The organism is Streptomyces sp. NPDC006332, from assembly GCF_040612855.1.
In the GTDB taxonomy this organism is placed as follows: domain Bacteria; phylum Actinomycetota; class Actinomycetes; order Streptomycetales; family Streptomycetaceae; genus Streptomyces.
Map to the genome: position 1 here is coordinate 56,602 of NZ_JBEXRA010000008.1, position 114,243 is coordinate 170,844.

Sequence of the window (114,243 nt, forward strand, 5' to 3'; positions counted from 1 at the left end):
GCCCTCGTCGTCCTCAGCTACAACGACCCGAACCCGGCGGCGTACGCCAAGAAACTGCTCAAGGAGTTCCCCCAGTGGCCGGCCGCCAAGAACACCACGTACGTGACGCTGTCGGACTCGATGTACCTCGGCCCGAGCAACGACCTGGCCGTGGAGAAGATCGCCAGGCTGCTGCACCCCGACGCGTTCTGAGCGCCCTGCGACTCCCGCTGTCCGTCGCCGCCCTGACGGTCGTGCTCGTCGCGGTCATGGTGGTGGCGGTGAGCATCGGCGCGGTCACCGTCCCGGTCGGCGAGGTGTGGGGGATCCTCCTGCACCATGTCACCGGCCGGGGTGGCACGGGAGATGTGGCGCTGGACCAGATCGTATGGACGTTCCGGGCGCCCCGCGTCGCCCTCGCCGCCGTGGTCGGCGCGGGCCTGGCGGTGGCCGGGGCGGTCCTGCAGACCCTCGTCTCCAACCCACTGGCCGATCCGACCGTCCTCGGCTTCTCCTACGGCGCCTCGCTCGGCGCCGTCCTGGTCATCACCCTCGGCGGCGTCGCCGTCGGCGGTGTGGGCGGACTCGGCGTCTCGGGCGCCGCGTTCGTCGGTGCCCTGGCAGCGGGGGCGCTGGTCTTCGCCTTGGGACAACGACAGGGCCGACTCGCGCCGACCCGGCTCGTGCTGGCCGGAGTCGCGATCGGCTTCGTCCTGCTCTCGATGACGAATTTCGTCCAGCTGCTGGCGACGCCGACCGAACTGCGGACCGTCATGTTCTGGATGCTCGGCAGTGTCGCGGGCGCCCAGTGGAGCCAGCTGCCCGGCGTCACCGTGGTGGTCCTCACGAGCACCGTCCTGCTGACCCTGTTCGGACGGCGCCTCAACGCCCTGCTGGCCGGCGACGAGTCCGCCACCGCCCTCGGCGTGGACGTCAACCGCCTCCGGGCGGGCCTGCTGGTCATCAGCGCGCTCCTCACCGGCACCGTCATCGCGGTCGCGGGCGGAGTGGGCTTCGTCGGCCTGATGATCCCCCACCTGGTCCGCCTCACCGTAGGCGCCGACCACCGGCGACTGTTGCCCCTGACCGCCCTGCTGGGCGCCGTCTACCTGGTCCTCGTGGACCTGCTCTCCCGCACTCTCATCCGCCCCAACGAACTGCCGCTGGGCATCCTCACCGGGCTGCTCGGCGCTCCCTTCTTCCTGTGGCTGCTGCGCCGCGACAAGGGCTTGGACTCCGTATGAAACTGACCGTGGACCAGCTCCACATCACCCTGGACCGCACACCGATCCTGCGTCAGGTGACCCTGGAGGCCGCCAAGGGAGACATCGTCGGACTCGTGGGCCCCAACGGCAGCGGGAAGTCCACCCTGCTTCGCACGGTCTACCGCTCCCTGCGGCCGGCCGCGGGGGTGGTCCGGGTGGGCGGCGACGACGTGTGGGAGCTGTCCGCACGCACCGCGGCCCGCCGCACGGCAGCCGTCCTCCAGGACGCCGGTACCACCACCGGCCTGACGGTCACCGAGATCGTCGCCCTCGGCCGCACGCCGCACCACGGCCTGATGGGCCGGGACGGCACCGAGGACCGCGAGGCCGTGGCGGAGGCGGTCGCTCGCTGCGGAGTCGTCCCCTTCGCGGACCGCGAGTACGCCACTCTCTCCGGCGGCGAACGCCAACGCGTCCTCCTCGCCCGTGCCCTGGCCCAGCGCCCCCAGCTCCTCGTCCTCGACGAACTCACCAACCACCTGGACATCCGCGCCCGCTTCGAACTCCTGGAACTGATCCGCAGCACCGGCATCACCACCCTGGCCGTCCTGCACGACCTGGACCTGGCGGCCCGCCTCTGCGACCACCTGGCCGTCCTGCACGAGGGGGCGGTGGTGGGGGCGGGGCCCGTCCTGGAGGTCCTCACGCCCGACATCCTCCGGGACGTCTTCGGCGTACGGGGCGCGGCGGAACGGCACGCGGACGGCGTCGTCCGCATCACCTACGCCGCTCAGCCCCTCGCCCACGAGAGGGAACCCGAGCCCTGGCCTCGGTGACCGTCACGGCGGGGTGGGGTGGTTCGTCACCCTGTCTTGAGGTCCGGGTGGACCTCCTCGACGCGGTCGCGCTTGGTGTACATGTCCCAGTAGAGCGCCGCCAGGTCGGCCGGATCGACGACGGGCAGCGCGGCCGCCAGGGGATCGCCTGCCGCCGCAGCCGCCTCCGCGGCTTCGCTGCCGGTGATGAAGGCGGCGATCGACAGCGTGCCGGCGTAGACGCCGGATGCGGCGAGTTCACCGTTGAGGGAGTACAGCCAGTTGCGGGCGGCGGCCATCAGCGGGCCGACACCGCTCATGTGGGGCATGGGGTGGACGGCGCTGGCGCCGGTGGTCATCAGGAAGGCGCCGTCGCCGCGCTCCTTCCACTCCGCGAGCACGGCCTGGACGACGGCGAGCGGGGTGAGCACCAGCAGCGGGATGCCCTGGGCCAGGGCGGAGGGCTCCAGCTCGGCGGCGGGGGTGAATCCGCCGTTGGGGACCGGCCCGTACTCGATGACGTCGATACGGCCGTAATGCCCGCGGATGGCGTCGATGACCGCGGGGACCTCATCGGGTGCGGAGAGGTCGGCGGTGAAGCCTGCCGCGTCGACGCCTTCGGCGGTGAGCTCTTCGACGAGGGCGTCGAGGCGGTCCTTGCGGCGCGCGACCAGGGCTACCCGGAAGCCTTCACGGGCGAAGCGTCGGGCGACCGCGGAGCCGAGGCCGGGTCCGGCCCCGAAGACGGCGATGACTTTGGACATGGTTCTCCTCCAACTGATGCGGGGGTGAGGGTGGTTGAGGTGAGACGGTGGGTCAGCCGCTGGCGTTCGACACCAGCGGGCGCGGGTCAGGGGCGGGCCGGGACGGCGCAGCCGTCGGGGCCGCAGGCCGGGGCGCCGCCCGCGGGGGTGAGGGTGACCGGGTGGGTTTCGTCCCACGCGGAGCGCAGCAGACCGAGCAGGGTGTCGCTGTCCTGCGCGCCGGGTACGCCGTAGCGGCCGTCGACGACGATGAACGGGGCGCCGGTGGCACCCAGGCGCTGAGCGCGGCGGGCGTCGTCCCGCACCTGGGAGCGGTAGCGGCGTTCGGTGAGCGCCTGTCGGGTCCGCTCGCGGTCCAGCCCCAGCTCCTCGGCGAGCTTGAGCAGGTCCGCCAGGGCGAAGACGGGCTCGGCCGCACCGAAGTAGGTACGGAAGACCGCGTCCCAGGCTTCGCGGTTCTTGCCCTCGGCGGAAGCGTGGGCCAGGAACTCGTGCGCCGGCTCGGTGTTGCCGACCTGGTTGTCCAGCACCCGGTAGGGGCTCAGGCCCTCGGCGGCGGCCAGCGTCTCGATGTGCCGTGTCGCCGCCTCCGCCTGGGCGCCGCTGATCCCGTGCTTGCTCAGCAGGGCCTCACGGACGCTGATCGTGCGGCCGGTCGGGAAGTCGCCGCCCAGGGGGAACGAGCGGTGGACCACCTCCACCTGCTCACCGTGCTCGAACCGCTCCACGGCCCGGTCCACACGGTGGCTGCCCAGCCCGCACCAGGGGCAGGTGACCTCGGCCCAGATCTCTACCTTCACGGCCTGACCTCCAATTCCTACGCTTTGTGCGTAGCGCCATGATGCGCCAGTATGGAAGGCGCCACAAAAGGCACACCGGTGTGCGCGACGGAGAGGAGTGGGCGCCATGCAGGAGAGCGCTGCCACGGAGATGGCGGCCGCGATCGGGCCGTGCGCGGGCATCCCCGCCGACCAGATGGCTTTCATCCGGCAGGTGCTGGACCGGGTCGGCGACAAGTGGAGCATGCTGATCGTCGCCGTCCTCCAGGACGGCCCGCTGCGCTACACCGACCTGCAGCGCCAGATCCCCGGCATCTCCCAGCGCATGCTCACCCACACGCTGCGGCAGCTCCGCCAGGACGGCCTGATCACGCGGACCGCCTACGCCGAGGTGCCGCCGCGGGTGGAGTACGCCCTTGCCCCGCTCGGTCGCGGCCTGCACGAGATCGTCATGCAGCTGATCGGCTGGGCCGCCGACCACCACGACGAGATCCGCGCCAACCGCTCCCGCGCCGGCACCGCCGCCTCCTCGTCCCGGTCCTGAGCCGCGCCGCCCACCGGCACTCGAGGCGCCGCCGGCAGGCCAGGGCGCGGGCCGGTCCCGGGGATGAGGCCCGGCTGATCTGCGTCGCCGAGGGGCCGCACTCGACGACCGGGTTCGTCCGCGGCGACGGCCCCACCTGTCCCGGCTCGCCTCCCTATCGCCTCCCTCTGGCCTCTGACGGAACCGCAGCTGGCTGCCGATCACGCGATCCGCCGTGCCCCGCCTGCCCGGGGAAGTGAAGCCGCCCCCTGCCCTGCGGTCTACGCCGCCCCCTGCCTGCGGTCTACGCCGCCCCCGCGTTGTCCCGTTCCAGGGCCGCGCGCAGCCGGGCGTCCGTGGAGCCCGGGGTCGGTTCCGGTCGGGCGCCCGGCGGTGTGAGCACCACGGCCATCAGGTCCCAGTACTGGTCCAGACGGGGCCCGGCCGCGAGCCGCGTGGCCAGCAGGCGGCGGAACTCCCGGGTGTCCCTGCTGCGGTACGCGCTCGCGTACGCCGCCACATAGGCGTCCAGCGCCTCACCCAGGTGCGGAGTCCCGCGCGGCCGACGTCCGGCGAGCTCGTACGCCTCGGCGAGGCCCGTGTACAGCGTGCCCGCCCCGTGGGCCCCGGCCACCCGGTGCACCTCCGGCTGGGGCTGACGGCCGCCCGGACAGGGGGCCGTCGTCATCGCGTGCAGCCGGGCGAAGGCAAGCACCTGAGCCGGGGCCGGCTCGTCGGGCAGCTGCGGAACGGCCACCTCCAAAAACGCGGCCGTCGCCCGGGCCGGCATCCGCGGCGGCAGCCAGGCACGCCAGAACCGGGCCAGCGGTGCCGTGCTCGGCGGGACGCTCACCGCGCCGATCAGCCGCAGCCGGTCCGCCAACTCCGCGGGCGGGCACTCCCGCACCAGCCGCAGCGATGCCTCCCGCCAGCGCAACACCCTCAGCTCGCTGCCCAGTTCACGCAGGCGGCCCGCGACGGCGTCCTCCAGGACCCGGCCCGCCGCTCCCTCGTCCTCCAGGACCCGGCGTACCTCGGGCAGCGGCAGGTCGAGGGCGCGCAGGGAGCGGATCAGCCGCAGCCGCTCCAGCGCCTCGGGGCCGTACCGGCGGTGGCCGCCGCCGCTGCGGGAGGCCTCCGGCAGCAGACCCCGGTCGGAGTAGAAACGGACGGTCTTCACGGTGACGCCCGCGCGCTCGGCGAGTTCGCCGATGCTCCAGAGAACCTCGTTCGACGTGGACAGTTGAACCTCCCTCTGGGGGAGTTCCTACGGTACCGGCGCACGGGCCGGGAGGACCCCCGGTCCGCGGACCACGGCGTACGCGACCGGCGCGACGCCATGCGACGGACCCGAGGAGAGTGCCATGACCGTGTTCATCATGGTGGCAGGCGTGTTCACCGGTACCCATGTCTGGCAGGAGACGGCCGCGCGGCTGACCGCGACCGGCAGCCAGGTGCACGCGGTCCCGCTCACCGGAGTCGACGCGCGACGCCCCGCCGCCTCCGACCGCGTCGATCTGGAGACGCACATCGCGGACGTGACCGCGGCGATCGACGCGGTGGACGAGGTGCCCGGCCGGGACATCGTGCTCGTCGGTCACGACTACGGCATCCATCCGGTGGTCGGCGCCGCCGACCGGCGACCACAGCGCGTCGCCCGCATCGTGTACCTGGACTGCGGGATGCCGCAGAACGGCGTCCCGGCCCTGGCCGCCGTACCGGACCAGGCCCTGCGCGCACAGCTCGCCGAGCTGGCCCGACGCGGTGTCGTAGAAGGTGAGTTGGCGCCACCCGGCCGCGAGGAGTGGCAGCGCTGGGGCAGTACCGCCGGCGTCTCGGACGCGGCACTGGACCGGCTGACCGCCCTTGCCGCGCCGCAGCCGATGGGCACCCTGCTCCAGCCGCTGCGGCTGACCGGGGCGGTGGCCGCGGTTCCCACCACCGGGGTGCTGTGCACCGGTAACGGCGCCGGCATCGACCTGGTGCAACAGCTCGTCGATCTCGGCGACCCCGCCCTGGCCCCCCTGACCGACCCTCAGGTCACCTTCTTCGAACTGCCCACGGGACACTGGCCGATGCTGTCCTGCCCCGCCGAACTGGCCGACGTCCTGCTGCGGGCCGCGGCCGGCGAGGGGCGCCGTCTGCGGCCCGTCGGCGCCGGCGCACCGCCCATCCATCTGCGCCCCTTCCCGTTGGACGTGCCCGAGCTGCCCCGGGACCGCAGCGGCCAGGTCGACCTGTACGTCCCCGACGCCGAGGGCCCCCGACCGGCATTGGTCGTCGTGCACGGCGGCCCGGTGCCCGCCGGAGCCCGGCCGACCCCGCGCGACTGGCCGACCCTGATGGGGTACGCCCGCCTGGCGGCCGCCGAGGGCATGGTCGGCGTGACCCTCGACCACCGCCTGCACGACCTTGCCGACTATGACCGCGCCGCAGCGGACGTCGCCGCCGCGGTGGAGCAGGTCCGCGCCGATCCCCGGGTGGAGGCCGACCGGATCGCCCTGTGGTTCTTCTCCGGCGGCGGCCTGCTCACCGCGGACTGGCTGACCAAGCCCCCGACCTGGCTGCGCTGCCTGGCCGCCTCCTACCCGATCTTGGCGCCGCTGCCCAACTGGGGTCTGACCGGCGACCGCTTCCACCCGACCCAAGCGGTCGCGCACGCGGGCTCGCTGCCCGTCGTCCTCCTCCGCGCGGGACGGGAGACCCCCGAGATCGCTGCCACCGTGCAGGCGTTCGTAACCGCGGCCGAAGCCTGCGGGGCAAACCTGGAACTGGTCGACGTCCCGAACGGCCACCACGGATTCGAGACCATAGATGACCCCGAGGAGGTCCGCCCGGCCCTGCGCCAGGCGATGCGCTCGGTGGTGACCCACCTGACCGGCTGACCGCCTGACCGGCTGACCGGCTGACGTCGGACCGGTCACGCGCTGACCTTCGACAGCCTGCGACCTGATCACCCCTGAGCGGTCCCCGACCTGACCCGGAAAATCCCCTGACTGGGGCACCACATGGGCGACAGCGCACCTAACGTGACGACGGTGCCCCGGCCGGGCCCGCACGCCTGACACAACCGCTCCCTTCACGAGGAGGATCCATGCCGTTACGGGGCAGATCCGCCATGCGGCGCATCGCGGCGCGGGGCACGGCCATGGTGGTGGGAGTCGCCATGGCTGTCATCACCGGCCTCGCCGCCGCTCCCGCGGTCCACGCGTCGCCGTCTGCCACCGGGGCGCTGCGGTGGGCACCGTGTGACGACCCGGCGAAGCCGGGAGCCGAGTGCGCCATCCTTTCGGTGCCGGTCGACTGGGCTGAGCCGGACGGGCCGAGACTCGACCTGGCCGTGGCCCGCCGCAAGGCCACCGACCCCGGAGCACGCGTCGGCTCGATGGTGTTCGGCCCCGGCGGGCCGGGTGACTCGGGTGTGGAGACCGTGGTGGGCCGTATCAGCCGGTTCAGCTCCGAGGTCCGCCGCAGGTTCGACATCGTCAGCTTCGACCCACGCGGCGTGGGCGACAGCAACCCGGTGACCTGCTCAGGCGACCTGCTTGCCAAGCGGCCGTCACCGGAGCTGAAGAGCCAGGCGGACTTCGACGCCACCATGGCGTACAACAGGCGGCTTCGTGCCGACTGCCGGGCCCGTACCGGCCCCGTGTTCGACCACCTCGACACCGCCCAGACGGTCCGGGACCTGGACGCTCTTCGGGCCGCTCTCGGTGAGCGGAAACTGACCTTCCACGGCAGCTCGTACGGCACACTGCTCGGCGCGCAGTACGCCGAGACCTACCCGCGCCGCGTGCGCGCGATGGTGCTGGAGAGCGTCATGGACCACAGAGTCCCGACCACCCGTGACTTCCTGCGGTCCGAGGCTGCCACGGCACAGGATTCATTCCAGGAGTTCGTGAAGTGGTGCGACGGTGCCGCGGACTGCGCGCTGCACGGCCGCGACGTTCGCGCCGTCTGGCAGCACCTGTTGGCCCGGGCCGGGCGCGGTGAGCTGGAGGACCCGGCGAAGCCGGGCACCTCGCTGTCGTCTTCGGACCTGGTCAACAAGATCACGTTCAAGAAGTTCTACGTGGCCGACTTCGCGGGCCTCGCCACGGCGATCGCGGGGATGGACGCGAGCAAGCCGCTGCCCGCGTCGTCCACCTCGACAGCGCCGCTGCCTTCGGCCACACCGGTCTTCTGCTCGGACTGGCACCTGCCGGTGCGCGACTACCAGGAGTACGCCTCGCTCGTCTCCATGATGAACACGACCGCACCTGACCTGCCTTACCTGCTCCCGCTACACATGGCAGCGGCGTGTCTGGGCGCGCCGACCGCCAACCCGCAGCACCGCCTGGACGCACACGGTGCCCCGCCGATCCTGGTGTCCAACGCGCTGCACGACCCCGCCACCGGGTACCCGTGGGCGGTCTCGGTGGCCCGGCAGCTCGGCCGCAGCGGCGTGCTCCTCACCTACGAGGGCCACGGCCACGGCAGTGTCACCAGCGGCCCGTGTATGGAGGACGCCGTGGACAGCTACCTCGCCGACCTGGCAGTCCCGCCCCGGGGCACCAGCTGCCCCGCCGTGCCGTCCTGACACCCGTCCCTCCTCGACACTCCATCAGTTTCTCCTTTCTGAGGACAAAGCATGGACGGTTTCCTATGTCCTTCGTACGCTGGGCGTCGCTTTCGTGCGGAGGCCCGTGTGCATCGCCGCGGAACGCCGCCGTACCACTCGTACGTGCACGAACTCCACTCCGCGGACGCCGGCCACCCCGGTGTGTCGCCTCGCAGCGCCAGCAGGAGGAAGAGTGACGCCACGCAAGTGTCCGAGCCCCCGCCGCCCCCGCCGTAGAGCACGAAGAACCGCCGGATTACTTCTCACGGTCCTGTGGGCCGGCGGGCTCGCGGCCCCCTCCGCCGGTGCGGACGAGAGGCCGTTCGCGGATCTGCCGCCCCAGGAACCCGGCGTCACCCTCCGCGTGTTCGACATCCAGTCCCCGCTGAGTGAGATCTGCGACCTCAAGCCCGCCCAGACGCCCAACGTCGACAAGCTGATCCCCACCGTCGACTGGTCCTCCACCGAGGGCTTCGGCTTCACCGACAACTTCGTGTCGCAGGTCATCGGCAATCTCAGTGTTCCCGCTGACGGCGCCTACGCCTTCCGCCTGATCAGCGACGACGGCTCCCGCCTCTTCATCGGCGACCAGAAGGTCATCGACCACGACGGACTGCACGGCGCCGAACCCAAGGACGGCGAGGTCACCCTCACCCCCGGCTACCACCCGCTGCGCATCGACCACTTCGACCGCGGTGGCGAACAGCGGGTGACCCTCCAGTGGAAGCCGCCGGGCGCCGACGACTTCACCCTCGTCCCGAACTCCGTTCTCAGCACCGACGCCGGCGTGGTCCGGGTCACCGCCCCCGGTCGCAAGGAGTGCGAGGGCCGGTTCGACACCCCCGGCGACGGGCTCCCGTTGACCTCGGTCAACCCCGGCTACACCCTCACCGACCTGCGCCCCGAGGGCTTCGAGCCGCAGGTCTCCGCGATGGACTGGATGCCGGGCGGCCGGCTCGCGGTGACCACCTGGGGCGGCAGTGACCAGACCGCGGGAGCGGTGTACGTCCTCGACCACGTCACGGGGGACACCGGCCCGGACAAGGTCACGTACAAGAAGATCGCCGACGGGCTGAAGGAGCCGATGGGGATCAAGTACGTCGACGGGAAGCTGTACGTCTCGGAGAAGCACCAGCTGACCGAGTTGTCCGACACGAAGGGCGCCAACACCGCGGGCGAGATCCGCAAGGTCGCCGAGTGGCCGTACGGGGGGAACTTCCACGAGTTCGCCTTCGGCCTGCTCTACGAGGACGGGAACTTCTACCTGAACCTGTCCGTCGCCATCGACTACGGCGGCGCGACGACGAATCCGCAGCCCGCCGCCAACCGCGGAACCACGATCAAAGTGAACAAGAAGACAGGGAAGGTCAGTTACCTGGCCGGCGGCCTGCGCACCCCGAACGGGATCGGACGCGGTCCGAAGGGTGAGCTCTTCGTCACCGACAACCAGGGCGGCTGGCTGCCCGCCTCCAAGCTGGTGCACATCAAGCCCGGCCGGTTCTTCAACCACCGGACCAACCCGGACGGCCCGTTCGACGACCGTACGGTCACCAAGCCGGTGCTGTGGCTGCCGCAGAACGAGATCGCCAACTCACCCAGCACACCCATGCTGGTGAAGAAGGGGCCCTTCGCCGGGCAGATGCTCTTCGGCGACGTCACCTACGGCGGAATCCAGCGCGCCGACCTGGAGAAGGTGGACGGCGAATACCAGGGCGCGGTGTTCCGGCACACCCAGGGCCTGGAGGCCGGCATCACCCGGATCAGCACCGGACCGGACGGCGCGATCTACGCGGGAGGACTGGGCGCCGACGGGAACTGGGGCCAGGAAGGCAAACTCCGCTTCGGCCTGCAGAAACTCACGCCGAACGGCAGGAGCGTCTTCGACATGAAGACCATGCGGGCCACCCGTGACGGCTTCGAACTCACCTACACCGAGCCGCTGTCCAAGGAGACCGCCGCCGCGGTGACCAGCGGCGCCTACTCGGTGGAGCAGTGGCGCTACGTCCCCACCCCGGCGTACGGCGGCCCCAAGGTCGACGAGGAGGTCCTGCCCGTCGCCGCGGCCCGGGTGTCCGGCGACCGTCGCAAGGTCCGGCTCACCATCCCCGGTCTGAAGACCGACCGGGTGGTGCATGTGCGCTCGCCGCGCCCGTTCGCCTCGGCCGACGGTGAGCAACTCTGGTCCACCGAGGCCTGGTACACCCTGAACGCACGCCCCGGTCCCGAGCAGCCCGTCACCTCCTACGACGCCGAATCGGCACGCCTGTCGGGCGGCGCGGACATCGACACCGAGCACGCCGGCTACACCGGCGGCGGCTTCGTCGACGGCTTCAACGTCGAGGGCGCCACCGTCACCTTCGAGGTCGACGCGCCCGCGAAGGGCAGCTACGACGTGGGCCTGCGCTACGCCAACGGCCCGCACCCCTTCACCGGCACCAAGACGATCGGCGTCAGCGTCAACGGCGGACAGGCGCGGCAGACCAGCCTCCCCTCCACCGGCGCCTGGAACCGCTGGTCCACCCGGACCGAGCGGCTCGACCTGCGCAAGGGCCGTAACACAATCACGTACACCTACCGGCCGGGGGACACCGGAAACGTCAACCTCGACATGATCGACGTACGCAGACCCGGCAGCCGTATCGACCTGTTCTCCGGCGGCAGCCTCGCCACCGCCTGGCAGCACACCGACGGCCGAAGCGCCGCATGGCCGCACACCGCGGAGAACTCCGTCGAGGTGTGCTGCGGGGACATCCGCACCAAACAGTCCTTCGGCGACTTCCGACTGCACGCCGAGTTCCGGGTGCCGAAGCTGCCGGACGACGTCACCGGGCAGGACCGCGGCAACAGCGGCATCTATCTCCAGGACCGCTACGAGATCCAGGTCCTGGACTCCTTCGGCGTGCGGAAACTCGCCTCGAACGAGGCCGCGTCCATCTACGAGAAGAAGGCCGCCGACCTGAACGCCGCCACCGCACCCGAGACCTGGCAGACCTACGACATCGTCTTCCGCGCGGCCCGTTTCGACGCCGACGGCCAGAAGACCGACGACGCCAGGGTCACCGTGGTGTGGAACGGCAGGAAGGTCCACGACAACGTCGCGGTGGACGGCCCGACCGGCGGTGGCGACGCCGAATCGGCCGCGGCGGGCGCGATCCGGCTCCAGGACCACGGGAACAAGGTCCGCTTCCGGAACCTCTGGGTCGAACCGCTCGACGGGGCGGCACGGTCCGCGCGTTGACCGACGGCACGCCGAGCGGCGGCATGCGTCAGGTCACCCGACGCATGCCGCCCTCGTGAGCCGCAGGGCTACTTGAGGTAGACGAGGCCGTCGGTCGTGATGGTCGGACGGCCGCTGGTGCCGACCACGACGATCCTGACGGTGTGTTTGGCGCTGCCGGACCAGGTCCTGGTCCAGATCGCCTGCCGGTAGGAGGTGGTGGCGGACTTCAGGTCGACGGTCGCGACCTTCGTGCTGTCGACGTACACGTACGCCTGGCCCGAGCTGGAGGCGCGGGAGACCACCCAGGCGGCGGAGCGGCCGGTGAAGGTCCAGGTGAGGGAGGCGCCCTTGGAACCGCTGGAGTACGACTTGCCGCCGAGGTAGCTGGTGGAGGAACGGGTCGTCCAGGTACCGGACTTGACGGCGGAGGTCTCCTGCAGGATCACCGGGGTGAAGGAGGGGGACGAGGTGCGGGTGTTGCCCGCGTAGTCGGACGCCGTCATCGCCCAGGTGGCGGCGGAGCCGGAATTGGCGGTGCGGCTGGATGTGGTCGTGGTCGGGCCGAAGGTGGCCGTCGTCGGCGACAGCAGCTGCACGGACTTCAGCGCCTTGTCGTCGGTCGCCTTCCATCCGAGGGTGATCGGGACGGCGGTGGTGTTGACGGTGCCGGTCCGCAGGGAGAGCTTCGGCGGGGTGGTGAAGGTCGGCGCGGTCGTCTCCGCCACGACGCTCAGCGCGGCGGTGGTCGCGGTCCTGCCGGACTGGTGCACGGCCCGTACGGCGACACTGTGGCCGCCCAGGGGCAGGGTGGCGCCGACCGAGGTGGCCGTACCGGAGGCGGTGGCGGCGACCTTGCCGTCCACCAGCAGCTCGAACCTGGAGATCAGCGAACCCGGCGTGGTGGTCGTCCAGTGCGCGGTGATGGCGCCCTTGGTGTAGTACGTCGAGCCCGACAGGCCGGCGCCGCCGACCGAGGTGACTTTCAGGCCCTGCACCGGCCCGGACGCCCAGGCGCGGATGGTCGGCAGCTGGGCGTAGAGGGAACCGCCGGGGCACTCGGTGTTGTAGCCGTCACGGTGGCCGGAGATCCGGTGGAAGGTGTACTGGCTGCCCGCGGTGAAGGCGGTGCCGAAGTAGTTGGTCTGGTCGGCGCCCGCGGTGAGCTGGACGGTCCCGTCGGGGTCGGCGCCGTACTGGCCGAGCTTCCACGCCGCCACCCGGGCGACCGAGGCCAGCGCGGCGTTAGACGCGCCGGTGGAGGTGTAGTCACCGAGTACCGCGATGCCCGTCGACTCGCGGTTCCAGCCGTAGGTGTGGGCGCCGAGCACCGGCAGGTCGACGCCGCCCTTGCGGCCTTCGAAGACGGTGCCGCACTTGTCGACCAGGAAGTTGTAGCCGATGTCGTTCCAGCCGTTGACCTGCGTGTGGTACGCGTAGATGCCGCGCACGATCGACGCCGAGTCGGCGCAGGAGTAGTCGTTGCTCCCGTCCGTGTGGTGCACGAACACGGCCTTCACGTCGGGGTTGTACTCCGACGGGTCGGGGCTGAGTGACTCGTCGGCACCCCAGGCCGCGCGCGAGGTGATCGGCGGTTCGGGCACCGTGGACGGCGGCGCGGAGGGCACGGAGGGCACGGTGGCTGACGGGCTCGCGGAGGCGCTCGTCGAGGGGGATGCGGATCCGGAGTCGGTGGGGGATGCGGATCCGGAGTCGGTGGGGGACGCGGATGCCGAGTCGGTCGGGGTGGCGGATCCCGAGTCGGTCGGGGTGGCGGATCCCGAGTCGGTCGGGAACGCGGAGTCGGTGGGCGGCGTGGCGCTCGGGCTGTAGTCGACGGCGAACGCAGCCGGCTCCGCATCGCCGCTGGCGGACCTGGCCTCGGCGGCGGTCACCACTCCGGGGTCGACCAGGTTGACCTCAAGTCCCTTGGGCAGCGCGCCGGTTGTGCCGTTCTTGCGGACGACCTGCACCTGGACCCCGTCGGATGAGCCCACCCACAGCGGCTCGGACGCGCCGCGCACGCCGGGGCCGGGATTGTCCAGCGGATCCGGCGGATCGACGTTGACCTCCAGGTCCTGCCAGGCGCTCCACTCGCCGGTGTCCAGGCTGCGGGTGCGCACCTGCGTCGTACCGTCGAGCCGCTTGCCGGCGCCCGTCCAGGAGACGCCGACCATCGAGAACCGCTGGGTGTCCGTGCGCGGCAGCTCCCGCCGGTCGCCCGCAGTGCCCTTCAGGGTGAGGTCGTAGACCTTCACCGGCCGCATGGCCCGGCCCGCGCCGGGAGAGGCGGAGGGGCTGGCGACGGCGTAGGTCACCGCGCCCCCGCCTCCCAGCAGCACCACGCCGAGCGTGAGCCACGCCCGTCTTTTCAGGCTCAACGGTCTATACGCGCGCGACGTACGACGACTCAAGACGATCCACCCCAAGAGAAAGCCAAGAATGCCAAGAAAGCGGCAGAAGAAAGTCACGTGAGGCACATCCGTCACAGGATGGCCCGAACCTTCCAGCGCGCTCCGGCCGACGAACATCACGGCAAACGGGGCGGAGTGACGCAGATCACTGTGTCGTGGCGGGCGGTGGGCGGCACGCCTCGGCGTCGACAGCCGCCGACGGGGGAGGGCGGGCAGGGTCCACCAGTCGGTGGACCCGAGGTTCAACCTGACGAGGCTGTCGGCGCGAACTCCCCGGCGACCAGCATGGATGACATGAGGAATCTCCCTGTACGCATGGCTCGTTGGAGCGCCGGACACCCCTGGCGCGCGATCGTCTGCTGGCTCCTGTTCGTGGTTCTCTGCTTAGGGGTGGGCATCACGGTCGGCGGCAACCCGGCCACCACGGAGGACTTCAGGATCGGAGAGGCGGGCCGGGCGGAGGCGATGGCCGCCGAGGGCGGACTGCAGCAGCGACCCGTCGAACGCGTCCTGATCACCGCGCGGCCCGGCACCGGCCGCCTCGACCTGAACGCCGCCGAAGCCGCAGCCCTGGACATCGCCGACCGGATGCGCGGGCTGGTCGAGGTGCGCTCGGTGGCCACCCCGGTGCGGGCGGCGGACAACACCGCCGTACGGGTCGACGTCACCATGAAGGGCCCGGAGTTGGAGGGCAAGAAGCACGTCGACGCGCTGCTCGCGCAGACCGAGGCGGTGCGGAAGGCCAACCCGGGACTGCGGGTGGAGGAGACGGGGTCTCCCTCCATCAGCAAGGGCGTCGACAAGCTGCGCGGTGACGACCTGTCCCGTACCGAGATGATCGCGCTGCCGGTCACCCTGGTCACCCTGCTGCTGGTCTTCAGCTCCGTCGTGATGGCGCTGGTGCCGCTGCTGCTCGCTCTCACCTCGATCGCCGCGGCCGTCGGCCTGTCGATGCTGGCCTCGCACGTCTTCCCGGACGCGGGCATCGGCACCAACGTGATCCTGCTGATCGGTCTGGCCGTCGGCGTCGACTACACCCTCTTCTACCTCAAGCGGGAACGGGAGGAGCGAGCCGCATCGGGCGGCCGGCTCAGCCCGCAGGCGGTCGTGGAGCTGGCCGCCGCCACCTCGGGACGCGCGGTCGTGCTCTCCGGCCTCGCCGTCGCCGTCTCCAGCGCCACCCTGTTCCTCGCGGACGACGTGATCTTCTCGTCCATCGCCACCGGCGCGATCGTCGTCACCCTGGTCGCCGTGCTCAGCTCGCTGACCGTCCTGCCCGCGCTGCTGGCCACGCTCGGACGGCGGGCGGAGCGCCGCGCGGTGCGGCGGGAGGAGCGTGCGGCCCGCCGCGGCCAGGCCGCACGGCCGACGAGGCAGCCCAAGACCGGTCCCGGCCGCCTCACCACCGCGGTACTGCGCCCGGTCAGCAAGCACCCCGCCGCCGCCCTCACCGGCACCGTCCTCGTCCTGCTCGCCCTGGCCGCCCCGGTGCTCGGCCTGAAGCTGACCGACATGGGCCGGGAGACGCACTCGCGCTCCATCGTCGCCATGCAGACCTACGACCGTCTCAACGCGGCGTTCCCCGAGCTGAAGTCCATGCACCAGATCGTCGTACGCGCGGACGCCGACCGCTCGGCCGAGGTGACCGCCGCCCTGCGCCAACTCGCGGCGGACGTCGGCGACGACCCGCGGCTGAGCGGAACCTCCCAGCTGTCCACCTCACCGGACCAGCGGATCAGCATGCTCCAGCTCCAGGTGCCGTACTACGTGAGCACCGACCAGGCCCAGTCGTCCCTCCATGACATCCGCGACACGTTCGTACCCCGGACCGTCGGCAAGGTGACCGGCGCCGAGACCGCGGTGACCGGGGACGTCGCCCGCTACACCGACTACCCCACGCACCAGCGGCAGAAGCTGCCGCTGATCATCGGGGCCCTGCTGCTGGTCACCTTCGCCATGACGGTGTGGGCGTTCCGCTCGCTGGTCCTCGGCCTGGTCGGCATCCTGCTCAACCTGCTCTCGGCCGCCGCCTCGCTCGGTGTGCTGGTCCTCTGCTTCCAGCACACGTGGGCCGAGGGGCTGCTCGACTTCGACTCCACCGGCTCGATCGGCTCCCGCGTCCCGCTGTTCCTGTTCGTCATCCTCTTCGGACTGTCCATGGACTACCAGGTGTTCGTGATCAGCCGGGTGAGGGAGGCCGCCATGAACGGCGTACCCACCCGCAAGGCCGTGATCGACGGCATCGGCAGCTCGGCCGGCGTGGTCACCAGCGCCGCGGTCGTGATGGTGACCGTGTTCGCCAGCTTCGCCGCCCTGCACCTGATCGAGATGAAGCAGATCGGCTTCAGCCTGGCGGTCGCCGTACTGCTCGACGCGTTCGTCATCCGGATGCTGATCCTGCCAGCGCTGATGCTGCTGCTCGGTGAGGCCAACTGGTGGCCGTCACGCGGGATCCGCCGGGCCCGGAGCCGGATTCCGGCCCCCCGCCCCCAGCAAAAAGTAAGCTGAGCCAATGACTGAGCGGCCGCAGCTCAACGACCGTTACTTCTCAGGCCCGTTGGGCACCTCGGGTACGTTCCGTCTCTGGAACACCGTCTCCTGGGTCCTTCTCGGCCTGCTGCCCACGGCGGTCGCCGTACTCGACACGGGGGAGGCGAAGAGGTACTGGTCGTGGGGCCTGCTGACCCTGATCGCCCTCTGCTACGCCGTCGTCCTCGCCCTGCCGCGCAACCCGGTACTGCGCCCCACGGTGTTCCTCGTCCTGCTGTCGCTCGTCATGGGAGGCGTCTCCTACCTGCTGGGAGGTGCCGCCGCGTTCTACGTCGTCTCCCTCCCGCACTTCTGGACCTTCGTACGCGGCCCGCGTCCCTCGATCGCCCTCAGCGGCCTCGGGGCGGCGACCACCGTGGTCGGCGGCACCCTGCGACAGGGCTGGAGCCCTCAGTTCCTCACCGGGAACAACGTGGCCACGGTCGTCGCCTACGCGGCGGGCGTCGCCCTCGGCCTGTGGCTGCACCGCTTCATCGGGCAGAGCAACGCACGCACCGAGCAACTGGCCGCCGAACTGGAGGAAACCCAGCGGGAGTTGACGCAGGCCCACCAACGGCAGGGGGCGGTGGCCGAACGTGAACGCATCGCCCGTGAGATCCACGACACCCTCGCCCAGGGATTCGCCTCCATCATCGTCCTCGCGGAGGCGGCCCGCTCCGCCATCGCCACCGACCCCGAGAAGTGCGACCGGCAGCTGCTGTCCATCACGCAGACCGCCCGGGAGAACTTCGCCGAGGCACGGGTGCTCGTCGGATCGGCGCCGCAGGGCGGCGTCGCGGCGGGCTCGGTGTCGGCGACCCTGCGCCGGACCCTGGACCGGTTCGCCGAGGACACCGGGCTGACCGTCACCACCGAACTGGCGGACGTCGACTGCGACCAGACGACCCGTATCGCGCTGCTGCGCTGCACCCAGGAATCCCTCGCCAATGTGCGCAAGCACGCGGCCGCCACCACGGTGGGGGTCGTCCTGGCCCGGTATCCGCACGGCATCGAACTGGAAATCACCGACGACGGCCGGGGTTTCGTGGTCGACGAAGCCCACGGCTTCGGCCTCGTCGGCATGCGCAAACGGCTGGCCGAACTCGACGGTGAGCTGACCGTCACCAGCTCCGTCGGGGACGGAACCCGCGTCCTCGCCGTGATCCCCACCAACAGTCAGGACTGACATGGCCGACGTGACCGGACAGGCCGCAGCCGAGGAGACGGCCGTGGCGGAGCAGGACAGAATCCGCGTGATCGTGGTGGACGACCACACGGTGATGCGCGCGGGAGTGGTCGCCCTCCTGGCGGACGAGCCCGGCGTCGCCATCGTCGGAGAGGCGGGCAACGGCAGGGAGGCCGTCGAACTCGTCGAGACCCTCGCCCCCGACCTGGCCCTCATCGACCTGCGGATGCCGGTCCTCGACGGCGTCGCCGCGACCGCTCAGATCGTCGCCGGCCCGGCGCGGACCCGGGTGCTGATTCTCACCACGTACGACACCGATGTGGAGATCGAGCGCGCCGTCGAGGCCGGCGCCGTCGGCTACCTCCTCAAGGACACCACCCGCGAGCAACTCGTCGACGCGATCAGGTCCGCGGCCCGGGGTGAGACGGTGCTCGCCCCCAAGGTGGCCGAACGCCTGGTCGCCCGCATACGGCGGCCCGCCCCGGTGTCCCTGACCGGCCGGGAACTGGACGTCCTGAACGCGGTCGCCGACGGCCTGTCCAACGCCGACATCGGCAAGCGCCTGGTCATCGGGGAGGCCACCGTGAAGACGCACCTCCTGCGCGTCTTCGCCAAGCTGGACGTCAGCGACCGTACGCACGCGGTGGTCGTGGCCCTGGAACGGGGCCTCCTGGTACGCCCGAACCGGGACGAACGGGCCTAGGGTCTTTCGTTCGGCTTTCGTTCGGATCAGGTCTTCCGGCGGCCCGCCGGTTCAGAACCGCGGTCTTCCGGTGTCTCCGCGCGCTGCGTCTGCGCTTCCCTTTGTGCTTCCCTTCCCTTTCCGCGCAGCAGCCAGGTCGCTCCGGCCACCGCGAGGGCGACCGGCCATTCAAGGGCCCCTGCCACGGTGAGCGCGCCCAGCCCGCCGTAGAAGGCGACGTTCCTCGTCATCGGCGCCGCCGGTGCCTCACGCAGCCGGGACGTCATGGTGCGGACGTCGGTGGCCATGTCCTTCGGGGTGAGGTACGGCACGGGCACGGGGGCGTTGTAGGTGTGCATGATCAGGCCGGTACGCCCTTCGTGGACCTGTGTTCCCCCGGTGGTCTTCGTGGGCGACGGTTCCTGCTGCGTGGCAGCCCGGTCGGTGTCCTGCGCTGTCTCTGGCGCTCCACGCATGACATGACCTCCTCCTGTTCGGGGTAAGGCGGATATGCGCCTTTCATTCAATATTGCCGTATTTGAGGCAGTATTAGGGGTCCCTGAGACACATCGATGGACAGCGTGACGCTGGGAAGCGGGTGACACACGGTGCGGATTCCGGGAAGCGGACTGCTGCGTGCTGTCGCCTCGTCCGCGGCCGGTGCGCTCGCGGGCACCGAGCCACGCGTCCGCTTCTTCGACGAGCGGGCGCACATCGCCGTCCGGGGGCTGGGGGAGCGCGGCGACGCCGACGTGGAGAGGGTGGCGCGGGAGGTCGAGCAGCGGCTCGCGGCCCTTGGGTGCGTGCGCTGGGTCGTGACGAACACCGTCCTGGAGCACGCCGTCGTCGGTACGGAGGGCCCGCCGGACGCCGAGGAGACCGTGCGCGCACTGACCGGCGCGGTGGAGGCGGTGGAGGCGGAACTCGGCCTCGACGGGCCGCTGCCCGAGCACCCGCTGTCCGGTGGGCCGGTCCGACGGGCGGCGTGGGCCGTCGCCCTGCATGTGTCCGTCGTCCCCGTGGCCACCGCGCTGGCGCTTGCTCGTCGCACCCCCATCCCGGCCGGCGTCGCGTCGCTGGCTCCCCTGATCGACACCCAGCCCCGGCTGCGCCGTCTGGTGGAGAACGCGGTGGGTGTCCGGAACGCCAGTGCGCTCATCGGCGGGCTGGCAGTCGTGGGCAACATCGGCTCGGGCGGATTCCTCGGAAGCGGTGTGGACGCCGTCCGCAACGGCCTGCGGGTGCTCGAAGCGAACGCGGAGCGTGCCGCCTGGGCCGCGGCCGAGCCCCGCCTCACCGGGACCGCACGAGCGGCGGGCTCCACCGGCGCCCCGGCTTCGGCACCGGCACGCGAGGTGCCCCTGAAGGACAGCCCGGTCGAACGCTACGCGGATCAGGCGGCCGGCGTGGCGGCGGCCACCTTCGCCGGACTGCTCCTCGTGTCGAGGCACCCCATGCGGGCCGCGAGCGGGGCGCTGGCGGCGATCCCCAAGGCGCCGTCACTGGCCCGCGAGGGTTTCGCCTGCGCCCTGGGCCGGGGCCTGGCCCGCCGCGGCACCGTCGTCGCACGGCCCGCCGCACTGCGCGGGCTCGACCGGATCGGCGCCGTGCTCCTCGACACTGATGTCCTGGCGACCGGGCGATACCTCCTCGCCGATCTCGTCTCCATCGATGACCACGACAACGCCGACAACGCCGACAACGCCGACGGCGACGACGGCGCGTCGGCGGGAGAACTCGCCGCGACCGCGCACCGGCTCTTCGACGCCTCCACCCCGGACCGCGTGCGCCGGGACGGCCCGTGGGCGCTGGGCCCGGTCGACGACCTGTCCCCGCACGACTCCGCCGTCGCATCCGCCGTCACATCGGCCGGCGACCGGCTCCGGCTGGGCGGCGCGCACCTCGTGCTCGGCCTGGCGAAGGACCACCGCGTGGTGGCCCTGGCCGGTGTGGTGCCGGAGTTCCACGACGCCGCGAGCGCCTTCGTCCCGGCGGCCCGCCGAGCCGGACTCGCCGTCCTCGTCGCGGGCCGGCACACGGCGGACGCGGCGGTACGGGAGGCCGACGGCGTGCTGGACGGAGGCGACCGGCTGCCCGGATCCGTACGCGCCCTGCAGCGGGACGGGACCGGCGTACTGCTGGTCTCACGGCACCGCGGCGCGCTACGGGCCGCCGACGTCGCGGTGGGTGTCACCAGCCCGGACGGCGCGCCGCCCTGGGGCGCGGACCTGTACGTCGCACCCGATGCGGCGGCGGCCGTCGTCATCGTCGAGGCGTGCCGTGCGGCGCGGGACGCGGCGCACCGCGGGGTCCGGCTCGCGCAGGCGTCGGCGGTGGTCGGCGCGACGGCGGCGCTGGCCGGACGGCCACGGCGCCCGGCGGCCCGCAGCATGATGGCGGTCAACGCGTCCGCCGCGCTCGGTACCGCGACCGGCGTCTGGTCGGCGCTGCGCGTGTTGCGCAGCCCCGTACCGCGGGCTGCGAGCCGGTACCCCTGGCACGCGATGGACCCGTCCTCCGTGCTCGACAGAACCGGTGGCGAGGAGGGCGGGCTGACCGCCGAGGAGGCCCGGACGCGCGTCACCGCGCCCGGCGAAGGGGTACGGACCTCGTCACTGGCCCGGGCCTACCTCACGGAGATGGCCAACCCGCTCACCCCGATCCTCGGCGCCGGGGCGGCCCTGTCGGCGGCGGTGGGTGCCGTCCTCGACTCCGCCCTCATCGTCGGGGTCACGGCCCTCTCCGGACTGATCGGAGGCGTCCAGCGGCATTCGACCGACCAGGCGGTGGCCAAGCTGCGGCGTGAGTCGTCCGTCATGGCCAGGGCGGTGCGGGACGGCGCGGAAACCACCGTCCCGGCCGAGGACCTGGTCGTGGGGGACGTGGTCGCCCTCACCACCGGCGACGTCGTGCCCGCCGACTGCCGCCTGCTGGAGGCGCACCACTTCGAGGCCGACGAGTCGGCACTGACCGGCGAGTCGATGCCGGTGGCCAAGGACGTCGCCCCCGTCCTGGCGTCGGACCTGACGGACCGCACGTCCATGGTCTACGAGGGCACCACAGTGGCCGCCGGCCGTGGCCGCGCGGTGGTCGTCGCGACCGGCACGGACACCGAGGCGGGCCGTGCCGCGGTGGCCGGACGGGGCGCCGCACCGGCGGTCGGCGTCGAGCGGCGGCTGGCCAGGATCACCCGGCCCACGCTGCCGGTGGCCCTCGGTTCGGCCGCGGCGGTGATGGCGGCCGGCCTGCTGCGCGGGCGCCCCGCGCGGGACACCATCGGCACCGGCGTCGGCCTGGCGGTGGCCAGCGTTCCCGAAGGGCTGCCGTTCCTCGTCTCCGCGGCCCAACTCGCCGCCGCCCGCAGGCTCTCCGCCCAGGGCGCCCTGGTACGGGACCCGCGGACCATCGAGGCGGCGGGCCGCACCGATGTGCTGTGCTTCGACAAGACCGGCACCCTCACCTACGGCAGGATCTCCCTCGTCGGCGTCTCCTCGGACGGCGACAGCCGCCCCCTCGAACAGCTGGCGGCGCCCCAGCGCGCCGTACTCGCCGCCGCCCTGCGGGCCACGCCCCGCGCGGACGGCGGCCACGGACTCGTACACGCCACGGACAGCGCGGTGGCCGCCGGAGCGGAGGAGGCCGGCGTGGACCGCGCGCACGCCGCGCCGGGCTGGCGGCGCACCTCCGAGCTCCCGTTCGAGCCCAGCCGCGGCTTCCACGCGGTCCGGGGCCGCGGCGACGGCAATTGGATGCTGTCGGTGAAGGGGGCACCGGAAGAGGTGGTGGGCCGGTGCGACACCCGCGGCGGCCAGGCGCTTGATGGGGCGGGCCGGGACGGCATCCTGGCGACCGGTGAGGAACTGGCGGCCCAGGGCCACCGGATCCTGGCGGTCGCGGAGCGAAAGTCCGATGACGGCTCCGACGGCGAGCTCACCGAGGAGGCCGTCACCGGACTGGACTTCCTCGGCTTCCTCGCGTTCGCCGACCGGGTGCGCCCCACCGCCGCCGACGCGGTGCGGCAGCTGGCCGACGCCGGGATGCACATCGTCATGATCACCGGCGACCATCCCGGGACGGCCGCGTCCATGGCCGCCGACCTCGGTGTCCTGGACCGGCGGCGGGTGGTGACGGGCGCCGAACTCGACGCCCTCGACGACCGTGCCCTCGACGAACTGCTGCCCGAGGTGGGCGTCGTCGCCCGCGGCACGCCCGTCCACAAGGTCCGGGTGGTGCAGGCCTTCCAGCGCCTCGGCAGGACCGTGGCCATGACCGGCGACGGCGCCAACGACGCCCCCGCGATCCGGCTCGCCGACATCGGCATCGCCTTCGGTACCCGCGCCACACCGGCCGCACGCGCGGCCGCCGACCTCGTCGTGACCGACGACCGGCTGGAAACGGTCCTCGCCACCCTCGTGGAGGGCCGCGCCATGTGGGCCTCGGTACGACAGGCCCTCGCGATCCTCGTCGGCGGCAACCTCGGCGAGATCGCCTTCACCGTCCTCGGGGCCGCCGCCACCGGCACCTCGCCGTTGACCGCCCGGCAGCTGCTGCTGGTCAACCTCTTCACCGACCTGGCCCCGGCCATCGCCGTCGCGCTGCGCCCACCCCGCCCCGAGACGGCCGAGCGGTTGCTCCACGAAGGCCCGGAGTCGTCCCTGGGCACGGCACTCACCGACGAGACCGTCGTACGGGCGGTGGCCACCACCCTCGGCGCGACCACCGGCTGGCTCGCCGCCCGGCTCACCGGGCGCGTGGCCCGCGCACGCACGGTCGCCCTGGTCGCGCTCGTGGGCGCGCAGCTAGGGCAGACGCTCCTGGCGGGCGGTCGCAGCCGGGCGATCCTCGTCTCCGCGCTCGGCTCCCTGGCCGCCCTGGCCGTCGTCGTCCAGACCCCCGGTCTCAGCCACTTCTTCGGCTGCACCCCCCTCGGCCCCGTCGCCTGGGCCATCGCCCTGTCCGCCGCGGCGGCGGCGACCGTGAGTTCCCTCTTCCTGCCCGCGCCGGTCAGCAGGGTGCGCGCCTGGTTCTGAAGGGCTCAGGCCTCTTCCAGGGCGTCACCGAACTCGCGCAGCGCGCGGCCGTGATGGCTGTGGGCGAGCTTGTGCCCGACGGCTATGGCGACGGCCACCGGCCATTCCATGATCTCCAGCGCGGTGAGCACGCCAAGACCCGCGAGAAACGCGAGGTGGTCCGGCGGCGGCAGTTCCAGCTTCTTGCCGCATACGTCGATCACCAGGGAGTTGCGGGCGACGGCCACGTCCGCCGCCGCGCGGGCACCCTGGTCCTTGGAGTCCGCGTCCGGAGCACCGGACTGAACGGGGCGGGGCTGCCGTATGGCGCCGGCTGATGCGGTCATGGCGCTGTCCGTTCCGTCGGAAGCGTGTGGGGTGTTTGTCATAGATTTTACTGGATGTCCGTGGCGGGCTCCCGGGCCCGCGGACGTCGGAGTGAGCAGCAGACGGGGCCCCTGGCCTGCGCGGACGCAGACCAGGGGCCCCTTGGCGATCAGCCTGCGTCAGCCGTCGGACTCCGACGACGGGAGGTAGGCGCCGGGCACGTCCTTCGGCGCGAAGATCTTGTCCTCGCCCGGGTACGGCTTCTTCCAGTTGTGCGTCTGGTACCAGGTGAGGTGGTTCATCTGCGCGGGATTGGCGTAATCGGGCACGGCGTTCGGGCCGGTCAGGTGCTGCTTCGACTTCCAGGTGTCCCACTGCGCGGCGAGCGCCTGCTCGTCGGCCGGCACCTTCGCCGACGGCACGGCCGCCGCGCTCGGGTCCTGCGGTGCCGGGGTGTCCACGCCGCAGGTGGGCGGGGTCTTCAGGCCGTCGGTCAGCGGGGTCCGGTTGGGCAGCGCCGTGAACGGCGTGTAGACCGGGTGCGAGGTGAACGCCCCACGCATCGGGCTGGCCGCGCTGTCCTTCTGGTTCATCGGGTGGATCCCGAGGATCTGCTCGATGGTCCGGATCATCGTGATCTGCGAGTAGTAGTGGTTGTCGACGGTGTCGTGCTGGGCCCAGGGGCTGATGATCTGGATCGGGGCACGGTGGCCGTCGACGTGGTCGAGGCCGGCCTGGGAGTCGTCCTCGACGACGAAGATCGCCGAGTCCTTCCAGTACTTGCTGTGCGAGATCTCGTCGACGATCCGGCCGGTGGCGAGGTCGTTGTCGGCGACCTGGGCCGGGGCGCTGGCCGGGCCGCCGGTGTGGTCGCTGGAGAGCCAGAACATGTTCAGGTTCGCCGGACCGTTCTTCTCGAAGTCCTGCTTCCAGATCTGCTCCCGGTAGACGTCCGGGACGCTGGTGTCGAACTTCGGGAAGCCGGGCACCGACACGTTGTTGAGCGACGGGATCGGCGAGGACGAGTTCAGCGGGTACGCGGTGTCCTGCCCGGTCGCCGCCATGTTCTTGGAGTCGCAGTACAGGTTCTGCCAGCTCGCGTCCGCCGGCTTGGTCAGGAACTGCTGGAACTCACCGAAGTCACGCACGGACTTCCCGGCCGCCTGCGCGCCGGTCCACAGGAAACCGGTCCGCTGGTGGCCGAGGGCGTCGTCCTCGGTGTCGTAACTGCGCTGGTACTCACCGGCCGAGGACTCGGTGTACTCCGGGTCGTCGGCCTGCATCAGCCAGTTGTGGCCCTCGGCGGAGTTCGTGCCGATGTCGTAGGTGTTGTCGTACAGCCCGAACTGCTCGGCCAGCGCGTGCTGGTTCGGCGTCACGTTCTCGCCGAACTCCGCCAGCGAGGGGTCGCCGTTGCCCTGCGGGATGTCACCGTAGACCTGGTCGTAGGTCCGGTTCTCCTTGACGATCAGGAAGACGTGCTTGATCGTCGACGGGTCGCCGAGCCGCTGCGGGACGGCCACCGGCTGCGCGTGGCTCGCGCCCGTGGCCTGAGTCACCGAGCCGGCCGTCCAGCCGTTCTGCTGGAAGACCTTGGCCGTCTGGGACTTGACGACGTTGTCACTCGGCAGCGTGAACCGCTCCAGGCTCGACGTCGTGTCGTGGGTGCCGTGCCCGGCGCTGGTGGTGGGGCGGCGGGCGTCGATGCCGCGGGTGTTGGAGACGACCACCTGGTTGCCGACGGTGGCGATCTCCGCGGGGAAGTAGTCCGTCGGGAGCAGCCCGACGTAACTCACCGGCTCCTGCGGGCTCGTGTACCGGTAGACGGCGACCGCGTTGGCGCGGCCCAGCGTCACCAGCAGGTGACCGTCGCCGGTGAGGGTCACCGCGTCGGGCTCGTAGCCCACCGACGCCTCCGGCCACGGCTGCGTCGCGATGGTCTGCACGACCTTGTCGTTCGCCGTGTTGATGACCGACACGTCGTTGGTGGCCGTGTTGGTGACGAACAGCGCGTTCTTCTTGGCGTACAGCGCGGTCGGGTGCAGACCGACGTTGATGCTCTTGACGGCGGCCGACGCGTTCGCCAGGTCGATGACGCTGACCGTGCCCGTGGTGGTGGCGGCGGTCACCGGGCTGGCCGGTACCTGGGTGCCGTACGAGTTGATGGTGGTGTCGCCGGGCTTCGCCGGACGTCCGCCCTCGTTGCTGACGTAGAGCTTGTCGCCGACCTCGACCAGGTCGCGCGGGGCGTTGCCCACGGCCCAGCTCTGCTTGATGGTGCCGCTCGCGGCGTCGATGGCGACCACGCGGTTCTGGCCGTTGACCGCGGAGTACACGGTGGAACCGTCGGCGGAGAACACCGCCTCGCCCACCAGAGCGTGCTTCGTCCCGTCCGCCGGGATCTTGACGGACGTCGGGTTGGCGACACTGCCGTCCGGGTTCACCGTGAACCTGGTGTACCCGTCGGTCTGGCCCAGCCACAACTGCGAACCGTCGGGGGAGTACGTGGGGCCTTCCTGGCCCACGTCGTTGCCGCTGATGCGCGGGGTGGACGACGCGGCGGTGCCGACGAGTTGCTGCACCTTCCAGGTCTTCAGGTCGACGATGGACAGCGCGCTCCCACCGTCGGTGACCGAGGCCGCGAGATGGGTCCCGTCCGGGCTCACCGAGGACGACATGATCTTGCCGCTGTTGATGACGAGGCGGTCACCGTACGGGGCGAGGTACTGGTCGCTGGAGATGACCTGGCCCTGATCGGTGTCCTGCCCGACCTGGTCGGTGCCGAACTGGTGGGTCTGCGCGAAGGCGGTGCCGGCGGCGAGGAGGGCGACGGCGGTGGTGCCGGCCGTCAGCAGGGGGGTACGGCGGCCGAGGCGTCCGAAGAGAAAGCCGAAACGTTTCTCTTCAGCACGCCTGCGGCGGCGTCTTACCTGCATGGGGTTATCCCTTCGGGGTGGTGGACAGCAGCTCGACGTTGCCGTCGAACTGCCACAGCGGGTTCGGTGCGTCCCCGACCGGGGTCCGCACCAGGAAGTAGCCGTTCACTTCCTTCGGCCCGTCGCCGTCGGCGACGAACCGCCCGTCGGAGGTGACGTCGAGCTGGTAGACGGCCGTGCCGACGGCCTCGACGCCGGGGAGGTGCCAGGAGACGACGCAGCGCCAGTCGTTGCCCGGGCCCTCGGCGGTGACGTGGCCGGCGCTCTTGTCGCACGCCGCGGTGGCCCGCAGTTGGGCCTCGGTCAAGGCCGGGCGGCGGAGCTGCTCGGTCTGCTGGCGGTAGAGGTGGGCGAACGCCGTGGCGACCGACCGCTGCACCTTGACCTGCCCGATCCCGGAACCCACGGACGGAGTCGACACGGCGACGACCGTGACCGTGAGGGCGACCAGCGCGACCAGCGGCAGCAGTCCGGTGGTGATCGCGCGGCGCCCGGAGCCGTCGTAGGTCAGGCTGGTGAAGTCGCGCCGCAGGAACAGGACATAGGCCAGCGCGGTCGCGAGCACGGCCCACACCAGGCTGACCACGATGCCGATCAGCAGCGGGCGGACCTGCGCCGGGCTGGTGAACAGGCCGTTCCAGGCGATGAAGGCGTAGCTGGGCAGGGCGAGGCGTACCGCGACCGGCAGCGGCAGCATCTGGGCGACCTGCATCGCCAGCGCGACGAGTGCCGGCAGCAGCAGTCCCATCGGGGAACGGCCCAGCGCGACCGACCCGAGCAGTCCGATCGCGGCGAGAGCCAGGGTGGGCGCGAGCACGCAGACCCAGGCGAGGAGGACCTTCCCGGCGGCGTCCGACGGAGCCAGCAGGTGACCGTCGAGGCCGACCAGCGGATGGCTGCCGACCGCCACGACCCCACCGAGCGCACTGGAACAGGCCAGCCCCGCCACCAGCAGCAGGATGACGCTGAGGCTGGCCAGTGCCTTCGCCACGAAGATCCGGCGGGGCGACCTGACCGCCACGAGCAGATGGCGCCAGGTGCCGAGCCGGTCCTCGGAGGCGAACACGTCGCCCGCGACCACCGACACCAGCAGCGGGAGCGCCCAGGTGCCCGCGAAACCGAGCATCACCAGCGGTCCGGCCCACCCCGTGGCGTGCATCCAGCGACCGAAGAGGGTGTCGGAGGGAAGCGCGCTCTGCCGGCTCACCGCGGCGACGAAGAGCGCCGGGGCGATCCAGCAGGCGAGGACGAGCAGCCGGATCCGCCACTGCGACACGAGCTTGAGCAACTCGAAGCGGTAGCCGCGGAGTACGGAAGCGCGGCCGGTACCGGCGTCGGTGGCATGGGTGTCGACGGTGGTCGCGGTCATCTGTCCGACTCCTGCTGCTCGGTGAGGGCGAGGAACGCGGCTTCCAGCGGCGACACCACGGGGGTGAGTTCGCGCACCGCGACGCCCGCCTGCACGAGCCGCCGCACCAGGTCGTCGAGAGCGGGCACCTGCGCGCGGACGACGAGCCCCTCGCCGGTGGCCGGCCGTGCTCCGGCGCCGTCGACGAGGTGGATCCCGGCGGTGTCGGCGGCCTCCTCGCGGGCGGCCCGCGCGTCGGAGGTGAGCAACCGGTAGTCGAGTTCTCGGTTCTCGGCGGCCAGCTTGCCCAGCGGCCCGGAGAAGACGACCCGTCCGGTGGCGAGGATGGTGACCTCCGAGCAGAGCGCCTCGAGGTCGTCCATGCGGTGGCTGGAGAGCACGACGCTGGTTCCGTCCGCCGCGAGCCGGTCGAGGACACCGTGCACATGCCGTTTGCCGACCGGGTCGAGGCCGTTGGACGGTTCGTCGAGCACCAGCAGCCGGGGCCTGGTGAGCAGGGCGGCGGCGAGCCCGAGCCGCTGACGCATGCCGAGGGAGAAACCGCGGGCCCGGTCGTCGGCGACCTCGGTGAGCCCGACCTGGTCGAGCACCTCGTCGATTCCCGCGGTACGCCCGTCACCCCCGCGAAGATGCGCCAGCGCGGCCAGGTTCTGCCTGGCGGTGAGCGAGGGGTAGAGACCGGGCCCGTCAACGAAGCCGGCGACACCGTCGGGAGCGGCGAGCGCCCGTCCGACCGGCGTACCCAGGATCTCCAGCCGCCCACTGTCGGCGACGGCCAGGCCCAGCAGGAGGCCGAGCAGTGTGGTCTTGCCCGCGCCGTTCGGTCCGACCAGACCGTGAATCTGGCCCTGCGTCACATCCAGGTCGATGCCGTCGAGGGCGACGACATCGCCGAAGCACTTGGTGATCCCGCGCGCCCGGATGGAAAGGGGTCTGTCCATGGGTCCCTACTTTCGAAGCCTTCAGGGACCTTAGGGATTTCTTGGGGGGCCAGCAGGAACGGACGATTGAACGTTGATGGAACGGCAGGAGATCCGGCCGCCGTCGAGCCGATGACCTGCTTGTATGCTCCGCACGTGTGGGCACGGAATCGCCGCTCAAACCCTTCCGGAGTAAGGCGTCGGCAAATCCACGTGCATGAATTGGCCAGCGGCGAACCAGAATTGAGTAAAGCGTGGATGTGGTGAGTCTGATCGAATTATCCAGGCCGTTTGTTCCACCAGTTCAGCCCTTCACCCGATCGCGGTCGTCGCTCGCCCCGCACCGCGCGTCCCCCCGACGGCACATCGACAGCACGCCGACGGCATGCCGAGCGGGCGGCGCCGTGAAGGCCGCCGCCCGCTCGGGGTCGTTCCGCTCCTCCTTATCCGGCGCAGGTGAGCCGGGCGTCGGCCCAGTCCGCGTGGTCGTGGGCGTTGCCGTCGCCGCTGTCCGAGACCACGAGGTCCAACTGCTGGGCACCTGACACGTCGACGTCCAGCGCCAGGGGCTGTGAGGTGCCGGTGAGGACGGGGCTCGTGGTCAGGGTGTGGCCGTCCGCGGTCACGGAGAAGGTGACCGAGCCGTACGGGGCGACCTCGTCGTCGATGCCGACGGTGGCGGTGAACTTGCTGCAGTTGCCGCCGAGGAAGAACGCCACGTCGCTGTTGGCATGCGCGCCGATGCCCTTGTCGTGGACGGTGCCGCGGATCGTGATCGGCAGTCCGTCACCTGCCGCCTGCTCACCGTTGGAGGTGTCCCGCTCCACCGGACCCCAGCCGTTGCTGCTGGAGACGAACGACAGGTCGCTCAGATAGGGACTCCCGGTGGGCGGCGGGATCGGCACCTCGGTCTTCGCGGTGCCGTACGTCCAGTGCTGCACCCCGTCGCGGACGTAGGTGGCGAGCGGCGAGAAGGTCTCGGACACCGGCGTGGCGGGGGCCGTGGGGGCGGTGACCGTCCAGCTCGCCGTGACCGAGTGCCCCGGGGTGACCTTCGAGAAGGTCGTCGGTGTGGTGGCGGCGACCGTCCAGCCGTCCGGGGCGCCGGGCCGCAGGATGAGGCCGGAGACCGTGTCGCCCGACGAGGGGACGGTGAACGTGGTCTTGAGGGTCGCCGACTCGCCTCGGTGGATCGTCGACGGCAGGTCCGCGGCCAGGGTGGCCGGGGCCGGGGCCGCCTTCTTCACCGGGGTGACGCTGAGGTTGTCGAACTGGTCGGTCTGGTAGCCGACCACGCCGATACCGACCTGCCCGGAGGCGTACGCGGAGTCGTCCACCGCGCCGATCGGCTTGTCGTCGACGCTCGCGGTGATCGTGGTGCCGCTGAAACTCAGGCCCAGTGTGTGCCAGTGCTTGACGCCGAGGGCCTTGGCGGTGCCGTCGGCGAGGGTGGCCAGCCGGCCGCTGGTGTCGCTCTTGACGATCGACCACTTACCGGTGTCGGAGACCCGCAGGAAGTAGCCCGCCTGGTGGGACTGCGGCCGCTGCTGTTCGCCCGCCCGGCCGAGGAGCTCGACCGTGCCGGCCTGCTCCAGGTAGACGTCCGAACTGACCGTGTAGTTCTTCCAGTCGGTGTCGCCGAGGAGGGCGAACGCGTCGCTGTCGTCCTGCCACTCGATGGGCTGCTGTGCGGCCATCTGTCGCACGCACTGGCCGGAGCGTCCGCCCCCGCACGGCGCGGTCTCGAAGGAACCCTGCATGTCGGACAGGTACTTCGCCTCCCGCCCGGGGGTGTCCTGCTCGAAGGAGTCCTTGTAGGGGAGCGCGAGGTGCCCCTGCGGCGGACTGACGGCGGTGCCCTTGCCCTGGCCGGTGGTCGTGGTCAGGGAGTACACGTATCCGGGCTTGAGGGTGACGGAGAAGTGCCCGTCCTGCGGGGTCACGTCATCTGTGTGCACGAAACCGCCGGAGCTGCCGCCCTTGAGGTCCGTGGCCCACACGTGCACCGTGCCGGTCGGCAGTCCACCGCTGACCGTGAAGTCGGCGGTCTGGGGGCTGCTCGCGGTGGAGGTCTCCAGGATGGTGCTGTACGCCGAGTTGTCCGGAGCCTTCAGGGTGACGTAGCTGCCGTTGGTACGGTCCCCGCCGAGGTAGCCGCTCGCCTTGTCGACGAACGTCCAGCCCGGCTTGGTGACTTGGGTGACCTGGGCCGTCGTCCACAGGCTGGTGCCGAGGTCGTACGCCCCGGACCACGGCTGGTTCGCCACCGCGAGGCCGACCGTGTTGTACGGCAGGTTGGGGTAGATCGCGGCCAGCAGCGGCCAGTTGAGGTACGCGGTGAACTTGCCGTCGAGGTAGCCGCGGGTGATGGAGCGGATCAGGGCGCCGGCGCCGGTGTTCTCGTCCAGTGAGCCGTTCTCGCTGGCCCACAGGGGCTTGCCGGTGGCCTGGGCGGTGGCCGAGCTGTTGCAGGTGTTGGCGCTGCCGCCGTCGCCGCCCTCACAGGGGTAGTGGACGCCGACGACGTCGACGGCCTTGGCGAAGTCCGGGTCCTTGGTGATGTCGTCCGCGACGTCCAGGCCCGAGTCGGCCCCGACGATCTGCACCGGGAGATGCTTGGCGGCGAGCGTCGCGTGCAGCTTCTCGTACCAGGGGATGTCGTAGCCGCGTTCGTTCCAGCCGCCCAGGTAGTCGATGTCCAGGCCGTGCTGCTTGGCACAGCCCAGCCAGCTGGTCAGGTAGTCGATCATGTCCTGGGACCAGAAGTCGCCGCCGCCCGCGGAGTTGGACGTGTTGCCGATCCAGCCGGGGGCGCCCCAGGCCAGGCCGTACAGCTTGATGTTCGGGTTGCGCTTCTTGGCCTGCTCCATCAGCCACCACTCGTACCCGCTGTCGCAGTGCACGGTCCCCTTGGTGTGCTCGATGCTGGGCTCGGACCCGTCGGTGGAGTTGGTGTCCCCGCCGATCTCCACCTTGAGCATCTGCAGGGCGGCGCCGTAGCCCGGCTTGAAGAGGTAGTCCAGGATGCGGCTGCGCTGCGGCTCGGGGTAGTTGATGAGCAGCCGGGAGTTGCCTCCGCCGCCGCTGATGGCGCCGATGCCGTCGAAGGTGCGGCCGGTGCCGGCGCCGTCCACCGCGACGTCGGTGTCGCCCGGAACGGGTGCCTCACCGACGAAGTCGATCCGGTCGACGGTCACCGCGGTGCCACTCGAGGCGGCGTTCTTGCGGCCGGTCGAGGTGAGCGTGAAGGTGTGCGGGCCGTCGGACAGCGCGGGGCTCGTCCACACGGCGGCGTCGCCGGTGCGGGTGGTGCTGTAGAGGTCGACGTCGACGGGGGTGCCGCCGTCGACGGAGACGGCGGCGATGCCGTGACCGGGGTCGGTGATCGCGTGGAAGGTGAGCTGGGTGCCGGTGAAGGCGAAGTCGACCGAGTCGCCGGTGGTCTCGGTCCAACTGTTCGTGCCCTCATAGGGGTTGGCGGGCGCGCCCTCGCCGCTCGCGTGACCCCAGCCGGAACCGTGGTAGTCGAACTGGTCCCGGCCGCTCCCCTGGACGGAGTCGTCCACGGTGATGGTCGTTGCGGTGGCGGTGGTGGTGTCCGCGGCGGGTGCCTCGTCGGCCCCGGCTCTGGCTGTGGCCGACAGCAGCAGGACGGCGGCGAAGGCCACGCCGCCCAGTCTGGTTGCACGACTCCATGGGGATTGGGACATGCGCTCTCCCGGGGATGCGCGGGGAATGGAGGGAACAGCTCCGCGCACAGTGCTACAGGAGCTCACGCAGTCGGACAATGGTCCGGACAGGATTCAACAGAAGATTGCATCGAGCTCAGGCTGGGAGGGTCTGTTTCCTCGTTGCGCACGAGAAGTCAGTAGCCGTTGCCGCCTCCCGAGTCACTCGGGGAAGTGCTGGGTGCGGTGCCGGTGATCGGGGTGCCGCCCGGGCTGACCACGTACCAGGCGCCCCCGAAGGCCGTGCTGCCCTGGCCCTCGATGTCGCCGGGCTTCTCGTCCTCGGCGAAGCGGTAGAGGGGGTGCCCGTTGTAGGTGACCTGGGTGGTGTGGTCGCTCCGTGAGGTGGTGCCGACCAGGGCGGCCTTCAGGCCGTTGGCGCTGGGGTGTCCGGTGGTGGTGTCCGGCGGCCAGGCCTGGGCGCAGGTGCCGTAGCAGTGCGAGGTGGTACCGCTGTCGGCCTCGAACAGGTACAGGGTCCGGCCGGATCCGTCGACGAGGATCGGGCCGAGGGGGGAGCTGTGTGTCCGCAGGGTGACGGATCCGCTGGTGGCGGGTGCCGAGCTGCTGGACGGAGCCGATGAGTTGCCGCTGTAGGAGCTTCCGCATCCGGCGGCGAAGGCCGCGACGGCGGTCGCGGTCGCGGCGATGATGGCGGCGCGGTTCATGACGTCCTTCTTTCCGCTGGAACCCCCTGCCGCGAGGGTGCGGTAGGGCTGGTCCACCGGCCCACCCTTGGGTGGGTCTGTAGTCAGATACGTTGGTTAGTCCCAGTTTGTTCAGCTCTGGGCTGTCATTCGGTGAGGGGCGGCAGTCATTCGGTTGGGGGCGGCTGTCATTCGGTAGGGGGGGTGGAGGTGAGGTGACGACGCGATGGCGTGTCGCGAGAACCTCGCTCTCGGCGCCTACCTGCTGGGGGTCTTGGAGCCGGCGGACCGCGCGGTGGTGGAGCGGCATGTGGCCCGCTGTGCGGACTGCCGCGCCGAGCTGATCGAACTGGCGCCGCTGGTCGGACTCCTGCCGCCGCTGCGCGCCGAGGAACTGCGGAGGGCGGAGCGCGCCGCGCACGCCGCGCAGGCCTCGCCCACCGGTCCGGCCGGTGACCCCGCGGCCCGTACTGCCGCGGACCGCTACACCCCGGTCGCGGTGCCCGAGCGGATCGGTACGGCTCGGGCCGTGTCCCGCGTGGTACGGCGCGCGAGGGTCCGCCGGGCCCTGATCGCCTGCGCGCTCGCGGCAGCGGCCGCCGTCTCGGGCGTCGGCATCTACCTGAGCACGCAGGACCCGCACCCCGCGGCGGTCCCGCCGGCGGTCACGCTCTCCACCGCCGACCCGTCCACCCACGTCACCGCCTCCGCCACGCTCACCCCTGACCCGGCCGGCACGTCGATCCGGCTCCGTCTGTCGGGGCTGCCCCCGGCCGACTGCCGCCTGGTGGTGCACGCCCGCGACGGTCGCACCGAGACGGCTGCCAGCTGGACGTCCGGCTACGCCCCCGCGGTCAGCGTCCCGGGATCGTCCTCGCTCGGCGTGCGGGACATCGCCCGCATGGACGTCGTCACCAGCTCGGGTCGGCTTCTTGTCGAGCTGCGACCCCGGTGAACGGAACCTGATCACCAAGCGAGGCGGCCTGCGTGCTCAAAAGGTCGACATATCGATGAACGGCCAGGTGTCCTGACACGTACCCCTGGTAGGGGGCGCGGACAGAGGAGGAGGCGTCGATGACAGCCCTCGGACCCCACCCGGACACCTCGCCCCGGGTACGGCGGACCCCCGCCCTGAGCATCTGCCTGTGGGTGCTTCGCCTGCTCACCGCAGCCGGTCTCGCGGTGGACGCCTACGTGCACGCCGACCTCGCCGCGACCTACGACCCGGTCAGCCGGACGATCGGCCAGGGCGACCTGTTCCGCGTCGAGGCCGGCGCCGCGGCACTGGCCGCCCTGCTGCTGGTCCTGTTCGGCACCCGGCCCCTCGTATGGGCGTACGCGCTGCTGGTCGCCGCCGCCGGTCTTGGCGCGGTGCTGCTCTACCAGTACGTCGACGTCGGCACCCTGGGGCCGCTGCCCGACATGTACGACCCCCTCTGGTACCCGGAGAAGACCGCGTCCGCCATCGCCGAGGCAGTGGCCACGCTCACCGCCGCGGCGGGGCTGATCCTCGCCGTCCTCCGACGCGCACGACGGCGAGGCCCTAGGCCAGAAGCGCGCCGCGGAGCAGCAGAAGGGCGACATCGCAGGCGGCCAGGCCCAGGCAGATGAGGAAGGGGGCCCGGCTCCGCCCGGCCGGCCACAGGGCGACGGCGAGCGAGAGCGCGCAGGTCACCGCGAGCCCGGCTCGCGCGGGGATGCCGACGGGTCCGGCCGGGCCCAGGACCAGCACGGCCGACCCCGCGGCCAGTGCCGCCGCGGCCAGCGTCCGCGCGCCGCGGTGGCCGCCGCGTTGCGGCAGGCCGCGGATGTCCGCGGCGAGGTCGTCGTCGATGTCCGGCAGGACGTTCGCGGCGTGGGCGCCCACCCCCAGCAGCGCGGCGCCGGCCGACGCCCACCAGTGCGGCCACGGGGCCCCCGGCAGCGAGAGGGTGACGAACGCGGGCAGCAGACCGAAGGCGACCGCGTACGGCAGCCACGACCAGACCGTGCGCTTGGCGCCGAGGTTGTATCCCCAGGCCGCGGCCACGCCGACCAGATGCGCGCTTCCCGCCTGCCACCCGTTCGCGAGGGAGAGCGGCATACAGGCCGCGAGGGCGCAGCCCGCCGCGATCGTCACCGCCCGCACGGAGACCACCCCACTCGCCAGGGGCTTGTCACGGCGGGTCGCGGCCATGTCCCGGTCGGCGTCGATCAGGTCGTTGCTCCAGCCCACCGACAGCTGCCCGGTGAGCACCGCCGCCGCGATCAGCGCCGTACCGGCGCCGCCCCGCCCGGACGCGGCGGCCAGCGCGGTGACCACCACGGTCACCGCCACCGACGGCGCGGGATGAGCGGCCGACAGCAACCCGAGCCCGAGCCCGGGCCCACGGCGGCGGGGCTCCGCCCCGGCCGGGCTCGTCGCGGAAACTCCGACGCTGCGCACGCCCGCATGCTAGGGCCTGTCCGGCGGATCACACCGCAGACGCGGGGCCCGGCACGCCGAGCGCCGTAGACGCATGGCCCGGCACGCCGGTCTGCGGTGTTGCCGTCGGTTGCCGCCCTCACGCGCCTGGCTGCGCTCGCGCGGGGGCCCATCGCGCCGCCGCCCCTCCTCCGCCGTGCAACCGCACGCACCACGCCCCGCTCACCCGCGTCGCCAGGGAGCCGTCGATTTCCTGCGACCTGATCCGCCGGACAGGCTGATCCGCCGGACAGGCCATGGGCGCGGTCGACTCGCACCCTCCGCCGCCACCCACACGAAATGCCGGTGATGTGAACTAGGCGAGGATTCCTCATGATCATCCCTATCCTGGCCGGATGACGCGTATCGCCGCTGTTGACGGAGTGCTACCGGCCCACCGCTACCACCAGCGCGAGATCACCGACGCGTTCGCGGCGATGCGCCGTCCCGGAGCCGGTGCCGGAGCCGGAGCCGGAGCCGGAGCCGGAGCCGGTGCCCCGGAGCGCGGCCGGGGCATGCTGGACCGCCTGCACGCCGCGGCCTGTGTCCGCACCCGGCACCTCGCCCTGCCCCTGGAGCGGTACGCCCAGCTGGACGGCTTCGGCCAGGCCAACGACCTGTTCATCGAGGAGGGCCTGCGGCTCGGCGAGCAAGCCCTGCGAAACGCCCTGGACCAGGCCGGACTGAGCGCGCACGACGTGGCCTTCGTCTTCGCCACCTCGGTCACCGGAATCGCGGCCCCGTCACTGGAGGCCAGACTGGCCGGGCGCCTGGGGCTGCGGCCCGACGTGAAGCGGGTTCCCGTGTTCGGCCTGGGCTGCGCGGCCGGAGCCGCCGGGCTGGCCCGGGTCCACGACTACCTGCTCGGCCACCCGGACCAGGTCGCGGTGCTGCTCTCGGTCGAGCTGTGCTCCCTCACCCTGCAGCGCGGCGACATCTCCACGCAGAACATGGTGGCCGGGGCGCTCTTCGGTGACGGCGCCGCCGCCCTGGTCGCCGTCGGCCGGAACCACCCCCGCCACCAGGAGTACGCCGGACCCGAGGTGGTGGCCGGCCGCAGCCGCCTGTACCCCGGCACCGAGGGCGCCCTCGGCTGGGACATCCGCGACGGCGGCTTCGGGATCGTCCTCGGCGCCGAACTGCCGGAACTGGTCCGGCTCCACGTGGGCGAGGAGGTGCGCTCCTTCCTGTCCGCGCACGACCTCAAGCCCGACGACATCACCGGCTGGGTCTGCCACCCCGGGGGCCCCAAGGTGCTGGAGGCGCTCCAGGAGACACTCGGCCTCAGCGCCGACTCGATGGAGTTTGCCTGGCGCTCCCTCGCCAAGGTCGGCAACCTCTCCTCCGCCTCCGTCCTGCACATCCTGCGCGACACCCTGGACCTGCGCCCGCCCCCGCCCGGCAGCCCCGGCCTGATGGTGGCGCTCGGGCCGGGCATCGGATCCGAACTCGTGCTCCTGCGCTGGTAGGTGAGGGATGACCGCTCACATGACCGCTTACACCGTGCTGATCCTGCTGGTGGCCGCCGAGCGGATCGCCGAACTCGTCGTCGCACGCCGCAACGCCGCCTGGAGCCGAGCGCGCGGCGGAGTGGCGTACGGGGACGGCCACTACCCGGTGATGGTCGCCCTGCACACCGGACTGCTGGCCGGCTGCCTCGCCGAGACCCAGCTCGCCCCGGCGCCCTTCCAGCCGCTGCTGGGCTGGCCGATGCTGGCCCTCACGCTCGGCGCGCAGGCACTGCGCTGGTGGTGCATCAGCACCCTCGGACCGCGCTGGAACACCCGCGTCATCGTCGTCCCCGGCCTGCCGCTGGTCAGCGCCGGACCCTACCGGCTGCTGCGCCACCCCAACTACGTCGCCGTGGTCGTGGAGGGATTCGCCCTGCCGCTGGTCCACGGGGCCTGGCTGACCGCGGCCGCCTTCACCCTGCTCAACCTGCCCCTCCTGGCCGTCCGGCTGCGCTGCGAGAACGCGGCCCTGGCACAGTCCGCCCCACCTCCGACCGCCAAGGCCGCCACGGCCGCCACGGACTCCAAGGCCTCCACGGACCCGACGTGCTCGACCTCCTGATCGTCGGCGGCGGCCCGGCCGGACTCGCCACCGCGATCCACGCCGCCCGCGCCGGACTCGACGTGGCCGTCGCCGAACCCCGGCCGACGCCGGTCGACAAGGCCTGCGGCGAAGGGCTGATGCCGGGCGCGGTGCGGGCCCTCGCCGACCTGGGCGTCGCCCCGCCCGGGCACCCGCTGCGCGGCATCCGGTACCTCACCGCCGAGGGCGACGCCGGGCACGCCGAGGCCGCCTTCCGGCACGGACTCGGCCTCGGCGTGCGGCGAACGGACCTGCACGCGGCGCTGGCCCGGCGGGCGGCGGAGCTGGGCGTCCCCGTGCACCCGGTCAAGATCGACGCGGCGATGGTCCGGCAGCACGCCGACAGCGTCACCGCGGCCGGGCTGCGGGCCCGCTACCTCGCCGCCGCCGACGGCCTGCACTCGCCCGTCCGCCGACACCTCGGCCTGGGCCTGCCCGACCCGCGCCCACCCCGCTACGGGCTGCGCAGACACTTCACCCTCACGCCCTGGACCGACCACGTCGAGGTGCACTGGTCCGCGCGAGCCGAGGCCTACGTCACCCCGCTGGGGCCCCAACTGCTCGGGGTGGCCATCCTCACCGGGGAACGGGCACCGTTCGACGTGCAGCTCAGGGGATTCCCGTCGCTGGCCGCCCGCCTGCCCACGGCCGCCTCGACCGCCGTACGCGGCGCCGGACCACTGCGACAACGGGTCCGCGCCCGGGTGGCCGGACGGATCCTGCTGGTCGGTGATGCCGCAGGCTACGTCGACGCTCTCACCGGCGAAGGCATCTCCCTGGCCCTGGCCGGCGCCGCCCAGCTCGTCCGCTGCGTGCGCGAGGACCGGCCCCTGGCGTACGAACACGCCTGGCGCAGGGCCTCACGGCGACACCGCCTGCTCACCGAGACCCTGGTGCGCCTGCGCGCCCGCCCCGGGGCCGCCCGTCTGATCGTCCCCGCCGCCGTACGCCTGCCCTCGCTGTTCACCGGGCTGGTCAACGGCCTGGCGTGAAGCACGCCTGAGGCGCGCCGTTTCGTCACCGCGCCGGTCGGCAGCCGCGTCAGGAGCTGAGGATCCGGCTCTTCTGGGCCTCGAACTCCGCCTCGGTCAGGACACCCTGAGACTTGAGCTCACCGAGCTGCTTCAGCTGATCGATCTTGCTGCTCATCTCGTCGGCCGGTGGGGCGGCAGCGGGCTCGGAGTACCGCACCGGCTGCTGCGGGGCCTCCTGATAGGCCTGCTCGGCCCACCGCCCCTGCTGGCGGCGGGACACACGGTTGGACACGGCGGTCGCTGTACCGGCCACCACGGCTGTGCGGGCGACCCCGCGGATCAGACCTGGCACGGCGGTTTCCTTCCTCGCGGGGGCGGGAGTCGGCGGGATGCGGAAGGCACGAGAGACAAACAGCTCCGCACGAGAGACAAACAGCTCCCCGACCGACGCGCAATTCCCGGGCACACCGGGCCCTCCCATTCCATCACCGGCGGACTTTCCCCGCACCTCGGCCCAGGCCCTGTCCCGCGTAATCGTCGGTGTAATGCCGGTCCGCGATTCTCGTGCCAAGCTGATATGTGGGCCGTCGGCCACACAGAAACCACAGTGGCGAGGTCGGCGAGGTCTATGTGGGAGGAGCCCGAAATGGCCACGACCGGAATGCACCGAAGCGGTGCCGGCAGTAGCAGTGAAGGGGCGTGGGTGGCCGGCTGGACCGGCTTCGCCGGGGTCATGATGATCTTCGGCGGAGTGATGGCGATATTCCAGGGAATTGCCGCCATAGCCAATGACCGCGACGTTTTCGTCGTCACCAACGACTACGCCTACAACTTCAACCTGACGAGCTGGGGCTGGATCCACCTCGTCCTCGGCCTCCTGGTGGCCCTCGCCGGCGTGGCCGTGTTCGGCGGGCGGATGTGGGCCCGGGTGATCGGAATCGTCCTGGCCGGCCTGGCGATGATCGCCAACTTCATGTGGCTGCCGTACCAGCCCGTGTGGTCCATCGTGCTGATCGCCGTGGACGCCTTCGTCATCTGGGCGCTGTGCGTCGGAACGCGCGGAACTGGCCGGGAGTCCCGCCTCGATTAGAGCCTTCCTCTTCGACCATCAGGGCCTGTCCTGCTCGACCGCGCCGTTGTGCATCCGGTGTACGGGGATTGCGCCGTTCGGCGCGGGACGGCACCCCGAGTGACTGACCGGAGACGCGCCACCATGCCGTACTGACTCACCTGTGATTTCGTTGTCGGGCGGATCCGAGATCTCCACGAGTTCCGCGATGTCCGCCTCGGCACTCACAGGGAGACACGAGTGGAAACCAGCGGAAGTGACGGTTCGCAGCCGCCCGCGTTCCAGCTCCTCAAGGGACAGAAGGCGCTGGTGACGGGCGCGAATTCCGGTATCGGCAAAGCCACCGCGATCGCTCTCGGACGGGTGGGCGCCGATGTGGTGGTGAATTACGTGGCGGGGCGGGACTCCGCTGAAGAGGTGGTGCGCGAGATCGAGGCCTTCGGTGTCCGTGCCTATGCGCACGAGGCGGACGTGTCGCAGGAGGACCAGGTCGTCGACATGGTGTCCCGGATGGTCAAGGAGTTCGGGACCATCGACGTCATGGTGGCGAACGCGGGCCTCCAGCGCGACGCCGCCATCACCGAGATGACCGTGGACCAGTGGCGCAAGGTGCTGGACGTCAATCTGACCGGACAGTTCCTGTGCGCCCGCGAGGCCGCCAAGGAGTTCATGCGGCGCGGTGTCGTACCGGAGGTCTCCCGGTCCGCGGGGAAGATCATCTGCATGAGTTCGGTCCACCAGATCATCCCCTGGGCGGGCCACGCGAACTACGCGGCGTCCAAGGGCGGCGTGCAGATGCTGATGACGACCCTCGCCCAGGAACTCGCGCCGCACGGGATCCGGGTCAACGCCGTCGCTCCCGGGGCGATCCGCACCCCCATCAACCGCAGCGCCTGGGACACCCCCGAGGCCGAGGCCGACCTGCTGCGACTGGTGCCCTACCGCCGCGTCGGCGACCCCGACGACATCGCGAACGCGGTCGCCGCCCTGGCGTCCGACCTCTTCGACTACGTCGTGGGGACCACGCTCTACGTGGACGGCGGCATGACGCTGTTCCCCGGGTTCGCCACGGGTGGCTGACGCTCGCTTCCCCGCACTCCGCAGCCATCCGGTTCGAGCCCCGAGGCCCATGTGAACAGCGCGATCGACCACGTTCTGGCGGACGGCCCCGCACAACTGCTGCCGGCCCGGGAGCTGATGGCCTTCACCCTGGGCTCCCACATCCTGCTCGTGCCCTTCGGTGTGGCCCTGCCCGCCATCACCCTCCTGATGCATTACCGCGGGCTGCGAAAGGGCGACGCCGTCGCCCTCCTGCTCGCCCGGCGCTGGTCGTCGGTGATGGCCGTCCAGTTCGCCATCGGGATCGTCACCGGCACGGTGCTCTCCTTCGAGTTCGGTCTGCTGTGGCCGGGCATGATGGGACGGTGGGGCGATGTCTTCGGCCTCGGCTTCGGGATCGAGGCGTGGGCGTTCTTCCTCGAGGCGATCCTCATCGCGATCTACCTGTACGGCTGGCGCAGGCTCAAGCCGTGGACGCACTTCTGGCTCGGAGCGCCCCTGCCGCTCGCCGCCCTCATGGGCGCTTTCGGCATCCTGGCCGCGAACGCCTGGATGAACACCCCGCGCGGCTTCACGCTCGACCGGTTCGGCAACCCCGTGGACGTCGACGTGCGGCGGGCGGTCTTCACGCCGATGTTCGGACCGGAGTACTGGCACTTCGTGGTCGGCGTGGTCCTGACCGCCGGATACGTGGTCGCCGGGGTGTACGCGGTCGGCTGGCTGCGGGGCCGCCGGGACCGCTACCACCGGCTCGGCTTCACCGTGCCGTTCTCGGTCGCCGCGATCCTCACGCCCGTGCAGTTCGTGCTCGGCGACTCGATCGCCCGCTCCGTCTTCCACAAGCAGCCCGTCAAGTTCGCGGCCACCGAGATCGTCTGGAAGACCGACACCCGTGTGCCGGAGTACCTGTTCGGGCGCCTGCACCCCGACGGTTCGATCTCCGGCGGGATCAAGATCCCCCAACTGGACTCGATCCTCGCGGGATTCAGCCCCGACACCAAGGTGACCGGACTGACGTCGGTCCCCGCGAGCGACCGCCCGACGGCGACTCAGGCCACCATCGCGCACTGGGCGTTCGACATCATGGTGAGCATCGGAAGCCTGCTCGTGCTGCTCGCGCTCTGGTACGGCTGGTGCCGGCTGCGCCGCCATGACCTGCCCAGGTCGCCGTGGTTCTTCCGGTGCGCCGCGCTCGCCGGGGCCGCCTGTCTGCTGACCGTGGAGTGCGGCTGGATCACCACCGAGGTGGGCCGCCAGCCCTGGATCGTCTACCAGCACATGCGGGTCTCGGAGGCGGTGACGGACACCCGGGCCGGATCCCTGTGGGCGATGTTCGGCGTCGTCGTGGTGGTCTACGTACTCGTCCTCGGTGCCTTCGTGACCATCCTGCTGAAGATGAGCAGACGTTGGCGGCGGGCCGACGAGGACGCACTCGCGGGAGCCGCCCCCGAGGACCTGGAGGGCGACACGCCCTACGGGCCCCGCTCGTTGTCCACGACCGGCGGGGAGGACGGACGCCGATGATCGCGGACGTCGTCGCGTGGGTGCTGCTGGCCGCGGTGGCCGCCTACGCCTGCGCCGGCGGCACGGACTACGGCGCCGGGTTCTGGGACCTCCTCGCGGGCGGCGCCGAACGCGGCAGACGGCCCCGGTGGCTCATCGACCACGCCATGGCACCGGTGTGGGAGACCAACAACGTCTGGCTCATCTTCGTCCTGGTCATCATGTGGACCGGCTTCCCGGTGCTGTTCCAGACGGTCTTCACGGCCATGTGGCTCCCGCTGGCGCTCGCGGCCGTGGGACTCGTCCTGCGCGGCGCCGGCTTCGCCCTGCGCAAACCCACCCGCCGTCTCGCCCGGCGCAGGATCTACGGCGCCTTGTTCGCCGTCTCCTCGCTGCTGACCCCCTTCTTCCTCGGAGCGGCGGTCGGGGGTCTCGCCACGGGCCGGGTGACTCCCGGCACCAAGGCGTCCGCCGACGCCTGGTCCAACGGGACCTCCGTGATCGCCGGGCTCCTGACCATCGCCGCGACCGCGTTCCTCGGAGCGGTGTTCCTCAGCGCCGACGCCCGCCGCTTCGACGCCCCCGACCTCGTCGGCTACTTCCGGCTGCGGGCCTGGTGCAGCCTCGTCGTCATCGCCGTACTGGCCGTCGTCGGCCTCGCCGTGACCCACGACGCCGCGCGGTACGTCTACGACGGGCTGACCAGCGGAAGCGGTCTCGCCCTCGTCCTGGCCGCCGTCGCCTGCGCGGTCATCACCGCGGGGCTGCTGTACCGCAGGGCGACGGGGTGGGCGAGGTTCACCGCGGTCGGCAGCGTGGCTCTCGTCGTCGTGGCGTGGGGGCTCGCCCAGCGGCCCTATCTCATCCCCACCTCCCTGACCGTGTCCCAGGCGGCCGGCGTGTCCACGACCCTGCGCTGGCTGCTGCTGGTCACCCTGGTCGCGGTACTGCTGGTCGGACCCCCGCTGATCCTGCTCTACCGGCTGGACACCCGCGGAATCCTCCAACCCCTCACCGAGACGGACCTGCGGCAGACCTCGGCCGGCCGGGAACCCGAGAGCCGGTGACCGGGGCCGGGGCCGGCCAAGGCCCGCCGATCGTGCTGGTCCTGGGTGTCTCCGGCTCCGGGAAGACCACCGTCGGCAAGGCGGTCGCCGAGCAGCTCGGACTGCCGTTCGTCGAGGGCGACGACTTCCACCCAGCCGCGAACGTCGCCAAGATGAGCGCCGGTCACCCACTCGACGACGCCGACCGCGGGCCCTGGTTGCGCGCCCTCGCCGACCGTATCCGTCACTCCGTCGAGGCCGACGAGGGACTGGTGGTCGCCTGTTCGGCCCTCAGACGCGCCTACCGCGACCGACTTCGCGCGGCCGCGCGCTCCCGGCTGTGGTGCCTGTACCTCGCCCTGGACCGGGACACCGCGTGGAACAGAGTGTCCCGGCGCACCGGCCACTTCATGCCCGCCCGGCTGGTCGACTCGCAGTTCGACACGCTGGAGCCCCTGGAACCGGACGAGCCCGGCATGACCCTGGACGCCACCGCCGCCCTCCCGGCGCAACTCACCCGCGTACGGGCCGCCGTAGGCCTTCCCGGCGAGCACCCGTCCCGCTGAGCAGCCGGACTCCCAAGACCGGCGACGTTCCGTCATCACCCAGCTCTCGACGTTCCCGCAATTGGCCTACTTGAGGTGAGGCCCTCACCTGCGACCGGCTGGGCCCGGCGGGCCGGTGACGGCGCCACTGCGCCCGCGCCGGTGGTGGCCCACTACGCCCGCGGCTGACCGGGATCCGTGGCGTCCAGTGCGGCCAGGACGGCCGGTACCGGGATCCGCCCCGAAGCGACCAGTTGCGCGCCGCCGTGGCGTAGGGCGGTGGCGAAGGGCGCGGCCCACAGGTTCTCGTAGACCAGGATCCCGGCGGAGTTGCCGGGTTCCAGGGCGGCTGCCGCCTCCTCGATGTCGTCCTGGCCCAGCAGTCCGGATCGGACGCCCTCGAAGACGGTCAGGTCCAGAGCGCCGTCGCGGTTGAGGTCGGCGATCTCCAGGCCGACCACGGATCCGTCCTGCTCTCTTCTGACGAACAGCAGATCGAGGATCCGGATGAGACCGCGGTCCACCAGGTCGACCAGGAGCGGAAATCCCTCGCCGGTCATCCGGTTGCCGGGAAATTCGACGACCAGGTAGTCGATCGGTCCCATTTCGGCGAACTCATCGTTCACGGCATCACTCACGGCATCGCTCACGGCGTCACCCCTCGGCGGTCATGACATGGAGATTCCCGGGAACTCCCACTGCCTCAGAATTCCATTGCATCACCGGAGGTGAGCCGCCGCACCTCAGTGCGGTGTCCGACCCGAAAGGCCCGGCCAGGTCGCGGGGCCGGATATGCGCGGGTCTCCTGTGACCATGACGAGCAGCACACCCCCACCGGGCCCGGACGAGCCGGACGAGCTGGATGAGCTGCGGAACCGGGTGCGGGCCCTGGAGAGCACCGGGCGGGCGCCGGCCACGCGGCACCACAGGTTCCGGTCGACGGGGTCCGTCCTGCTGATCCTCCTCGCCGCGCTGCTGTCACTGCTGGCCGTCGTCGCGGTCTGGGCGAACAGCATCGTGCGGGACACGGACCGCTACGTCGCCACCGTCGGGCCGCTGGCGAGCAATCCGGACGTACAGAAGGCGGTCACCGACCGGGTCACCACGGCGGTCCTGGCGCAGGTCGACGTGGAGGCACTGGTCAAGGAGCTGGAGAAGCTGGCGTCCCAGCAGGGCGTCCCGCCGAAGGCCGCCGGACTCCTGGGCGACCTGAAGGGCCCGATCACCAGCGGACTGAAGAGCCTGGTCGGCGACACCGTCCAGCGGGTGGTCTCCAGCAGTGCGTTCGACACCCTCTGGGTGAACGCGAACCGCGGGGCCCACAGCGCGCTCGACGAGGCCCTCACCGGCGAGTCCGACTCCGTGGTGTCCGTCGAGAACGGCAAGGTCGCCATCGACGTCGGGCCGATCGTCGCCGAGGTCAAGGACCGGCTGGTCAGTGCCGGATTCGCACCGGCCGCCGCCATCCCGGCCGTGCACACGGAGTTCGTGGTGTTCGCGTCGAAGGATGTCGGCGAGATCAAGTGGTACCTGAGGGTGCTGGAGATCGTCGGCAGCTGGCTGCCCCTCATCGCCGTACTGGTCGCCGCCGCGGGCGTCTACCTGGCCGTGCACCGCCGCCGGGCCCTGATCGGGGCCGCCCTGGCGGTGTTCGCCGCGATGCTGCTGCTCGGCATCACCCTCAGCGTCCTGCGGTCCGTCTACCTCGATCATCTGCCCGCCGGGACGTCCGAGGCCGCGGTCGGCGCGGTGTACGACGCGCTGGTGAAGTTCCTGCGCGCGGGCGTACGGGTGGTGGCCGCGGTCGCTCTGGTGACGGCCGTCGGCGCCTTCCTCGTCGGTCCGCCCCGGGGCGCCGTCCTCACCCGTACGGGCTGCGGCAAGGCCGTCGGCGCCCTACGGGACGTCTCCGTGTCGGCGGGACTGCGGCTGGGCGCGGTCGGCCGGTTCGTCCACCGCTACAAGCCGTGGATCGGCGGCGTGATCCTGCTGGTCGCCGCGATCGTGCTGTTCACCTGGACCTACCCGACCGTGGCGGTCGTGGTGTGGACGCTGGTGATCGTCCTGGCCGCCTTCGCGATCCGCGAGTTCCTGGACAGCGACGACAGCGACGACAGCGACGGCACCCCCGGCCAGCCGTCCGTCGCCACGCCGTCCGCCTGACCGTGCGCTGAGCGCGATGCTGCTGACGGCCCCGTACCCGGCAACTCGGCGTGCGAGGCCCCGCCGGCTGCCGCAGGGTGGGGACATGTGGTCGCCCAGCGAGCTGAGCGAGGCCGACTTCCGGCACCTCCACCGCCGTCTGAGCGCCAAGGCCCCCGGCGGTGCGGCACGCCGCGGCGCCCTGGCCACGATCACCGGGGAACAGGTGCTGGCGGCCGTCCGCGAGGTGCGGACGGGACGTACGGTGTCGCTCGGCGCACCCGTCGACACCCGTGGCGGACCGGACAACGCCGACCCGGCCCGGCACTGGCTCACCGCTCCTGCCGACGGGCATCCCGGTTCGAGGGGCCTGGAATTCGCCCGGGACCGGTTCGCCATGAACGTTCACGGCGACGTGGACAGTCACCTCGACGCGCTGTGCCACGTCGTCTACGACGGCACCCTGCACGGCGGCCGGCCGGCGGCGGACGCGCTGTCGCCGGACGGCGCGAGTGCCCTGTCCGTCGACCTCGCGAGCGACGGCATCACCGGACGCGGGGTCCTCCTCGACATCCCCCGGCTGCACGGTGTTCCCTGGCTCGAACCCGGAACAGCCGTGAAGGCCGAGGACCTCGTCGCCGCCGAGGCGCGGCAGGGGGTCCGGGTCGGCCGGGGCGACATCCTCCTGGTGCGGGTCGGACACCGCCGACGGCGGGAGGAGCTGGGCCCCTGGGACGTCGCCGGCGCGCGGGCCGGACTCCATCCGACCGCCCTGGAGTTCCTGGCCGAACGGCAGGTGGCCGTGCTCGGCGGCGACGGCAACAACGACACGGCACCCAGCGCGGTACGGGGAGTCGCGTACCCGGTGCATGTGCTCGCCGTGCACGCGATGGGACTGCATCTGCTCGACTACCTGCGGTTCGAGGACCTCGCGCCGCTCTGCGCCGAGGAAGGCCGCTGGTCGTTCCTCTGCGTGATCGCGCCACTCCGGCTGCCCAAGGCGACCGGCTCCCCGGTCAACCCCCTCGCGATCCTGTGACGGCCGACGGCCGACAGGCCCTGGCCGGGCGGCCGGTGCTCACCCGAACAGCTCAACTCGCCGGAACCATCGCCCGGGGCTACGTTGGTCATCGGGCCGTATGCCCCTTTTGGAACCTTTTCGGCCTTTTCAATCGGCGGAACCGGAGCACGTTCCGAGGACGGTGGCCGGCATGACCGACGCGCTGCACTACGACGTCATCGTTATCGGCACCGGTGCCGGCGGTGGCACCCTCGCCCACCGGCTGGCACCCACCGGAAAACGGATCCTCCTTCTCGAACGAGGTGACTATCTGCCTCGCGAACGCGACAACTGGGAATCCGACGCGGTCTTCGTCAAAGGGAAATACCGCGCCCCGGAGTTCTGGTACGACAAGGACGGAAAACAGTTCCCGCCCGAGGTCAATTACTACGTTGGCGGCAACACCAAGTTCTACGGCGCCGCGCTCTTCCGGATGCGCCCCGAGGACTTCGGTGAACTGCGCCACCACGACGGTGTGTCCCCCGCCTGGCCCCTGAGCTACGAGGAACTGGAGCCGTACTACACGCAGGCCGAACATCTCTACCTCGTCCACGGCCGACACGGCGAGGACCCGACCGAGGGCCCCACCAGCGCCCAGTACGCCCACCCGCCGGTCCAGCACGAGCCGCGGATCCAGCAACTCAGCCACGACCTGGAGAAGCGGGGCCTGCACCCCTTCCACCTCCCCATCGGGGTCAACCTCACCCAGGACGACCGGGGTCGGGCCACCCACACCAGCGCCTGCATACGCTGCGACCGCGTCGACGGCTTCCCCTGCCTGGTCGGCGCGAAGTCCGACGCGCAGGTCATCTGCGTCGACCCCGCCCTCGAACATCCCAACGTCGAGCTGCTCACCCACGCGGACGTGCGGCGCCTCGAGACGGACCCGACCGGCCACAGTGTCACCTCGGTCGTCGCGACCGTGGGGGACGGCGACCCCGCCACCGTGGAGTTCAGCGCCGACATGGTGGTGGTCGCCTGCGGTGCCGTCAACTCCGCCGCCCTGCTGCTGCGTTCGGCGGGCGAGCGACATCCCCGGGGCCTGGCCAACAGCTCGGACGTGGTGGGCCGGCACTACATGCGGCACAACAACCTGGCCCTGATGGCCGTGTCGAAGGAACCGAACGACACCAGGTTCCAGAAGACCCTGGCGCTGCACGACTGGTACCTGGGATCCGACGACTGGGACTACCCCCTCGGCGGCATCCAGATGCTCGGCAAGTCCGACTCGGAGCAGATCCACGGCGAAGCACCCCGCTGGGCCGGGACGGTGGCCCCCGACATGCCGTTCGAGGTGCTCGCCCACCACGCGGTCGACTTCTGGCTGTGCGGTGAGGACCTGCCCCGCGCCGACAACCGCGTCACCCTGGACCGGGACGGCGCCATCCACCTGGCCCTCGACGAGAAGAACAACACCGCCGGGCTGAAACGCCTGCGGCACAAACTGCAGGACATGCTCGGCCACTTGGGCATGCACGAGCACCATCTCCTGTCGCACAGCATCTACCTGCACAAGGGGATGCCCATCGGTGCCACCGCGCATCAGGCGGGCACGGTCCGCTTCGGCCACGACCCCGAAAGCTCCGCCCTCGACGTCAACTGCAAGGCCCACGACCTCGACAACCTCTACGTCGTCGACACGAGCTTCTTCCCGAGCATCGCGGCGGTCAACCCGTCGCTGACCGCCATCGCCAACGCCCTGCGCGTCGGCGACCACATCGCGGAGCGGCTGCGGTGACCCGACAGGGGCCACCGGGTACGCGTCGACGCCGCCCCAACCGGGCGGACAGCGGCTGAAGCACCCGGAGAGGGAGACCGACATGGACCGCTACCCGCCCATCGCCGACCACGGGCTCGTCGGGGACCTGCAGACCGCCGCTCTCGTGACGTCCCAGGGCGTGATCGACTGGTTCGCGGCGCCGCGCTTCGACTCACCCAGTGTCTTCGCCGCCCTGCTCGACCACGACGACGGCGGCTACTTCCGCCTCGCCCCCGACCACCCCGAGGGAACCTGGAGACAGCTCTACTACCCGGATTCCGCCGCCGTGGTGACCCGCTTCATGTCACCCGACGGAGTCGGCGAGATCATCGACCACATGCCGGTCCAGCCGGGCCCGACCGCGACCGACCGGCACCGCCTGGTGCGCGTCGTACGGGCGGTACGCGGCACCGTACGCTTCCGCCTCGAATGCCGGCCGCGGTTCGACTACGCGCGCGCGACCCACGAACTGGACCTGACCCCCCGCACCGCGACGTTCCGGGCGCCCGGAATGACCGCCTACCTCCAGGGCGGCATCCCGTTCGAACGGGACGGGCAGGACGTCCGCGGCACCATCACCCTGAACGGCGGGGAGTCGACGGCCGTGGTGTTCACCGTCTGCGCGCCGGGCGGTGCGGCGCCACCGCCGCCCACCACCGAGCAGATCACCGAAGAGCTCTGGAAGAACATCGACTTCTGGCACACATGGGTGCGCACCTCGCGCTACCACGGCCGCTGGACGGAGATCGTGCACCGCTCGGCCATCACCCTCAAACTCCTCACCTACGCGCCGACGGGAGCGCCGGTCGCCGCCGCCACCATGGGACTGCCCGAACAGGTCGGCGGTGAGCGCAACTGGGACTACCGGTACACCTGGGTGCGGGACGGCTCCCTTTCGGTGCGGGCCCTGCTCGACCTCGGCTTCGTGGAGGAGGCGACCCGCTTCACCCACTGGCTCGGCGACCGCCTCGCCGCCCACGACGGACCGGACGGCGAACCCCTCCAGATCATGTACCGGGTCGACGGCGACCCCCATCTGACCGAGGAGATCCTGGACCACCTCGAGGGCTACCGTGGCTCCTCCCCGGTCCGGGCCGGCAACGCGGCCGCCGACCAGCTGCAGCTAGACATCTACGGCGAGGCCCTCTACGCGCTGGCCGAGGGCCGCCAGGTCGGCGAACAGGCGGGCTACCACGGGTGGAAGGGCCTGGCCGCCACCCTGAACTGGCTCGCCGACTCCTGGGACCGGCCCGACGAGGGCATCTGGGAGACCCGGGGCGGACGCAAGGACTTCACCTACAGCCGGGTGATGTGCTGGGCCGCCTTCGACCGCGGCATCAAACTGGCCCACGAGTTCAGCAGGCCCGCCGACACCGCGCTGTGGACCCGGGCCCGGGACGCCATCCTCGAACAGGTCATGGAACGCGGCTGGAACGACAAGGAGCAGGCCCTGGTCCAGCACTACGGCGGCGACGTCCTGGACGCCTCGCTGCTGCTCGCCCCCCGGGTCGGGTTCCTGTCCCCGCGCAGCCCCGGCTGGCTCAACACCCTCGACGCCATGGACCGCGTCCTCGTCTCCGACAGCCTGGTCTACCGCTACGACCCCGAGGCCTCCCCGGACGGACTGCGCGGCTCCGAAGGCACCTTCAGCCTGTGCACGTTCCTGTACGTCGACGCCCTCGCCCGCGCGGGACGCCTCACGCAGGCCCGCTACACCTTCGAGAAGATGCAGACGTACGCCAACCACGTCGGCCTGTTCGCGGAGGAGATCGGACCCAGCGGGGAACAACTGGGCAACTTCCCGCAGGCGTTCACCCACCTCTCCCTCATCACAGCCGCTACGACGCTGGACGGCGCTCTCGACCGGCACGCGGCCTGAGCTTGGGGATTCCCGGCCCCTGCGGCAGCAACTCCGTGGTCACGAACGACACCACGGTCGCCAGCACGATCACCGGCACCGTCTCCGACTTGCCGACCATGAGGACGACCAGCACCACCGTGCTGACCGGCAGCCGCAGCGCGGCGGCGCACGCGGCCGCCATCCCCGCCGCCATCCCCGCCACGACGCCCAGTCCCGGCAGCGGGGACAGCAGCACGCCCACCGCTCCGCCCAGGAACAGGGAGGGAAAGGTCGGACCGCCGCGAAGGCTTCCCAGACACAGCGCGTACGCGACGCCCTTGAACGCCAGCACCGCCACCAGAGCGCCGACCGGCCACGCGTGGGGGTCCTGGGCGAGTCGGGTCAGCGTGGTCTGGCCGGACAGGGAGACCTCGGACGGCGAACGGCCGGTGACGAGGGCGTAGCAAGCCGCGCAGCCCGCCGCGCCGAGTGCGCAGAGCACCGTGTTGCGCAACGGACGCGCGGACACGAAACGCGCCGTGATCCGTCCGCCCACCATGATCCCGTGGACGGCCGCCCCGACGACGAGCGCCATCAGCGCCGACCACACCACGGCCCCGGTGTCGAGCAGGGGCGGGGTCGGCAGCCCGATGTCGAGGCTCCCGGTCTTCAGCCCGGTCCAGTGACCGAAGCCCGTGAACACGATGGCGCCGATCCCGCTGGACAGCAGGGCGGGAAGCATCACCGCGAACAGCTGCGGCCCGCCGACCCCGGCCACCTCCATGAGAATCACGGCCGCCACCAGTGGACCGCCCAGGAGCGCGGAGATGGCTGCCGCGGCACCGGCGGCACCGAGCAGCGCCGTGCTCGCCTCGGTCGCCGGAGCGCGCACGAGATCCCGGAAGACCAGCGCCAGACCACCGCCGAGGGCGATCAGCGGCGCCTCGGGCCCCAGCACGGCGCCCAGCGGCAGGCCGGCCAACGCGGCGAGCGCCACACCGGGTACCGCGGCTGCGGACGCCCCTCCGGAGTGCAGGCCCGCCGCCGGGATGTGCCCTCCTCGGCCCGGGAACCGCAGCACCACCAGGGCGACGACCGCACCCGCCACCAGAGCCAGGGGAAGGGGCCACCACCACGGCGGATCCGTCCACCCGAGATCGTGCGGCCAGTCCACCCAGATCAGGTCCTCCAGCTCATGGAGCAGGACGAGGAACCAGAACGCGACCAGCGACACCGGGATCCCGATCAAGCCGCAGAACACCAACGCCCGCCGGTACTCGGGCCGACGCAGCATGTTCCGCAACTGGTCGGCCTCTTGCGGCTGGTTTCCCGGAGCGGTCCCAGCCTCTCCGGGCTTCTGCTCGGTGATGGCACGTCTCCTGAGTCAGCTGTGGCGGGTGCGCCTGTTGAACCTGTTGAACCTGCTGCGTCCGCGGGAGGTGATCAGGCCGGTGGCAGCGCGAGATTACCCACCAGATGGCCTGATATCGCTCCGAGCGCCGCCACAACGCCCCAAACCACTCCGGATGGACGCGTGGTGCAGGGGGTGCGCCGATCCGGGTACTCGGCTCACCGTCCATGGCCCCAGCGACGGGCCCGCCGCCCGGGCCCGCCACCATCCGAGGAAGGCGAAACCATGAGCACAGTGAAGGAAGCGGTCGAGGTCGCCGTCCCGATCCGTACCGCCTACAACCAGTGGACCCAGTTCGCGGAGTTCCCGAAGTTCATGGACGGCGTCGAAGAGGTGCGTCAGCTCGACGACACCCACAACCACTGGACCACCAAGGTCGGCGGCGTGCGGCGCGAGTTCGACACGGAGATCGTGGACCAGCTCGCGGACGAGAAGATCGCCTGGCGCACGACCGGCGGCGACGTCAAGCAGATGGGCATGGTGCGCTTCCAGAGCGTGGACAACCTGCACACCCGCGTGGAACTCATCATGGACATCGAGACGAGCGGCCCGGCCGAGAAGGCCGCCGACCTGCTCGGAATGATGGACCGGCAGGTCAAGGGCGACATGCGGCGCTTCAAGGAGTACATCGAGGAGCGCGGCGGCGAGTCCGGTTCCTGGCGCGGCCGCGTCACCCCGGGCTGAGAACCGCCGACCACTCACCCGGGCGGTGGTCGGGAAGCGTCAGGTCGGCGGCCACACCGTAGTGGTCACTCGCCTGCACGCCGTCCACCGGGTGCACCAGGACCCGCAGGCAGGACGAGACGCGAAGGGTGGGGCCGGAGGCACCGCAGCGGACCATGAGGTAGTCGATGCGGCGGTCGGACGCCTCAGGCATGTCGCCCTGCCGGACCAGTGGGTTGCCCGGGCTGAACGTGGGTCCTGGTTCGCCCGGGTGCACGGTCGACCAGGCGTCCTGGAAGCAGACGCTCATGCCGTCCAGTGACTGCAGACCTTGCAGGAACCGCAGGCTCGCGGCTGCGGGGGAGGCGTCGAAGTCTCCGAGCAGGACGGTGTGCCGCACGGGCCGTCCGGCGGCCGCCCGGTCGGCGAGACGGGCGGTGACCAGGGCTTGCCGTTCCCGTTCGTGCTCGTAGTCGTAGGGCCAGCTCGGTTTGTGATGGACCACGAGGATCGTGCCGAGAGGTTCGGGAAGCGGGAGCTCGGCGGCGACGACCCCGCACCAGTCGGTGTGCGCCGTCCGCGCGGTCACGTCGAGCGGGTCCGTCACGGTGCGCCCGAAGGGGCGGCGCGCCGCCAGCACCGCTCCCTCGCCAGTGGCGGACCACCGCGGATGCGGGACGACGTGCCAGCCCTCCGCCACCAGGGCCGCCACGTCCGCGCGCGTCACTTCCTGGAGTGCGAGCACATCCGGGTTCAGACGCCGCACCTCCCGTGCCAGGACCGCCCGTCGGGCCGGACCGTCGGCGTACCGCGGTGCCAGCACGTTCATGGTCATGAGCCGGATGCCGTGCGGCTGTTCACCCATCACTCCAGCGTGGCACACGACCACCACGCGGAGATGGTGGTGGATGTCGGGACTTGACCGGTGAGCTTTGCTTGTCCTTTACCATGGGTACGAACGCCGTACCGACGTCGCATCGATGTCGTGCCGAGCGTCGTCCCGAGTGCCGTACCGAGTGTCGTACCGAGAAGGAGCCGTAGTACCGCAATGGGTGAGCCTCCCAGTACCAGCCGTGCCATACCCCGTCGGCCGCGTCACGCGGTCACTGAGGGATCGGGGGTGGCACGGTGACCGAGGTCCTGCTGCTCCTGTTGGCCCTCCTGCTCACACTGGCCTGCGCGGTGTTCGTCGCGGCCGAGTTCTCCCTGACCACCCTGGAGCGCGGCGACCTGGAGCGGGCCGTCGAGGCGGGTGAGCGTGGCGCCGAGGGCGCGCTGAAGGCCGTACGCAGGCTGACCGTCCAGCTCTCCGGCGCCCAACTCGGCATCACCGTCACGTCGCTGGTCATCGGCATGCTCGCCGAGCCGTCGCTCGCGGCGCTGTTGCGCGGCCCGCTGACGGCCCTGGGCCTGGGCGGCGCGGCCTCGTCGGTGGCGAGCGTGCTGGGCGTGGCCGTGTCCACCGTGGTGCTGATGGTGGTGGGCGAGCTGGTGCCGAAGAACTGGGCGATCTCCCGGCCGCTGCCCGTCGCCAAGGTGGTCGCCGGACCGCAGCGCGGCTTCACCGCCGCCTTCGGCCCGTTCATCCGCCACCTGAACGACACCGCGAACCTGTTCGTACGACGCTTCGGCCTGGAGCCCGCCGAGGAGCTGGCCTCCGCGCGCGGCCCCGAGGAACTCGTCGCGCTGGCCCGGCACTCGGCCGCCGAGGGCGCCCTGGAGGCGGACGCCGCCGAGCTGTTCGTCCGCACCCTGCACCTGGGCGAGCTGACCGCCCAGAACGTGATGACCCCGCGCGTGGACGTCAAGGCACTCGAAGCCCACGCCACGGCCGCCGACGCCGCCAACCTCACCCACGCCACCGGCCTGTCCCGCTTCCCGGTCTACCGCGACACCCTGGACGACGTCGTCGGCACCGTCCACATCCGCGACGTCCTCGCCCTGGAACCGGACCAGCGCGCCACCACCCCGGTCACGGACCTCGCCACCGAGCCCCTGCTGGTGCCCGACAGCCTGCCCGCCGACCGGCTCCTCGAGCGGCTGCGGGCGATGCGCACCATGGCCGTCGTCATCGACGAGTACGGCGGCACCGCGGGCGTGGCGACCATGGAGGACCTGGTCGAGGAGGTCGTCGGCGAGGTCCGCGACGAACACGACCCGCTGGAGATCCCCGACCTGCTCCCGACCCTCGCCACGGCGGACGGCCGCGCGGTGTGGGAGGCGGACGGCGGCGTCCGCCTCGACCAGCTCACCGGCATCGGACTGACGGCACCCGACGGGCCGTACGAGACCGTGGCCGGGCTCATCGCCACCCGCCTCGCCCGCATCCCCGTGAAGGGGGACATCGTCGACCTCGGCGGCTGGCAGCTCGACGTCCTCGGCGTCGAACACCATCGCGCCGACCGGATCCGCATCGTCGAACCGGCCCCCGTGCCGGCCCAGGTGGGGGAGGAGTCCCGATGACCGCCCTGCAACTCGCCATCGGCGCCCTGACACTGCTGACCAACGCCTTCTTCGTGGGCGCCGAGTTCGCCATGATCTCCGTACGCCGCGGCCAGATCGAACCGCGCGCCCAGGAGGGGAACAAGCGGGCCCGGATGACCCTGTGGGGTCTCCAGCACATCTCCGCCATGATGGCCACCGCCCAACTCGGCATCACCGTCTCCTCGTTGGTGCTGGGCGCGGTCGCCGAACCGGCCATCGCGCACCTGCTGGAACCCGGCTTCGAGGCGGCCCGCGTTCCGGACGGCCTGGTGCATCCGATCGCGTTCGTCATCGCGCTCACCGTGGCGACGTACCTGCACATGCTGATCGGCGAGATGATCCCGAAGAACATCGCGCTGGCCGCGCCCGTCCCCACCGCGCTGCTGCTCGGGCCGCCCCTGGTGGCCCTCACCCGGGCCCTGAAGCCCGTCGTCTTCGGCATCAACGCCTTCGCCAACTCGCTGCTGGGGCTGCTGCGGGTCGAGCCGAAGGACGAGGTGGAGTCCGTCTTCACCGACGACCAGCTCGCCCGCATGGTGGTCGACTCCAGCGAGGCCGGACTGCTCAGCCAGGCCGACGGCGAACGGCTGCGCGACGCCCTGGAACTGGGCACCCGTCCGGTGGGCGAGATCCTCGTCCCCGTCCAGCGGATGCGCACCGTCGGCCACACCGTCACCCCCGCCGAGCTGGAGCGGACCGCGGCCGAGGCCGGCTACTCCCGCTTCCCCGTCACCGGCCCCGGCAACACCCTGCTCGGCTACCTCCACATCAAGGACACCCTGGGCGTCACCGACCGGGACCGGCCGTTCCCGCGCACCGCCCCGCACCCGGTCACCCGGGTCCGCATCGACACCCCGCTGGACGACACCCTCACCGCCCTGCGCGCCGACGGCAGCCACCTGGCCGCGGTCACCGGCGCGTCCGGCGCGGTCCTCGGCTTCGTGACCATGGACGACGTCCTGTCCGAGCTGGTCGGACCGGCGCCCGCCAGGGTCTGAACGAGAGGCCGCCCAACCAGGGCCCGAGCGGTCGCCCGCCCTGGGACAGGGGAGAGGCCCCGCCCCCTGTTCCGGGGCGGGGCCTCTCCAGTTCGCGGGGCCCGGTCGGGTCCGGGGTCAGGGCTGGACGGGCTTGCCGCGGCCCCACGCCCAGGCCAGGCGGTCGGCGCCGGACTGGTTGGTGGTGGCGAGCCAGGGGCGGTCGGCGGGACCGGTGAGGGTCTGCAGGGAGTACGTGTCGTCGGTCCGCAGGCCCGGCCAGTACACGGAGCCCATCTTCAGCTCGCGGAAGGTGTCGGTGACGGCCTGGACGTAGTTGACGAAGTTGTTGGAGGCGTCCGGCTTGTTGTAGTCGAGGCCGGTGGTCATCGGGGCGCCGAACTCGTCCGCGACGGTCCGGTTCGCGCAGTCACCGATGCGCACCTTGAGGTCGTCCACCCACTGGTCGTAGGTGGCGTAGTCCTTCCAGAACCCGTAGTGGTGCAGGGACAGGTAGGTGCCCTTGAGGCGGGGGTCGGCGCAGACCGAGGTGACGTGGTCGTTGTAGCCGGCGCCGCTGACGAAGACCCGGTCGCGCGGGACGGACGGGTAGGTCGCGAGCCACTTCGCGGCTATGTCGGCCCACGCGCTGTCGGTGTAGCCGTGCGGCTCGTTCATCGGCTCGAAGTAGACGCGCCGGTCGTTCTTGTAGGCGTTGACCACGGTCTTCCACATGGGCCAGTAGGTGGCCTCGTCGTCGATGAAGCCGTCCTTCTGCGCGCCGGTGCCCTCCCAGTAGGACACGATGACCTTGAAGCCCTGGTCGGAGGCAGCGTCGATGACCCCGCGGTACGACTTCCAGTAGGAGCCGCCCACCGTGTACGGGTTGATGGGCAGCCGCACGGTGTTGGCGCCGAGGTTGGCGCGGAACGCCGCGATGATCCGGGTCGCCTTCGCGTACGTCTGCTTGTAGCTGTCGGACAGCGACAGGCCGGACAGGACGACCGGGTCGTCGGCGAAGTTGTCGCGCGGGTCGGCCCAGTTGACGCCCTTGAACTGGGTCGGGTCCAGGCGCGGCGTGGCGGCGGAGGCGGGGCTGCCGGCCAGGGTGGTGCCGCTGACCGCGGCGATCGCGACGGCCACGAGGACGGCACGCAGCCGGGGGGTGCGGGTTCTGCCAGGGGTCTTGCGCATCAGCTTGCCCTTTCAGGAGATGGCGGCTCGGCGCGTGGGGGAGTCTGCGCGTACGGGAGCGGCCGTCGGTGGCGCTGCGGTGTTTGCGTAAACATGCTCGAACAAACTATCGGTGTTTACGTAAACATCGTGGCGCCGGAATCGTGGCATCCGGCTCCGTGCGCGTCAAGGTTTCCGGCGCGTAACGTCTGGCCCCCTCCGGCCGGAGCGTCCGATGGACAGGAGTCAGCCGGGGGCGCGAGGGGTATGCCGGGGGCAATGGGATCGAAGACGAAGCACAGCCGGCCTCCCTCCACGGGCACGATGCCCCTCGCCTCGGCGAGGACGAGGCTGGTCGCATCGGGTGCGGGGTGGCACACCTCGTCCCCGTCGAAGGCTTGAGGAGGGCGTCATGAACCGTCAGATCCGCGTGCGTGTCAGCCGTAGGCCCGCCGCTCCACGCGACATGAAGATCGACCGCAGGACGCCTTCGGGGCGGCTGCTGCCGTACTGATCCCTCCGGGGTGCCGGGAGCGCCGCGGCCACCGAGCCCGAGGTCGGACTCAGTGGCCGCGGCGGGCGATCGCCGTCTTTAAGGCCGCGCGGACTTCCGCCGGGGGCGGTGCGCCGTCGCTTCCGGTGCTGGCGGTGACCGCCGCGGCGACCGTGCGGAGTTTGGTGTTGGACAGCTGGGAGGTCTGCCGCAGGATCGTCCACGCCTCGTCGGAGGTGCAGCCCTGGGTGGCCATCAGGATGCCCCGGGCCTGGTCGATCACCGGGCGGGAGGCGATCGCCTGGCGCAGCTGCTCGACCTCCTCCTCCAGCAGCCGCAGCTGTTCGGCGCGCTCCAGAGCCACCGCCGACGAGGACGAGGGGTGCGATACGGCGGCGCGCGTGGCGTGCAGCGGGTCGGTGGTGTCCAGGTCGGCCAGTTCCAGGATGCGGCGCGGCTGACCGTCCCAGTTCACGGTCGTCACCGGAACGCCGTGCAGCTGGGCGAAGTCGCCGAGCGTCTCCAGGAACTGCAGTCCCGCGGTGTCCATGAAGTCCACCCCGGTCATGTCCAGTTCCACCAGGCCGACGTCGGCCGGCAGCTCGGCGAGTTTCCCGGCCAGGACGTCCGCGCACCCGCGGACCAGTTCTCCTCGTGGAGCGAGCACGGCTCGGCCCGCGTCCACGCGACTCTCGATGACGAGTGTGTCCGCTCGCCCCTCGAGAGGTGTGTGTGCCGCTGAGGTCATGTCCCCGCCTTGTAGTTCATGGACGGTATTCATGGCGTAGCCTGCCCCGACGTCACCGAACCGGTTTTCGGAGGGCGAGGGGGGTGCTGAAGGTTCGCCTGCCCGCCGTACGGTGGGCTACACACCTTCTTCGGGATTGTCAGGCTGCTGCGTGGGTATGGGCGGTTACGTCCGGGAAGAGTGGGGAGACGGTGTGGGAATCCGGTACCAGGCACCGTCCGGGGTCGTCGCGGCGGCGCCTGAGTTGACGGTGTCCCCGCTGACCACGCGCAGTGGGCTGCGCGTGTCGGGAGAAGTGGGCCTGGCGACGCACGAAGTGTGGGAACGTGCGCTGAGGCAGGCCGTGCGCGAGGACGGGGATGTGTATTACCTGGAGTTGTCCGCCGTGACGTTCGTCGACGTCGCGGGTGTCGGGGCGCTGGCCGCCGTCGCCCAGGAGCTGGGGGACGGACGGCGCATGGTGCTGCACCGGCCGCCGCCGGCCCTGCGACGCGTGCTGGACATGTTCTGGCCCGACCTGACGTCGATCGAGGTGGTGAAGTCATGAGTTCCGTGGCCCAACCCTTCGAGCCGACCCGTCCCCAGCCGGTCGAGCCCCTCGACACCACCGGCCCTCCCGGCACCACCAAGCCCTTGGACCACGCGGACACCCTTGACCCCGACGGACCCCGCGACCCCTTCCTCCACCCGGCGTTGTTCTACGGCGACGAGCGGGAGTACCTCGCGGGCACCGTGTCCTTCGTCCGTGAGGGACTGCGGGCCGGCGAACCCGTGGCGGTCGCCGTACCCGGGGACAACCTCGCCCTCATCCGGGACGCGCTGGGCGCCGACGTCGACACGGTGCGCCTGCTGGACATGACGGAGGCCGGCCGCAACCCCGGCCGGATCATCCCCGGCGTGCTGCGCGCCTTCGCCGACGCCCAGCCGTCCGGCCGCCGGGTGCGGATCATCGGCGAGCCGATCTGGGCGGGCCGCAGCGACACCGAGTACCCCGCCTGCGTCCAGCACGAGGCGCTGATCAACGCGGCCTTCACCGGCCGCACGGTCAGCATCCTGTGTCCCTACGACACCCGGCGCCTGGCCCCGCAGGTCATCGCGGACGCGTACGCCACCCACCCCACCGTCATCCACGCCGGCACCGGGCCGGGGTCGGGCAGCGGAGCCTACGACCCCGACGGCGTCGTCGCCCGCTACAACGAGCCGCTGGCGCTCGTCCCGGACGTGCCCGCCTTCACCTTCGACGCGGAATCGCTCTCCCACGCCCGGCACGTCGCCACCGACGTGGCAGGCCAGCTGGGCCTGACCGGCGTACGGCTGCAGGACCTCGCGCTCGTCACCGCCGAGCTGACCACCAACAGCGTGGTGCACGGCGGCGGTTCGGGCGCGCTCAGGGTGTGGGCCCAGGACGGGAACGTGCTGTGCGAGGTGCGCGACAAGGGGCGGCTGACGGATCCGCTGGCGGGCCGCCGTCCCGCCTCCCGCGACCAGCGCGGCGGCCGGGGACTGCTCATGGTCAACCTCGTGGCGGACCTGGTGCGGGTGCACATGGGGGCGGACGGCACCACGGTGCGCTGCTGGTTCGCCCTCTGACCGCGGGTAGCCCTTCACAGCTTTCGTCGACCGGTGTGGGACCCGTCCGTGGCTCAGGAGGCCAGCGGGTTCAGGACCAGGGGCTCGACCTTGCCCTCCAGCATGTAGCCGAGGCCCTGGACGGCGCACACGTCGGGCCGCTCGGCGATGTGCACCGGCACGCCGGTGGCCCGCCGCAGCATGTGGTCGAACCCCGGCAGCAGGGCACTCCCGCCGACCATCATGATCCCGCGGTCGGTGAGGTCGGCCACCAGGTCGGGCGGGCAGTCCCGCAGCACCCGGCCGATGCCGTCGAGCACGGCGATCAGCGGGGTCTCGATCGCGTCGCGGACGGCGGCGGTGTCGACGTGGACGGAACGGGCGAGACCGGTGGCCACGTCCCTGCCGTGGATCTCGGTGGAGGCCGGGCCCTGCGAGGTCAGGCCGTTGCCGGAGAGGGCGAGTTGCAGCGGCCGTACGGACTGGCTGGGCAGCATCAGTTCGTGATGGTGCCGCAGGTGCTGCACGATCGCGTGATCCACGGCCTCCCCGCCGATGGGAATGCGCTCGGCGGTCACGATCGACCCGAGCGAGAGGACCGCGACCTGGGTGGCGGCCGCCCCGCACATCATGATCATGGTCGCCTCGGGCTGCTCCACCGGCAGTCCGCAGCCGACGGCGGCGGCGATCAGCGTGTCCACCAGCTCCACCCGCCGCGCGCCCAGCCCGACGAGCGTCTCGATCGTGGCCCGCTGGGCCAGCGGGTCGGCGTCGTGCGGGGTGCAGGCGGCCGCCCGCAGCCGGGGCTTGCGGCGCAGGGCCCGGCGGACCTTGTCGCCGAGCAGGTGCCGCAGCATGCGCTGCGCCATCTCGATGTCGATGACCGTGCCGCCGGAGACGGGCCTGACGACGCGGATGTAGTCGGGTGTACGGCCCGTCATCCTCTCCGCGAACTCGCCGACCGCGATCAGCGCGCCGGTGCGGGTGTTGATGGCGGCGGCGGACGGCTGGTCGACGACGAGCCCGGCCCCCTTCACGTACACCCGCGTCCTCGCCGCGCCCAGGTCGACGGCGAAGTGACAGCGGCGCAGCTGCTCCAGACTCGCGGTCATGGCAGGTCCTCCCGAGAGCACAGACCGTGGGCCGCCGAGCGGCGGTCTCTTATGGCATCGTGCGGCGGCCGTGGGAGGCGGCGCGCCTTGTGGTGGGCCGGGCGGGGGGCCGCTGAATGGGGGGTTCGGCCGCCATGTCTGGTGTAAATCCGCCACAGGGGGTCGCGTCAGAGCGAGCGGGCGGCTTCCAGGAGCGGCGCCAGGGAGGCGCGGGCTGCGGACCGGGACGATGATCTCGCGGCCGGCCTGGCGCGGGGTGCTGGAGTCGTGGGGGGTGTCGGACGGCACGCGGATGCGGGGGCGCCGCCCGCCCGTGGGAGACCGGTGGCAGCGACGGCTACCGCCTCGGCGTCGCTGCCGTGGTGGGGGCGGGTGTCCTGCCGGTGCGTTGCCGGGGTCGCGGTGTCGGGCGGTCGGTCGGCGGATGGGGGTGTCTTCCGTCCGTGCGGGGCCGGTGGCGAGCGGTGCGGTCCCCGGGACGCGGTGCTCGGCGGCGCAGGGAGGGCGGGTCCGGCTGTGACCAGTCAGCGTCCGGATTCATCCGGGCAGCGGTGCCGTCCGGACGGCAGGCGGATGGGCGCGCCTTCCGCCCGGTGCGAGGCCGGTGGTGGGCATCGGAGGTCCTGCGGGTGTGTTCCCGGGGCCGCGGTGTCGGCCGGTCGGCCGACGGATGCAGGGGCGCCGCCCGCCCATGCGAGGCGGGCGGGCGGCGGATGGGGGGCGCCTGCCGCCCGCGCGACGCCATTGGCGGGCGGCGGGCGTCCTGCGGGTGTGTACCCGGGGCCGCGGTGCGGCCGGACTGCGGCGGATGGGGGCGCCAGCCGCCCGTGCGCGGCCGGTGGCGGGCGCCGGGGGGCCAGGCGGTTCGGCCCCCGGGGCGCGGTGCTCGGCGGCGCACGGAGGGCGGTTCCGGTTGCGACCGGCCACCGCCCGGATTCATCCGGGCAGCGGTTCCGGCTGGCCGGATGAATCCGTGCAAGGCGGAGCCGGTGTCACGGACGCTGCTCCTGGTTGTCCTGCGGGGCATGGCGGGCCACGCCCAGCTCGACCAAGTCCTGGGGGCGGATGCGGAGTTGGTCCGCCGTCGGCTCGATCTCCTGGTTCGGGCGTTTGAGGATTGCCGCCGCTAGCTCGGGGGCTATGACTGAGAAGTAGCTGTCGGGTGTGGTCCAGGTGTTGCCTGGTGCGGCCAGGGCGAGGGCGCCGCCGGAGCCGCCCTCGCCGATCAGCAGGGTGGTGATCGGCGTGCGCGCGGCGGCCACCGCGCTGAACACGTCCGCGATCGCCGCGCCCGCGCCCTGCCGTTCGGCCTCGGCGTCGTTGGCCGCGCCGGGAGTGTCCACCAGGGTGAGCACCGGAATGCCGAGCCGGTCCGCGAGGCGGATCAGCCGGGCGGCGGTGCGGTAACCGGCCGGGCGGGTCGCCGTCCCGGTCTGCGCGGCGTACGCGACCGTACGGCCCTGGTGCTCGCCGAAACCGCACCGCACACCCTCGGGGTCGGTGCCGCCGCAGCGGTCGCCACTGATCGGGAGACGGTGGGTGAAGTAGGCGTCCAAGTAGCGTTCGGCGCGCGGGCGTTGCGGTGCACGGGCGCGTCGTACCGCGTCCCAGCCGGTGGCCGGGAGGTCCGTCGCGCCGAGCGGGCCGGGGACCGGCGCGGGTTCCTGGGACGGTGCCGTCAGCAGCCGCAGCCACCGGCCGAGGGTGCCCCGGAGCTCCTCGGGTGCCACTACCGCGTCCGCCGAACCCGCCGCCACCTGCGCCTCGGCCGAGTACGCCGCCGGGTCCGCGTCCGGGGGCCGGACCCTGGAGCCCGCGAAACCGACCTGGGCGCCGGGCAGCGCGAGGATCACGTCCGCGCCCGCGCCCAGGGTGGCCCAGCCGCCGCCGGTCGTCGGGTCCCGCAGCACCGCGATCTGCGCCAGCCCCGCCTCCCGGTTCAGCGTCGACTGCCGTGCCACCCGCTGGAGTTGGGTCAGCGCGAGCATGCCCTCCTGCATCCGGCTGCCGCCGGTCGCGATCAGCGGGACCACCGGCAGCCGGTGTTCGCGCGCGTACGTGTACGCGGCCTCCAATCGGTCGCCGGTGCGTTCGCCGAGCGAGCCGCCGAGGAAACCGAACTCGAAGGAGACGAGGACCGCCCGGACGCCCTCGACGTCCGCGGTGCCGCAGACGACGGACTCCTGCTCGCCGGTGCGTTCGGCGGCCCGCTCGCGCGAGGCGTCGTAGCCCTGCCAGCCGAGTGGTCCGTCAGGGCCGCCGTCCCGTGCCGGGTACCGGAGTTCGGTGAAGGTGCCCTCGTCGGTGACGAGGGTCAGGACCTCGCGGGCGGTCATCCGCTCAGCCATGGCCCAGCGCCCGCTTCATGATCTTCCCCATGTCGTTGCGGGGGAGGGCGTCCAGGTGGTGGACCACCCGGGGGCGCTTGTGCGGGGCGAGACGCCGGGCCACGTGGTCGGCCAACTCCTGCACGGTCGGGGGTGATTGGGGGTCGGCGGGTACCACCCAGGCCACGATCCGCTCGCCCAGGTCGGGGTCCGGCTCCCCGGTGACCGCGGCCTCCCGCACGCCCGGGTGTTCGAGCAGCGCGTTCTCGATCTCCCCGGCGCCGATCTTGTAACCCCCGCTCTTGATCAGGTCGGTGGCCTTGCGGCCGACGATGCGGACGTAGCCGTCGGGGTCGCGCACCGCCATGTCCCCGGTGCGGAACCAGCCGTCGGCGGTGAACGCGGCGGTGCTGGCGTCGGGGCGGTTCAGGTAGCCGGTGAACAGGTTCGGGCCGCGCACCTGGATCTCGCCCACGGTCTCGGCGTCGTACGACGTGATGGGCGAGCCGTCGTCCTCCACCAGCCGCAGCTCCACGCCCGGCAGCGGGACGCCGACGGTTCCGGCGCGGGCCTCGCCGTCCGCGCGGACGCTGGTGTTCATCAGCGTCTCGGTCATGCCGTACCGCTCGATGACGCGCTGCCCGGTCGCGGTCGTGATCCGCTCGTGGTCGTGCACCGGCAGCGCGGCGGAGCCGGAGACCAGCAGCCGGGCCCGGCTCAGTGCCTTGGCGAGCTCGGGGTCGTCGGGGAGGGCCTCCGCGATCCGGTGGTACATCGTCGGGACGCCGAACAGCATGGTCGCGCCGTCGGTCAGCTCGCGCGTCACGCCGTCCGTGCTGAACCGGCCGAGGTGGCGCACGGACCCGCCGCGCCGCAGCGGACCGAGGATGCCCAGGACCAGGCCGTGGACGTGGAACAGCGGCAGCCCGTGCACCAGCACGTCGGCGCCGGTCCACTGCCAGGCGTCGGCCAGGGCGTCCAGGGTGGCGGCGATCGCCCGGCGGGGGATCACCGCGCCCTTGGGCGGGCCGGTGGTGCCGGAGGTGTAGACGACGAGGGCGGGGTCCTCGTCGGACGCGTTCGTGTCGGGGAGCGGGCCGGTGGCCGCCGTGTCGGCGGCGGCTCCGGGGTCGATGATCACATCGACGCGGGTCAAGTCGGCCAGGGCGGCGGGGAGTTCGTCGCCGGGCGCGGCGAGCACCAGGGCGGGGGCGCTGTCGGTGAGGATGTGCCCGAGTTCCTTCTCCCCGGACTTCGGGTTGAGCGGTACGGCGGCGACACCGGCCCGCAGCGCGGCCACCACGGCGACCGCGGTCTCCAGTTCCGCGGTCGCCCAGACGGCCACCCGGCCGTGGCCGGTGAGCCGGTGCGCCAGCGCGTCGGCGACGGCGCCGAGTTCCGCGTACGTCAGGGAGCGGTCGCCGAACCGCAGGGCGGGCCGATCGGTCGGGGCGTCGGTCGGGCCCTCGGTCAGGGCCGGGAACAAAGAGGACACGGGTCGTACTCCTTCACTACTGAACAGATACGGGCTGTCGCGGTCCGCGGGCCTACCCCCAGCCCGGCACGACCATCACCAGCCACGCCACCGCGGGTACCACCGCCACCACGATGCCCCCGTAGACCATCAACTGCCTGAAGAAACGCTCGCGGTCGACGTCCGGGGCGGCGGCCAGCACCAGCGCGCCGTTCGTCGAGAACGGGCTGACGTCCACGACCGTCGCGGACACGGCGAGCGCGGCCACCATGCCGACCGCTCCGATCTCGCCCTGGGCGAGGAACGGCACGGCCAGCGGGATCAGCGCACCCATGATCCCGACGGAGGAGGCGAACGCGGACACCAGCGCGCCGATGTAGCACAGCAGCACCGCGGCCAACAGCGGGACGCCGATGCCGCCGACGCCCTCACCGGCCCACTTGATGGTGCCCATCTGGTCCAGGACACCCACGTACGTCAGGACACCGCAGATCAGCAGCACCGTCGACCAGGCGATCTGGCCCACCGCGGCGCGGCTGTCGTCCGGCCAGGCGGCGCTCAGCACCACGGCGAGGGAGATCGCGGTCAGCCCGGCGTCCAGGTCGAAGACGAGGACGGCGACGACGAGGGCGACCAGCGCGGCGAGGGTGGCGATGCGGGCCGGGGTGAGGCGGGAGGTGTCGGGGGCGGTCTCGACGGTCCCCTTCTCGGGGGCGGCCACAGCGGTCCCGCCGGCCCTGCCGGTCCCGGTCCCAGTCCCGGTCGCCTTGCCGGGGCCGGAGGTCCCCTCCCCGGGTGCGGCGGGCTCCTTTTTCGCGGAGTCCCCGGTGTCGAAGGCCGCGTCGGCCGCCACCGCCCCGCGCGCCCACAGCGCCCGCCCGCCGAACAGGATGAACACCACGGCCGCGATGACGAGGTTGGCGAACAGTGAGGCGAGGAAGAGGGCGAGCTCGTTGCCGGGGAGGTGCTCGCGCGCGACGATGCCGTTGACGATCGTGCCGTAGATGCTGATCGGGGAGAAGCCGCCCGCCTGGGCGCCGTGCACCACCATCGTGCCCATGAGCAGAGGGCTGATGCGGTAGCGGGTGGCGAAGCTGAGGGCGATCGGCGCGACGATGGCGACCGCGGCCGGGCTGACCGCGCCGATCGCGGTGAGCGTGCCGGTGAGGGCGAACATCACCCACGGGATCAGCGCGACGCGCCCTCGGACCAGCCGGATCGCGGCGTGCACCAGCCAGTCGGTGGTGCCGTTGGCGCGGGCGATGGCGAAGAGGTACGTGACGCCGACCAGAACGACGAACAGGTCGCCGGGAAAGCCGGCGAAGATGCCGTCCGCGTCGAGGTCGGCGACGAGTTCACCGACGACGAAGGCGGCGGCGAAGGCGAGCGCCCCCATGTTGACGGAGCGCGTGGTGGCGATGACGAACACCACGACCAGGACAAGGATCGAGACGAGTTCGGGGGACATACGGGCTCCCGTCGTTGGGTCCCGGAGCGGTAGCGGGGCACAGGAAAGGTGGCTGAGTGGATGAGCCACTTGGAAGACGTTGGCGATCAGCGTGGGCGCGGCCGGGCCGCCCGTCAAGGGGTCGCGTCAAAATTGGCTCAGCCACTCGGCCACGACGGTGCCCGGTGTTACTCTCCCGACGAGAGGGGGACCCATGACCGACGCCCTGCGCCCGATGACGAAACAGCGCCTCTACGAGCAGGTACTGGACCGACTGCGGCAGTACGTCGCCGAGGGCGGTCTGAAGGCCGGTGACCGCCTCCCGCCCGAACGTGACCTGGCCCAGCGGCTGGGTGTCAGCCGGGCCTCGGTGAAGCAGGCCATCGTGGTCCTGGAGGTGCAGGGCCTGGTGGAGGCGCGGCACGGCGGCGGCACGTACCTGGTCCGCGACAGCCTGGACGTCGAGCCCGTCGAGAGGATGGTCGAACGGCGCCGGCGTCTCCCGGACGTCCTGGAGGCCCGGGAGGCCCTGGAGACGAAGCTCGCCGAACTGGCCGCCGAGCGCCGCACCGAGCAGGACCTGACGGCGATGCGGTCCGCCCTCGCGCACATGGCCGAGGAGATCGAGGCGGACGGCCACGGGATCGAGGGCGACCGCCTCTTCCACGCGGCGGTGACGGCGGCCGCCCACAGCAGCCTGCTCGCCGAGTTCATGCGCTCCATCGCCGACCAGATCGCCGAGAGCCGCACCGAGTCCCTCCGCCAGCCCAGCCGCCCCGCCCGCTCCCTCTCCCAGCACCACGACATCCTGGACGCGATCGCCGACCAGCAGCCACGCCAGGCGGCGACGGCGATGCGCCGACATGTACGGACGGTGGCGAAGGTCCGGTTGCTGGACTGGGAGCCGGAGGAGGAACGGCAGGAGTTCCAGTAGGTGCCTAGGCGGCCCGCTCCACCACGTCCGCCACCACACAGCTCACGTTGTCCGGGCCGCCGGACGTGTTCGCCTCCTCGACCAGGGTGCGGACGGCGTCGTCGGGAGCCGGGGAGGCGGTCAGCAGGGCGCGGATGCGGGCGTCGGGGACGACGGTGGACAGGCCGTCGGAGCACAGGAGGTAACGGTCACCGGGGCGGGCCTCGTGCAGGCGGAGGTCCACCGCCGGGGACGTGTCGGCCGTCAGGGCCTTCAGGAGCAGGGCGCGTTGGGGGTGGGCGGTGGCCTCCTCGGGCGTGAGCCGGCCCTCGTCGATCATCGACTGGACCACCGTGTGGTCGTGGGTGATACGGAAGAGGGCCCCGTCACGCAGCAGATACGCGCGGGAGTCGCCGATGTGGACCAGGGCGAGGCGGGAGCCCGTCCACACCAGCGCGGTCAGGGTGGTGCCGACGTCCTCCGGGCCGGCCTCGGCGGTCGTCGCGATGTCCCGGAGCGCATCTGTCGCGCCGCGCACCGCGTCCTCCAGGAGGTTGAGGACATCACCCGCCGGTACGTCCTCGGTGTCGAGGAACCTCAGTGCCTCCACGGCCGCGCCGCTCGCGGGCGCGCCCGCGGGTCCGAAGCCGTCCGCGACCGCGAGCAGCCGGGTGCCCGCGTACGCCGTGTCCTGGTTGGCGGGGCGGACGAGGCCGCGGTCCGACTGGGCGAAGTAGCGCAGTTCCAGCATGGTGGTGTCCTTCCTCGGTGCTGGTGTCAGCTGGTCCACGAGGAACGTGGCGAGGTCCCGCCGTACGGCCGTCTCCGCCTCGACCAGCGCCCAGTAGGCGCGGATCTCCTCGGCGGCGGCCGCGGGGGTGAGGGCGCACACGTCACGGATCCGGGCCAGCGGCATCCCCAGCCGTCGCAGCCACGCCACCAGGCGCGCCCGCTCCAACTGTCCGGCCGCGTAGTACCGGTATCCGGTCTCCGGGTCGACCCGCTCCGGACGCAGCAGCCCCAGTTCGTCGTACAGCCGCAGCGCCTTCGGCGACAGCCGGCACGCCTTCGAGAAGGCGCCGATCGTCAGCAGGCCGTCCATGCCGCACCCCCATCTCGGTCGATGCTTCGTTCCCCGCCACCGATGCTGGGGCTTCACCGAAGGGGAGGGTCAACCAGGCTGTCGGGGTTTCCGGGGCGCCGGTTAGCCTGCCAGTCGGCCAGCCGCGCACCGTACGAGAAGGAGTCCGCCCCGTGCCCCGTATCGCCCTCGTCACCTACGACCCCCGGCCCAAGCCCAGCAAGGACCGTGATCTGCCGGTGCTGCTGGCGGCGTTGCGTGCGGCGGGGGCCGAGGCGGAGGCGGTGATCTGGGACGACGCCGGGGTCGACTGGGCCGGGTTCGACCTGGCCGTGATCCGGTCCACCTGGGACTACAGCTGGCGGGCCGCCGAATTCGTGGCGTGGGCGGTCAAGTGCGGGGCGGTGACGCGGCTGGCCAACCCGGCGCCGGTGGTGCGGTGGAACACCGACAAGCGGTACGTAGGGGAGCTGGCGGCGGACGGGGTGCCCGTCGTCCCCACCAGCTACCTCGCCCCCGGGGACCCCGCCGACCTTCCCGCGGACCGCGAGTACGTCATCAAGCCGACCTCCGGGGCCGGTGCCCGGTACGCCGCCCGCTACACGCCCGAGCAGCACGACACCGCCGTACGGCATCTCGCGCACCTGCACGAGGAGGGGCTCACCGCGATGGTGCAGCCGTACATGCGGGGCATCGACCTGCACGGTGAGCGGGCGCTGCAGTTCTACGGCGGGCGGCTGCTGCACGCCAGCCGCAAGCGGGCCGTCCTGGCCTCCGGCACCGCCTACGACGCCGACAAGGTCGCCCATCCGGGACTGGAGCCGTGGACCCCGACCCCGGACGAACTCGCCGTGGCCGAACAGGCGTTGGCCGCCGTACCGGACAACCCGGAGCTGCTGTACGCCCGGGTCGACCTGGTGGACGGGGAGGACGGCCGGCCGCGGGTGATGGAGCTGGAACTGGTGGAGCCGAACCTGTTCCTGGACCTGCATCCGCAGTCGGTTCCGGCGGTCGTGGCGGCGATCCTCACGGCGGCGGGATAACCGGCGCGACGCGTCCCGGCCCCCCGCCCTCGCCTTGTCACCCCCTTCGCCCCTCCTGTCACTTGCGCCAGAAGAGGTGGTGCGTCACGCCGCTCGGGCTGGGCACGGCCTCCATGTGGAACCGGTCCAGCAACTCGTCGGGCGATTCCCACAGGCGCAGCCCGGTCCCGAGCTTCACCGGGGTGACGACCACATGCAGGGTGTCGACGAGGTCGGCGTCGAGGAACTCCCGGATGGTGGTCACGCCGCCGCCGAGCCGGACGTCCTTGCCCTGCGCGGCCTCCCGCGCCTGCGCGAGAACGGTGGCGGGGTCGCCGTCCACGAAGTGGAACGTGGTGTCGGAGAGCGTGAACGAGGGACGCGTGTGGTGGGTCAGGACGAACACCGGCGTGTGGAAGGGCGGCTCGTCACCCCACCAGCCGCGCCACTCGTGGTCGTTCCACGGGCCGCGCTGGGGTCCGAACTTGTTGCGGCCCATGATCTCGGCGCCGATGTTGTGGCTGAAGTCCCGCGCGAAGTAGTCGTCGAGGCCCCGGCTTCCCCCGGGCTCGGTGCGGTTGGGCCAGCTCGCCGTGGCGCCGGCCCAGGAGAAGAGCTTTCCCGGATCGATGTGGTGGCCGAATGGCCGCTCCAGGGTCTGGTCCTCGCCGGCGGCGACGCCGTCGCTGGAGATGGTGAAGTTCTGCACCCGCAGCAGCTGATCCATGTGGTGTTCCCTCGTCAGGTCCTGTCGCCTCGTCGTACGCGTACTCGTGCGGCGAGGCGTCCTACATCAGGATGTCGAACGGGACGTGGCCGGATCGACAGCGGCGCCTGAGTTCTTTCCAAAAGTGCCCCGCAGGACCGTTCACCTGCGTCGTTCGGCGGTATCGGACGGCTGGACCTGGTCGAAGACGGCGAGGGCTTCGGCGGGGTCCGGGCTCACGAGGCGGTCCAGACCGGCCGTCGTGATCTTCGCCCACCGTCCGGCCCGTGCCCACATCTGTTCCTCGAAGGCGCGGACGGTTTCGTCCAGATCTCCGGAGCCTGCGGCGATGGACTCGGCGAGTTCGGCGCCTTCCAGCATCGCCAGGTTCGCGCCCGCCCCCAACGGGGGCATCAGGTGGGCGGCGTCGCCCAGGAGCGTCACCCCCGGGACGTGGGTCCAGGTGTGCGACACGGGCAGGACGTAGGTGGGTCGGTGGACGAATCCGGTACCGCGTCGGAGGAGGTCGAGGACGGGAGCGGCCCAGCCGTCGAACAGGGCCAACAGGCTCGATCGCACGGCCTCGTCGTCGGCCAGGTCCAGGTCCGTGTGCCACTCCAGCGGCGCGCGGAACCTGGCGTACGCCTTGACGTGGCCGCCGCTGTTGCGCTGGGCGACCAGGGAGCGGTTCACGCCGTACACGGCCAGCGAACCGTCGCCGATCAACTCGGCGAGGGCGGGGTGGCGGGTGTCGATGTCGTCGAGGGAGGCCTCGACCGACGTGACGCCGGTGTAGTGCGGTGTCACCGGCGAGACAGCCGGGCGGACCCGGGACCAGGCGCCGTCCGCGCCGACCACCAGGTCGAACGTCTCCTGCCGCCCGTCCGTGAAACGCACCAGTACGCCGTCCCGGGCCCCCGGAACCACCTGCGTCACGCCCCGACCCCACCGGACGTCGAGAGGGCCGAGCAGCAGGTCACGGAGTTGCCCGCGGTCGATCTCGGGGTTGGCCCGGTCGTCCGGACGGGGACGCCAGTCACGCAGGACGGTCCCGTCCGTGTCCAGGATGCGCATGGCCTGCGCCTCGGGGCGGGACAGCGCCTCGAACTCCGCCGACAACCCCGCCTTCTCCAGCGCGAGCTGGCCCAGCCCTTGGTGCAGGTCCAGCATGCCGCCAGGAGGACGGGCGTCGGGGCCGGGATCGCGTTCGAGGATGGTGACGGGACAGCCATGGCCATGCAGGACCCGGGCGAAGGTGAGGCCGGCAGGGCCGCCGCCGACCACGGCGATGCGATGTCTCATGTCGATACACTGTATTGTCACGTGACGATGTATCGCAAGAGTACGGTGTGATCATGACTGTGTGGGACCGCCCGGAGCCGCCGAACCGCCCCGTGCCGCTGGACCGGGAGCGGATCGTCGCCGCCGCGATCGCGCTGGCCGACGAGGGCGGGCTGGAAGCGGTGTCCTTGCGCAAGGTCGCCGGCCGGCTGAACGCCGGCCCGATGCGGCTGTACGGATTCATCGCCACCAAGGAGGAGCTGTTCGACCTCATGGTGGACGAGGTCCAGGCCGAGATCCTCCCCGAGCGGCAGCCCGGTGACTGGCGGGAGGCGCTGCGTGTCCTCGCCCACCGCACCAGGCAGACCGCTCTTCGTCACCCGTGGTTCGCCGACCTGCTCGGCGGCCGCCCTGCCCTGGGCCCGAACGGTCTCGCCGTGACCGAGGCCACGCTGGCCCCCCTCGACGGCCTCGCCGACGTCGACACCGTCATGCGTGCCGTGGAGACCGTCAGCGCCTACTTCACCGGCGCGATCAGGCGCGAGATCGCGAACCTGCGGGCCGAGCGCGCCACGGGACTGTCCAAGCGCGACTGGCAGCGCGCCTCTGGCCCGCACGTGACGAGAATGCTGGCCACGGGCCGCTTCCCGGCGCTGGCCAAGGCCGTGTACGACGGCACCGACGTGGACGCCGAGACATCCTTCGCGACCGGCCTGGACTGGGTCCTCGACGCCGTGTCCGCCAAACTCACCCGCCCGCCGGCGTGACGCCCAGCTCTCGCCGGGCGTGAGGGGGCTCGTCACCGCGGGCCCCCGATCAAGCACCCTTCACCCCCTGGCTGCCACTGGCTTCGCGGGTGACGCCTACGCCGGCGGTACCGACGCCCGGTCGTCGACCGCCACCCGCTGCAGCAGGCCCCAGGTGAACTCGGCGGCGCACTCCCACCGCACGCCGTGCGCGTCCGGTGCGGTGAACGCCAGGCCCCAGCGGGTCGGGGCGGTGCCCTGGAGGGGGCGGGCGGGGGCGAAGGCGCGGGCGGCCTCGTCGACCGTGCAGGACCAGGGGGTGAGGTCGTCGAGGGTGCGCAGCTCGGGGCCCTCGGCGGCGGGGGCGCGGATCAGCCACTCGTTCCAGACGGTGCCGTCCGGGGTGAGGAGGATCTCGAAGCGGAGGTCCGGCCAGAGAGGGAGGGGCCACAGCCGGGCCTCGCACTCCAGGTCGCCCACCGTGCGGGTGAGCACGGACTCGGGTTCGCCGAGGATCGAGCGGTGGAGCGAGGCGGCGGCGCGGGGCCGTGGGGAGCGGATCATCGCCTGCCACCGCTTGTTGGCCTCGCGCATGTCCGCGATCGAGACGCCCAGCTCGTGGCGGGCGTCCTCGACCAGGTCCGGGTTGTGGTCGGCCATGCGGCGCAGCAGGACCAGCTGGAAGTCGAGCGGGGTGAAGGGGCCGGCCGGACGTCGGTTTCCTGAGGGCATGCCGTTCATCGTCGCGCAGCGGCGAGAACGACGCCCAACCCGACGGAAGACGCTCCACCACGACGGAACGTGAGACGACCGGGGTGCGGGGCGTGTCGAGCACCCCGCACCCCGGTCGTCGTAGGACCGTCGGCGTCAGCCGGTCAACGGCGGTTCTGCAGCCGCAGTCGCAGCCACGGCGAGAACCGGACCGCCGCGACACCCAGCGCCGCGAGGGCCGCCGCCGCGCCCAGCATCAGGCCGATGCCGCCCGCGCCGGTGCTGGCCAGGCCGCCCGTCAGCGGCGAGGAGTCGTTGCTGCCGGAGCCGCCGGAACCGCCGGTGCCGGTGCCGCTGTCGTCCCCGGTGCCACCGGTGACCCCCGTGCCGTTGCCGGCCGAGCCGGACGGGCTCGGGCTGGGGCTGGGGGACGCGGACGGGTCGTCGGTCTCGGTCTCCTCGACGACCTCGACGGTGAACTCGGCCGAGGCGCCGCCCCCGACCTTCGCGGTGACGGTGTACGTGCCCGTCGCCGTACCGGCGACCAGCTCGGGCGCCGTGGCCCTGCCCTCGTCATCGGTGACCGCCTGGTCGCCGACGCCACCGTTCTCGAACCGGGGGCCCTTGATGGTGTTGTCGTCGATCATGAAGTCCACCTTGACGCCGACGGCGGGCTTGCCCGCGTCGGTCACCAGGGCCTCCAGCGCCTCGGCGAAGGGCTGCCCCACCGCGGCCTGCTGCTTGTCGCCCGCGACGGCCTTCACCTCGTTCGCCAGGTTCCGCACGTGCACGGTGAAGTCCGTGGAGAGACCGCCCGGGGCCGTCGCGCGGACGGTGAAGTCGCCCTTCTTGCTGCCGGTGTAGATCGGCGGCGTCTGCACCCGGCCCTTGGCGTCGGTCGCCAGCACGACGGACGTGGTGTTCTCACGCTCGCCGAAGTTCAGGCCCAGGTTCGCCGGGTCCTTGATCGCGAGCTTCACCGAGACACCCTCGACGGGCTTGCCGTCCTTGTCCCGGACCATCGCGACCATCGGCGGGACCTCGTCCCCCGGCTCGACGGACTGCTCCGCGGCGGAGGCCGGGCTCAGTTCCGCGGGCGCGGCGGCGCCCTTCCACTGGACCACCACACGGCCGTTGCCGCCGATGAGGTTGGCGCCGCCCTCCGCGATCCCCTGGGTCTCAGGCTCCAGCCCCTTCGACCAGAACGGGTCGTCCTTCGCGGGCGGCGCGTTGCGAAGACCGCTGATCAGCCGCGCGTCGCCCACCCGGGCGGGGTCGGCGTAGCTGGTGCCGCCTCCGCCGCTGCCGCTGCCGGTACCCTTCGCGTCCTCCGCGCCCGCGCCACCGCCGCCGCCCGCGTAGCCGGCACCGCCGCCGCCACCGCCGTTACGGCCCTTGCCGCCGTCACCGCCGCGGCCGCCCGCGGTGACGTTGCCTCCGGCGGCACCGTTGCCGGCCCCCGCACCGCCGGTGGCCTTGTCGGCGCCCTTGCCGCCGAAGCCGGTCTCGGAGCCGTCCTGCCCCTTCTCGCCACCGGCCGCACCGCCGTAGCCCGGGCCCGGGAAGGTGCTGCCGGAGCCACCTCCGGCGCCGGCGACGACGAGCGCCTCGCCGTCGCTGGTGCGGATGGCGCTGCTGTTGCCGCCGCGCTGGGCGAAGCCGCCGCCCGGGTTACCGCCGAGCGCGTCGCCGAAGGTCGTTCCCGAGTAGTAGCCGCCGACCGCGACGGCCAGCGACTCACCGGGCTTCACCTTCAGCGTGCCCGCGGCGTACCCGCCCGCACCGCCGGTCACGCTGTGTCCGCCCGAGCCGCCCTGGCCCCACGCCCGCACGTCCAGCGCGTTCACGCCGGACGGGACCTGGAAGTTCGCCTTGGCGCCGGTGAAGTCGAACAGCCGGCAGCCGGTGAAACCGGCCGTCGGTTCGCACGCCGCGCCCGCGGCCGAGGTGCCGGGCGCCGCGGTGGCCGCCGCGGCGGGCATCGTCGCCCAGCCGCCCCCGGTGCCGCCCAGCGCCACCAGGGCGACCGCCGCCGCGCCATGTCTCAGACGGACTCGGCGCAGTAAGAGGGAATCCCGCTTCATCAACCACTCCACAGCTCGACGCTCGGTGACCATCGAAGATCATCACCACATCTCCACGAGTAAGACCGTGGAGCGGAGAAAAGGTTGTACGGATGGGGCGGAAGTGAGGCGCCTGCCCATTGCCCGGGAAAAGCTCAATGACTAGCCTGTGTTCGTCATGCCGATCGTCTGTTGAAATCTCGAACGGCCTGAGAGACAGCAGACGCCTGAGAAACAAGGGAGGGGGCCGGTCGTGGGACGCCTTGTACCTGCGGTGACCCGGGCTCTCGACATTCTTGAGCTCTTCCTCGACGGGGACGGGACGCTCTCCGCCCCCGACATCGTGCGCCGCCTGCAGCTGCCGCGCACCACCGTGCACGAGCTGGTCACCACACTGGCCGCCCGGTCCTACATCGTCCAGGTGCCGGGCCAGCCGGGACGCTACCGCCTCGGGGTGCGCCCGTACCAGCTCGGGAGCCGGTACGCCGAGCAACTGGACCTCGCCGCCGAGGGGCAGCAGGTCGCCCGCTCGGTCGCCGAGACCTGCGACGAGACCGTGCACGTGGCCATCCTGGAGGGCACCGACGTCATCTACATCGCCAAGGTGGACTCCACGCACGCCGTGCGCATGGTCTCCGCGGCGGGGCGGCGACTGCCCGCCCACTGCACCTCCGTCGGCAAGATGCTGCTGGCCTCCCTACCCGACCACGAACTCACCGCGCGCATCCCCGAGGACGCCGACCTGGTCGCGATGACGGCCAACAGCATCACCGACCCGGACGCCCTGCGCGAGGCCCTCGCCGAGATCCGGAAGCGCGGGATCGCCGTGGAGCGCCAGGAGTCCAACCCGGACGTCTCCTGTGTGGCCGCGCCGGTGCAGGACCGCACCGGTCGGGTGGTCGCGGCGCTGTCCATCTCCGTGCCGATGATCCGCTGGAGCGAGGAGCGCCGGGACGAGCTGGAGCAGCTCGCCGCGAAGGGTGCCGCCGAACTGTCGGAGCGCCTCGGGCACCGGAGGGTGGCATGACCTACGCGTACGAGGTGGCCGTCCGCGCGGAAGCGACCCTGGGCGAGGGCCCGACGTGGGACGCGGCGGCAGGCCGGCTGCTCTGGATCGACATCCTGGGTTCCCGGATCAACACCTACGACCCGCTCTCGGGCCGCCGCACGACCCGCACGACCGAGCAGCACATCGGCGCGGTGAAGCCCCGTGCGAACGGCGGCCTGGTCCTCAACCTCCGCGACGGCGTGGGCCTCCTCGACCCGGACGACACCTTCCGCTGGCTGCGCCACGAGCCCGTCCCCGGCCGCCGGGCCAACGACGCCGCCGTCGCCCCCGACGGCTCCCTGTGGGCCGGCACCATGCGCTACGACGAGGCACCGGGCGGCGGCACGCTGTCCCGGATAACCGGCGAGGGCACCTTCGACGTGGTCCTCGACGACGTGGCGGTCAGCAACGGCACCGGCTGGAGCCCCGATGGCCGCCTGATGTACTACGTCGACTCGCCGACCCGTCGTGTGGATGTCTTCGACTTCGACGTCACGGACGGCCGGCTCGGCGAGCGCCGCACCCTGGTCGAGATCGAGGACGGCGCGGGCTTCCCCGACGGCCTCACGGTCGACGCCGACGGCTGCGTGTGGGTGGCACTGTGGGACGGCGGCGCGGTACGCCGCTACACCCCGGCCGGCGACCTGGACCGCGTGATCGAACTCCCGACCCCCCGGGTGACGGCCTGCGCCTTCGGCGGCCCCGACCTGACCGACCTGTACATCACGACGGCCCGGGTCGGCCTCGACGCACCTCACCCGCTGGCGGGCTCCCTGCTGGTGGCCCCGGGCGCGGGCAAGGGGCTGGTACAGCCGGCCTTCGCGGGCTGACCGTCCGGCGCGGGTCACCGTCCGGTGCGGGTAGAGCCGACGATGTGTTCGCCGCCCCCGCCGCGGGGTGGCGCCCTGCCGTCCCGCGGCGGCACCGGGGCGGTGCGGCCCACCGCCGTCCCGTGTCCGCACCCGGGTGACTCGCCGCCGATGCGGGCAGCCCCCGCCCGCCGCAGGCGCCCCCTCCGGCGGCAGTAGCACCCGCGCCTTGCCGCCGCCCGGCGCCGCGCCCCGCCCGCGGCCGATCCCCGCGACTAGCCGCCGTTGGCCGGTTGGCCCGTCGGCCACCGGGCCGCGACCCCGCCCCCGTCCGCCGCAGGCGTACCGCGCCTACACCGGACCGCGACCCCGCCCCGCCCGCCGCAGGCGCCCGGTCTCAGACCGCCACCCGCTCCAGCCCCCGCAGAACCTTCCGCTCCCCGGCGCTCAACGGGGGCTCCTGCAGCGGCGGCAGCAGGGAGCCGTTGAGAACCGCCAGCACGGTGGCCGGGTGCAGCAACCGGGACGGGCTCGCCGTCAGGCTGGTCACGTCCCACAGCGCGGCGGCCGCCCGGTACGAGCCCGTCGCCGCCCTCGTCAGTCGTCGTGAGTAGCGGGTGACCAGCCGGTCGCCCGCGCTCGGCCGGGCGCCCCGGGTGTGCGGGTACCAGACGTCCTGCCCCACGGCCATCGCCCAGGCCGCGTCCACCGACCGCGCCGCCCCCCGCTGCACCCGCCGCGCCAGCCCCGCCGAGCCCAGCCCGGACCGCCGTACCTCGTCCCCCAGGAACCGCGCCCCCAGCGCGGCCACCGCCATCCCCTGCCCGTACGCCGGGTTGAACGTGGCCAGCGCGTCCCCGAGCACCACGAACCCCTCCGGCCAGTGCGGCACCTTCTCCGGATAGCGCCGGACATTGGACGTGCTGCGGCTGATGTGCACGTCGGTCAGCGGCTCGGCGCCGGAGATGAGCCGCCCGACGATCGGGTGCGGCAGGTCGAGGGTGTACTGGAGGAACCCCTCGGGGTCGGCCGGGGGTTCACCGCCGCGGGTGCCGGCGAGGCTCACCATCCACCGGCCGCCCTCGATGGGCAGCACCATCCCGCTGCGCCCCGGCCGGTTCACGTACGGGTCGGCCTGCACGATCGTCAGCGGGAACCGTTCGGCGCCCTCGGGCACGCGGTAGACCCGGGTGGCGTTGACGAGCCCGGAGTCCACGGTCCGCTCACGGACGTCCGTGACGCCGAGGCGCTCCAGCCAGTGCGTGACCCGTGAGCCGCGGCCACTGGCGTCGACCACGAACTCGGCGTCAAGTTCCGTCTCTCCCTGCGGAGTTGACAGCCGTAGGCCGGTGACCCGCCCGTCTCGGCCGGTGAGTTCGACGACCTGCGCCCGGCGCACCTCGACCTCGGTGTGCTCAAGGACCGCCGTGCGCACCGCCCAGTCCAGCAACGCCCGGCTGCACGCGAGCATATGGGGACCGTCGTGACGCCAGCGCCGCAACCAGCCCTCCGGGGTGAGCGCCACGACGCCGGAACCGAGGGGGATGTCGTGGGCGCCCGCGTCGAGCAGATGCCGGCGCATGCCGACGCCGGGCACCAGATCCTCCATGGCGGCGAGGCCCCCCGCCATCAACAGGTGGGCGTGCCGACCCTGCGGGAGTCCCTTGCGGTGGTCGGGGCCGTCGGGCAGGTCGTCGCGGTCCAGGACGACCACTTCGTCCGCGGTACCCGAGAGCGCGGCCGCGGCCAGCATGCCGGCCAGGCCGGCACCGATGACGACAGCTCTCCGCGTCATGAAACTCCTCGTGTTCAGCCAGGGGTGGCCTTCACCGTACCTTCGCGTACGGCGGTGACGTGGGCCGAACGGGCGAGCGCCTGCGCCAACTCCACCAGCCCTCCAGTGCCGGCGACCTCCGTGGCGTACAGCCGGTACGCGCTCGGTGTGACCAGCGGCGTCTCCCGGGCGGCGGCGCGGCGGGCGGCGTCGGTCACCATCGCCGCCTCGCCGGCCAGGCGGGCCGCGTGCGCGTCACCCCCCGCGCGCAGAGCGCTGTCCGAGGCCCGTTCGCGGATCCGGTCGTCGAAGTAGGGGGCGAGCGCCAGCAGGGCGTCGTGGATCGACACCTCACGCCAGCGCAGCCGGTCCCGGGGCGACTGCCACCAGGCGCTGGGCGGCTTCGGGGCGGTGGAGGCGAACCGCACCCGGGACCAGAGCGGGGCCAGCCTGCGATGGTCCTCGACGCTGTGCCAGTGCGCGAGAGCGGGCGGCAGCAGCCTCGGCAGCACGAACCCGGCGGAGAACAGCAGCGCGGCCAGCGAGGCCATCGGCGGGGCCACCGCGGTGGACAGGACGTCGAGGTCGTGACCCGTCCAACGCGCCACGACGGCCGTGTACTTGGCCAGCTGGAAACCCAACAGGTCCAGCACCGCGCCCGCGAGGATCAGCCACAGTCCGGCCCGCAGCAGCCCGGTGACCTCCCGGCCCCACTTGACGCACACCGTGCACATCGCCAGCATCGCCGCGCTGTGCCCCAGCAGGTAGAGCACGATCATCTCGCGCATGTACGGGGTGTTCGCGTAGTAGGTGTCGAGGTCGTTGAGCCGCTCGACGTGCGCGTCGGACAGCGTGAACAGCGCGACGATGACGACGATCAGCGTGCCGTACGCGGCGACCGCCCGCAGCGACAGAAGCCGGATCCGCTCCGGCGGGCCGCCCCGCCAGTTGATCAGCAGGATGAGCAGGGAGCAGCTGTACGCCGAGAGCATGCCGTAGGTGAGCGGGGCGCCGAAGTTGGGGACGCCGGTGACCTCGTTGACGGCGGCCAGGGTCGCCGGGGCGGCGCAGACGAGGACGAGGGCGCCCAGGACGATGGACGCGCAGGTGGACAGTGTCAGCGGGTTCCGTAACGCGGCCGACGGACTTCGGCGGAACAGGACCGCGCAGGACAGTCCGAAGACCGCTGCCGCCAGATACACGACGAGGCTCATGCCCGGGAACTCCGTTCGGACGGGGTGCGGCGGTGGGGGGAAGGTGCGCCGCGGGCACCGTGTTCATGCCGTACCAGTGGGGGTCGTACCGGCGCGGACGCGGGCGGCCGCGACGAGCGGGGAGGCGGCCAGCGCGTCGGCGATGTCCGCGAGGGTGCCCGGGGCGGGCGCCCGGTCCTGGAACCGCTGGGTCGCCGCGGGCGCCAGCAGGGGGCTGTCCCGGTCGCGTTCCTCCACCACCGCTGCGGCGATGACCGCGGCCCACGCGGTCGCCTCGGCCCGCCGCGGGTCGATGGTCTCCAGGCCCGCGGTCTTCAGGCTCGCGGCCTCCAGGGTCCGCTCGTACAGGTCCGGGTCGAAGAACGCGTCGAGGCTGCCGAGCGCGTTGTGGATGCTGGTCTGCCGCCACACCAGCAGGGTGACGGGGGAGGACCAGCGCGGCCGGGGCAGCCGCAGCGCGCGGCGGGTGAGGAACTCGTCCAGTTCCCGTTCCAGCGGCTCCAGGCGCGCGAAGTCCCGCCGCGCCCGCCGCCACCGTGTGGTCCGCGGTCCGACCAGCGGGATCAGGATGCCCACGACCGTCATCAGGGCGGCCAGACCGGCGGAGGCCGGCGAGACGGTCGTACTGAGACCCGACCAGTCCCGTCCGGACCAGCGGGCCACCACCGCGGCGAGCTTGGACACGCTGTATCCGGCGTTGCACAGCGCTCCGCAGCCCAGCACCACCAGGCCCGCCCGCAGCCAGCCGCGCACCTCCCGGGCCCAGCGCAGCGCGGACACCGAGGTGACGCTGACCGCGGCGAGGTGGCCGACCAGGTACAGCACGATCATCTCGCCGATGTACGGCGTTCTCGCGTAGTAGGTGTCCAGGTCGGTGCGCCGCTCGACCGGCGCGTCACCGAGGGCGAAGGTGACGGCGATGCCGAGCAGCACGAACGCGTACGCCACGATCCAGCGGCGGGTGACGCGGTGCACCCGCGGCCCGCCCCGCCAGTAGACGATCAGCACTTGGGAGGCGGCGCTGTACGCGGTGATCGACGCGTAGGTCAGCGGGGCGGCGAGGTTGGGGACGCCGCTGAGGTGGTTCACGGCGGCGACCGTCGGCTCGGCGCCGAGGAAGAAGCAGACCCCGGCCAGGCCCAGGACGGCACAGATCGCCCGCAGATAGGGGTCGTGCCGGTGGCGTACCAGGTCGGGGGCCTTCACCACGAGTCCGAGCCACAGCGCGCCACAACTGACGTAGTTGATCAGGCCGTTCATCTTCGGGTTCCGCGGTAGTTCAGCGCGGCGCCGATGCGTCCGGCGATGTCCTCGGCGCCCTCGCCCGCTCCGGGACCGGGATCCGGCGGGGCCTCCAGCCAGGGCCGCAGCCGACCGCCCATCAGCATGCCGAAACGGTCGGCCTCCTGCTCGTCGTCCAGGCTGAAGTCGGTGCGCGCGGCGACGGTCCGGGGCGGGCCCTCGCCGACCGGTGACGGGGCGTGTGTGTCCTGCTGGTGCATGTGCCACACCTCATGACAGAAGATCACGATCTGGTGCCATACGGCGGCCCGCTTGTCGACGACGACGATGTCCTGGGTGTCGGCCTCCAGCCACAGCCCGCTCGCGGTGTGCGGCGGGAAGACCTCCCGGCGCACCACGACCTCACGGCCCCGCCACCGGCTGACGGAGTCGACGAGGGCGTCGAACAGCGCCTCGGGGTCGGCGGGTACCGGGACGCGCATCGGGCCGATGAGGACTCCGGCGAGCCGGCGCATCTCCTTCTTCCGGCGCATCGCGTCGAGTTGCCGGGTCATCCGTTCCTTCAGTTACCTCACCTCCGGCACGGCGGTCGCGATCCAGAAGGAGTCGGTGTATGTGTCGAGGGCGAGGGCGTGTGTCACCGCGCCTCTCCTCCTCCCCCTTCTCGCTGCGAGTCGGCCGCTCGGTGGCGTTCCGAGGTTAGCGGCCCTGAACTGTCCGCGTCATGCGGGCGGCGCCCAAACCATTGACGCGCACGCGCGTCGAATCTACGGTTCCGTTCGAAGTGACGGGCGTTATTCGACATGCCGAACAGGCGCGACCCCCCGTACCCGGCGACGAGACACACCCCCGAGAGGACCCCATGAGCACCACCGCCCGTTTCACCCTCGACCCCGCCTTCACCGTCGGCGAGGTGAACCCCCGGCTCTTCGGGTCCTTCGTGGAACATCTCGGGCGTTGTGTCTACACCGGCATCTTCGAGCCGGGCCACCCCCGCGCCGACGAGGACGGCATCCGTACGGACGTCCTGGACCTGGTCCGCGAACTCGGCGTGACCGCCATCCGCTACCCCGGTGGCAACTTCGTCTCCGGCTACAAGTGGGAGGACTCGGTCGGCCCGAAGGAGGACCGCCCCCGCCGCCTCGACCTCGCCTGGCGCTCCACGGAGACCAACCGCTTCGGCCTCTCCGAGTACATCGGCTTCCTGCGCAAGGTCGGCCCCCAGTCGGAGCCCATGATGGCGCTGAACCTCGGCACCCGCGGCGTCGCCGAGGCCCTCGAACTCCAGGAGTACGCCAACCACCCCGCCGGCACGGCCCTCTCCGACCTCCGTGTCGCGCACGGCGACAAGGACCCCTTCGGGATCCGGCTCTGGTGCCTGGGCAACGAGATGGACGGCCCCTGGCAGACCGGCCACAAGACGGCCCAGGAGTACGGCCGCCTCGCCGCCGAGACGGCCCGGGCGATGCGTCAGATGGACCCGGGGGTGGAGCTCGTCGTCTGCGGCTCCTCCAGCCAGTCCATGCCCACCTTCGCCGAGTGGGAGGCAACGGTCCTGAAGGAGACGTACGACCTGGTCGACCACATCTCCCTGCACGCCTACTACCAGCCCGAGGACGGCGACGTCGACTCGTTCCTGGCGTCCGCCGTCGACATGGAGTCCTTCATCGAGAACGTGGTCGCCACCGCCGACCACGTGGGCGCGAGGCTCAAGTCCAAGAAGAAGATCAACCTCTCCTTCGACGAGTGGAACGTCTGGTACATCTCGGAGTGGCACGAGATCGAGAACTCCGGCGCGCGGGACTGGGCGGAGGCCCCCCGCCTCCTGGAGGACAACTACAGCGTCCTGGACGCCGTCGTCTTCGGCTCGCTCCTCATCGCCCTGCTCCGGCACGCGGACCGGGTCACCGTCGCCTGCCTCGCCCAACTGGTCAACGTCATCGCCCCGATCATGACCGAGCCGGGCGGCCCGGCCTGGCGCCAGACCACCTTCTTCCCGTTCGCCCAGGCCGCCAGGCACGGCCGCGGCCAGGTCCTCGACGTCCGCGTCGACTCCCCGACCTACGACACGAAGAAGTACGGCGAGGCCGACCTGCTGCACGCCACCGCCGTCCGCGCCGACGACGGCACGGTCACCGTCTTCGCCGTCAACCGCGGCCGCACCGAGGCCCTCCCGCTGGAGGTCGCCCTGGCCGGCCTCGACCTGACCTTCCTCGTCGAGCACAGCGTCCTCGCCGACGCCGACCCGGACGCCCGCAACACCCTCGACGACCCCGAGCGGGTCGCCCCGCACCCGGCCGAGGGCACCACCCTGACGGACGGCACCCTGACCGCCGTCCTCAAGCCGCTGTCCTGGAACGTGATCCGGCTCGCGTAGGGAGTGTTTCGAACCACCCAAATCCCCGCCGGTCAGCGGCCGGGGGAGTCCACCGGTGTCACCGGCACTCCTCCGGCCGCGGCGCCCAGCAGCGTCAGCCGTACGTCCTTCGGGCCCGCTTCCGTGGTGCCGTCGGACAGGACCGCCAGGGCCAGGGTGTTGGAGCCGCGGGTGCGCAGGATCCCGTTCGGGAGGACGAAGGTGTGCTGCGGGCCTACGTCGTTGACGTACTGGCCCAGGTTCCAGCCGTTGAGGAAGATCTGCGCGCGGTAGGCGCGGGCCGGGTCGTCGTTCAGGACCAGACCGATCGACGCGTCGGTCCCCGGGGCGACGGACAGCCGGAAGGAGGTCCGGTACCAGGTGACCCCCTGGCGGCGGTCGGCGCGCGGCAGCTTCGCCGCCTTCCAGTCCGCGTCCTTGAACCCCGGCAGGTGCCAGCCCTCCCGTTCGCCGTACAGTCCGCCGTTGTTCTGCGGCCCGCGCACCGGATCGGGAGCCGCCTCGCCCTGCACCCGCCAACTCACCTTCGGTGACGCCCCCTCGAAGGTGACCTCGGTCAGTCCGCGGGCCACCTTGTGGGTGTCGAGCGCCTTGCCGTCCATGTCGTGCTGCATCCGCCGGACCAGGACCGACAGGACACGATCGGTGCCTGGCTCGGCCGAATGCTCGCCCAACTTCTCGCCCAGCTTCTCGCGCAGCGCTTCCGGCACCGCGAACGTGGCCGTGGCCGCCCAACTTCCCTGCCGTGCCGTGCTGTTGTCCGGCACCGGCATCCGGTGCGTGCCCAGCGGCTCCCCGTCGAGCCAGGCCATCAGCAGGCCCTGGGTGCCCGTGCTGTAGGCGAGGGAGACGGACTCGACGGTGTCCGCGGCGGCGGTGAAGTGCCCCCGGTACCAGACGTCCCCGTAGTGGAAGCCGTAGTCGTCGGCGAACAGCACCGGCTGCCCGTCGGGCACGGGCGTGACGCTGTGCGAGGTGGTCCGGTCCGCGACCGTCCACGTCGAGTCGTCGAAGTCCGGCGCCGACTCCGGGTTCTCGACCCGGCGCCGCCAGCCACTGTCCAGGGCGGGCAGCGACACCCGTCCCACGCCGGGCAGCGGACGCAGGGCCAGCAGGCTCTGGGTACCGCTGATCCGGGTCCGCACCGGGGCCCCGTTCCAGGTGACCTCGGTGATCCCGCGCGGACCCCACACCTCCAGACCGGTCGCCGCGACCGTGTCGCCGGTCAGCTCGACCGTGCCCTCGCGCAGCGTCACGTCACGCACCAGCGCCGGGCCGTACACCAACACGGAACCCGAGGGGGTATCGCGCGGGAACAGCCGCAGGGAGGTCGCGTCGTCCACGAAGAGCAGCAGCAGCGACCGGTCGTGCCCGCCGCCCTCGACCTTCACCCGGGTCAGCCCGCCGGCGCCGAGCGGCGCGGTCACCCGCAGCAGACCACGGTCGTACACCCAGGCCGGATCGGGGTCCAGCCGGGTCGTCGTCGGCTCCTCCGGGCAGTCCAGCACGACCTGCCCGATCTCGCCGCGCGGTCCCGCGAACACGGCGATGTCCTGCCGCCCCGCGGTCACGCAGAACATCGGCTGCACGGTGGAGTACCGCAGCTTCCACTGTCCGAGCGCCATGCCGGTCGCCAGCATCCGGGCGTCCTGGGCCGGGACCGAGACCGGCACGTCGAAGGCGGTGTCCGGCAGGGTCGTGGTGACCCGTTCGGAGCTGTCGTTGCGCAGGACGTACACGTGGGCGCCGGTATCCGGGTTGGTCAGGTGGTACGCCGTGAGCCGGTCGTCCGCGGGTTTCACCGCCGCCGCCCGCTTCAGCCTGGCGAAGTCCGGCTGGCGCGCGAGCAGATGGCCGATCTGGTGCATCGGGGCGAGCTTGGCGGTGGCGTTGCGCCCCTCGTCGAAGGCCGCCCCGTAGTCGTACGAGGTGTAGACGACCGGCGCGGGCAGCCAGCCCCAGGAGGTGCCGCCGAAGGTCATGTAGACGTTGTGCAGGGTGATGCCGTTGGCGAGGTTGGTCAGGTAGAAGCGCCGCTCGTAGGCCGCGTCCCGGGTGCGCCGGGCCTCGGCGTACCCCTTGCCCCGGAAGGTGGATCCGCCCCACGGGTCGAACCAGCCCCCGCCGAACTCCGGCACGAACCCGGGCGTCCTCGGGCTCGCCGTCGCCCCGCCCCTGCGGCCACCGGCCCCGAAGTGTCCCAGGTCCGGCGGCACCTGCTCGGGCGAGGGGTACGCGTCGAAGCCGTACAGCCAGCGCCCCTTCTCGCCCCCGGTGTCGAAGGAGCCGGGGGTCCAGTAGCCGTTCGGGCCCTGGTCGTCGTGGCCCTTTCCGTCGTGGCCCTGTCCGGCGTGGCCCTTGTCGTTGTGGAACAGCGGTACGTCGATGCCGTCCGCCCGCACCTTCTTGTACAGGTGGGACATGTAGTCACGGCCGGCCGGCTCGGTGACGTACGCGTCGTACTCGTTCTCGATCTGGTAGAGCAGCACGGTGCCCCTGCCCCGGGTGAACTGGTGCCGCGCGGCGATCCTGTTCACCTGCCCGAGCCATTCGTCGGCGTGCTTCAGATAGGCCGGGTCGGTGGTGCGGGCCCGGCCCTCGGTGACCGTCAGCCAGCCGGGGAAGCCGCCGCCGTCGACCTCCGCGTTGATGTACGGGCCCGGACGCAGGATCACGTACAGGCCGGTCTCCGCGGCCGTGCGCAGGAACAGGTCGAGGTCGCGCACGCCCGTGAAGTCGTAGCTGCCCGGCGCGGGGGAGTGGTAGTTCCAGGAGACGTAGACGCTGACCGCGTTGTAGCCGTGCGCACGCATCTTCTGCAGCACGTCCCGCCACAGCGACGGGCTCGGCAGCCGGAACGGATGCATCTCGCCCGACCACAGGACCAGCCGCCGGCCGTCCACGATCAGCGAGTACCGGTCGAAGCCGACCGTGTGCCGGACCCCGTCGGCTGCGGGCGGGCCCGGCGCGGGCCCGGTGGGCACCCTGCGGGAGTCGGCGATGCTGTTCGGGGTCCCCTCGCTGCCGCCCAGCGTGAAGCCGAGCGCCGCCGTACCGGCGAGGACGCTGAAAGTTCTTCTGCTGAGCCCCAAGGGAGCGCCTCCTGTTGTGCCTGAATTCGTCCGCGACCCGTGGGCGCTGGGCCATTCTGCACGGGCGGACCCCGCACAATTGTCGTATGAGGATCTCTGCGCGGGCGGACTACGCGGTACGGGCGGTACTGGAGCTCGCCGTACGGCAGGACGACGGACCGGTGAAGGCGGAGGCCATCGCCGCCGTCCAGGACATCCCGCACAAGTTCCTGGAGGGCATTCTCGGTGATCTGCGCCGCGCCGGAGTCGTCGACAGCCGGCGCGGCGGGGGCGGCGGCTACCGGCTGGCCCGTGAGGCGGCCCAGATCACGGTCGCGGACGTGATCCGGGCGGTCGACGGACCCATCGTCTCGGTGCGCGGCGAACGTCCCACCGGCCTGGAGTACACCGGATCGGCCGAGCCCCTGCTGCCGTTGTGGATCGCGCTGCGCGCCAATGTGCGCCGCATCCTGGAGGGCGTCACGCTCGCCGACCTCGCCGCGGACGCGCTGCCCGAGCCGGTCCAGCGACTGGCGGCGGAACCGGCCGCCTGGGAAAACCCCTGAACGCGGCCTGAGAACGCTCCCAAGGCCCCCGCCCGGCCCGCACGCGGATCGACCCCCTAGGGTCGTGTCCCGTTCATCCCTACCGGACCGGTAGGAAATCCAGGGGGCCCAGGGGTCCGAGGACCCGAGGGGGCCCAGGAAGACGGGACCGACCTTGCGCACGCTCATCCTGCTCGCACTCGCGGGCCTCGGCGCCCAACTCGTGGACGGCAGCCTCGGCATGGCGTACGGCGTCACCTCCACCACACTGCTGCTGGCCATGGGCACCAATCCGGCCGCCGCCTCGGCCACCGTCCACCTCGCCGAGATCGGCACCACCCTGATGTCGGGCGCCTCGCACTGGCGCTTCGGGAACGTCGACTGGAAGGTCGTCGCGAAGATCGGCGTGCCGGGGGCCGTCGGCTCCTTCCTCGGCGCGACGGTCCTGTCGAAGCTGTCCACCGAGGTCGCCGAGCCGGCGATGTCCCTGATCCTGCTCGGCCTCGGTCTGTACGTCATGTCCCGCTTCACCCTGCGCGGCCTGCCCGAGGACCGACTGGGCAAACCGCTGCACAAGCGGTTCCTCACCCCGCTCGGTCTGGTCGCCGGGTTCCTCGACGCGACCGGCGGAGGCGGCTGGGGCCCGGTCGGCACGCCCGCGCTGCTGGCCAGCGGCCGGATGGAGCCCCGCAAGGTGATCGGCTCCATCGACACCAGCGAGTTCGTGGTCGCGGTCGCCGCGAGCCTCGGCTTCCTCCTCTCCCTCGGCTCGCAGGGCCTGAAGTGGAGCTGGGTGCTCGCCTTCCTGCTCGGCGGACTGATCGCCGCCCCCGTCGCCGCCTGGCTGGTCCGCATGGTCCCGCCCCGCGTGCTGGGCTCCGCGGTCGGCGGCGTGATCATCGTGACCAACGTCCAAACGCTCCTGGAGAGCGACTGGATCGTCGCGCCGGGCGCGCTCAGCACGGTCGTGTATGTCGTCCTGTACACGGTGTGGGCCGCAGCCCTCGCGTACTCGGTCCGGGCCCACCTGCGGGAGCGGGCGGCTCGGCCGGTGTCCACCGAGGAGCGGCAGCCGGTGCGGGTGTGAGGTCGAGGCGAACAGAGTGAAATTGGCGTATGTGAATGGCTTGAGTTCGCCCTGACTGCCTGCTGTGGCTCTCCCTACGATGCGATCGCCCTCAGCCTTCACAGGAACCTCATCGATCCTTCACAGGCCGCGGGCGCAGCCACCCCCCAACCCGAGGAGAGACCATGGCTGGTGGACTTCTGCTGGGCGGCGCGATAGCCGCTCTGCTCACCACCGCACTGCCCGCGCAGGCATCGTCCGGCGGGTTCGAGGACCCGCCCCCGGACAAGATCATCATCAAGGTCGCCACGGTGAACGGCTCCGGCTGTCCGCAGGGCACGGCCGCCGTCGCCGTCTCCGAGGACAACACCGCCTTCACCGTGACCTACAGCGACTACCTCGCCCAGGCGGGCGGCAACTCCGACCCCACGGCGTTCCGCAAGAACTGCCAGCTCAGCCTGGTCGTCCATGTCCCGGGCGGCTTCACGTACGCCATCGCCAGCGCCGACTACCGCGGCTTCGCCTCGCTGCAGCGCGGCGCGACCGGCAACCAGAGAGCCTCGTACTACTTCCAGGGCTCGTCGGACACGGTGTCCAAGAACCACCCCTTCACCGGCCCCCGCGACGACAACTGGCAGGCCACCGACACCACGGACTGGCCCCAACTCGTCTACGCCCCCTGCGGAGTCCAGCGCAACTTCAACATCAACACCGAGCTCCGGGTGAGCGCCGGCACGCAGTCGCCCGGCAAGGTCAGCTTCATGACGATGGACTCGACGGACGGCGACATCAGCACGGTGTACCACCTGGCGTGGAAGGAGTGCCCGAAGAAGTAGGGCACTCGCCCCGCTCGCTTTCGCCGGGGGCCTGAGTACGCGTACTCAGGCCCCCACCGCCGCCCTGTGCCACGGTGAGTGCATGGCGAAGAGCAGGAGCTTCCGGGGCGTGAAGGGAACGGTCGTGGCGGCGCTGGCGGCCGGCGTCTGCTACTGGATATCCACCTCTCTGGTGGAGTGGTCCGATGGCTTGGCCCAGGCCGACGACACCTTCGGCGTGGGAATGCTGGAGGGTCTGACGGCCCGCATCATCAGCCTGTTGTTGCTGCCGGTCCTGCTGTGGGCGGGCATGCGGTCGCTGAGGGAGCGCGGCAACCACCTGCTCATCGCGGCCGGCCATGTGGAGGCGTGGCTCATCGGTGGCTACCTCGTCGAGCAGGGCACGGGCGGTGACGCGGTCACGGTCCTGTGCCTCGCCCTGTTCGCGGGGCTCGGCGGGCTGTTGTCCCTCGTGGAGGTGGAGCCGGCGGGGCTGCCGGACCTGCAGGGCTAGGGCCAAGAAGAAGGGTGGCGCGTGGAGCGCCTGGCAACACAGCTCCACGCAGGTAGTGATAAACCTGGGCCCGGACGGGCTGTGGCCGAACAGGAGTACGCGGACAACGGGTGCGACTCGGCCCCGCAACCGATGCCCCAAACTCTGATTGCTGAGGCATCGCCGACACCACAATCGGTTCAATGACCCCGGGCATGACTTTGACCACCGACGAGATCAGCTGAGCTTGCGATCCCTCGCAACGGAAAGTCGCCACGTCGTCGGCCCCGTGTAAAGCAGGTCGATTGCGCGCAATCGACAGGTGCACTCTCCCAGGGCGATATTCAAATGTTCTACCAGTCGGTCAGGTCCACGATGAGATCGCAGTGAGGGTCGTCGGGAGACGGCTTCTGGTGCTGCTCTTCTTCGATGAGGCTGGGAAGGGAGGCGATCAAAGCGGTAGGCGTACCGGTGAGTCGAATGTCTGCGCCGATGAGGCCTGGGTGGTCAGAGCGCTGCACGTACAGGCGCAACACGCTGTGTCCCAGAAGTAGAAAACCGATCAGGAAGGGGTTCTCCTCGTCGCCGGGGTCCGACAAGGCGCGCAAGAGGGTGAGTGCCTGGCCCTGTTCGGGTTCTGGGTCCGGGGTGATCTCCTCGGGACTGAGGCGGATGACGGTCATCCCCATGTCTTCGCTGATGTCGCTGCTGCTGTAGAGCTGGGTGCCGGCCAGTACGGTGCGCAGGATGCCGGGGATGTAGTACGGGGCGACTGCGTCGTGGGGAATCTCGTAGAGGAACGTAGCGCCGTCCTCGTCGTCTCCGACATGGACGGCGATCCGGACGGCGCCTGGGGCGGGCACGACGCCGCGCAGGCGGCAGCCCTCGGCGAGGGGGGCGTTGAGGTAGTACAGCAGCAGGCGACTGACAGCTGCCTGCTGCTCTCGGTCTTCGGACTCGATCACTGATTCATCCATGCGGGGCACTTGTTGTTCGGCTGGTTGCGGCAGAAGGCGTTGACGACGCCGATTTTCTGTCCCCGACCGGCGTCGTACCGTCCATCCTTGGTCTTGCGGGTGTACTGAACGATCACGACAAACTTAACCTGCGCGGGGCTGCTGCCGGTCCTGATCGCGACGCCGTCATACTCCAACCGCCCGTGGCCGTCATTGCGGTCGACTTTGTCCTTGAGGGCCGCGTTGAGGATGGCACACTTCTTGATGTTGTGTCGGTGGGTGAAGTGGTTCCAGCCGAGCTCGGAATTGCCGTTCCGGGTAACGATTTTGCGTCCGTGATCCGCATGTCTGCACTGACGCGCTCTGACCGGGAAGGCCCACCGGGTCGCCTCCCACCCGTACCAGCCCCGACTCATTCCCGGCTGAGGGGTTGTTTTCCCGGTCTCCGCAGCGAACATGACCTGTTCAGTCGAGAACCGCGGTGGCTTCGATCTCGACCAGGTGGTCGGGGACGTCCAGTGCCGCGACACCCAGCAGCGTGCTCGGCGGGGCCGGGGTGACTCCCAGCTTTGCGGCCGCGCGGGAGAGTCCCTCCAGGAGCGTGGGCATCTTGTCGGGAGTCCAGTCGACAACGTAGAAGGTCAGTTTCGCCACGTCCTCGAAGGAGCCGCCGGCCTCTGCCAGGGCCGTGCCGATGTTGAGGTAGCACTGCTCGACCTGCGCGGCGAGGTCGCCTTCGCCGACCGTGGTCCCCTCGGCGTCCCAGGCGACCTGACCGGCGATGAAGACCAGCTTCGAGCCAGTCGCGATCGACACCTGCCGGTAGACATCGATCTTGGGCAGTCCGCTGGGGTTCACCAGGGTGATGGCCATGCCGTCCGTCTCCTTGTCCGGGCATCGTGGGCCCGTGCTCGTCACTCCAGACCTTCGTGGTCTCTTGTGGTTACTCGGGAACCGTAAGAGAGTGGCCGTTGACATGGAAGAACGCACTTTTCAGTGACTGGGGAACCTGATGGTGACCAAACAGGTCAACGGCCTGTCCGAGGAAGCAGACTTCAGGCGTGCGGACTCGTTGGCGCGGGAGATCTTCTCCGACGTCGCCAACAAGTGGGCGTTCCTGATCATCGAGACGCTCGGCGAACGCACCCTGCGCTTCACCGAACTGCGGAACGAGATCGAGGGCATCAGCCACAAGATGCTCACCCAGAACCTGCGCATGCTGGAACGCAACGGCCTGGTCGAGCGAACCGTGCACCCCACCGTCCCGCCGCGTGTCGAATACACCCTCACCGGGCCGGGCCAGGGTCTACGCGCGACGGTCGACGGAATGTGTGAATGGACCCACCGGTACTTCGGCCAGATCGAGGCGGCCCGCCACCGCTTCGACGGCTGACGGCTGGTCACGTCCACAGCGTCCAGACCGCGGGGCATCCGAAGGGGAACCATGGATCGCCGGCGGTGCGTCAGCTGATCGTGAAGACTCCTCAGACGTCATTGCGAACTGCGAACCTGGACGACGCAGACTCGATCACTGACCTGCATACTCTGGCCCGCACGGCGTACTACCAGGCGGGCGGGCTGAGAGACGTGGAGCCCGCTTCCAGGGACGCGCGCTCCAGGCGACGGCAGAGCTGGTTGCGTGCCATCCAGTCCGGCGACAGGACTGTGTTGTGCGCGGAACGAGAGGGCGAGTTGGTGGGCATCTTGTCGATGGGCCCTCCCCACGAAGCTGAATTCGATGCCACAACCGCGGGGCAGCTATACCAAATCCATGTTCATCCGAGTATCTGGGGACAAGGGATCGGCAGCTGCCTGCATGCGGCATTCGTGCAGTTCCTTCGCGATGCGTCACTGGTCACAGGCGTGCTGGAAGCATGGGAGCGCAACAGTCGGGCTCAAGCCTTCTACGCGCGGCACGGATGGAAGCCCGACGGACACCGGCGGCCCGGTCCAGGCAAAAGGAATTATGTTCGCATGCGCCTCACCTTGATCCCCGGGGTCTGACTCCGACGAGGTGCTCAGGCGGCTCGTCTGCGAGGCGATGTGCAAGGTGGAGCAGATCCGCCAGGCGCAGTACCCGTCGTTCGAATCCTGGCAGGGGCACATGGAGCGGCTCAGTCCAGTGGGTGGGGATCGCATCCAGCCCGTAGTACGCCCCCGCGAGGCCTCCGGTCACCGCGGCGACGGTGTCCGTGTCACCGCCGAGGTCGATCGCCGCGCGTATCGCGTCCTCGAAGCTGTTGGTGGTCCGTAGGGCCCAGACGGCGGAGCCCAGGCAGGGCCAGACAGCACCGTTGAACTCGGTTGCCTGATCGGGGTGCCAGTCGGGCGCGAGGACTGTGGAGTAGCGGCGTCGGTGGTCGGGGTGGACGAGAGACAGGGTGTCCGGGAGCGCCGTGAGGGGGTCGGTGTCCTCGAACGTGACGCGGATGAGTTCGTGGAAGATCGCGGTGCCTTCCCAGGCCGCGCGGTCACCGTGGGTGAGAGCCGCGATGCGGCGGGCCGCGTCCATGGTGGCTTCTTGACCGGCGGCCGCGAAGTGCACCGCGGAGGTCGACGCCCGCATCAAGGAGCCGTTTCCCGCCGCTCGTTGATTGACCTGGAAATGGATCGCGGCGGCGAGGTCCCACGACATGCCGTTGGTCAGGACGTCCTCGGTCTGCAGGCCGATGTCCTTCGGTCCTGCTGCTGCCCATTGCTGGAAGCGGGCGAAGATGTCCGGCAGATCCAGTGCGCCCCGCTCCAACAGGGACTCGGCGACCAGGACGGCCATCTGCGTGTCGTCCGTGGCCTCGCCGGGGTCCCAGCCGCCGCCCCCACACATCTCGCCACCGGCACCAGGCGTGGGAAACCGCGCGGAGAACGCCCCCTGGGAGCCGAACTCGAAGGGGCCACCCAGGGCATCACCCACCGCTGACCCGACGACCGCGCCGGCGGCACGCTGAATCCGCTTCGTCCGCGCATGCTCGGGCAGCGGTGGCGGAGCGTCTCTGCGGTCACTGCACAAGCGACACGAACTCCGTCCAGGCCGCGGGGGAGAGGGCGAGTCGCGGGCCCTGGGTGTTCTTGGAGTCGCGGACGTGGATGGTGGCGGGGGTGCGGGCTACCTCGACGCAGTCGCCGGAACCGCTGCTGCTGTAGCTGGACTTCTGCCAGGCGATGGCTACCTCGATGCAGTCGCCGTCGCCGCTGCTGCTGTACGTCGATTTGAACCAGGCCAGTTCGCTGGTGCTCATAGCGCTCCTCGCATCCGCTGCAACAGGCTCACGGAGTCTTCGGAGGTGAGAGCCTGTGCACGCATCCTGGCATACCGCTTTTGGAGGACGCTGACCTCTTTCGGGTCGGAGAAGAGCAGGCCGCCACGTTGGCCCTCGTTATAGGCGTACCACTTGGCGTCAGGCGTCTCCAGCAACTGGATGGGGCCCGCCAGCCCGGCGTGCGACTCCCGCACCAACGGCATGATCTGAATCTCGATGTTCCGCAGCTCTGCCATCTCCAGAATGTGACCCATGAGTTCCCGCGTCACCTCGGCGCCGCCGGTACGCCGCAAGAACAACTGCTCTTCGAGGACAAAGCTGAACTGGGTGTTCGGCTGCTCGACCAGCAGCCGCTTCCGATCAGCCCGTGCGGCCCACTGCACCTCGATCTGCTCGTCCTGCAACGGTGGCAGCTGATCGTCGAACAACTGCCGTGCGTACGCCTCCGTCTGCAACAAGCCTGGGATCAACCGGCATTCGTACGTGTACAACGCGATCGCCGCCGCCTCCAACCGCGCCCACTGCCGAAACCAAGCCGCCAACCCCGGCTGCCGAGCCAGATGCCCAGCCGCCTTCCGTAACGCGCCCGTGTTCCCGAGTGCCTCCTCCGCGCGGTCCACGAACGCCGGGTCGGGCATACGGCGGCCCAACTCCACTGACGCCACCGTGTGTTTGGAGAAGCGGACCAGGTCCGCGAACTCCCCCCGGCTCAGCCCCGCGTGCTCCCGCAACGCCTGGACGACCGCCCCGAACGTCCGCAGACTGTCGGACGACTCCGGCTCGCTCCCGACCGTACCCACCGCTCCATCGACCACCCCGGTCACCTCCCGCACACATGGTCACGGGCAGTCACCGGTACTGTCCAGTCCGTGACCGCGTACGCTCGCGCGGCGTACACGGCTCCGACCTGGTGAAGTGGACCTCAGGCCGGTCAGATTGGGGGTGTGACATCACCTCCGACCCGCCAAGGCCCGGTTACCGTACGTACGTTCGCGCAGCGCCTCAGCTCCACCCCGCGCGGCGCCCGCCTGGCCCGGTACCTCGCCGTGCACCAACTCCACGCCTGGGGCATCCCGCACGGCAGCGACCCCTCCGACGCCGTCGCGCTGATCGTCGCCGAGCTGGCCGCGAACGCGGTGACCCACGGGCGCGTCCCGGGCCGGGACTTCGAACTGAGGCTGACGCTGGTCGTCGGCAGCGTGCGCGTCGAGGTGACCGACACCCGCCCGCAGCCACGCCCCCCGGCCCCGGCCGACGTACGACACCGACCGCCCTGCCCGCTCGCCGAAGCAGGCCGCGGCCTGCTGCTCGTCGACGCGCTCGCCGACCGCTGGGAGGTGGTCGACCGGGAGCCACCGCCCGGCAAGACGGTACGGGCCGAGATCGACCTGCCGGGCTGGCTGACGGTGGTGAAGGGGGCAGAGGACGGCCCTGGATGACCGTACGTCCGGACGTACGTCAGGCGGGACGGCCGGGTGGTGGGGGAACTCCTCGCCGAGATGGTGAACCACCTGACGAGCGGGGTGACCGGGAGGACAAGAAACGCATCGCCGCCGTCACCCTGCTCAGGGCGGCCTGGCGGACGCGGGCTGGCGTGTGCAACTGGAAGCGGACTCCGGCGCTGGCTGACGCTTCGTCCGGGGGCCCTCTGGGTCTGTCGGATGACCGCACGCAACTGCACCGCGGCCCGGCCTCAGATACCGAGGCCCGAGCCTCAGGTCGGGCGCCCGTGAGGGGGGAAACGGATCTGACCCAGGTCATCCAGCAGGCTCTGGCCCGGACCATCCCGATGCCGCCGCACTGCCGTCTCACCTTCCTCCTGGACAGTCGTGAGAGGTTACCGGCGGATCGTCGACCGATGCCGCCCCGCAGAACACCGACGCCACGACGGTGAAGACGAGCGTCGCGGCGATCCGCGGCTGCCGTAGCGGTGGTTTTCTCCCCCGCCACCATGCTGGTCCACCACGCCCACCCGGGCTGGTCAGGCAGAACACGGCGGCGGCCGGGGCAGCAGTACCTGCGGCACCCACCGGGCGACGTCTCCGTCGTCCAGCCGCTGCCCCGTCAGATAGCCCCCCGAAGCGATTTTGCGCCCGATGCGGGGTGACTGATCCGCTGGTACCGCGGAAAGCAGCGAAGGGCAGATCGTATGGCTGCGTTCCAGCAAGCCCATCGATCTGCCGCTGGGCACCGACTACCGACAAGCCCTCACCAGGCAGCGTTCGGCCATCTCCGCTGAAACGCTGCAGACCAGCGAGACGCCGACAGCTCCGGAACCTTCCAGCGAAACCAATGAGCAGAGGATCGCCCAGAAGAACGGCGAGACCTACGTCGCCGAGCCTGGGGGTGCTGCCGCGGAGAAACGGATAGGCGTCGCGGCAGCCCTCACCAAGGAACAGTGCCGGGCGATGTCCGACGCGCACGACGCCGCAGGTAAGATCATCAACCATTTCAGCTTCTGCCGCTGGGGCTACAACACCGCCGTCAAGCTCAGCGGCCAGGGCGCGGTCGAAGGCATGGTCCGGTTCCGCGAGACCGAGATCGGCACCGGCTCCGGCGAACTGCGGGACGCGACCATCGAAGTCCACACCGACCAAGTCGTGGCTTCCGGCAAGTTCAATGACACGGCAACGATGAGCTTCTATATCGGCCAGGCGGGCTGGCCCTCCTCAAGCTCCTGCAGGGTGGCCGACGTCTCGTCGAACCCGTTCACCACGACCGTCGGTGACTGGAGGGATGAGTACATCGCCTACGGGCTGGTGTCCGACAGGGGCAGCGGCAATGGTCCGGACGACATCGCCACGTGCGTGTACAACCACCAGTGGAAGGTCACCGGTGGGGGCGCCACCACCCCGTGGAGCAGCGGGCCCGAGAACGGCGTGCGCTTCGACTCGTCCAAGTCTCTCGGCAGCAAGTACTACGACGCGGGAGTGATCTTCGATCGTGTCATCCCGTCGTTCTCCTACGATCGGGCCCAGAGCGATACCGCGGGCGTCGCCAACCACATCTACGACGCGCTGTACCAGCCCCAGACCACCTACCCGTCCAAGGCCGGCAAGGTGATTCCCGGTGACATCTGGAACGGGAACTCGCGTCCCCTGCACCGCAACTGGACCAACTTCGATGCGGCTGCGGCCGAGGTGACGCGGAAGAACCGGAACGCCAAGGACGCCGCGTGCCGGGGTCTTAGCCGTCCCAATGACAGCTACCAGTGCGACGAATTCCCCTTCGCCTCCACCAAGGAGGGTGCCGGCCTCGGGGACGGCAACTTCTCCGTCCGCTATGTGCCGGGGGCGGAGAACAGCAAGGCGGGCAGCGAGCTGGCCGACTGGTACGGCAGTGACCGGATCCTGCACAACAATGAGTACGGCATCTACGTGAAGTAACCGGCATAGCCGAAGGGGGAGCGGCCACCGGTCGCTCCCCCTGGGCCAGCCAGTCGATCAGCGCATGTTGAGCGGGGGCCGTCCATGCTGGCGGGCAACACGATCTCGTCGGCTCTCTTCTGCGGTGGGAGCTGGTGGTTCCTGTGTTCCCGAAGGGACGAACGCGATCAAGTACCTCTCAAATCCGTCCTGGCCACGGCCTTCCTCGCGCCGTGTAGCGGCGTTGAATCGCTCACGGGAGTCACTCCGGCCCTGCGACCAGACCTGCGCTCGGTAGGTGCGGGCGGGGTCCAAATGCACGAAAGGCTCACCCGGTTCAGCCTGTTGGCCAAACACCTCAATGGGTCCAGCTGCAGGCCCGGCAGGGCCGTCAAGAGTGTCCAGCACTGCCATTCGGCCCTTGTAGACCGGCTGGTAGTCCACAGATGCCACCAGAGTCCAGCCTGGTCCTGGCGTGTCGTCCTCGTGGTCCCTGACGGCGACGACCACTGGGGCAGTGTGCTCCTGGACCCGCGACGTCACGATGACCTGGCCAGACACGACGATCACCGGTTCATTGGTCTGGAAATCCGGCTTGCCATCCCTACGCTTGAAGCCCGGCTCCCACATCTCACCAACGGGAAAGTGGCCGTGCTCGATGTTGACTGCTCCCACGCTGCTGATCTCTGGCATGCCTCGAGCCTGTCAGGAATGGGGCAGTCACGCAGCAACACGGTCGGCCATGTCGGAGTCGTTGGGGAGCTTCGCGTCGCGGGGATCGCAGTTCGGTCATGCGCCGCCCCCGCACTGGTTCTTTGCACCACCAGAGACGAGACTCGGTCCACCTCCAGGTAGGGCGCGGCGGATCCAGTCGGTGTTGCAGAAGTACAGGTCCGGCCACAGCGCTAGCGGGCGGGCCCCGATATACAAGTTGCATGTCTCACGCACCGTACGACACCGCACAGCTGTGGGAGCGTCTCGAACGCTGGCTGTTCGAGCACGTCCCCGATGAGTACGCGTCTCTGCGCGCCGGGGCCGCGGAGGCGAACATCTCGCAGTTGGAGGAAGGACTCGGCTTCCCTCTTCACCCGGACTTGAAGGTGCTCCTGGCACGGCACGACGGCGTAACCGCGCCGCTGGGAAGCACCGATCCTGGGATGTTCCTGATGAACTACGCGCTACTGGACACCCGGAGGATCCTGGAGCAGCAGCGCCACCTCGCGTCGATGGCCGCCGATGCGGTGGAGGAGGGCGATGAGGACCTGGTGGTCGGCAGGATCGCGCACGGCGGGTGGGTGCCGTTCGCCCAAAGCTTCTCGGGCGACATGTTGTTCGTGGACCACCGGCGAGGCGCCCACTACGGCGAGGTCGGCGAGATGTCCTTCGGCGACCCCGATTACCGGGTGTTGTGGGCGAGTCAGGAGCTGATGCTGGAGGAGCTGTGCGCGGGAGTCGAAAACGGCTCCCCGCTCACCTCGCTGCCCCGAGTGCCCTCCGTGCACGAGGGGTGCAAGCTGGAGTGGCACGTTTTCCGCGCGCGGCGCTGAGAAGCACGGCGGAGGAACACTGCGACGGCCTGCCGGACCCGTGGAAGGGGTCCGGCAGGGGCAGGGTCAGCCGAGATCGCAGACCGAGTCGATGTCGCAGCCCCCCAGGCCCGTCTGGGCGTATTAGGCGTCGTGGTCCAGGGGTCGCACGTCTGAGGTGAATCGCCCCAGATCACCGCCCGCATCGGTGTTCTGGGCCACAGTGATCGCCGCGCGACCGCAGATTTCGTGCCAGGTCGGGTAGTCGTAGTTCTCGTCGAGCTTCAGTGGGAACGTTCCGTTGGCGCCATCTATGGCGTACATCTGTGCGGAGTACTTGCCTGACGTGAGTCTCTGGCCCCGCTCTCTCGCGACTTGGCGAACGGGTGGTCGTCACAACTCTTCCCGATCGCCTTCGGGTTCGGTTTCCACTCGGCGACCGCGAGATCGCACATTTTGCCGCGGTTGTCCTTTGCGGCCCGTCGTCCGCCAGCTGGTGCAGTGGTGATCCGTACTCCTCGCTCCCGGAGTGGGAGTCGAGCATGTCCATCAGCACCCAGTAATACGCGGCCGCCGCGGGGTACTTGTAGAAGACACAGCTGGTGTTGCCGCCGACCTAGTTGTCGCAGCGGACGTCGAAGGAGTCGGCGGCCCACTTCTGGTTCGCCGGGAAGGTCGCGTTGGGAGTGGCCCACGTGGTGGTCCAGTCCAGGTCGAGTTTCGCCTCGCCGCCCGGCTTCGACCGCGTCTCAGGACCAAGCGCCGGGGACCGACCTGGGTGACCGTACGTCCGGACGTACGGTCACCCAGGGCACCGTCAGGACCCAGATCGCGTCAGCTCCGCTCCACACCCAACGTGAGCGTGCCGGTGTAGCCGGCGGACGGGGAGCTGCCCAGGGCGGTCAGGGTGAGGAGGCCGGACGCGGCGCCTCCGTCGTCGTAGATGCTGTCCCGGGCGAGGGTGGTGCGGGTGACCTTGTTGGCCGAGTACGGCGACAGCGCGCCGACTCTGGCCGTGATCGTCTCGTTGAAGAAGAGCTGCCCGGTGTGCAGCTCCTGGCCGCCGGTGAACGAGCCGTCCGAGGTGAGCGTGACGTTCGTGTGCACCTTGACGTGGATGTGCACACAGCGGCCCACGTACCAGCCGGGGTAGACGCTGGTGATGCTCGCGACGCCGCTGGAGTTGGTGAGGACGCCGCCGCGCAAGAAGGTGCCGTTGTCGGGCTCGTCGTGGCCGTTGTTGCCGACGAAGCCGGAGTACTCGCCGAGGGCGTCACAGTGCCAGATCTCCACGAGCGCGTTGCTCAGCGGCACGCAGGTGTCGTCGTCGACGACGGTGAGGTTCAGTTTGAGCGGGAAACCCGCCTTGCCTTCGCTGATGTCGGAGCGGACGAGCTGTCCGTCGAGGTAGTAGGGGCCTTCGGTCATCTCCTTCGTGAGGGTGCAGACGGCCGCGGCGGCCACGGGCGCGGTGGGGGTCGCCGGAGCTTCCGGGACGGCGGCGACGGCCAGGGTGGCCGCGGTGGCGCCCGTGGCGATGAGGACGGTGCGGCGCCCGACCGGGTGGGACGCCCGCGCTTCTGACGTGTCGTTCGTGGGGGTGTCTGTCATGAACACGGCACCGTAGAAGGCGATGCTGTCGGCCGGCTGTGGATTGGGCAAAGTGACGGGCCGTCAAGTTGCTTGTCGGACACCGCGCCGCCAGGTCGGGGTACCGTGATGTGATAAAAGGGTCAAAAAGAGAGAAAGGGAGCGCGCATGGGGCTGACCGTGCGGGTCGAGAAGCGCATCGCCCAGGACTTTCCGGGACGGGACGGCCGGGTGGTGGGGGAACTCCTCGCCGAGCTGGTGAACCACCTGACCGAGCGGGGCGACCGGGAGGACAAGGAACGCATCGCCGCCGCCACCCTGCTGTGCGGCCGGGGCCGGGTGGACCGCCTCCTCGACGCCGTCCAGCTGGCCAAGGAGGACTGGCGGGACGTCCTGGTCGGGGCGGGCCTGGCGGACCCGGGCTGGCGCGAGCGGCTGGAAGCGGACTTCGGCCCGGGCTGACGCCCCGTCGGCGGCCCGTCGGCAGTCCTAGTGATCGTCGGCGGTGTGCGGCTCGTCAGGTGCGGTCGTGGAGGGTGACGTGGTAGCCGTCGGGGTCGGCGAAGGTGAACGTCCGGCCGAAGGGGCCGTCGATCGGCGCGGAGACGATGGTGTGACCGTCGGCCACGAGAGCGTCGTGGATGGCCTGGACGTCGGTGGCGTGGAGCCAGATGGCGGCACCGATGCCGGGCCGGGCGGCGGACGCGAGATCGGTACCGGGAACGATGTCGCGGAGTGCGAACGCGATCGGCTTCGTCTCGAAGACGACGGCGTGCGGAGGTCCGGCCGGCGAGCGGACGACGCCGAGGTACTGCTCGTAGAACGCCTGTGACGCGTCGAGGTCGCGCGCCTGGAGCGAGATGAAGTCGGGGCCGGTGGCGGGCATGATGATGCTCCTTCTCTTCGTGTCAGAAGACTGACACGGACCAACGTATGTCAGAATCCTGACATGAGTCAAAACGATGCCGGCGTCGACCTGGACACATCACTGGGTTACCTGCTGAAAGAGGCTTCGAGCGCCCTGCGCGTAGCCATGGAGGAGGTGCTGCGGCCACTCGGGATGAGCGTGACGCACTACTCCTGCCTGGAGCTGCTGGCTCAACGGCCGGGCTTGTCGAACTCCGAGCTCGCGCGGGGCGCGTTCGTGACCCGGCAGACCATGAACGTCCTGCTCCAGTCCCTGGAACGAGACGGCTACGTGACCAGGCCCGCGGAGGCGCCCGTCGGGAAGGCCCTTCCCGCGCGGCTCACACCCCGCGGCCGACGGAGCCTGGAGAAGGCGACCGCGGCGGTCCGGTCCGTCGAACTCAGAATGCTGGCCGGCCTGACCGAGACCGAGCAGGCGGGCGCGTTCCGGATCCTGCGGAACATGATCCATTCCCTGCGCGACGGCGGCGGCGACGGCAACGACGGCGACGCATAGCCCGTTCCTCGGCGCACCTCTACGCACGAGAGGCCGGGCTCTCCCAGAGCCCGGCCTCCCGGCGACGTTCACCGACGATGTGCTGCGACCTGATCCGAACGACAGGCCCTACCCCGCCTGACCCATCCCCGCCGCGTTCGGCCAGCTCTGGGCGTTGGGCCAGCCGGTCGCCGGGGCCGTGGTCAGGTCCGGTACGGGGGCCGGGCTGGTCATGCCGCGGACCTGGGCGGCGGTGAGGCCACCGCGGGCCGGGACGCCGGGCGGGGTCGGGCCGGGCGCGGGGGCGCCCATGGGGGACATCGGGCTGGAGGCAGGGGTCATCGGGCTCGACGCCGGGGTCATCGGGCCTGACATGGGGCCGGTCATCGGGGCGGCGGCGGCCGCCGCCGGTACCGGTCGCGGCATCTGGCTGGGGGCCGGTACCTGAGGCGGCGTCGGCATCTGAGGCGGCGACGGCATCTGGCTGGGTATCGGCGCCGGAGCCGGCGTGGGTATCTGACTCGGCATCTGAGGCATTTGCGGCATCTGCGGCATCTGGTTGGGCATCTGGCTGGGGACCGGCGCCGGGGCGGGCGCCTGAGCCGGGATGCCGAGCTGCTGTGGGGCTGCCTGGGCCACCGCAGGCATCGGCATCCCGGCACCGCCGGTCTGACCCGACCGGCCCGGCTGGCCGGCCTGTGCCGTCGCGGGCATCGGCATGCCGCCGCCGGCGGCCGGGGCGGGTGCGAGCCCCTGCGCGCCGACGGACATGGCCTGAGCGGCAAGGCCCTGCATGCCGTTCCCGTTGGTGGCACCGACCAACCGGTCCACTGCCGCCGTACCCGAGCTGTAGCTGGTCCCTGTTGCCAGCTCGGGCACGGCGGCTCCCCTCCTGGTCCCGTAGAGCACCTGTTCCAGGCCGGACACCAGGCGACGCACGTCCACCTGGGGGCGCACCACGAGCCGCAGGAAGCGGCTGGAGGAGCCGATCTTGTTGCCGCACTCGCGGACGAGGATCCGGTGCTCGGTGAGCATCCGGTCCCGGACCACGGTGCCCTCGGCGCCGACCGGCAGACGCACGAAGAGGAAGTTGCCCTGCGACGGATAGACCGTCAGCCCGGGCAGGGACGAGAGCTGGCCGGCCATGTCCAGCCGGTCACGGCGGACCTGCTGGAGGCTCTGCGCGTACTCGGCGCCGTGCTCCTTCAGGATGAACACCACGTGCTCGGCGAAGGAGTTGAGGTTCCACTTGGGCAGCATCGAGCGGATCCGGCCCGCGAGCGCCGGGTTGGCGACCAGATAGCCGAACCGGATGCCGTGCAGACCGAAGTTCTTGCCGAGGCTGCGCAGCACCACCACGTTGGGCCGCAGCATGGCCTCGTGGACGACGCTCGGCTCGACCTCCGCGTCCGCGAACTCCAGGAACGACTCGTCGATGACGACCAGGTCCAGGTCGGCCATCGCGTCCATGAACTGCACGATCGCGTGCTTGTGCAGGAAGCCGCCGTCGGGGTTGTTCGGGTTGCAGATCACGGCGACCCGGGTGCCGCGCGCGCGGATGAACTCGGCGTACTGCGCGAGATCCAGGGCGAAACCGCTGGACTCCTGGAGCGGGAACATGTCGACCCGCTTGCCGGTCTCCATCGGCTGGTCGGTCCAGCGGCCGAAGGTGGGCACCGGGACGGCGAGCGACTCGCGCACCAGGAGATGGTCGATCCAGGTGATCAGCTCGGTCGAGCCGTTGCCCATCGCCACGCACTGCGGCGGGAGCTGGAGCAGACTGCACAGCTCGGCCGTGATGGTGTCGGCGCTGCTCGGGTAGTACGTGATGATCTCCCGCAGCCGCGCCGCCATCTCGTCGAACATGGCGGGGGTGGGGAAGTAGGGGTTGCAGGGAATGCAGAAGTCGACCGGTCCGGTCCCTTCGCCGCCCTCCCGCGTCAACGCCGCCATCGACGGGCTGTGCGCCGCGGTGCTGCGGAACAGCGAGGTGACGTTGTCAGCCAAGGAGAGCCTCCGTATGGGGCGGGCCCGGCGGGGACGACCGGGCCCGTCGTCATTGGGTGGCCCGCGCGGGGGAGCACGGGCCGCCCTTACATACGGAGGCGGAGGTGACACCGTTCAACGGATGTGGAACGAGGGCGAGTTCCAAACCCGTCCGCCGAACTTGTCCGGAAAGACGCGCTCGGTGCTATACGCCGAACGAGTGGATCGTCGTCGTCCGGTACGTCTGCCCGGGCCGAAGCACCGTCGAGGCGAACGACGGGTGGTTCGGCGCGTCCGGGAAGTGCTGCGTCTCCAGGCAGAGCGCGTCGCCCTGGCGGTAGGTGCTGCCGCTGGTGCCGACCAGGGTGCCGTCGAGGAAGTTGCCCGAGTAGAACTGCAGCCCCGGCTCGACGGTGGCGATCTTCAGGGTGCGTCCGGAGGACGGGTCCTTCAGGGTCGCGACATGCTCGGGCTTGGCCGTGATGCCCTTGTCGAGGGCCCAGTTGTGGTCGTAGCCCTTGGCGAGAACCTGCTGCGGGTGACCGGCGCGGATGTCCTCGCCGATCGGCTTGGCCCGGCGGAAGTCGAAGGGGGTGCCGGAGACCTTCGCCAGTTCGCCGGTCGGGATGAGGCCCGCGTCGGTGGGCGTGTAGCGGGCGGCGGCGATCTTCAGCTCGTGGTTCTCGATCGAGCCGCTGCCCTCGCCGGCCAGGTTCCAGTAGACGTGGCTGGTCAGGTTGACGACGGTGGGCTTGGTCGTGGTGGCCTCGTAGTCGATGCGCCACTCGCCGTGCCGGGTGAGGGTGTAGGTGACCTTCGCCTTGAGCGTTCCCGGGTAGCCCATCTCACCGTCGACGCTGGTGTAGTGCAGGTGCAGACCGACGTCGGAGCCCTTGGTGAACGGCTCGACGTCCCAGACGTGCTTGTCGAAGCCCTGGGTGCCGCCGTGCAGGCTGTTGTCGCCGTCGTTGACGGAGAGCTGGTAGCTCTTGCCGTCCAGGGTGAACCGGCCCTTGGCGATCCGGTTGCCGTAACGGCCGATCAGGGCGCCGAAGTACGGGGTCTTGGCGACGTAGTCCTCGATGTTGTCGAAACCGAGGGAGACGTTGGCGTACTCGCCGTGCCGGTCGGGGATCTCCAGGGACTGCACCACGCCGCCCCAGGACAGGACCTTCATGCGGGTGCCGCCGTTCTGCAGCGACCAGCGGTAGACCTTCGTGCCGTCGGCGAGCTTGCCGAAGAGCTCCTTCACCGGTGTCCTGCCTCCCGTTGCGTGCGCGCCACCCGTTGCGTGCGCGGTGCCACCGACGGTGGCGGCGGTGACACCGGCGGCGGCCGCCCCGGCGATGACGGTACGTCTGCTCAGTTCCACGTGCGGCTCCTCGTGAATGAGGGGAGTTGCCTCCCCGTACTGTGCGGTGCGTAGTCGTGCGACAGCATTGTGCTGTTCCTGACAAAATCGGGTCCGGAACGAACCGGGGCCCCGCCGGTCGGCGGGGCCCCGGTCGTTCTTAGGAACCGACCCTGCGCTTGTTCCACACGTCGAAGCCGACCGCCGCCAACAGGGCCAGACCCTTGATGACCTGCTGCCAGTCGCTGCCGACGCTGAGGAGGTTCATGCCGTTGTTCAGCACACCGAGGACGAGACCACCGATGATCGCGCCGAGGACGGTGCCGACACCGCCGCTCATGGACGCGCCGCCGATGAACGACGAGGCGATCGCCTCGAGTTCGTAGTTCAGGCCCGCCTTCGGTGAGGCCGCGTTGAGGCGGGCGGCGATCGCCAGACCCGCCAGGGCCGCGAGCGCGCCCATGTTCAGGAAGACCAGGAAGGTGACCTTCTTGTCCCTGACGCCGGAGAGCTTCGCCGCCGGCAGGTTGCCGCCGATGGCGTAGATGTGACGGCCGAAGACGGAGTTGCGCATGACGTAGCCGTAGCCGACCACCAGCACGCCCAGGATCAGCAGGACGATCGGCGCGCCCTTGTAGCTGGCGAGCAGCATCGTCACGACGAGGATCGCGGCGACGATGAAGGCCAGCTTGAGCAGGAAGAGGCTGCGCGGGACGACGTCGAGCGAGAACTCCTTCTGGCGCTTGCGGTCACGGACCTCCTGGAAGACCGCGAAGACGATCAGGGCAAGGCCCAGCAGCAGCGTCAGGTTGTGGTAGTTCGTGTTCGGGCCGGTCTCCGGCAGGAAGCCGTTGCCGATCTTCTGCAGTCCGTCCGGGAACGGGCCGAGGGTCTGCCCCTCCAGGAGGATCTCCGTCATACCGCGGAAGATCAGCATGCCGGCGAGGGTCACGATGAACGACGGTATGCCGAGATACGCGATGAAGAAGCCCTGCACCGAGCCGGCCACCGCGCCCACGACCAGGCTCAGCACCACGGCCACCGGCCACGACACGTCGTGCTGCACGGTCAGTACGGCCGCGAACGCGCCCACGAAGGCCGTCACCGAACCGACCGACAGGTCGATGTGGCCCGCGATGATCACCAGCATCATGCCGATCGCGAGGATCAGCACGTAGCTGTTCTGCAGGACCAGGTTGGAGACGTTGCGCGGCAGCAGCAGGTCGCCGTCGGTCCACACGGCGAACAGGGCGACGATCAGGCCGAGCGCGATCAGCATGCCGTACTGGCGCATGTTGCTGCGCAGGCCGTCCAGGACGAGCCGCAGCAGGCCACCGCCCGCGCCCCCGCCTCCGCTCTTGCCCGGCGCCGGGGCCGGGGTCTTGGCGGTCACATCCGTGCTCATCGGGTTACCTCTTTGTCCTTAGTCATCTGGCGCATCAGTGATTCCTGCGAGGCCTCGGCCCGCGAGAACTCACCGGTGAGCCGCCCCGCGGCCATCGTGTAGATGCGGTCGCACATACCGAGCAGCTCAGGCAGCTCGGAGGAGATGAAGACGACCGCCTTGCCCTGGGCGGCCAGTTGGTCGATGACCGTGTAGATCTCGTACTTGGCACCGACGTCGATCCCTCGCGTCGGCTCGTCCAGGATCAGCACCTCGGGACCCGTGAAGATCCACTTGCTGAGGACGACCTTCTGCTGGTTGCCGCCGGACAGCTTGCCCACCGGCTCGGAGACGGTGGGAGCCTTGATGTTCATGGACTTGCGGAAGCCCTCGGACACCCGCCGCTCCGCCTGCTCGTCGACGATCCCGCGGGTGGCCACCTTGCCCAGCGCGCTGAGCGAGATGTTGCGGTTGATGGTGTCGATGAGGTTGAGGCCGTAGTGCTTGCGGTCCTCGGTGACGTACGCGATGCCGTGCTTGACCGCCTCGGGGACGGACTTCGTACGGATCTCCGTGCCGTCCTTGAAGACCTGACCCCCCGCGTACCGGCCGTAGGACCGGCCGAAGACACTCATCGCGAGTTCGGTGCGGCCGGCGCCCATCAGGCCCGCGATACCGACGATCTCGCCGCGCTTGACGTCGATCGACACGTCGTCGACCACCTTGCGCTGCTGGTCGATCGGGTGGTGCACGGACCAGTTGCGGATCTCCAGAGCCGGGGCCGAGCCCACCTCCCCCTCGTAGACGGTGCGTTCGGGGAAGCGGTGGTCGAGGTCGCGGCCCACCATGCCGGAGATGATCCGGTCCTCGCTGGTGTCCGACGCCTTCACGTCGAGCGTCTCGATCGTCTGCCCGTCCCGCAGGATGGTCACCGAGTCGGCGACCTTGCGGATCTCGTTCAGCTTGTGGGAGATGATGATCGAGGTGATGCCCTGCTTCTTCAACTCCAGGATGAGATCCAGGAGTTTGCCGCTGTCCTCGTCGTTCAGGGCCGCGGTCGGCTCGTCGAGGATGAGCAGCTTCACCTTCTTCGACAGCGCCTTCGCGATCTCCACCAGCTGCTGCTTGCCCACGCCGATGTCGGCGACGCGGGTCTCCGGGTGGTCGGACAGACCGACCCGGCGCAGCAGTTCACTGGCGTGCTTGAGCGTGTCCTTCCAGTTGATCAGCCCTCGGGTGGCGTGCTCGTTGCCGAGGAAGATGTTCTCCGCGAGGGAGAGGTAGGGCACCAGGGCCAGCTCCTGGTGGATGATCACGATGCCGCGCTGCTCGCTGGCTCTGATGTCCTTGAACTCGCAGGTGTCTGACTCGAAGAGGATCTCGCCCTCGTACGTGCCATGCGGGTGAACGCCGGAGAGGACCTTCATCAGGGTCGACTTGCCGGCCCCGTTCTCCCCGCAGATGGCATGGACCTCGCCCTGTTGGACGGTCAGTGTGACGTCCGACAGCGCCTTGACGCCGGGAAAGGTCTTGACGATCGAGCGCATTTCCAGGACGGGTCCCGCCATGGTCGTGCCTTCCAATCTGTTGCTGCAGTGGGCCCGTCGGTCAGTTGAGGTCGGAGGCCTTGTAGAAGCCGGAGTCGACGAGCTCCTTCTGCCAGTTGCCCTTGTCGACGCTCACGGGCTGCAGCAGGTACGCGGGCACGACCTTCGTGCCGTTGTCGTAGGTCTTCTCGTCGTTGACCTCGACCTTCTTCTTGTTCAGCGCCGCGTCGACCATGTTCGTGGCGACCTCGGCGAGCTTGCGGATGTCCTTGAAGACGGTCTGCGTCTGCTGGCCCGACTTGATCGACTTCACCGAGGCGACCTCGGCGTCCTGGCCGGTGATGACGGGCAGCGGCTTGCTCGCCGTGCCGTAGCCGTCCGACTTCAGCGCGGAGATGATGCCGATCGAGATGCCGTCGTACGGCGACAGGACCGCGTCGACCCGGCCGCTGGTGTACTTGCCGGTCAGGATGTCGTCCATGCGGCGCTGGGCGGTGGCGCCGTCCCAGCGCAGCGTGGTGACCTTGGTGAGCTCCTTCTGGCCGGACTTGATCACCAGCTGCTTCTTGTCGATGTACGGCTGGAGCACCTTCATCGCGCCGCCGAAGAAGTACCGGGTGTTGTTGTCGTCGTTGGAGCCGGCGAAGAGCTCCAGGTTGAACGGGCCCTTCTTGGAGCCGTCCTTCAGGCCGAGCTTCTCGACGATGTAGCTGCCCTGGAGCTCGCCGACCTTCTCGTTGTCGAAGGACGCATAGTAGTCGACGTCCTTCGTGCCGAGGATCAGGCGGTCGTAGGAGATCACCGGGATGTTGGCGTCCTTGGCCTGCTGGAGGACGTTGTTGAGCGACTTGTTGTCGATCGCCGCGATGATCAGGGCCTTGACGCCCTGCGTGATCATGTTCTCGATCTGTGAGACCTGCTGGTCGGGCTCGTCCTCGCCGTAGACCAGCTTGGTCTTGTAGCCCTTGGCCTGGAGGTCCTTGACGACGTTCTTGCCGTCGGCGATCCAGCGCTCGGAGGACTTGGTCGGCATCGAGATGCCGATGGTCGCGCCCTTGGTGCTGCCCCCCTTGTCCTCGCTGCCGCCCTCGCTGTTCTGGCCGCAGGCGGTCAGGGTCAGGGCGAGGGAGGAGGAGGCGGCTATGGCGGCGAGTGCGGCTCGACGGGTACGCATGATCATCATCCTTGATGTCGGTACGGGCTCGGTCCGGCACCGCGCGCTCCGTGGCGCCGATGGGAGGGAGACCGAGATAAAGGGCGTGTGGGATTGTGTGTGCCTGCGTCGGCTTTTGTGAAGGGGAGTTGGCCGGAACGTTATGAGGGCGTACCGAACCGACGCAGAGAGCCGGGCAGTCTGGAGCCGAGCGGCGCCATGTCGTCGCCCACGCCGTGCCGTTGGAGCAGGTCCAGCGCGAGTCTGCCGCGCCGCACCCGCTCCCGGGCGGTGGCCAGGGTCACATCGCGCAGGTGGTGCCCGTACGGGTAGATCGCCGGGGCCTTGGAGAGTCCGAACTTCAGGTACAGCGGCGCGCCGCGCCGGATCAACTCGGCGACCTCGTACATCCGTACGTAACCGCCGAGATCGTCGGGTGCCTCGATGTACATGTCCATCGGGGCGCCGGAAACCCGGCGGATCTCGGTGAGGTGATCGAGCGTCAGGTCGCTGGGCACGTTGACCGAGTCGGCGCCCAGGTTCTCGTACACCGCGTACGCGGCCGGGTTGACGGGCCCGATGAGGGCGCTCACCTTGAGGGTGGTGTCCGCCGGGATGATGCCGGCCGAGCGCGCCCGGTGCAGCGTCCACAGCACGCCCTCGTCGGCGACGAGCAGGCACTTGACGCCCAACTCCGTTGCCCGGACGGCGTCTTCGACACACCCGGCGACCGCGTCGTGACCGCGGGCCCGCAGGCCCCCGCCGCGCGAGTCGGTCCGGGTCGAGCCGCCGATGTCCCAGGTGCCGCGCGGACCGGTGAACAGGCAGAGCTCGATGTCGCGTTCGGCGGTGGCCTCGACCATCTCGGTGATCTCGGCGTCGGTCAGCATCCACACGCCGCTGCCCTGGCTGATCCGGTGGATCGGCACGTCGAGGCGCGAGGACTCCTTGAGGACGACGGCCAGCGCCTCGGGGCCCTCGCACGAGGGGATCTCGGTGCGCCAGCGGCCACCGCCGGGGAAGGTGTGCGGCGAGGCGTCGGCGGGGTCGAGGGCGGGCGCGCCCAGGCCGAGGGCGGTGAGCGCCTGCTCACCGGGCCTACGGGCTGCCGTGGTGGAAGCGTCGGTCACAAGGAGTCCTTAGTGTTCGGTATGTCGGACGAAGTTCGCGGCTCAGGGGACGGAAAGACGTGGGGTACGCCGGTCCAGGGGCCCGTCAGGTGACCGCCGGACCGGCGTACGTCTAGGGGCGCAGCAGCACCTTTCCGACCTTCGGATCACCGGACCCGACCAGCTCGATGGCGCGCGGGAACTCGGCCAGCGGCAACTCGTGCGTGACCAGCGGCAGCGGATCGAGCAGCCCGGCCGCGAACACCCGGACCGTGTGCGCCCAGGCGTCCGGCGGCGCTCCGAAGACGGTGTGCACCTCCAGCTGCCGTACCACCAGGTCCGTCGGGTCGAGCCCCTCGGCGCCCGGCGCCGGGATGCCCGTCAGGACCAGCCGCCCGCCGCGCCTGAGCAGCGAGGCGGCGGTGCGCGCGGCGGACGCGGACCCGGCGGTCTCGATGACGACGTCGAAGTCCTCGGGGAGTTCCTGGTCCTTGGTGCGGAAGTCCGTGGCGCCGAACTGGCGGGACAGCGCCTCCCGGTCGTCACGGGTGCCCACGACCAGCAGCTCGGCCGGGGAGCCCGCCTTCAGGAACTGCACGGCGAACATGCCCAGCGTCCCGGTGCCGACCACGGCGACCCGCTCGCCCGGCAGGGCGTTCGCCTTGATCGCGGCGGCCGCGATGCAGGCGGCGGGCTCCAGCAGGGCGCCCGCGGTCAGGTCGGCGTCGTCCGGCAGCACGTGCAGGAGGCGCGCCGGGAGGGTGAGCGTGGTGGCCATCGCACCCGGCTGGGTGAACCCGGTCTCCTCGTACCCCGCCGTGCACAGCGTCGTCTCGCCCGCGTGGCAGCGGTCGCACACCTGGCAGTTGCGGAAACCCTCCCCGACGACCTTGCGGCCGACCAGGGACGCCGGCACCCCGGCGCCGACGGCCTCGACCGTCCCGGACCACTCATGGCCCGGCGTGAGGGGGTAACGCACGTATCCCTCGGGCCGGTTGCCCTGGTACACCTCGCGGTCGCTGCCGCAGATGCCCACGGCGTGGACGCGCACCAGCGCCTCCCCGGCCTCCGGCCGCCTGGCCTCGTGCGAGGTCAGCCGGTGCTCGCCGGGCGCCTCGATGACGACGGCGGAGCTCACTTCTGGGTGCCCTTCGGCTTGCGCTGCTCCCAGCCTTCGGCCCACAGGTCGAAGCGGGCCTGCTGCTGCGGGAACTCGGCGGCCGCGTCCACGTCCAGCTCGACACCGAGACCGGGCTTGTCGGACAGGTGGAAGTAGCCGTCGATCACCTCGGGCGCTCCCTTGACGACCTTCTTGATCTCCGCGTCGGCGAAGTCGTTGAAGTGCTCCAGGATCTTGAAGTTCGGCGAGGAGAAGCCGACCTGGAGGGAGGCGGCGGTCAGCACCGGGCCGCCGACGTTGTGCGGGGCGACCAGCACGTAGTGGGTCTCCGCGGTGGCGGCCAGCTTCCGGGTCTCCCAGATGCCGCCGATGTGGCCGACGTCCGGCTGGATGATGTCGACGGCCTGGCTCTCGAACAGCTCACGGAACTCGATGCGATCGTGAATCCGCTCACCGGTGGCGACCGGGATGTCGACCTTGGCGGCGACCTTCTCCAGCGCCTTCAGGTTCTCCGGCGGCACGGGCTCCTCCAGCCACGCGGGCTTGAAGGGCGCGAGGTCCTTGGCCAGCCGGACGGCGGTGGCGGGGGAGAAGCGGCCGTGCATCTCCAGCATCAGCTCGGCGTCCGGCCCGATGGCGTCACGCACGGCCTCGATGAGGGAGACGGCGTACAGGCTCTGCTCGTGGTCGAGCTCGAAGTGCCCGGTGCCGAACGGGTCGATCTTGAGGGCCTTGTACCCGCGCTCCATCACGCCCTGCGCGGCCTTGTGGTAGGCCTCCGGGGTCCGCTCGGTGGTGTACCAGCCGTTGGCGTACGCCTTGACCTTGTCGGTGACCTTGCCGCCCAGCAGCTGCCACACCGGGACGCCGAGGGCCTTGCCCTTGATGTCCCAGCAGGCCATCTCGATGACGGCGATCCCGGACATCACGATCTCGCCGGCCCGCCCGTAGTCGCCGTACTTCATGCGCTTGACGAGGTCTTCGGTGGCGAACGGGTCCGAGCCCAGGATGTGATTGGTCTGTGCCTCCCGCAGATAGCCGATCAGCGCGTCGGTGTGGCCCAGCATCCTGGTCTCGCCGACGCCCGTGATGCCCTCGTCGGTGTGCACCTGGACGTAGGTCAGGTTGCGCCACGGCGTACCGACCACGTGTGTGCTGATTCCGGTGATGCGCACGGCAGTAGCCCCTTGCTGCGTCGTCTGCTTCGTTCAGTTCGGTGCGTGTGTTCGAGATTTCGTCACACGTTCGAAATGCTGGCGTGACAGTAAGGACGGTGTGAGGTGGGTGTCAATGGGTGTCGATGCGTCCACCGCATAACGGTTTCGACACTGCTTTCGGCAAGGCTTTCGACGGCGGTTTCGCCGCGTTGTCCCGACCTGGCCGCACGTGGCCACCCGGGGCGTCGGCTTCCCTACACAACTTTCACAGCTATGACTATGAGGGCCGTGTGAGAGGAACTTAATCTTCCACGCGTCATGGACTACTGCCAGCCGTGCCGCAGGCACCTCAACGGCGCTCTCGCCTGCCCGGGGTGCGGCGCATCCGTCGATCAGCTCCACACACACGCGACGCGGGATCACGCGCCCGCGTGGTCGGGGGCGGCGGGTGAGGGGTCGTTGGGTGAGGGGCCGGTCGCGGATAGCGCGGGGTCCTATGAGGCGTACGAAGCGGCCTACGAGGCCGCCTACGGACCCGGCAGGGTGGGCGACGGCGGATATTCCGGCGGGGCTCCCACGGCCGCGTACGAGGCCTCCTACGGCGCCGGGGCCGAGGTGTTCTCGTACGAGGGCGCGGCGGAGGCGGTGGCCCCACACGTCGCGGACCCCGCGGACGCCGGGGGAGAGGCACAGACGGTCGGCGACCGGGCCGAGGCGGTGGCGGAGCCGACGGGCGGCCGCGCGGCGCGTCGGCGCGCCCGGGGCCGTGGCGGCCGGGCGGTACCTGATCCCGAGGGGCGGCCCGAACGCGCCGACGAAAACCGGGAGTTGGACGGCGCTGGGGATACGGGCGACGCGGCGGAGTACGACGGCGACACCGGGTACGAGGACGACGACGCCGACGACGACCCGTACGCCTCCTCGGAAGGTGCGAGCCGCCGCGATCGCAAAGCCGCGGCGCATCGACGCCGCCGACGCAGGACTCTCTTGATCGTCGCGGGTTTCGTGCTGGCCGCGGGCGGACTGAGTCTCGCGGAACTCGGCATGGACGCCCCGGGCGACGCCCCGAAACCGGCCGCGGCCGGTGACGAGTCTGCGGCGGGCGACGCCTCCCCGGAGGCGGACGGGACGGGCAAGCCGTCGGGCACCCCGAAGGACGTCGGAGCAGGGGCGGCGGACTCGCCCTCCCCCGACCCCTCGGCGTCCCCGTCGGCCTCCGAGTCCGTCAAGGGCGACAAGGACCGTAAGGACGGTAAGGACGGCACGTCGGACGAGGGCACCGACCGGCCCAGCGACGGCGCCGGCACACCGTCCGACCCCGC

98 protein-coding genes (2 of these 98 cut by a window edge) are annotated in these 114,243 nt (G+C 71.0%); 48 read left to right on the forward strand and 50 right to left on the reverse strand.

Annotated elements, in window-relative coordinates:
- The 3 genes in view from ABZ027_RS09960 to ABZ027_RS09970 are tightly spaced (at most 56 nt apart) and all read left to right on the forward strand, a layout consistent with a single transcriptional unit that may run on beyond the window.
- Positions 1-192, forward strand: partial view of an ABC transporter substrate-binding protein gene (locus tag ABZ027_RS09960; protein ID WP_356766256.1) — the end only. 849 nt of this gene lie to the left of the window's left edge; the window shows 192 of its 1,041 coding nt (coding positions 850-1,041); its start codon lies beyond the left edge, outside the window; its stop codon occupies positions 190-192.
- A 56-nt stretch (positions 193-248) separates the two neighbouring features.
- Positions 249-1,223, forward strand: coding sequence for an iron ABC transporter permease (locus ABZ027_RS09965; protein WP_356766509.1), 975 nt, complete (start codon positions 249-251; stop codon positions 1,221-1,223).
- Positions 1,220-2,020 carry an ABC transporter ATP-binding protein gene (locus tag ABZ027_RS09970; protein WP_356766258.1) on the forward strand — a complete coding sequence of 267 codons (801 nt, stop codon included), beginning with the start codon at positions 1,220-1,222 and terminating at the stop codon, positions 2,018-2,020. Before ABZ027_RS09965 ends, ABZ027_RS09970 begins: the two co-directional genes overlap by 4 nt.
- A 26-nt stretch (positions 2,021-2,046) precedes the next feature.
- Here ABZ027_RS09970 and ABZ027_RS09975 read toward each other — a convergent pair whose 3' ends face one another.
- Entirely contained in the window at positions 2,047-2,763 is a 717-nt protein-coding gene (locus tag ABZ027_RS09975; RefSeq protein WP_356766259.1) for an SDR family NAD(P)-dependent oxidoreductase, read from the reverse strand.
- A gap of 86 nt (positions 2,764-2,849) precedes the next feature.
- Positions 2,850-3,563 carry a DsbA family oxidoreductase gene (locus ABZ027_RS09980; RefSeq protein WP_356766261.1) on the reverse strand — a complete coding sequence of 238 codons (714 nt, stop codon included), beginning with the start codon at positions 3,561-3,563 and terminating at the stop codon, positions 2,850-2,852.
- Between the two features lie 106 nt (positions 3,564-3,669).
- Here ABZ027_RS09980 and ABZ027_RS09985 point away from each other — a divergent pair, with 106 nt between their 5' ends.
- On the forward strand, positions 3,670-4,086 hold the full coding sequence (locus ABZ027_RS09985) for a helix-turn-helix domain-containing protein (RefSeq protein WP_356766263.1): 417 nt from the start codon (positions 3,670-3,672) through the stop codon (positions 4,084-4,086).
- Between the two features lie 283 nt (positions 4,087-4,369).
- Here ABZ027_RS09985 and ABZ027_RS09990 read toward each other — a convergent pair whose 3' ends face one another.
- Positions 4,370-5,308: a MerR family transcriptional regulator gene (locus ABZ027_RS09990; protein ID WP_356766511.1), complete on the reverse strand. Its 939-nt coding sequence runs from the start codon at positions 5,306-5,308 to the stop codon at positions 4,370-4,372.
- Positions 5,309-5,429: 121 nt separating this feature from the next.
- Between ABZ027_RS09990 and ABZ027_RS09995 the strand changes: the two genes are divergently transcribed.
- The 3 genes from ABZ027_RS09995 to ABZ027_RS10005 all read left to right on the forward strand — a co-directional run bounded on the left by ABZ027_RS09995 (position 5,430) and on the right by ABZ027_RS10005 (position 11,903).
- A complete protein-coding gene (locus tag ABZ027_RS09995; protein ID WP_356766265.1) occupies positions 5,430-6,950 on the forward strand; it encodes a dienelactone hydrolase family protein in 1,521 nt (506 codons plus the stop codon).
- Positions 6,951-7,159: 209 nt separating this feature from the next.
- Complete coding sequence (locus ABZ027_RS10000; RefSeq protein WP_356766267.1) at positions 7,160-8,644, forward strand: alpha/beta hydrolase; 1,485 nt, start codon at positions 7,160-7,162, stop codon at positions 8,642-8,644.
- Positions 8,645-8,936: 292 nt separating this feature from the next.
- A complete protein-coding gene (locus ABZ027_RS10005) occupies positions 8,937-11,903 on the forward strand; it encodes a family 16 glycoside hydrolase (RefSeq protein WP_356766513.1) in 2,967 nt (988 codons plus the stop codon).
- Positions 11,904-11,971: 68 nt separating this feature from the next.
- Here the strand turns inward: ABZ027_RS10005 and ABZ027_RS10010 are convergent, their stop codons facing one another.
- The gene (locus ABZ027_RS10010; protein ID WP_356766515.1) at positions 11,972-14,257 is read right to left on the reverse strand and encodes an N-acetylmuramoyl-L-alanine amidase; all 2,286 of its coding nucleotides are present in this window, start codon (positions 14,255-14,257) and stop codon (positions 11,972-11,974) included.
- Between the two features lie 333 nt (positions 14,258-14,590).
- On the opposite strand from ABZ027_RS10010, the gene ABZ027_RS10015 reads away from it, so the two are divergent.
- The 3 genes from ABZ027_RS10015 to ABZ027_RS10025 are packed head-to-tail and all read left to right on the forward strand — an operon-like array spanning position 14,591 to position 18,714.
- The gene (locus ABZ027_RS10015; protein WP_356766269.1) at positions 14,591-16,804 is read left to right on the forward strand and encodes an MMPL family transporter; all 2,214 of its coding nucleotides are present in this window, start codon (positions 14,591-14,593) and stop codon (positions 16,802-16,804) included.
- 4 nt (positions 16,805-16,808) lie between these two features.
- Complete coding sequence (locus ABZ027_RS10020) at positions 16,809-18,011, forward strand: sensor histidine kinase (RefSeq protein ID WP_356766271.1); 1,203 nt, start codon at positions 16,809-16,811, stop codon at positions 18,009-18,011.
- A gap of 1 nt (position 18,012) precedes the next feature.
- Entirely contained in the window at positions 18,013-18,714 is a 702-nt protein-coding gene (locus ABZ027_RS10025; RefSeq protein ID WP_356766273.1) for a response regulator transcription factor, read from the forward strand.
- A gap of 26 nt (positions 18,715-18,740) precedes the next feature.
- On the opposite strand, the gene ABZ027_RS10030 is transcribed toward ABZ027_RS10025, so the two are convergent.
- A complete protein-coding gene (locus tag ABZ027_RS10030; protein ID WP_356766275.1) occupies positions 18,741-19,169 on the reverse strand; it encodes a hypothetical protein in 429 nt (142 codons plus the stop codon).
- Between the two features lie 132 nt (positions 19,170-19,301).
- On the opposite strand from ABZ027_RS10030, the gene ABZ027_RS10035 reads away from it, so the two are divergent.
- Entirely contained in the window at positions 19,302-23,723 is a 4,422-nt protein-coding gene (locus ABZ027_RS10035; RefSeq protein WP_356766277.1) for a cation-translocating P-type ATPase, read from the forward strand.
- 5 nt (positions 23,724-23,728) lie between these two features.
- Here ABZ027_RS10035 and ABZ027_RS10040 read toward each other — a convergent pair whose 3' ends face one another.
- From ABZ027_RS10040 to ABZ027_RS10065, 6 genes are all read right to left on the reverse strand, one after another.
- Positions 23,729-24,049 (reverse strand): hypothetical protein, encoded by a 321-nt coding sequence (locus ABZ027_RS10040; RefSeq protein ID WP_356766279.1) that lies wholly within the window; start codon positions 24,047-24,049, stop codon positions 23,729-23,731.
- Positions 24,050-24,208: 159 nt separating this feature from the next.
- Positions 24,209-26,965: a bifunctional YncE family protein/alkaline phosphatase family protein gene (locus tag ABZ027_RS10045; RefSeq protein WP_356766281.1), complete on the reverse strand. Its 2,757-nt coding sequence runs from the start codon at positions 26,963-26,965 to the stop codon at positions 24,209-24,211.
- A gap of 4 nt (positions 26,966-26,969) precedes the next feature.
- Entirely contained in the window at positions 26,970-28,334 is a 1,365-nt protein-coding gene (locus tag ABZ027_RS10050) for an ABC transporter permease (protein ID WP_356766283.1), read from the reverse strand.
- Positions 28,331-29,275 (reverse strand): ABC transporter ATP-binding protein, encoded by a 945-nt coding sequence (locus ABZ027_RS10055; protein WP_356766285.1) that lies wholly within the window; start codon positions 29,273-29,275, stop codon positions 28,331-28,333. Before ABZ027_RS10055 ends, ABZ027_RS10050 begins: the two co-directional genes overlap by 4 nt.
- A gap of 422 nt (positions 29,276-29,697) precedes the next feature.
- Positions 29,698-32,388: an NPCBM/NEW2 domain-containing protein gene (locus ABZ027_RS10060; RefSeq protein WP_356766517.1), complete on the reverse strand. Its 2,691-nt coding sequence runs from the start codon at positions 32,386-32,388 to the stop codon at positions 29,698-29,700.
- 731 nt (positions 32,389-33,119) lie between these two features.
- On the reverse strand, positions 33,120-33,707 hold the full coding sequence (locus tag ABZ027_RS10065; RefSeq protein ID WP_356766287.1) for a hypothetical protein: 588 nt from the start codon (positions 33,705-33,707) through the stop codon (positions 33,120-33,122).
- 148 nt (positions 33,708-33,855) lie between these two features.
- Between ABZ027_RS10065 and ABZ027_RS10070 the strand changes: the two genes are divergently transcribed.
- Together ABZ027_RS10070 and ABZ027_RS10075 are read left to right on the forward strand one after the other, a co-directional pair.
- Positions 33,856-34,584: a zf-HC2 domain-containing protein gene (locus tag ABZ027_RS10070; RefSeq protein ID WP_356766288.1), complete on the forward strand. Its 729-nt coding sequence runs from the start codon at positions 33,856-33,858 to the stop codon at positions 34,582-34,584.
- Positions 34,585-34,703: 119 nt separating this feature from the next.
- A complete protein-coding gene (locus ABZ027_RS10075) occupies positions 34,704-35,240 on the forward strand; it encodes a hypothetical protein (protein ID WP_356766290.1) in 537 nt (178 codons plus the stop codon).
- Here the strand turns inward: ABZ027_RS10075 and ABZ027_RS10080 are convergent.
- Complete coding sequence (locus tag ABZ027_RS10080) at positions 35,173-36,054, reverse strand: UbiA family prenyltransferase (RefSeq protein WP_356766292.1); 882 nt, start codon at positions 36,052-36,054, stop codon at positions 35,173-35,175. The two genes, ABZ027_RS10075 and ABZ027_RS10080, sit on opposite strands and share 68 nt — an antisense overlap.
- Positions 36,055-36,428: 374 nt before the next feature.
- Between ABZ027_RS10080 and ABZ027_RS10085 the strand changes: the two genes are divergently transcribed.
- From ABZ027_RS10085 to ABZ027_RS10095, 3 genes are read left to right on the forward strand one after another with little or no spacing between them, the layout of a single operon-like run.
- On the forward strand, positions 36,429-37,541 hold the full coding sequence (locus tag ABZ027_RS10085; protein ID WP_356766294.1) for a 3-oxoacyl-[acyl-carrier-protein] synthase III C-terminal domain-containing protein: 1,113 nt from the start codon (positions 36,429-36,431) through the stop codon (positions 37,539-37,541).
- Between the two features lie 19 nt (positions 37,542-37,560).
- Positions 37,561-38,145, forward strand: a complete 585-nt coding sequence (locus tag ABZ027_RS10090) for an isoprenylcysteine carboxyl methyltransferase family protein (protein ID WP_356766296.1) — start codon at positions 37,561-37,563, stop codon at positions 38,143-38,145.
- Positions 38,130-39,158: an NAD(P)/FAD-dependent oxidoreductase gene (locus ABZ027_RS10095; RefSeq protein ID WP_356766297.1), complete on the forward strand. Its 1,029-nt coding sequence runs from the start codon at positions 38,130-38,132 to the stop codon at positions 39,156-39,158. Before ABZ027_RS10090 ends, ABZ027_RS10095 begins: the two co-directional genes overlap by 16 nt.
- Positions 39,159-39,207: 49 nt before the next feature.
- On the opposite strand, the gene ABZ027_RS10100 is transcribed toward ABZ027_RS10095, so the two are convergent.
- Entirely contained in the window at positions 39,208-39,492 is a 285-nt protein-coding gene (locus tag ABZ027_RS10100) for an SHOCT domain-containing protein (RefSeq protein WP_356766299.1), read from the reverse strand.
- 294 nt (positions 39,493-39,786) lie between these two features.
- On the opposite strand from ABZ027_RS10100, the gene ABZ027_RS10105 reads away from it, so the two are divergent.
- The 5 genes from ABZ027_RS10105 (at position 39,787) to ABZ027_RS10125 (ending at position 44,383) form a co-directional block, all read left to right on the forward strand.
- Positions 39,787-40,230, forward strand: coding sequence for a hypothetical protein (locus tag ABZ027_RS10105; RefSeq protein WP_356766301.1), 444 nt, complete (start codon positions 39,787-39,789; stop codon positions 40,228-40,230).
- A gap of 219 nt (positions 40,231-40,449) precedes the next feature.
- Entirely contained in the window at positions 40,450-41,289 is an 840-nt protein-coding gene (locus ABZ027_RS10110; protein WP_356766303.1) for an SDR family oxidoreductase, read from the forward strand.
- Positions 41,290-41,340: 51 nt separating this feature from the next.
- Positions 41,341-42,792 carry a cytochrome ubiquinol oxidase subunit I gene (locus tag ABZ027_RS10115; protein ID WP_356766305.1) on the forward strand — a complete coding sequence of 484 codons (1,452 nt, stop codon included), beginning with the start codon at positions 41,341-41,343 and terminating at the stop codon, positions 42,790-42,792.
- Positions 42,789-43,838: a cytochrome d ubiquinol oxidase subunit II gene (locus ABZ027_RS10120; RefSeq protein WP_356766307.1), complete on the forward strand. Its 1,050-nt coding sequence runs from the start codon at positions 42,789-42,791 to the stop codon at positions 43,836-43,838. The genes ABZ027_RS10115 and ABZ027_RS10120 overlap by 4 nt, the downstream gene beginning before the upstream one ends.
- Positions 43,835-44,383: a gluconokinase gene (locus ABZ027_RS10125; protein WP_356766309.1), complete on the forward strand. Its 549-nt coding sequence runs from the start codon at positions 43,835-43,837 to the stop codon at positions 44,381-44,383. The genes ABZ027_RS10120 and ABZ027_RS10125 overlap by 4 nt, the downstream gene beginning before the upstream one ends.
- Before the next feature lie 152 nt (positions 44,384-44,535).
- Here the strand turns inward: ABZ027_RS10125 and ABZ027_RS10130 are convergent, their stop codons facing one another.
- A complete protein-coding gene (locus tag ABZ027_RS10130) occupies positions 44,536-44,967 on the reverse strand; it encodes a DUF6325 family protein (protein ID WP_356766519.1) in 432 nt (143 codons plus the stop codon).
- 208 nt (positions 44,968-45,175) lie between these two features.
- On the opposite strand from ABZ027_RS10130, the gene ABZ027_RS10135 reads away from it, so the two are divergent.
- The 4 genes from ABZ027_RS10135 (at position 45,176) to ABZ027_RS10150 (ending at position 51,202) form a co-directional block, all read left to right on the forward strand.
- Positions 45,176-46,525, forward strand: a complete 1,350-nt coding sequence (locus ABZ027_RS10135; protein ID WP_356766311.1) for a hypothetical protein — start codon at positions 45,176-45,178, stop codon at positions 46,523-46,525.
- Between the two features lie 85 nt (positions 46,526-46,610).
- On the forward strand, positions 46,611-47,543 hold the full coding sequence (locus tag ABZ027_RS10140; RefSeq protein ID WP_356766313.1) for a cyclase family protein: 933 nt from the start codon (positions 46,611-46,613) through the stop codon (positions 47,541-47,543).
- A gap of 172 nt (positions 47,544-47,715) precedes the next feature.
- Positions 47,716-49,302 (forward strand): GMC family oxidoreductase, encoded by a 1,587-nt coding sequence (locus ABZ027_RS10145; RefSeq protein WP_356766315.1) that lies wholly within the window; start codon positions 47,716-47,718, stop codon positions 49,300-49,302.
- An 82-nt stretch (positions 49,303-49,384) separates the two neighbouring features.
- Positions 49,385-51,202, forward strand: a complete 1,818-nt coding sequence (locus ABZ027_RS10150; protein WP_356766317.1) for a glycoside hydrolase family 15 protein — start codon at positions 49,385-49,387, stop codon at positions 51,200-51,202.
- On the opposite strand, the gene ABZ027_RS10155 is transcribed toward ABZ027_RS10150, so the two are convergent.
- Positions 51,162-52,457 carry a chloride channel protein gene (locus tag ABZ027_RS10155; RefSeq protein WP_356766319.1) on the reverse strand — a complete coding sequence of 432 codons (1,296 nt, stop codon included), beginning with the start codon at positions 52,455-52,457 and terminating at the stop codon, positions 51,162-51,164. The genes ABZ027_RS10150 and ABZ027_RS10155 overlap by 41 nt on opposite strands.
- Before the next feature lie 342 nt (positions 52,458-52,799).
- Here ABZ027_RS10155 and ABZ027_RS10160 point away from each other — a divergent pair, with 342 nt between their 5' ends.
- Entirely contained in the window at positions 52,800-53,258 is a 459-nt protein-coding gene (locus ABZ027_RS10160) for an SRPBCC family protein (RefSeq protein ID WP_356766321.1), read from the forward strand.
- Here ABZ027_RS10160 and ABZ027_RS10165 read toward each other — a convergent pair.
- Positions 53,245-54,102: an endonuclease/exonuclease/phosphatase family protein gene (locus ABZ027_RS10165; protein WP_356766323.1), complete on the reverse strand. Its 858-nt coding sequence runs from the start codon at positions 54,100-54,102 to the stop codon at positions 53,245-53,247. The two genes, ABZ027_RS10160 and ABZ027_RS10165, sit on opposite strands and share 14 nt — an antisense overlap.
- Positions 54,103-54,365: 263 nt before the next feature.
- Between ABZ027_RS10165 and ABZ027_RS10170 the strand changes: the two genes are divergently transcribed.
- Both ABZ027_RS10170 and ABZ027_RS10175 read left to right on the forward strand, forming a co-directional pair.
- Positions 54,366-55,700 (forward strand): hemolysin family protein, encoded by a 1,335-nt coding sequence (locus ABZ027_RS10170; protein WP_356766325.1) that lies wholly within the window; start codon positions 54,366-54,368, stop codon positions 55,698-55,700.
- The gene (locus ABZ027_RS10175) at positions 55,697-56,719 is read left to right on the forward strand and encodes a hemolysin family protein (protein WP_356766327.1); all 1,023 of its coding nucleotides are present in this window, start codon (positions 55,697-55,699) and stop codon (positions 56,717-56,719) included. The genes ABZ027_RS10170 and ABZ027_RS10175 overlap by 4 nt, the downstream gene beginning before the upstream one ends.
- Positions 56,720-56,836: 117 nt before the next feature.
- On the opposite strand, the gene ABZ027_RS10180 is transcribed toward ABZ027_RS10175, so the two are convergent.
- Both ABZ027_RS10180 and ABZ027_RS10185 read right to left on the reverse strand, forming a co-directional pair.
- Positions 56,837-57,892: a cellulase family glycosylhydrolase gene (locus tag ABZ027_RS10180; RefSeq protein WP_356766329.1), complete on the reverse strand. Its 1,056-nt coding sequence runs from the start codon at positions 57,890-57,892 to the stop codon at positions 56,837-56,839.
- Between the two features lie 542 nt (positions 57,893-58,434).
- Positions 58,435-59,112 carry an ANTAR domain-containing protein gene (locus tag ABZ027_RS10185; protein WP_356766330.1) on the reverse strand — a complete coding sequence of 226 codons (678 nt, stop codon included), beginning with the start codon at positions 59,110-59,112 and terminating at the stop codon, positions 58,435-58,437.
- A gap of 193 nt (positions 59,113-59,305) precedes the next feature.
- Here ABZ027_RS10185 and ABZ027_RS10190 point away from each other — a divergent pair, with 193 nt between their 5' ends.
- Both ABZ027_RS10190 and ABZ027_RS10195 read left to right on the forward strand, forming a co-directional pair.
- The gene (locus ABZ027_RS10190) at positions 59,306-59,659 is read left to right on the forward strand and encodes an STAS domain-containing protein (RefSeq protein ID WP_356766332.1); all 354 of its coding nucleotides are present in this window, start codon (positions 59,306-59,308) and stop codon (positions 59,657-59,659) included.
- On the forward strand, positions 59,656-60,702 hold the full coding sequence (locus ABZ027_RS10195) for a sensor histidine kinase (protein WP_356766334.1): 1,047 nt from the start codon (positions 59,656-59,658) through the stop codon (positions 60,700-60,702). Before ABZ027_RS10190 ends, ABZ027_RS10195 begins: the two co-directional genes overlap by 4 nt.
- 53 nt (positions 60,703-60,755) lie before the next feature.
- Here the strand turns inward: ABZ027_RS10195 and ABZ027_RS10200 are convergent, their stop codons facing one another.
- The 4 genes from ABZ027_RS10200 to ABZ027_RS10215 form a co-directional block, all read right to left on the reverse strand.
- The gene (locus ABZ027_RS10200; RefSeq protein ID WP_356766336.1) at positions 60,756-61,793 is read right to left on the reverse strand and encodes a rod shape-determining protein; all 1,038 of its coding nucleotides are present in this window, start codon (positions 61,791-61,793) and stop codon (positions 60,756-60,758) included.
- A 992-nt stretch (positions 61,794-62,785) separates the two neighbouring features.
- Positions 62,786-64,141: a carboxyl transferase domain-containing protein gene (locus tag ABZ027_RS10205; protein ID WP_356766338.1), complete on the reverse strand. Its 1,356-nt coding sequence runs from the start codon at positions 64,139-64,141 to the stop codon at positions 62,786-62,788.
- Positions 64,134-65,615, reverse strand: a complete 1,482-nt coding sequence (locus tag ABZ027_RS10210; protein WP_356766340.1) for an acyl-CoA synthetase — start codon at positions 65,613-65,615, stop codon at positions 64,134-64,136. Before ABZ027_RS10210 ends, ABZ027_RS10205 begins: the two co-directional genes overlap by 8 nt.
- A 52-nt stretch (positions 65,616-65,667) precedes the next feature.
- Positions 65,668-67,062, reverse strand: coding sequence for an SLC13 family permease (locus tag ABZ027_RS10215; protein ID WP_356766342.1), 1,395 nt, complete (start codon positions 67,060-67,062; stop codon positions 65,668-65,670).
- A 193-nt stretch (positions 67,063-67,255) separates the two neighbouring features.
- Between ABZ027_RS10215 and ABZ027_RS10220 the strand changes: the two genes are divergently transcribed.
- The gene (locus ABZ027_RS10220; RefSeq protein WP_356766343.1) at positions 67,256-67,975 is read left to right on the forward strand and encodes a FadR/GntR family transcriptional regulator; all 720 of its coding nucleotides are present in this window, start codon (positions 67,256-67,258) and stop codon (positions 67,973-67,975) included.
- 4 nt (positions 67,976-67,979) lie between these two features.
- Here ABZ027_RS10220 and ABZ027_RS10225 read toward each other — a convergent pair whose 3' ends face one another.
- On the reverse strand, positions 67,980-69,056 hold the full coding sequence (locus ABZ027_RS10225; protein WP_356766345.1) for a MerR family transcriptional regulator: 1,077 nt from the start codon (positions 69,054-69,056) through the stop codon (positions 67,980-67,982).
- A gap of 152 nt (positions 69,057-69,208) precedes the next feature.
- Here ABZ027_RS10225 and ABZ027_RS10230 point away from each other — a divergent pair, with 152 nt between their 5' ends.
- On the forward strand, positions 69,209-70,078 hold the full coding sequence (locus ABZ027_RS10230; protein ID WP_356766347.1) for a hypothetical protein: 870 nt from the start codon (positions 69,209-69,211) through the stop codon (positions 70,076-70,078).
- Between the two features lie 58 nt (positions 70,079-70,136).
- Here ABZ027_RS10230 and ABZ027_RS10235 read toward each other — a convergent pair whose 3' ends face one another.
- Positions 70,137-70,784, reverse strand: a complete 648-nt coding sequence (locus ABZ027_RS10235) for a dihydrofolate reductase family protein (protein ID WP_356766349.1) — start codon at positions 70,782-70,784, stop codon at positions 70,137-70,139.
- 141 nt (positions 70,785-70,925) lie between these two features.
- Positions 70,926-72,065, reverse strand: coding sequence for an NAD(P)/FAD-dependent oxidoreductase (locus tag ABZ027_RS10240; RefSeq protein WP_356766351.1), 1,140 nt, complete (start codon positions 72,063-72,065; stop codon positions 70,926-70,928).
- A 53-nt stretch (positions 72,066-72,118) separates the two neighbouring features.
- Here ABZ027_RS10240 and ABZ027_RS10245 point away from each other — a divergent pair, with 53 nt between their 5' ends.
- Positions 72,119-72,811 (forward strand): TetR/AcrR family transcriptional regulator C-terminal domain-containing protein, encoded by a 693-nt coding sequence (locus ABZ027_RS10245; protein ID WP_356766353.1) that lies wholly within the window; start codon positions 72,119-72,121, stop codon positions 72,809-72,811.
- A gap of 96 nt (positions 72,812-72,907) precedes the next feature.
- Here ABZ027_RS10245 and ABZ027_RS10250 read toward each other — a convergent pair whose 3' ends face one another.
- Positions 72,908-73,522 carry a hypothetical protein gene (locus tag ABZ027_RS10250; RefSeq protein ID WP_356766355.1) on the reverse strand — a complete coding sequence of 205 codons (615 nt, stop codon included), beginning with the start codon at positions 73,520-73,522 and terminating at the stop codon, positions 72,908-72,910.
- A gap of 143 nt (positions 73,523-73,665) precedes the next feature.
- The gene (locus tag ABZ027_RS10255; protein WP_356766357.1) at positions 73,666-75,585 is read right to left on the reverse strand and encodes a hypothetical protein; all 1,920 of its coding nucleotides are present in this window, start codon (positions 75,583-75,585) and stop codon (positions 73,666-73,668) included.
- A 232-nt stretch (positions 75,586-75,817) separates the two neighbouring features.
- Here ABZ027_RS10255 and ABZ027_RS10260 point away from each other — a divergent pair, with 232 nt between their 5' ends.
- Both ABZ027_RS10260 and ABZ027_RS10265 read left to right on the forward strand, forming a co-directional pair.
- Positions 75,818-76,591, forward strand: coding sequence for an IclR family transcriptional regulator (locus ABZ027_RS10260; RefSeq protein WP_356766359.1), 774 nt, complete (start codon positions 75,818-75,820; stop codon positions 76,589-76,591).
- The gene (locus ABZ027_RS10265) at positions 76,588-77,442 is read left to right on the forward strand and encodes an SMP-30/gluconolactonase/LRE family protein (protein WP_356766361.1); all 855 of its coding nucleotides are present in this window, start codon (positions 76,588-76,590) and stop codon (positions 77,440-77,442) included. Before ABZ027_RS10260 ends, ABZ027_RS10265 begins: the two co-directional genes overlap by 4 nt.
- Before the next feature lie 376 nt (positions 77,443-77,818).
- Here ABZ027_RS10265 and ABZ027_RS10270 read toward each other — a convergent pair whose 3' ends face one another.
- The 4 genes from ABZ027_RS10270 to ABZ027_RS10285 all read right to left on the reverse strand — a co-directional run bounded on the left by ABZ027_RS10270 (position 77,819) and on the right by ABZ027_RS10285 (position 82,184).
- The gene (locus tag ABZ027_RS10270) at positions 77,819-79,216 is read right to left on the reverse strand and encodes an FAD-dependent monooxygenase (RefSeq protein WP_356766363.1); all 1,398 of its coding nucleotides are present in this window, start codon (positions 79,214-79,216) and stop codon (positions 77,819-77,821) included.
- A gap of 14 nt (positions 79,217-79,230) precedes the next feature.
- On the reverse strand, positions 79,231-80,409 hold the full coding sequence (locus tag ABZ027_RS10275) for an MAB_1171c family putative transporter (protein WP_356766365.1): 1,179 nt from the start codon (positions 80,407-80,409) through the stop codon (positions 79,231-79,233).
- Between the two features lie 63 nt (positions 80,410-80,472).
- Complete coding sequence (locus ABZ027_RS10280) at positions 80,473-81,669, reverse strand: MAB_1171c family putative transporter (RefSeq protein WP_356766367.1); 1,197 nt, start codon at positions 81,667-81,669, stop codon at positions 80,473-80,475.
- Positions 81,666-82,184 carry a toxin gene (locus tag ABZ027_RS10285; protein WP_356766521.1) on the reverse strand — a complete coding sequence of 173 codons (519 nt, stop codon included), beginning with the start codon at positions 82,182-82,184 and terminating at the stop codon, positions 81,666-81,668. Before ABZ027_RS10285 ends, ABZ027_RS10280 begins: the two co-directional genes overlap by 4 nt.
- Before the next feature lie 329 nt (positions 82,185-82,513).
- Between ABZ027_RS10285 and ABZ027_RS10290 the strand changes: the two genes are divergently transcribed.
- On the forward strand, positions 82,514-84,028 hold the full coding sequence (locus tag ABZ027_RS10290; protein WP_356766369.1) for an alpha-N-arabinofuranosidase: 1,515 nt from the start codon (positions 82,514-82,516) through the stop codon (positions 84,026-84,028).
- A gap of 32 nt (positions 84,029-84,060) precedes the next feature.
- Here ABZ027_RS10290 and ABZ027_RS10295 read toward each other — a convergent pair whose 3' ends face one another.
- Positions 84,061-87,120, reverse strand: a complete 3,060-nt coding sequence (locus ABZ027_RS10295; RefSeq protein ID WP_356766371.1) for a beta-galactosidase — start codon at positions 87,118-87,120, stop codon at positions 84,061-84,063.
- 86 nt (positions 87,121-87,206) lie between these two features.
- On the opposite strand from ABZ027_RS10295, the gene ABZ027_RS10300 reads away from it, so the two are divergent.
- The 4 genes from ABZ027_RS10300 to ABZ027_RS10315 all read left to right on the forward strand — a co-directional run bounded on the left by ABZ027_RS10300 (position 87,207) and on the right by ABZ027_RS10315 (position 90,039).
- On the forward strand, positions 87,207-87,665 hold the full coding sequence (locus tag ABZ027_RS10300; protein ID WP_356766373.1) for an Rrf2 family transcriptional regulator: 459 nt from the start codon (positions 87,207-87,209) through the stop codon (positions 87,663-87,665).
- 154 nt (positions 87,666-87,819) lie between these two features.
- Positions 87,820-88,731, forward strand: a complete 912-nt coding sequence (locus ABZ027_RS10305; RefSeq protein WP_356766375.1) for a sulfite exporter TauE/SafE family protein — start codon at positions 87,820-87,822, stop codon at positions 88,729-88,731.
- A 164-nt stretch (positions 88,732-88,895) separates the two neighbouring features.
- The gene (locus tag ABZ027_RS10310) at positions 88,896-89,546 is read left to right on the forward strand and encodes a DUF4360 domain-containing protein (protein WP_356766376.1); all 651 of its coding nucleotides are present in this window, start codon (positions 88,896-88,898) and stop codon (positions 89,544-89,546) included.
- Positions 89,547-89,628: 82 nt separating this feature from the next.
- The gene (locus tag ABZ027_RS10315; RefSeq protein WP_356766378.1) at positions 89,629-90,039 is read left to right on the forward strand and encodes a hypothetical protein; all 411 of its coding nucleotides are present in this window, start codon (positions 89,629-89,631) and stop codon (positions 90,037-90,039) included.
- A gap of 332 nt (positions 90,040-90,371) precedes the next feature.
- Here the strand turns inward: ABZ027_RS10315 and ABZ027_RS10320 are convergent, their stop codons facing one another.
- From ABZ027_RS10320 to ABZ027_RS10330, 3 genes are read right to left on the reverse strand one after another with little or no spacing between them, the layout of a single operon-like run.
- The gene (locus ABZ027_RS10320) at positions 90,372-90,995 is read right to left on the reverse strand and encodes a hypothetical protein (protein WP_356766380.1); all 624 of its coding nucleotides are present in this window, start codon (positions 90,993-90,995) and stop codon (positions 90,372-90,374) included.
- Entirely contained in the window at positions 90,980-91,432 is a 453-nt protein-coding gene (locus tag ABZ027_RS10325; protein ID WP_356766382.1) for a hypothetical protein, read from the reverse strand. Before ABZ027_RS10325 ends, ABZ027_RS10320 begins: the two co-directional genes overlap by 16 nt.
- A gap of 7 nt (positions 91,433-91,439) precedes the next feature.
- A complete protein-coding gene (locus ABZ027_RS10330; protein WP_356766383.1) occupies positions 91,440-91,847 on the reverse strand; it encodes a RidA family protein in 408 nt (135 codons plus the stop codon).
- Positions 91,848-91,986: 139 nt separating this feature from the next.
- Between ABZ027_RS10330 and ABZ027_RS10335 the strand changes: the two genes are divergently transcribed.
- Positions 91,987-92,367 (forward strand): helix-turn-helix domain-containing protein, encoded by a 381-nt coding sequence (locus ABZ027_RS10335; protein ID WP_356766384.1) that lies wholly within the window; start codon positions 91,987-91,989, stop codon positions 92,365-92,367.
- Positions 92,310-92,978, forward strand: coding sequence for a GNAT family N-acetyltransferase (locus tag ABZ027_RS10340; RefSeq protein ID WP_356766386.1), 669 nt, complete (start codon positions 92,310-92,312; stop codon positions 92,976-92,978). The genes ABZ027_RS10335 and ABZ027_RS10340 overlap by 58 nt, the downstream gene beginning before the upstream one ends.
- On the opposite strand, the gene ABZ027_RS10345 is transcribed toward ABZ027_RS10340, so the two are convergent.
- The 3 genes from ABZ027_RS10345 to ABZ027_RS10355 are packed head-to-tail and all read right to left on the reverse strand — an operon-like array spanning position 92,956 to position 95,046.
- On the reverse strand, positions 92,956-93,921 hold the full coding sequence (locus tag ABZ027_RS10345; RefSeq protein WP_356766523.1) for an ADP-ribosylglycohydrolase family protein: 966 nt from the start codon (positions 93,919-93,921) through the stop codon (positions 92,956-92,958). The two genes, ABZ027_RS10340 and ABZ027_RS10345, sit on opposite strands and share 23 nt — an antisense overlap.
- 49 nt (positions 93,922-93,970) lie before the next feature.
- Positions 93,971-94,210, reverse strand: coding sequence for a DUF397 domain-containing protein (locus tag ABZ027_RS10350; RefSeq protein WP_356766388.1), 240 nt, complete (start codon positions 94,208-94,210; stop codon positions 93,971-93,973).
- Complete coding sequence (locus tag ABZ027_RS10355) at positions 94,207-95,046, reverse strand: helix-turn-helix transcriptional regulator (RefSeq protein ID WP_356766390.1); 840 nt, start codon at positions 95,044-95,046, stop codon at positions 94,207-94,209. Before ABZ027_RS10355 ends, ABZ027_RS10350 begins: the two co-directional genes overlap by 4 nt.
- 129 nt (positions 95,047-95,175) lie before the next feature.
- Here ABZ027_RS10355 and ABZ027_RS10360 point away from each other — a divergent pair, with 129 nt between their 5' ends.
- Both ABZ027_RS10360 and ABZ027_RS10365 read left to right on the forward strand, forming a co-directional pair.
- On the forward strand, positions 95,176-95,670 hold the full coding sequence (locus tag ABZ027_RS10360) for an ATP-binding protein (RefSeq protein ID WP_356766392.1): 495 nt from the start codon (positions 95,176-95,178) through the stop codon (positions 95,668-95,670).
- Positions 95,671-96,639: 969 nt separating this feature from the next.
- Positions 96,640-97,617 carry a NucA/NucB deoxyribonuclease domain-containing protein gene (locus ABZ027_RS10365; protein ID WP_356766394.1) on the forward strand — a complete coding sequence of 326 codons (978 nt, stop codon included), beginning with the start codon at positions 96,640-96,642 and terminating at the stop codon, positions 97,615-97,617.
- Positions 97,618-97,674: 57 nt separating this feature from the next.
- Here the strand turns inward: ABZ027_RS10365 and ABZ027_RS10370 are convergent, their stop codons facing one another.
- Entirely contained in the window at positions 97,675-98,289 is a 615-nt protein-coding gene (locus ABZ027_RS10370; protein WP_356766396.1) for a hypothetical protein, read from the reverse strand.
- Positions 98,290-98,531: 242 nt separating this feature from the next.
- On the opposite strand from ABZ027_RS10370, the gene ABZ027_RS10375 reads away from it, so the two are divergent.
- Entirely contained in the window at positions 98,532-99,143 is a 612-nt protein-coding gene (locus ABZ027_RS10375) for an SMI1/KNR4 family protein (protein ID WP_356766398.1), read from the forward strand.
- A 123-nt stretch (positions 99,144-99,266) separates the two neighbouring features.
- Here ABZ027_RS10375 and ABZ027_RS10380 read toward each other — a convergent pair whose 3' ends face one another.
- Both ABZ027_RS10380 and ABZ027_RS10385 read right to left on the reverse strand, forming a co-directional pair.
- On the reverse strand, positions 99,267-99,446 hold the full coding sequence (locus ABZ027_RS10380) for a hypothetical protein (RefSeq protein WP_356766400.1): 180 nt from the start codon (positions 99,444-99,446) through the stop codon (positions 99,267-99,269).
- Between the two features lie 510 nt (positions 99,447-99,956).
- On the reverse strand, positions 99,957-100,733 hold the full coding sequence (locus tag ABZ027_RS10385) for an intradiol ring-cleavage dioxygenase (RefSeq protein WP_356766402.1): 777 nt from the start codon (positions 100,731-100,733) through the stop codon (positions 99,957-99,959).
- 147 nt (positions 100,734-100,880) lie between these two features.
- Between ABZ027_RS10385 and ABZ027_RS10390 the strand changes: the two genes are divergently transcribed.
- Positions 100,881-101,174, forward strand: a complete 294-nt coding sequence (locus ABZ027_RS10390; protein WP_356766404.1) for a hypothetical protein — start codon at positions 100,881-100,883, stop codon at positions 101,172-101,174.
- Positions 101,175-101,229: 55 nt separating this feature from the next.
- Here the strand turns inward: ABZ027_RS10390 and ABZ027_RS10395 are convergent, their stop codons facing one another.
- Positions 101,230-101,598: a VOC family protein gene (locus tag ABZ027_RS10395; RefSeq protein WP_356766406.1), complete on the reverse strand. Its 369-nt coding sequence runs from the start codon at positions 101,596-101,598 to the stop codon at positions 101,230-101,232.
- 63 nt (positions 101,599-101,661) lie between these two features.
- Here ABZ027_RS10395 and ABZ027_RS10400 point away from each other — a divergent pair, with 63 nt between their 5' ends.
- Entirely contained in the window at positions 101,662-102,135 is a 474-nt protein-coding gene (locus tag ABZ027_RS10400) for a MarR family transcriptional regulator (protein ID WP_356766408.1), read from the forward strand.
- A 108-nt stretch (positions 102,136-102,243) separates the two neighbouring features.
- On the opposite strand, the gene ABZ027_RS10405 is transcribed toward ABZ027_RS10400, so the two are convergent.
- The 8 genes from ABZ027_RS10405 to ABZ027_RS10440 all read right to left on the reverse strand — a co-directional run bounded on the left by ABZ027_RS10405 (position 102,244) and on the right by ABZ027_RS10440 (position 112,939).
- Positions 102,244-104,121 (reverse strand): histidinol-phosphate transaminase, encoded by a 1,878-nt coding sequence (locus ABZ027_RS10405; RefSeq protein WP_356766410.1) that lies wholly within the window; start codon positions 104,119-104,121, stop codon positions 102,244-102,246.
- 184 nt (positions 104,122-104,305) lie between these two features.
- Positions 104,306-105,472 carry an aldose epimerase family protein gene (locus tag ABZ027_RS10410; RefSeq protein WP_356766412.1) on the reverse strand — a complete coding sequence of 389 codons (1,167 nt, stop codon included), beginning with the start codon at positions 105,470-105,472 and terminating at the stop codon, positions 104,306-104,308.
- 139 nt (positions 105,473-105,611) lie between these two features.
- Positions 105,612-106,856 (reverse strand): multiple monosaccharide ABC transporter permease, encoded by a 1,245-nt coding sequence (gene mmsB, locus ABZ027_RS10415; RefSeq protein ID WP_356766414.1) that lies wholly within the window; start codon positions 106,854-106,856, stop codon positions 105,612-105,614.
- Positions 106,853-108,403: a multiple monosaccharide ABC transporter ATP-binding protein gene (gene mmsA / locus ABZ027_RS10420; RefSeq protein WP_356766416.1), complete on the reverse strand. Its 1,551-nt coding sequence runs from the start codon at positions 108,401-108,403 to the stop codon at positions 106,853-106,855. Before mmsA ends, mmsB begins: the two co-directional genes overlap by 4 nt.
- A gap of 40 nt (positions 108,404-108,443) precedes the next feature.
- Positions 108,444-109,556, reverse strand: coding sequence for a multiple monosaccharide ABC transporter substrate-binding protein (gene chvE / locus ABZ027_RS10425; protein ID WP_356766418.1), 1,113 nt, complete (start codon positions 109,554-109,556; stop codon positions 108,444-108,446).
- 140 nt (positions 109,557-109,696) lie between these two features.
- Positions 109,697-110,665 carry a hypothetical protein gene (locus ABZ027_RS10430; protein WP_356766420.1) on the reverse strand — a complete coding sequence of 323 codons (969 nt, stop codon included), beginning with the start codon at positions 110,663-110,665 and terminating at the stop codon, positions 109,697-109,699.
- Between the two features lie 112 nt (positions 110,666-110,777).
- Positions 110,778-111,782 carry an alcohol dehydrogenase catalytic domain-containing protein gene (locus ABZ027_RS10435; protein ID WP_356766422.1) on the reverse strand — a complete coding sequence of 335 codons (1,005 nt, stop codon included), beginning with the start codon at positions 111,780-111,782 and terminating at the stop codon, positions 110,778-110,780.
- Positions 111,779-112,939, reverse strand: coding sequence for a mandelate racemase/muconate lactonizing enzyme family protein (locus tag ABZ027_RS10440; RefSeq protein WP_356766424.1), 1,161 nt, complete (start codon positions 112,937-112,939; stop codon positions 111,779-111,781). The genes ABZ027_RS10435 and ABZ027_RS10440 overlap by 4 nt, the downstream gene beginning before the upstream one ends.
- Positions 112,940-113,380: 441 nt before the next feature.
- Here ABZ027_RS10440 and ABZ027_RS10445 point away from each other — a divergent pair, with 441 nt between their 5' ends.
- Positions 113,381-114,243 carry the 5' portion of a hypothetical protein gene (locus ABZ027_RS10445; protein ID WP_356766426.1) on the forward strand. The gene runs 142 nt beyond the window's last position, so 863 of the gene's 1,005 nt are visible here — the first part of the coding sequence; the start codon lies at positions 113,381-113,383; its stop codon lies beyond the right edge, outside the window.

Coding starts and splice junctions, on each gene's coding strand:
- ABZ027_RS09965 (WP_356766509.1), top strand. CDS start 249: ATGGTGGTGGCGGTGAGCATCGGCGCGGTCACCGTCCCGGTCGGCGAG.
- ABZ027_RS09970 (WP_356766258.1), top strand. CDS start 1,220: ATGAAACTGACCGTGGACCAGCTCCACATCACCCTGGACCGCACACCG.
- ABZ027_RS09975 (WP_356766259.1), bottom strand. CDS start 2,763: ATGTCCAAAGTCATCGCCGTCTTCGGGGCCGGACCCGGCCTCGGCTCC.
- ABZ027_RS09985 (WP_356766263.1), top strand. CDS start 3,670: ATGCAGGAGAGCGCTGCCACGGAGATGGCGGCCGCGATCGGGCCGTGC.
- ABZ027_RS09995 (WP_356766265.1), top strand. CDS start 5,430: ATGACCGTGTTCATCATGGTGGCAGGCGTGTTCACCGGTACCCATGTC.
- ABZ027_RS10000 (WP_356766267.1), top strand. CDS start 7,160: ATGCCGTTACGGGGCAGATCCGCCATGCGGCGCATCGCGGCGCGGGGC.
- ABZ027_RS10015 (WP_356766269.1), top strand. CDS start 14,591: ATGAGGAATCTCCCTGTACGCATGGCTCGTTGGAGCGCCGGACACCCC.
- ABZ027_RS10020 (WP_356766271.1), top strand. CDS start 16,809: ATGACTGAGCGGCCGCAGCTCAACGACCGTTACTTCTCAGGCCCGTTG.
- ABZ027_RS10025 (WP_356766273.1), top strand. CDS start 18,013: ATGGCCGACGTGACCGGACAGGCCGCAGCCGAGGAGACGGCCGTGGCG.
- ABZ027_RS10030 (WP_356766275.1), bottom strand. CDS start 19,169: ATGCGTGGAGCGCCAGAGACAGCGCAGGACACCGACCGGGCTGCCACG.
- ABZ027_RS10040 (WP_356766279.1), bottom strand. CDS start 24,049: ATGACCGCATCAGCCGGCGCCATACGGCAGCCCCGCCCCGTTCAGTCC.
- ABZ027_RS10045 (WP_356766281.1), bottom strand. CDS start 26,965: ATGCAGGTAAGACGCCGCCGCAGGCGTGCTGAAGAGAAACGTTTCGGC.
- ABZ027_RS10050 (WP_356766283.1), bottom strand. CDS start 28,334: ATGACCGCGACCACCGTCGACACCCATGCCACCGACGCCGGTACCGGC.
- ABZ027_RS10055 (WP_356766285.1), bottom strand. CDS start 29,275: ATGGACAGACCCCTTTCCATCCGGGCGCGCGGGATCACCAAGTGCTTC.
- ABZ027_RS10070 (WP_356766288.1), top strand. CDS start 33,856: ATGGCGTGTCGCGAGAACCTCGCTCTCGGCGCCTACCTGCTGGGGGTC.
- ABZ027_RS10075 (WP_356766290.1), top strand. CDS start 34,704: ATGACAGCCCTCGGACCCCACCCGGACACCTCGCCCCGGGTACGGCGG.
- ABZ027_RS10085 (WP_356766294.1), top strand. CDS start 36,429: ATGACGCGTATCGCCGCTGTTGACGGAGTGCTACCGGCCCACCGCTAC.
- ABZ027_RS10090 (WP_356766296.1), top strand. CDS start 37,561: ATGACCGCTTACACCGTGCTGATCCTGCTGGTGGCCGCCGAGCGGATC.
- ABZ027_RS10105 (WP_356766301.1), top strand. CDS start 39,787: ATGGCCACGACCGGAATGCACCGAAGCGGTGCCGGCAGTAGCAGTGAA.
- ABZ027_RS10120 (WP_356766307.1), top strand. CDS start 42,789: ATGATCGCGGACGTCGTCGCGTGGGTGCTGCTGGCCGCGGTGGCCGCC.
- ABZ027_RS10130 (WP_356766519.1), bottom strand. CDS start 44,967: ATGGGACCGATCGACTACCTGGTCGTCGAATTTCCCGGCAACCGGATG.
- ABZ027_RS10135 (WP_356766311.1), top strand. CDS start 45,176: ATGACGAGCAGCACACCCCCACCGGGCCCGGACGAGCCGGACGAGCTG.
- ABZ027_RS10140 (WP_356766313.1), top strand. CDS start 46,611: ATGTGGTCGCCCAGCGAGCTGAGCGAGGCCGACTTCCGGCACCTCCAC.
- ABZ027_RS10145 (WP_356766315.1), top strand. CDS start 47,716: ATGACCGACGCGCTGCACTACGACGTCATCGTTATCGGCACCGGTGCC.
- ABZ027_RS10150 (WP_356766317.1), top strand. CDS start 49,385: ATGGACCGCTACCCGCCCATCGCCGACCACGGGCTCGTCGGGGACCTG.
- ABZ027_RS10155 (WP_356766319.1), bottom strand. CDS start 52,457: ATGCTGCGTCGGCCCGAGTACCGGCGGGCGTTGGTGTTCTGCGGCTTG.
- ABZ027_RS10160 (WP_356766321.1), top strand. CDS start 52,800: ATGAGCACAGTGAAGGAAGCGGTCGAGGTCGCCGTCCCGATCCGTACC.
- ABZ027_RS10165 (WP_356766323.1), bottom strand. CDS start 54,102: ATGGGTGAACAGCCGCACGGCATCCGGCTCATGACCATGAACGTGCTG.
- ABZ027_RS10175 (WP_356766327.1), top strand. CDS start 55,697: ATGACCGCCCTGCAACTCGCCATCGGCGCCCTGACACTGCTGACCAAC.
- ABZ027_RS10180 (WP_356766329.1), bottom strand. CDS start 57,892: ATGCGCAAGACCCCTGGCAGAACCCGCACCCCCCGGCTGCGTGCCGTC.
- ABZ027_RS10185 (WP_356766330.1), bottom strand. CDS start 59,112: ATGACCTCAGCGGCACACACACCTCTCGAGGGGCGAGCGGACACACTC.
- ABZ027_RS10195 (WP_356766334.1), top strand. CDS start 59,656: ATGAGTTCCGTGGCCCAACCCTTCGAGCCGACCCGTCCCCAGCCGGTC.
- ABZ027_RS10200 (WP_356766336.1), bottom strand. CDS start 61,793: ATGACCGCGAGTCTGGAGCAGCTGCGCCGCTGTCACTTCGCCGTCGAC.
- ABZ027_RS10205 (WP_356766338.1), bottom strand. CDS start 64,141: ATGGCTGAGCGGATGACCGCCCGCGAGGTCCTGACCCTCGTCACCGAC.
- ABZ027_RS10215 (WP_356766342.1), bottom strand. CDS start 67,062: ATGTCCCCCGAACTCGTCTCGATCCTTGTCCTGGTCGTGGTGTTCGTC.
- ABZ027_RS10220 (WP_356766343.1), top strand. CDS start 67,256: ATGACCGACGCCCTGCGCCCGATGACGAAACAGCGCCTCTACGAGCAG.
- ABZ027_RS10225 (WP_356766345.1), bottom strand. CDS start 69,056: ATGGACGGCCTGCTGACGATCGGCGCCTTCTCGAAGGCGTGCCGGCTG.
- ABZ027_RS10235 (WP_356766349.1), bottom strand. CDS start 70,784: ATGGATCAGCTGCTGCGGGTGCAGAACTTCACCATCTCCAGCGACGGC.
- ABZ027_RS10240 (WP_356766351.1), bottom strand. CDS start 72,065: ATGAGACATCGCATCGCCGTGGTCGGCGGCGGCCCTGCCGGCCTCACC.
- ABZ027_RS10245 (WP_356766353.1), top strand. CDS start 72,119: ATGACTGTGTGGGACCGCCCGGAGCCGCCGAACCGCCCCGTGCCGCTG.
- ABZ027_RS10250 (WP_356766355.1), bottom strand. CDS start 73,522: ATGCCCTCAGGAAACCGACGTCCGGCCGGCCCCTTCACCCCGCTCGAC.
- ABZ027_RS10255 (WP_356766357.1), bottom strand. CDS start 75,585: ATGAAGCGGGATTCCCTCTTACTGCGCCGAGTCCGTCTGAGACATGGC.
- ABZ027_RS10265 (WP_356766361.1), top strand. CDS start 76,588: ATGACCTACGCGTACGAGGTGGCCGTCCGCGCGGAAGCGACCCTGGGC.
- ABZ027_RS10270 (WP_356766363.1), bottom strand. CDS start 79,216: ATGACGCGGAGAGCTGTCGTCATCGGTGCCGGCCTGGCCGGCATGCTG.
- ABZ027_RS10275 (WP_356766365.1), bottom strand. CDS start 80,409: ATGAGCCTCGTCGTGTATCTGGCGGCAGCGGTCTTCGGACTGTCCTGC.
- ABZ027_RS10280 (WP_356766367.1), bottom strand. CDS start 81,669: ATGAACGGCCTGATCAACTACGTCAGTTGTGGCGCGCTGTGGCTCGGA.
- ABZ027_RS10285 (WP_356766521.1), bottom strand. CDS start 82,184: ATGCGCCGGAAGAAGGAGATGCGCCGGCTCGCCGGAGTCCTCATCGGC.
- ABZ027_RS10290 (WP_356766369.1), top strand. CDS start 82,514: ATGAGCACCACCGCCCGTTTCACCCTCGACCCCGCCTTCACCGTCGGC.
- ABZ027_RS10300 (WP_356766373.1), top strand. CDS start 87,207: ATGAGGATCTCTGCGCGGGCGGACTACGCGGTACGGGCGGTACTGGAG.
- ABZ027_RS10310 (WP_356766376.1), top strand. CDS start 88,896: ATGGCTGGTGGACTTCTGCTGGGCGGCGCGATAGCCGCTCTGCTCACC.
- ABZ027_RS10315 (WP_356766378.1), top strand. CDS start 89,629: ATGGCGAAGAGCAGGAGCTTCCGGGGCGTGAAGGGAACGGTCGTGGCG.
- ABZ027_RS10320 (WP_356766380.1), bottom strand. CDS start 90,995: ATGGATGAATCAGTGATCGAGTCCGAAGACCGAGAGCAGCAGGCAGCT.
- ABZ027_RS10325 (WP_356766382.1), bottom strand. CDS start 91,432: ATGTTCGCTGCGGAGACCGGGAAAACAACCCCTCAGCCGGGAATGAGT.
- ABZ027_RS10330 (WP_356766383.1), bottom strand. CDS start 91,847: ATGGCCATCACCCTGGTGAACCCCAGCGGACTGCCCAAGATCGATGTC.
- ABZ027_RS10335 (WP_356766384.1), top strand. CDS start 91,987: ATGGTGACCAAACAGGTCAACGGCCTGTCCGAGGAAGCAGACTTCAGG.
- ABZ027_RS10340 (WP_356766386.1), top strand. CDS start 92,310: ATGGACCCACCGGTACTTCGGCCAGATCGAGGCGGCCCGCCACCGCTT.
- ABZ027_RS10350 (WP_356766388.1), bottom strand. CDS start 94,210: ATGAGCACCAGCGAACTGGCCTGGTTCAAATCGACGTACAGCAGCAGC.
- ABZ027_RS10365 (WP_356766394.1), top strand. CDS start 96,640: ATGTCCGACGCGCACGACGCCGCAGGTAAGATCATCAACCATTTCAGC.
- ABZ027_RS10370 (WP_356766396.1), bottom strand. CDS start 98,289: ATGCCAGAGATCAGCAGCGTGGGAGCAGTCAACATCGAGCACGGCCAC.
- ABZ027_RS10375 (WP_356766398.1), top strand. CDS start 98,532: ATGTCTCACGCACCGTACGACACCGCACAGCTGTGGGAGCGTCTCGAA.
- ABZ027_RS10380 (WP_356766400.1), bottom strand. CDS start 99,446: ATGTACGCCATAGATGGCGCCAACGGAACGTTCCCACTGAAGCTCGAC.
- ABZ027_RS10385 (WP_356766402.1), bottom strand. CDS start 100,733: ATGACAGACACCCCCACGAACGACACGTCAGAAGCGCGGGCGTCCCAC.
- ABZ027_RS10390 (WP_356766404.1), top strand. CDS start 100,881: ATGGGGCTGACCGTGCGGGTCGAGAAGCGCATCGCCCAGGACTTTCCG.
- ABZ027_RS10395 (WP_356766406.1), bottom strand. CDS start 101,598: ATGCCCGCCACCGGCCCCGACTTCATCTCGCTCCAGGCGCGCGACCTC.
- ABZ027_RS10400 (WP_356766408.1), top strand. CDS start 101,662: ATGAGTCAAAACGATGCCGGCGTCGACCTGGACACATCACTGGGTTAC.
- mmsB (WP_356766414.1), bottom strand. CDS start 106,856: ATGAGCACGGATGTGACCGCCAAGACCCCGGCCCCGGCGCCGGGCAAG.
- mmsA (WP_356766416.1), bottom strand. CDS start 108,403: ATGGCGGGACCCGTCCTGGAAATGCGCTCGATCGTCAAGACCTTTCCC.
- chvE (WP_356766418.1), bottom strand. CDS start 109,556: ATGCGTACCCGTCGAGCCGCACTCGCCGCCATAGCCGCCTCCTCCTCC.